This window comes from Microbacterium sp. FW305-3-2-15-F-LB2 (assembly GCF_058787255.1).
Window position 1 is genome coordinate 1,456,306 of sequence record NZ_JBYSZO010000001.1, and the last position, 113,213, is coordinate 1,569,518.

Sequence of the window (113,213 nt, forward strand, 5' to 3'; positions counted from 1 at the left end):
CCGGCGACGTGGGAGGTCGTCGTGGGCGACCTCGTCGAGAACCTCCCGGATGCCGTCGCCCCGGCATCCGTCGACCGCATCGTCCTCGACATGCTCGCACCCTGGGAGTGCATCGACGCCGCGGCGGACGCGCTCACTCCCGGCGGAGTCGTGCTCTGCTACGTCGCCACGGCGACGCAGCTGAGCCGGGTCGCGGAGTACATCCGCGCGACGGGGCTCTTCACCGACCCGGATGCCTCCGAGACGATGGTGCGCGGCTGGCACGTGGAGGGTCTGGCCGTGCGCCCTGATCACCGGATGGTGGCGCACACCGGGTTCCTGCTCACCGCACGCCGACTGGCGCCCGGAGCGGTGCCGCCCGAGGTCAAGCGCCGTGCGTCGAAGTCGAGCTACGGCGATGAGGACGTCGAGCTGTGGACCCCCGGTGCCGTCGGCGACCGTGAGATCACCGACAAGAATCTGCGCAAGCGCGTGCGAGAGGCGCAGAAGGCCGCCGACAGTGTGCGCCGACGCGACGGCGAGGCGGACACGGCGACGGAGGCATCCGACGCGAGCGCCTAAACTGATCCGGTGCGCAGACTCCCCGCCCTCGTCGCCGTGACCGCCCTGGCCGGAATCGGCCTCGTCGGATGCTCGGCATCCACCGGCGCCTCCGGCTCCGCTTGCGCGGCGCCCACCTTCGATCCCCGCGCGGCAGACGCCGTCACGGTCTCGGGAGAGGTCGGCACGCAGCCCGATGTCCAGGTGCGGTCGCCGTTCCTGCCCGAGTCCCGCTCGGTCGACACCGTGGTCAGCGGCGACGGTGAGCGCATCACGCAGCCCGATCAGCTCGTGCTGCTCGACCTGACCGTCTACAACGGCGTCACGGGTGAGCGCATCGTGGGATCGCGCTACGACGGCAACCTCACGAACGCGCAGCCGCTGTCGGGATGGGATCAGACCTTCCCCGACTTCTCGTCGGCCATGCTGTGCTCGACCGAGGGGTCGCGCCTCGTCGTGTCGATGCCGTACGACAGCGTGGGGGAGCAGGCCGCGCAAGGCCTCGGCATCCCGCAGGGGGGTTCCGCCGTCGTCGTGGCGGACGTCGAGCGCGTCTACCTGCCCGCCGCCGACGGGGCCGACCAGTTCACCGCCGGGTTCGGCCTCCCGACGGTCGTGCGCGCGCCCAGCGGTCAGCCCGGTGTCACCATCCCCGACGGCGACGCTCCGACCGCGGTCTCTGTCCAGACCCTGAAGAAGGGCGACGGCCCCGAGCTGACGGCGGACGCCACCGCGCGCGTGCACGTGCTCGGCGTCGCCTGGAACAATCGCGAGCAGTTCGCCTCCACGTGGGGGAAGGCGCCCATCGCCGCGGCCCCGTCCAAGATGCCCGCCGAGATCGCCTCCGCGCTCGAGGGGCAGACGGTCGGTTCACAGGTCCTCGTGGTCGTGCCCGCCGATCAGACCGCCGACGACCAGCAGGCGTTCCGCGCGCCCGCCGACACGGCGCTCGTCTACGTCTTCGACATCCTCGGCGTCGACGGCTGAGTCCAGCCCGCGCCTAGGATGGGCGGGTGTCCGCCACCTCGTCCCGACCCGCTCCCGAGGAGCGTCTGGTCAACCTCGTCGTCGCCCTCATGGCGACCGAGCAGGGCCTGACGAAGGACACCATCCTGTCGTCGGTGGCCGGGTATCGCGAGCAGTACGAAGCCGGGGCGTCGAAGGACGCGCTCGAGAAGATGTTCGAGCGCGACAAGGAGAATCTGCGCGGCCTCGGGGTTCCGATCGAGACGATCGGCGACCGCGCCGACCCCGACGATCTCCGCGAGGCGCGGTACCGCGTGCCCACCGCCGAGTACGTCCTGCCCGAAGACATCTCGTTCAGCCCGGCCGAGGTGGCCCTGCTCAACATCGCCGGGAGCGTGTGGGGCACCGAGTCGCTCTCCGCCGACGCGCGCAGCGGACTGCGCAAGATCAGGGCGCTCGGTATCGCCGTCGACGAGCCGATCATCGGGTACTCGCCGCGCATCCGAGCGCGGGACGCCGCTTTCCCGACGTTGCAACGCGCGATCGAGCAGTGCCGCGTCGTGACGTTCAGCTATCTGCGTCCCGGCGACCCGCGCGCTCGGGAACGTCGCATCCGCCCGCTCGCCCTGCTGGAGTACGAGGCGCGGTGGCACGTGTTCGGATTCGACGTGACGATGGATGCCGAGCGCACGTTCCTGCTCTCGCGCATCGTCGGTGACGTCACGGTCACGCGCGAGCGCTTCGACGAGGCGCTGCGCGCGGATGCGGGGGAGCGGGCCCTCGCGGGTCTCGAAGCCGTCGCCCGGCGCCAGCGAGCCCTTCTCGAGGTGCACCCCGGGACCGAGGCCGCGCTCCGTCTGTCGCGGCGGGCCGAGCCTGCACGTCAGGGCATCGTCGTGCCCTACGTCGATCTGCACGTGTTCGCGGACGAGCTCGCCTCGTATGGACCGGAGGTGCGCGTGGTCGCTCCCGACGACCTGCGCGATCAGGTCATCCGACGTCTGAAGGCGACCCTCGACCTGCACGGAGGTGCGGCATGAACGCGGACCGCGCTCTCCCCGCCCTCGACCGCGCTGCCCTCCTCCTCCAGCTCGTGCCGTACATCGTGGGCAAGGGAGAGGTGTCGATCGCGGAGGCCGCCGCCGACTTCGACGTCACGGCCGATCAGATGCGGGCCATGGTCGAGCGTCTCACCGTCATCGGCCTGCCCGGAGAGGGCGGGTACTGGCAGCTGCCGAACGAGCTCTTCGACATCGACTGGGATCTTCTCGACCGCGACGACATCATCTCCATCACGAACACCGTGGGGCTCGAACGCTCGCCGCGTCTCACCGCGCGCGAGGCCGCGGCCCTCCTCGCCGGGCTCCAGCTGACCCGGACGCTTCCCGGCGTCGGCGACAGCGCGCTCGTCTCGGGGCTCCTCGCCAAGCTCGCGGCCGGCGCATCGTCGGCGCCGCCGCCCGTGATCGTCGCCCCGGGGCCGGTCGACGGAGTCCGCGACGTCGTCGACCGGGCCCTGCGTCGCAACGTCGCCGTGTCGTTCACCTACCGCGCCCCTGGGGCCGCCCCCACCGTCCGGACGGTCGACCCGATCAAGGTGCACATCGCGGGCGGACAGTGGTACCTGCAGGGCTGGTGCCACACGCGCAAGGCCGTGCGCACCTTCCACCTCGAACGGGTGAGCGATGCCGAACTGACCGACATCGTCGCGGTCCACCGCGCCGACCCGGTCCCCGATCTGTTCGCCCCGGCCGCCGACGAGGTGGTTGCTCGCTTCCGCTTCCCCCGCGCGGTCGCGCCGCTCCTGTCCGACTACCTCGAGCGGGCGACGATCGATGGAGAGGGAGAGATCGCGGTCGCTTCGTTGCAGCTCGCGGACGAGCAGAGCCTCAAGCGCCTTGCCGCCCGCCGCGGCGGCGAAGTCGAACTCCTCGAGCCGTCGGGCGCGCGGCAGGCGGCGGCGGCGTGGGCCGCGGCGGGATTGGCTCAGTACGGATCAGTCTCGTCGCCCACCGGGTGAACATGGGACCTTCTCCCGCCGTTGCCAGGTCCACAGGGTTACACTGAAGGCCAGTCCGAACGAATCGAGGAGTACTCATGCTCGGCAATCTCAACGGGTGGCACCTGCTGATCCTGCTCGCCGTGATCCTTCTGCTGTTCGGTGCGACGAAGCTTCCCGCGCTGGCGAAGAGCGTGGGTCAGTCCGCCCGAGTCTTCCGCAGCGAGATGAAGGAAATGAAGCGCGACGACGAGGTCGCAGAAGGTCCGGCCAACGCCGCGCGTCCGACCGAGTCCGGCGCCGCCCCCTCTGTTGCGGCAGAGCCTCGCAAGCCCAGCGATACGACCGCGTAACACGTGGTGACGGCAGGACCGCCGCGGCTCGAGGTGCCCGAGGGGCCGCAGCGCGACAAGCGCATGTCCATCGGCGCGCACCTCGTCGAACTGCGCAAGCGCCTGATGATCGCGGCCGCCGCCCTGGTCGTCGGGATGATCGTGGCCTTCGTCATCACCGACCCGGTCATCGACTGGATCACGGGACCGATTCGCTACATCACCGAAAAACGCGGCGACGACTTCGCCGCTCTCAATTTCACCAACGTCACCTCTGCATTTGACCTCCGCATGCGGATCGCCTTCTCGATCGGCATCTTCGTGTCAGCCCCGATCTGGTTGTGGCAGATCTGGGCGTTCGTCATGCCGGGCCTGACGCGAAAAGAGATCCGGTACACGGTGGGCTTCATCGCCACTGCGGTGCCGCTGTTCTTCCTCGGGTGCTGGGTCGGGACGCTCGTCGTCCCGCACGTGATCGAGCTCATGTGGGGCTTCACGCCGGACGGGGCCGTCAACTTCTACAACGCGTCCGAGTATTACGACTTCGTCTTCAAGTTGATGATCGTCATCGGCGTCGCCTTCGTCCTGCCCGTGTTTCTCGTCGCGCTCAACGTCGCGGGGGTCATGTCGGGCAAAGCGATTCTGAAGGGGTGGCGCGTCGCGATCCTCGTCGCCTCCGTGTTCGCCGCGCTGGCCACTCCGGCCGCCGACGTCGTCAGCATGCTGATGTTGGCCGGCATCCTGATCGTTCTGTTCTTCGCCGCCGCCGGCGTATCCATGCTCTTCGATCGCCGCAAGGCCCGTCGCAATGCAACGGCGGGGCTGCCAGGATCGACTGCGTGAGTGGACTGAGCGCAGCCGACCGTTTCGCCCGGGCTTCGGCCCGCGCACAGCACCCGATCACCGCCGATTTCGCCGAGTCGCAGCGGTTCGACCTCGACCCGTTCCAGATCGCGGGATGCCAGGCCCTGGAGGACGGGCGGAGCGTGCTCGTCGCCGCACCCACGGGCGCAGGCAAGACGATCGTGGGGGAGTTCGCCATCCACCTGGCGATGCTCGAACCCGGAGACAAAGCCTTCTACACCACGCCGATCAAGGCGCTGTCGAACCAGAAGTTCCACGAGTTGCAAGAGGTCTACGGCGACGACGAGGTGGGTCTCCTCACCGGCGACACCAACATCAATGCCTCCGCGCGCATCGTCGTGATGACCACCGAAGTGCTGCGCAACATGCTGTACGCGGATTCTCCCGCCCTGCGCGGCCTGCGGTTCGTCGTGATGGACGAGGTGCACTATCTCGCCGACCGCTTCCGCGGGGCGGTGTGGGAGGAGGTCATCATCCACCTTCCGCGCTCCGTGCGGCTCGTCTCCCTCTCGGCGACGGTGTCGAACGCCGAGGAGTTCGGCGACTGGCTCGACACCGTGCGCGGCGACACCGAGGTGATCGTGTCCGAGACGCGCCCGGTGCCCCTCGAGCAGCACGTTCTCGTGCGCGGTGACCTGCTGCCGCTGTTCGACGATCGTGCCGGTGTCGCCACCGCGCAGGTGAATCAGGAGCTCCTGCGCATCCGCGGTGGTCACGCCTCGACGTTCGAGAGCAATCGCCGCGCGCAGGAGTACCGCTCCGGACGACACGCGGGCGGGAAGCGTCAGCCGCGCGGTGGCCAACGCCCCCTACGGGCCGCGCACGCGCCGAGGATCGAACGGATCGACCGGCCGCAGGTCGTGGACCTGCTACGACGCAACCACCTCCTCCCGGCGATCTTCTTCATCTTCAGTCGCGCCGGATGCGACGCTGCGGTGCAACAGCTTCGACGCGCGGACGTGCGCCTCACCTCTCCCGAAGAGCGCGGCGAGATCCGCCGGGTCGTCGACGAGCTGACCTTCACCCTCAAGGACGAGGACCTCGCGGTCCTGCATTACTGGGAGTGGCGGGAGAACCTCGAGCGCGGGATCGCCGCCCACCACGCCGGACTCCTCCCCGCGTTCAAAGAGGTCGTGGAAGAGCTCTTCCGCCGCAAGCTCGTGAAGGTCGTCTTCGCGACCGAGACGCTCGCCCTCGGCATCAACATGCCGGCTCGCACGGTCGTGCTCGAGAAGCTCGAGAAGTTCAACGGTGAGGCGCGCGTCGCGATCACGTCGGGCGAGTACACGCAGCTCACCGGTCGCGCCGGGCGCCGCGGGATCGACGTTGAGGGGCACGCCGTCGTCCAGTGGACCGAGGGGCTCGAACCGCAGTCCGTCGCGGCGCTCGCCTCCCGTCGTACGTATCCGCTGAACTCCAGCTTCCGGCCGACGTACAACATGGCCGTCAACCTCATCGACCGGTTCGGCCGGGCCCGGGCGCGAGAGATCCTCGAGTCCTCGTTCGCGCAGTTCCAGGCCGACCGCTCGGTCGTCGGTCTCGCGCGCCAGGTCAAAGAGGCAGAGGAGTCCCTCGCGGGGTACGAGAAGGCGATGACCTGCGACCGCGGCGACTTCCGCGAGTACTCCACGATCCGCCGTGAACTCTCCGATCTCGAGAAGATCAACCGCCGCGACGCGACCGCACCCCGGCGCCTCCGCGACGAGCGGCAACAGCAGATCCAGTCGCTGCGACGCCGCATGCAGCGGCATCCCTGCAACTCGTGCCCCGATCGTGAGGCGCACGCCCGCTGGGCCGAGCGGTACTGGAAGCTCAAACGCTCCACCGACAAGACGCGGCATCAGATCGATCAGCGCACCGGCACCGTGGCACGCGTGTTCGACCGCGTCGTCGACGTGCTCGCCGCGCTCGAGTACGTCGACATCGAGGACGACGGGACGACGACGCTGACCCCGGCCGGGCGAACGATGCGCCGCATCTACGGCGAGCGCGATCTCCTCGTGGCCGAGTCGCTCCGCCAGGGACTGTGGAACGCGCTCGACGCGCCCTCGCTCGCCGCCCTCGCGTGCTGCCTCGTGTACGAGCCGCGCCGAGACGAGGCGGGGCCGGGGGAGCGAGGACTGCCGCGAGGCCCCTTCCGTGCGGCCCTGGATGCCACGCAGACGCTCTGGCAAGAGCTCGACGACCTCGAACGCGACCACCGGTTGCCGGGCTCCGAGTCGCCCGCCTCCGGGCTCGCTCCGGCGATGCACGGGTGGGCGCGCGGGTTGCCCCTGGACAGTGTGCTGACCCTCGCCGACATGGCGGCGGGCGACTTCGTGCGCTGGGCGAAGCAGACCATCGACCTGCTCGACCAGATCTCGCTGGTGGCCGAGCCGAAGCTCGCGAAGACGGCGCGGACGGCGCTGGATTCGGTTCGTCGCGGCATCGTCGCCTACACCTCGGCATAGTCGGGATCGCCACAGCGCGGGCCGCATAGGCTGGACGGGTGCCTCTCGCCGATCCGCCGCGACCGATCGTCCGTCTGGCGTTCGCCGCTCCACTGTCGACGGTCGCGGGTCTGCTGCTCGTCACGGCCTACCCGGCGCCGGCGTTGTGGCCGATGGCGTTCCCGGCGGTCGTCATGGCGCTCCTCGCCCTCGCGGGTCGGCGGGTCTGGTCGGCGGCGCTCGTCGGATTCCTCTTCGGTGCGGCCTTCTTCTCCGTGAACCTGCTCTTCACCGCACGCTATCTGGGACCCATCCCCTGGATCGCGCTATCGGTGCTCGAGGCGCTCCTGACGGCCCTGTTCGCCGTTCCGATCGCTCTGGCGTACCGGTGGTTGCCCCGCATCGCCTCGGGCGCAATGGGGCGGCTGATGCTTCTTCCCGCGCTGGTGGCGGGTCTGTGGACGTTGCGGGAGCAGATCGTGGGCTCATGGCCCTACGGTGGCTTCCCCTGGGGGCGGATCGGCGTCTCGCAGGTCAACGGTCCCTTCGCCGAGGTGGCGTCGTGGGTCGGGATGTCGGGGCTGAGTTTCCTCGTCGTGCTCTTCTGCGCCATGGCGATCGAGTACGTGCGGCGGGCGCGACGGCGTCGACCGCTCGCCGCCGTCCCGGCGATCCTGGTGCTCCTGGCTCTCGTCGCACTGCCGCAGTTCCCCACCACGGACGCCGGCTCGATGCGTGTCGGCGCGGTCCAGGGGAACGGTCCGGCGGGCTACTTCGATCAGAGGTCGCGCAACGCGGTGTTGAACGCTCAGCTCGCGGCATCCGCCCCGCTCTTCGGGGAGAAGATGGACGTCCTCCTCTGGCCCGAGGGCGGGGTCGACTCCGACCCCACGCGCAACCAGGGAACGGCGGCCGTGCTCGATGAGCTCTCGCGTCGCGTGGACGCGCCGCTGCTCGTCTCAGCGGTGACGGAACGCGGGCCGAACCTGTACAACTCGGCGCTCGTGTGGACCGCGGACGGAGGGCCGTCGCAGATCTACGACAAGAGGCATCCCGTGCCCTTCGGCGAGTACGTGCCCGACCGGGCGTTCTGGGAGCCGTTCGCGCCCGACCTCATCGGGCTCATCGGCCGCGAGTACACCCCCGGGACGGCGAGCCCGGTGGTCGACCTCGACGGCGTGGTGGCGGGGCTGGCGATCTGCTTCGACGTGATCTACGACGACGTGGTGTGGGACGGCGCCGATCAGGGCGCGGAGGTCTACCTGTTCCAGACCAACAACGCCGACTTCCGCGGGACCGACGAGAACCTGCAGCAGCTGGCGTTCGCTCGCATGCGGGCGATCGAGACCGGAAGGTCGGTGGTGAACCTGTCGACCGTGGGTACCAGTCAGGTCATCGCACCGGACGGTGCGACCCTCGATCAGCTCCCGGTCGACGTCGCCGGCCACATGCTCACCGACGTGCCGTTGCGCACGGGTCTCACCCCGGCCGTCGTGATCGGACCCGCCCTGAAGATCGTGCTGGGGTGGGGCAGCCTGGCCGGTCTCGCGGCGGCTGGTGCGGTGCTCCTGTTCCGCGGGCGCACGAACAAGACGCCGGCTCCCGAAGGAACCGGCGTCTGAATCCGTGATCCGCGTCTAGGCGCTGATCTTCTGGTCCCCGCCGCGACGGGCGCGGAGGAACGCGAGGCGCTCCTCGAGGAGCTCCTCGAGCTCGGGGATGGTGCGACGCTCCAGGAGCATGTCCCAGTGCGTGCGCGGTGCCTTGTCGTCGCTGTGGTCGACGGTGGCGGTGCCCTCGCCGATACGGAGCAGCGCCTCAGCGCCGCAGGTGCGGCACTCCCATGCCGGCGGTACCTCGGCGTCGGCGGCGAAGGTCAGCACCGTCTCGCGTCCGCAGGTGTTGCAGACGTAGGTGTGCTGGGCCCGGTCGTGGAACACGACCCCGTCTTCGCTCTGAAGGCTCTGTGCGCCGAGTCGGATGCCTCGAAGACTGCGATCTGCCATTGTGTGGTCCTCTCGTCGGTCCCCATGTATAACGGCCGCACCTGTGCGCTTTATTCGAACGGAGCGCCTCGCGGCGAGATTCACAGACGATGCTCAGGCCACCGGCTGTTCAGCGTCCGTTCACGACGGCGAGAGCCGCATCGGCACGGTCGGTGACGAGACCGTCGACACCGAGATCGAGGAGGCGTTCCATGTCGGCCGGCTCGTTGACCGTCCACACGTGGACCTCGACGCCGGCGGCGTGGGCGGCTCGCACGAGGCGAGGGGTGAGCACGCGCACCGGGCCCTGGCGTTCCGGGATCTGCAGTGCATCGACGTCGGCGAGAAGACGGCGCGCGGTCCCGCGAAGGCCCACCGCGAGCGCGGCGACGAGACGCGCAACCGTCGAGGAACCGGGGGACGTGGCCGGGGGGAGGGCCGCACCCGCGGAACGAGCGGCCGCCAGTGTGACCCGGCGCCGATCATCCGAGAAGCTGGTGACGAGAACGCGCTCGGCATGCGGGGCCACGAGCCGTCCGACGGGCTCGGCCGCGGCCTCGGCCTTGACGTCGAGGTTGAACCGGACGTCGGGGAAGGCGCCGAGGGCCTGGGGCAGGGTGACGAGCCCGCCGCGGTCTGCCATGAGCTCCTCGAGCTCCGGAAGCCGCACGTCGGCGATCTTGCGGGGGTCGCCGGTCACCCGAGACAGGTCGTCGTCGTGGAAGAGGATGACGGCGCCGTCGGCGGTGAGGTGGCAGTCGGATTCGACGTAGTCGATCCCCGCGGCGTGGGCGGCGGCTACGGCGGCGAACGAGTTCTCGACGACGCCCTGGGCGGCATCCGCCGGGGTCACCAACCCGCGGTGAGCGAGCACGCGCGGGGGCTCGGGGGAGAGGTAGGGATGCCGGGTCATGAACCGGCGGGGGCGGCGTGGCCGCGCTCGTCGGCGGGCGCGGGGTCTCGGCCGTCGGATGACTCTGCCGTGCGAGCCCCGAACGCGCCGGAGATGCCCTTGAGGGCCTCGGTGAACTCGCTCGGGATGATCCACAGCTTGCTGGAGGCGCTGTCGCTGATCTTGGGCAGCATCTGCAGATACTGGTAGGCGAGCAGCTTGTCGTCGGGCCGGCCCTCGTGAATCGCCGCGAAGACCTGCTGGATGGCTCGGGACTCGCCCTCCGCCCGCAGGACGGCGGCCTGCTTGTCGCCCTCGGCCTGGAGGATGGAAGCCTGGCGGCGTCCCTCCGCCTCGAGGATCTGGGATTGCTTGGAGCCCTCGGCTGTCAGGATCGCGGCGCGTCGGTCGCGCTCCGCGCGCATCTGCTTTTCCATCGAGTCCTGGATCGAGACCGGCGGATCGATGGCCTTCAGCTCGACGCGCCCCACGCGGATGCCCCACTTGCCCGTCGCCTCGTCGAGCACGACGCGGAGCTGCCCGTTGATGTTGTCGCGACTGGTCAGCGCCTGCTCGAGGTTCAGACCGCCGACCACGTTGCGGAGCGTCGTCGTGGTGAGCTGCTCGACCGCACCGAGATAGTTGGCGATCTCGTACGTCGCGGCGCGGGCATCGGTGACCTGGAAGTACACGACCGTGTCGATCGAGACGACCAGGTTGTCCTCGGTGATGACCGGCTGGGGCGGGAACGACACCACCTGCTCGCGCATGTCGATGAGCGGTCGCACGCGATCGATGAACGGCACGACGATGTTGAGCCCCGGCAGAAGGGTCTTGTGGTACTTCCCGAGCCGCTCCACGACGCCGGCGCGGGCCTGCGGAATGATACGGATGGCACGGAAGATCGCGACGATCACGAAGATCGCGACGGCGACCGCCAGCACCCACCCGATGGTGAGGGGGATCAGATTCTCAGCGCTCATCGTGCGGCCTCCTGCTTTCGAGCGCGGACGACGGCGGTGGCGCCGTCGATGCGGGCGACCTCGACGCGCGTGCCGGGATCGAGACGGATGTCATCGCTGTCGGTGCGTGCCGTCCACACGTCCCCGTTGGAGAGTTTGACCTGGCCCGAGACTCGCGAGACGGTCGCGAGGACGAACCCGTCGAGGCCGAGCAACGCTTCGACGTTGGACGGACGGGCGTCCGCGCTCCGCTGCAGCCGTCGGAGCAGCCGTGGGCGCAGGAAAACCACCAACGCGATCGCGGCCACGGCCGCGACGATGACCTGCGCCCAGGGCGGTGCGCCGCCGAGATCGGTGACGAGGCCGACGATGCCGCCGATGGCCAGCATCAGGAATGTCAGCTCGACCGTGAGCATCTCGATGACGAGGAAGAGCAGGATCACCACGAGCCAGATGATCCACGCCCACGTGTCGATGGTGGAGAGAACGTCCATGTCGCACCTCCTTTTCCTGAACGTAGCACGCGGCTGACGGCGGAGGGCCGGATCTCCCGCGGTGCTCAGATCAGCCCGAACGCGGGCCGCGGCATCCCGGTCGGTAGGCTGGTGCATTGTCGTCCGCGCCGCCGTCGGTGGGCGGCACCCGATCTCGACTTGTCAGGAGTTCCCGTGTCCCAGACCCTCCCGTCCGGCTCTTTGAGCGGCAAGACCGCCCTCGTCACCGGCTCGTCGCGCGGCATCGGCGCCGACACGGTCCGCTACTTCGCCGAGGCCGGCGCGAACGTCGTGATCAACTTCCGCAACAAAGCGCCGCGGGCCGAGAAGCTCGCCGCGCAGCTGCGCGAGCTGGGCGTCGAGGCGCTGGTCGTGGGCGCCGACCTCACCGATCCGGCGTCGGTGCAGGCGATGTTCGACGAGGTGGAGCGGACGTTCGGTGGGCTCGACGTTCTCGTCCTCAACGCCTCGGGCGGCATGGAGTCGGGGATGGCCGAGGACTACGCGCTGAAGCTCAACCGCGATGCGCAGGTGAACGTCCTCGAGACCGCGTTGCCCCTGCTCCGCGAGGGCGCGCGGGTCGTGTTCGTCACGAGCCACCAGGCGCACTTCATCCGCACGACCCCGACGATGCCGGAGTACGAGCCCGTCGCTCTCTCCAAGCGCGCCGGTGAGGACGCCCTGCGCGAGCACATCCCTGCTCTGGAGGAGCGCGGTATCGGCTTCACGGTCGTCTCGGGCGACATGATCGAGGGCACGATCACGGCGACGCTGCTCGAACGTGCGAACCCGGGCGCGATCGCGGCCCGTCGCGAGGATGCCGGCAGGCTCTACAACGTCGCGGAGTTCGCGGCCGAGGTCGCCCGCGCAGCCCTCGACCCGGTGCCCACCGACAACACCCGCCTGGTCGGAGACACGGACTCCTTCGGCGACGAGTGAGCAAAGCTCTCGCCCTGTGAAGGGAGAGGGGCCCGGATGCCATGGCATCCGGGCCCCTTCTCCTTGTTCGGTGTCTCAGGCGGTCTTGCCGAACTGAATCGCGCGGACGATCTGGAACACACCGAGGACGAGGAGCGAGGCGCCGAGAAGGATGAACAGCGTGACCGCGCCGAGCAGCGGCGAGAACAGCAGGACGACGCCGGCGAGGATGCTGATGATCGCGAAGAAGATCGTCCAGCCGCGTCCCGAGCCGTGGCTCAACGTCGTGAGCGAGACCACGCCCTCGATGATCCACAGGATGCCGACGAGGGTGCCGACGAAGACGCCGAACCACGCAGTGGTGGCCGGGAGGTTCGCGAACGAGAAGATGCCCGCGAGGATGAACAGCACGCCGAGGACGATGTAGCCGATCCGCGCCCAGCCGGAGCGGAAGAAGATGCCGATGCCGATGTTCACCAGGCCGGCCACGATGACGTAGACGGCGATGATCCCCACGGCGACCTGGGCGGTGCGCCCGGGCCACAGGAGGATGAGCAGACCGACGATGAGCGAGACCGCACCGCTGACGGCCAGGGCCGTGCGCACGGCCCGCACGGCGGGCGTACTGGACGAAGTAGTGGTGGTCATGGCGAGCCTTTCCTGAGTGAACGCTGAACGCTTCGACCCTCACGATAGACCCTGCCGGAATCGGTGTGGGGGAGCGGCTTCACCCCAGTAACAGAGCGACTCCGAAGAGCACGGGAAGACACCCGATGGTCGAGATGAACACCACGTCGCGAGAGAGGATCTCGCCGACGCCGTAGCGCTGCGCGAAGTTGAAGACGTTCTGCGCCGTCGGCAGCGCGGCGAGCGTCACGACGATGAAGACCTGCTCGGCGGGCAGCGAGAAGGCGATCGCCACACCCCAGGCGATGGCCGGCATGACGACGAGCTTCAGCGCGGACGCGATGACGACATCGATGCGGCGTCCGGGCTCGGTGAGCACGCGCTGACCGTACAGGGACATGCCGTACGACATGAGCAGGATGGGAACGCACGCCGCGGCGAAGAACGCCAGGGGATCCATCACGATCGGCGGCAGATGGATGCCGAGCACGGCGACGAGCACGCCCAGCGCCGATCCGATGAGCATGGGGTTCTTGGCCGTCTGGGTGAGGATACGGCGGGGGGAGCGGGAGCCCGAGGTCGCGGCATCCAGGATCGCGAGCGCGATCGGCATGAGCACGAGGAGCTGGAAAAGGATCACGGGAGCCGAATACGCCGCGTCGCCCAGCATGTAGAGCGAGATCGGAATGCCGATGTTGTTGCTGTTCACCTGACCGGCCGACAGGGAGCCGATGACCGTCTCGGCGGTCGGGCGGCGCAGCAGGAACCGGGAGATCAGGGCGTAGCCGGCGAGGATGATGGCGGCCGTGATCATCGATACCGGCAGCAGCGCGGAGAACAACGTCTTCACATCCGCGCGGGCCAGGACGACGAACAGCAGGAACGGCGAAAGGACGAAGTACGTCAGGCGGCTCAGCACTGGCCGGGCATGCTCGCCGAGGAGATCGATGCGGGCGATGACGTATCCGACGATCACGGCCAGTCCGATGACGGCGAAGCCCGTTAGGATGCCGCTCACGCCGGTGCACCCGGCGGGCAGGCCCACGCGCCGCGCGGGCGACGTCGCGATTCCATCAATCCGAGCCTAGCCGTGCGACGCTGCGGTTCCGGGAGCGGAAGAGTCGTCATCCACCGAGGTGGTCGGCGGCACCTCGCAGCTGCTCGGCGAAAGCGACCGGATCGTTCTTTCCGAGACGAACCCTCTCGGGCAGGACCGAAGCGAGATGAACGAACTCGTAGAAGCGCAATCGCCGGGTGAGGGACCCGTCAGGATCGGCGAGTGCGCCGTAGCCGTCCGTCTCCCAGAACGACGTGCGCTCGTCCTGCTTCGCGAGGGCCATTCGGATGGTCCAGTCGTAGGCCGGATCGCCCCAAGAACTGCGGTCGAAGTCGAGCACCCCCGTGATGACCGGTCGCCCGCCCTGATCCTGCAGCAGGGTATTGACGATCCATAGATCACCCGACAGCAGGGATGGCGTCTCCACCGAGTCGAAGAGGCTCATGTGCTGAGCGAGCCACCGTTGAGCGTCACCGAGGGGCCGATTCGGGATGCGGGCACGATGGAGATCGACGGCGTACTCGTCCAGTTTGTGAGCCAGGTACTCGTGGAAGTGAGTGAACTTCTCGCCCACGTGGCTCCCGAAGAAGGTGCCCGAGATCGAGTGAATCCGGCGGGAGATGCGTCCCAGCTGTCGGTAGTACGCGCGCCAGGTCTCCCTGGGGAATCGCTTCAGTCCGTACGGACCCGCGGCGGACTCGCCTGAGGCTACTGACTGAAGCATCCAGTCCGCGTCGATGACGGTGTGGGTCCAATCGCACTCGATGATTTTCGGGACTAGTGGACCGAGTGCCGCGAACCATGGACCGGCAGCGTGTTCGTTGCGCATCAGCTGAGATTCGGAGGCGAACGGGACAGGCTCGGACGGAGCGATCCTGAGCACCAAGGATTCGCGGTTGGCGAACCGCAAGCGATAGACCCTGTTGAAGGACGAGAACCCCAATCGGTCAGCGCGCTCCAGCTCGGCCTCAGAGCCGAGCGCACGCCGGCAGATGCTGCTGACCTCGGTGAGTTCGGAGGAGGAGACGCGGGGAACCGGTGCGGTCACGAGTGTGTCCCTGGATCAGATGGTTCTCGCTTGGTGCGGTTTGCATCGTTCACAGCGGGAGGAGTCTTTCTACGTTCTAGACAAGATCGGGCTGGCTTTCCTCGCACGGATCGTACTCGTGACCGCGAAGACGTTCGCCCCCGACCACGCAGTGTCCCGCACGGGCGGCGTTCCTCGAGATGGGCCGCGGTACCGAACGACTGCATTGTCACCGGGTTGGCACCCCGTAAGGTATTGCGCCGATAATGCACATTATGTCAGTTTGAATGGGAGCACCCTCTCCCCGGATGGCCAGTGGTCAGACGTCGGCGGTCCGCAGGATGCGATCCACCAGGGCGGCGACGGCCTCCTCCGTGGAGACGCCGGTGTCGAGCGGGATCGTCAGGCGGTCGAGCATGAGGCCGTCGATCGCGTGATGCAGCAAGGCGATCTCGGTGCGTCCACCAGGCAGGCCCTGCGCGGCGTGGAACCTCACGTCCGCTTCGAACGCGCGCTGCCGCCACGCGCTCAGCGTCGCGGCTACCGTCGGTCGTCGAGTCGCTTCGAGCCGCAATTCGAACAGCGCGAGCGCTACGTGCGGGTCCCCCGTCAGTCGTCGCGCCACATCGCGCACGAACTCCTCCACGAGGCGTCGATCCCGTGGGCGCTCCGGCGAAGAATCGACGGCATCCGGGTCGGGCGTCAATCGCTCCTCGATGCGTTCCACGAGTGCGGCGATGAGATCGTCGCGGCCGGCGAAATAGTTCGACGTCGTACCCGTCGGCACGCCCGCCGCGACATCGACGGCTCGGTGCGTCAGGCCGCGCGCTCCGGCCTCGGCGAGCACTCGGATGCCGGTATCCATCAGCGAGTTCCGCCGGTCTGCATTGCGAGCCATGAGGAAATGATAGGGCAAACCACGACAGATGTTGTACTTTAATCACGACAGATGTCGTGAAAGAGGGAGATCATGCGCGAACTCGTGTACTACGTCGCCGCCAGCATCGACGGTTTCATCGCCGACGCCCGAGGGAGGTTCGACGCCTTCCTCGTCGAGGGGGACCACTCCTCCGTCCTGTTCGACGAATATGCGGATGCTCTCCCCGTCCACGCGCGCGATGCCCTCGGCATCCGTCGACCGCTCACGAAATTCGACACCGTCATCATGGGGTGGAACACCCTGCGACCGGCCCTGGATGCCGGCATCCCGAGTCCGTACCCGCATCTCCGGCAGATCGTCGCGAGCCGTCAGAATCGTTCGCACGACCCGCGGATCACCCTCACGAGCGATCCGGGCGGCGAGGTCGAGCGCCTCAAGCGCGAGCCGGGTCTCGACATCTGGCTGTGCGGCGGAGGAGAGCTCGCCGGGACGCTTCTCCCCCGGATCGACCGGCTCGTCATCAAGCGCAACCCGATCGTGGTCGGCGTCGGAATACCCCTCTTCTCCGGACGCGGCGACGGGATTCGTGCGTTCGAACGGGTGTCATTGCGACCGTTCGATTCGGGCGTGGTCGTCGAGGAATGGGTGGCCGCTGCGGCGCCCTGAAGTGCGCCGTGCGGAGACCGCGGGTCCGCGGATCACGTCAGGGACACGACGATCTTCCCGCTCCCGCTCTCGGCCAGGGCATGCGCCTCCTGGATGGAGGCGAGCGGCACGACGCGGTCGACGCGGGGAAGGTAAAGGCCCCGGCGGCCCAGGTCCGCGGCGTACTCGAGAAGTGCCGATTCGTTCGCCGCGTTCACGTGTCGAACGCCCAGGCGCGCCGCGCCCTGCGCGTCGACGACCGTGACCACGCGCGTCGTGTCGCCCACGATCTCGAGCAGATCGGCAAGCGACGGCGACGGCGCGGCATGGATCGCGGCGTCCACGCCTTGCGGTGCGAGGGCTCGCACACGGTCTGCCAGGCCGGGGCCGTATGGCGTCGGTTCCACTCCCGCCGCTGCCAACTGATCGTGCTTCGCCGGCCGTGCGGTGCCGACCACCCGCGCTCCCGCCGCGCGGGCGAACGCCGCCGCCGCGCTCCCGACCGCTCCCCCGGCGCCCTCCACGAGCAGCGTGCGTCCGTCGAGGTCGCCGAGCGCGAATACCGCACGCGCCGCCGTGGCCGACGCGAGACCCGCCGCCGCCGACTGCTCCACGGTCCAGTTCTCAGGGACGTCGCTCCATGCGGTCAGCACGGCGAACTCCGCGGTCGTGTCGCTCACGCCACCGAGGCCGAAGACGACGTCGCCGACGTTCGTTCCGGTGACGCCGGGCCCCACCTCGTCGACGACTCCGACGGCATCCCGGCCGGGAATCGCGGGGAGGGCCAGGGGCAATGCGGCCCGGAGGACACCGCCGCGCAGCAGGACGTCGATCGGGTTCACACTGGCGGCGAGGACTCGGATCCGCACCGCGCCGGGGCCGGCGTGCGGCTCGGCCGCGTCTTCGATGGAGAGCACCTCGGGGGTGCCGTATTCGTGGAAGCGTGCTGCGCGCATGAGGTCTCCGAGACGTCGCTGGGTGTCGAGGGGATCGGACCCCGTGGGTCCGCGTTCGAGGCCTACGCTATGACCTGACGTCAGCGTCAGGTTCAAATCGAAGGAGGACAGGGTGAAGATCGGTGAAGTCGCCGCGTCCGCCGGTGTCAGCGTCCGGGCGCTCCGCTACTACGAGGAACAGGGGCTCCTGCACTCCGAACGCACTCGCGGCGGGCAACGTGTTTATGAGGCCGGCGCCGTCGGCAGGGTGCGGTTGCTCCAGCAGCTCTATTCGGCGGGCCTGACGAGTTCGAAGATCACGGAGCTGCTGCCGTGCGTCGACGCGCCGTCCGAGCACACGACGGCGGCCTCCGTCGCCGTCATGCGCGAGGAGTATGCACGACTCTCCGCGCAGATCGACGAGCTCATCGCGGTCCGGGCCCAGCTCGGCCACATCCTCGAGGCGGCCAGTGCCTATCTCGACCAAGACAAGAGGTGACGGATGCCTCCCCCGCCGACGTGGGTGGGCTGCTCCTCGCGGCGAGAGGGCCGTGATCGATCGGACGCCTCCTCCCCCGTCACCGATACGCTGACGCGATGAGTTCCCCCCGACTCCCCCGCGACCGTCGCCGCACGACATCGATCGTGCTGTCGACCATTTCGCTGACAGCCCTGACATTCGTGCTGCTGTGGACCTTCGGTCTGAACGCGACGGTGTCGGGCGCGTCGAGCATGGCGGTCCTCCTGCCGATCGTGGTGTTCTGGTTCTCTTCGGTGATCTGGGGAATCACGGGCTTCATCGCGCTCGGACTCGGCGCGACGACGTCGCGCCCCGGACTCCCCTGCCTTTTGGCCGTCGGGGTGCTGCTCGAAATCGTCGTGGGACTCCTGTTGATCGCGCAGCTCTAGCGGATCCACTCCGACGTCACGCCGATGACCCGCGACCCGTCGAGGTCGCCGAGCGAGAGTCCGGCGAACCGGACGGCGGCCTCCGAAGTCTGCCACCGGAACTTCGGCGACTCGGTGGTGGCCGCCTCGATCACCGTTCTCGCGGCATCCTCCGCGGACTGCGCCTGAGCGAACGACGCGGTCGTGCGCTGGATGTAGGCGTCGAGCTGCGCCTGGTACGGGCCGCCCTCGTAGCGATCCACGGATGCCGTGAACGACGACGCGACCGCGGCCGGCTCTACGATCGCGACATCGATGCCGAAGGGCGCGACGACCGGCGCGAGCGACTGCATGAGCCCCTCGACAGCGAACTTCGCACCGCAGTAGGCGTCGGCGAACGGCTGCCCCACCGCTCCCCCGACGCTCGTGACGGTCACGATGCGACCGTGACCCCGCTCGCGCATCCCCGGCAACACCAGTCGTGTCAGCCGGGCGACGGAGAGGTAGTTCGTGTCCAGCTGCGCCTGGAGGTCGGCATCCGAGAGCTGTTCGAGGGTTCCAACGGCTCCGCGGCCGGCATTGTTGACCAGAACGTCGACGACGCCCAGGTCGGCGATGAGCGCCGCGGCGGCATCGGCGTCGGTGACGTCGAGCGCGCGGATGTCGAGGGTGACGCCCGCGGTGTCGGCTGCCTCGCGGAGCGCATCGGCGCGGGAGGTGTCGCGGACGGTCGCGACGACGGAGAGGCCGGCCCGCGCGAGGCCGATGGCCGTGTGCAGACCGATGCCGCTGGAGGTACCGGTGACGAGTGCGATGCGGGTCATGGCTCGACCCTAGACCCGGTCGCCGACACCGATCACGCGGTCGCGAGTTCTCCGATCAGCGCCTCGACCCGGCCCCGGATGTCGTCTCGGATCCGGCGGACCGCGTCGGCATCCTGTCCCGCCGGGTCGTCGAGCTGCCAGTCCTCGTACCGCTTGCCGGGGAAGATCGGGCACGCGTCGCCGCACCCCATCGTGATGACGACGTCGGACTCGCGGACGGCATCCACCGTGAGGATCTTCGGGGTGTTCCCCGCGATGTCGATGCCCTCCTCGGCCATGACGTCGATCGCGACGGGGTTGATCTGATCCTTGGGCTCGGAGCCGGCCGAAAGAACGTCGATGCGGTCGCCCGCGAGGTGCTGCAGGTAGCCTGCGGCCATCTGCGATCGACCGGCGTTGTGGACGCAGACGAACAGGACGGTGGGACGGGACATGGGATTCTCTCTCGGGGTCAGGCGGCGCGCACGTGCGGCAGCAGGGCGTCGATGCGGTGGGAGATCTCGTCGAAGGCGGCCTCGAACGCGTCGGGCGTGCCGACGCGGACGGGGTCGGGGATCGACCAGTGCAGATCGGTGGATGCCAGCGTCTCGCGCGCGCGATCACACACCGTGATGCGCAGGTCGTCGGGTCGTTCCACCTGATCCAGAGTCTTCGGAATGGCCCCGGACAGGTCGAGTCCGTGCACGGCGGCGACGGCGACCGCGCCCGCGGCGACGCCGTCGGCGGGCATGGTCCCGGCAGAGGCGGTCTCCATCGACGTGCGCGCTCGCCAGAGGTGCTCGGCGAGTTGCGAGCGGGCGGAGTTCGCGGTGCACACGAACACGACCCGCGGAGCGCGGAGGGCTGCGTCGCGCCCCTCCGCGGGCAGGGCGTCCGCGACGAGACGCACGTAGCTGCGGCGACCGTCGCCCTCCGACCGGCGGCGCTCGATCAGTCCCGCCGCATCGAGGGCTTTGAGGTGGTGTGCGAGGAGATTGGATGCCATCCCGAGCCGCTCCCCCAGCTCGTGCGGCGACAGGTCGCCGAGCGCGAGCAGGTCGACGACGCGCAGCCGTGCGGGTTCCGCCAGCGCGGCATGCCGCGCGGCGCGGAGTTCGAGAGGGGCGGAGGACATCGCCTCAATAGTGGTTGAGTTAGATGCGATTCGCAACTCCCGTAGTCCTGCGGTGTCGGACGTCACCGGTACCGTGCGGGGCATGACGCGCACGATCTTCCATACCGCCACGACCCTCGACGGATATCTCGCGACCACCGACGACACGCTCGACTGGCTCTTCGCCGTTCCCGGCAGCGACGAGGCGGAGGCGGCGTTCGGCGGTTTCCTCTCCGGGGTCGGCGCGCTCGTGATGGGTTCGGCGACATACGAATGGCTTCTCCGCCACGAGCGGCTCCTCGACGAGCCGGAGAAGTGGGCGGGGTTCTACGGCACGCGGCCGACCTTCGTCTTCTCATCGCGCTCACTGCCGCCCGTGCCGGGGGCCGACATCCGTCTGGTGTCCGGCGGTGTCCAGGCGCAGTGGGAGTCGATCCGGGATGCCGCTGCCGACGGCGACGTGTGGATCGTCGGCGGCGGCGACCTCGCCGGACAGTTCATCGACGCGGGGGTGCTCGACGAGATCCGTCTCTCCGTCGCGCCGGTGACCCTCGGCTCGGGGAAGCCGCTCCTCCCCCGGGTGCTCGGTGCCGACCGGCTGACGCTGGTGGACGCGAAGCGCGCGGGCCAGTTCGTAGAGCTCGTCTACGCGGTGGGCGGGACGTCCGAGGCCTGATCCCGTTCCGGCAGCGGAGTCAACGTCGTCCAGCCGCCTCCGAATTTCGCTGCGCGTCCGTCGCCCGACGAGGTCCCCGTCAGGCGTCGGCGCACCCACGGTGCGACGTGCTCGCGGTAGTACGCCGTGCCCTTCAGTCGCTGGATCTCGGGGATCTCCGGAAGGTGCCACCACTCGGCCGGCGCCGTAGCGCCCACCGATTCCAGCACGCGGGCGGCGACACGGTGATGACCGCGGGCGTTCATGTGCAGGCGATCGACGGACCAGAAGTCGCCACCGGCGAGCTCGCGGTCGAACCAGTTGTATGCCGTGATGACGTCGGGGCGGCTCCGCAGCCGCGCTTCGACCGCGTGCGACAGACGATCGCCCCGCGTCTGGACGACCCGGCCGAGCGGCAGCCCCGCGGACGGGTTCGCCCCGGACAGCACGATCAGCTGCACACCCTCCTCATCACATCGGCGCAGCACGTGATCGAAGACGTCGACGATCCGCTCGATGCCGGTGCGGGGTCGCAGCATGTCGTTGCCGCCGCCGTTGAACGAGAGGTGGGTCGGCTTGAGGGCCAGCGCCGGCTCCAGCTGCTCATCGACGATGGGCTGCACGAGCTTCCCGCGGATCGCGAGGTTCGCGTACTGGATCGGTTCGCCGATGGCATCCGCCCAGCCCTGCGCCGCGAGATCCGCCCAACCGCGGACGGTGCCGTCGGGCAGCTCGTCGCCGACGCCTTCGGTGAACGAGTCGCCGATGGCGACGAAGCGCACGGATGCCATCCGCTCAGCCTACGCGCGGGCGCCGGGGCCGAGGCGCGGCGCGGGGGCCCCAAACCGGGCAGCGGGCGCGCGCGCCCAACTCAGCCCTCGGCCAGCGCCCGGCCCCGCTCCTCGCGGAGGAACAGCGCGGCCACGACCGCGACGGCGAAGAACGCCGCGAACACCACGAACAGCAGCGGCGCACCGCCGAGACCCAGCAGCGGCGGAACGGTCAGCGGCGCGACGATGGAGGCGATGCGGCCCACGCCTGCGGCCCAGCCCGCGCCCGTTGCGCGCAACGGCGTCGGGTAGGTCTCGGGGGTGGCGGCGTACAGCGCGCCCCACGCGCCGAGGTTGAAGAACGACAGCGCCATCCCCGCGGCGATCACCGCGACCTCACCGGATGCCGTGCCGAACAACACCGCGGCCACCACCGACCCGGAGAGGAACGTCGCCAGCGTCGCCCGGCGCCCCCACGCCTCGATGAGCCACGCCGCGACGGCGTACCCGGGCAGCTGAGCGAGCGTGATGATGAGCGTGAAGCCGAAAGACCGCACCAGATCGTACCCCTGCGACACGAGGATCGTCGGGATCCAGATGAACGCCCCGTAGTACGAGAAGTTCACGCAGAACCACAGCACCCACAGCGCCGCGGTCCGGCCGCGGAGCGGTGCCGCCCACAGCGCGGATACCCGGGCGCGAGGCGCGGCATGCGTCGGGCCGGTCTCGGTCGGAGCGGGGGTGAACGACACTCGACCGGCAGCCGCCTCGAAGTCGCGTACGATCGCCGAAGCCTCGGCATCCCTCCCCCGGCTCGAGAGCCAGCGTGGCGACTCGGGCAGCCCCCAGCGCACGAGCAGCGCGTACGCGGCGGGGATCGCGCCGAGCGCGAACGCCCAGCGCCAGCCGTCGGCAGATGAGGGGACGACGAGGTAGCCGATCACGGCGGATGCCGTCCAGCCGATCGCCCAGAACGCCTCGAGGAAGACGATGACGCGGCCGCGCATCCGGGCCGGAGCGAACTCGCTCACGTAGGTCGACGCGACGGGCAGCTCCGCACCGAGGCCGAGCCCGACGATGAAACGGAGGATCAGGAGAGCCACGAGCCCGCCGACGAGCGCGCTCGCTCCCGTCGCCACGCCATAGACGAGGAGCGTGATCGCGAAGACGCGGCGCCGGCCGAACCGGTCGGCGAGCAGCCCGCCCAGGCTCGCGCCGATCGCCATCCCGGCAAAACCGGCCGACGCGATCCATGACGTCTCGGACGGCGCGAGCTGCCACTGCGCCGCGAGCGCGGCGATGATGAACGAGATGAGCCCGACGTCCATGGCATCCAGGGCCCAGCCGATCCCCGATCCGCCGAGCACCCGCGCGTGGCGGCGGGTGAACGGGAGAGCGTCGAGGCGTTCCGCGATGGCCGCGACGTCGGTCGAGGTGGTCACCGGATGCCGGCCGTCTCGGTCTCGGCGAGCATCTCGTGCACGAGCGGGAGGACGCGCGTGCCGTACAGCTCGATGCTCGACAGGAGCCGGTCGTGCGAGATCGATCCGCTGGCGAACTTCAGCTGGAAACGCGTGTTGCCCAGCGCCCGAACGGTCGCGGCGATCTTGCGGGCGACGGTCTCGGGCGAACCGATGTACATCGATCCCTCGGGGCCGACGTCGTGCTGGAACCGCAGGCGGTTGTACTCGGGCCACCCGCGCTCGCGGCCGATCGTGTTGTTGAGCTCGGCGACGCCCTCGTACGCCTCTTCCCACGCCTGCTGATCTGTAGCGGCGATGTGCCCGGGCGAGTGCACCGAGATCGGCATCTGCGGCTTGCCGAACTCTTCGAGCGACCGACGGTACAGGTCGGCGAAGGGACGGAATCGCGCGGACGAGCCACCGATGATCGCGAGGACGAGGCCGTAGCCGTACCGCGCAGCGCGAACCACCGACTCCGGCGATCCGCCGACGCCGACCCACGCCTTCAGCCCGTTCTCGGTCTTCGGGTACACGTCGGCGTCCTCGAGGGCGGCGCGCGTGCGTCCCGACCACGTCACCGGCTTCTCGTCGAGGAGCAGCGAGAACAGCTCGAGCTTCTCCTCGAAGAGCTGCTCGTAGTCGCGCAGGTCGTATCCGAACAGCGGGAACGACTCGATGAACGATCCGCGGCCGAGGATGACCTCGGCGCGGCCGTTCGACACGGCATCCAGGGTGGAGAAGCGCTCGAAGACCCGCACCGGGTCATCCGACGAGAGAACGGTGACCGCCGTGCCGAGATGAATGTTCTTCGTGCGGGCTGCGGCGGCGGCGAGGACGATCTCGGGGCTCGTGACCGCGAAGTCCTTGCGGTGGTGCTCCCCCACGCCGAAGAACGACAGCCCGACCTCGTCGGCGAGCACGGCCTGGTCGACGACGTTGCGGATCGTCTGGGCGTCGGACTGCAGGCTCCCGTCGGGTCCGCGGGAAATGTCTCCGAAGGTGTCGAGTCCGAGCTCGAGCGGGCGATCGTTCATGGCGTCTCCTTGCATTCGGATGAATGAACTTTATGCCCCCCGGCGGTATTCCCGAGAATCGGGGCGTCTCCTCGGGGAAACGCCCCGATCTCGATTCACGCGGATGCCAGAGCAGCCCGCAGTGTGTCGAGTCCGACGCCGCCGATTCCCAGCGCCTTCGTGTGGAACGCCTTCATCGAGAAGTCGGCGCCCTCTCTCTCGCGAGCCTCGTCGCGCACCTGCTCCCAGATGCGCTGGCCGACCTTGTACGACGGAGCCTGTCCCGGCCAACCGAGGTAGCGGTTGACCTCGAACCGGACGAACTCCTCGGGCATGTTGACGTTGCGCAGCATGAACGCGAGCGCGTAGTCGTGATCCCAGACGCCCTCGCCGTCCAGCCGTGGCTTGCCGAGGTGGACGCCGATGTCGAGCACGACGCGCGCTGCGCGCATGCGCTGCCCGTCGAGCATGCCGAGGCGATCGGCGGGGTCGTCGAGGTAGCCGAGCTGCTCCATGAGGCGTTCGGCGTACAGCGCCCAGCCCTCGGCGTGTCCGCTGGTTCCGGCAAGCAGACGCCGCCACGAGTTCAGCTGACCCCGGTTGTAGACGGCCTGAGCGATCTGGAGGTGGTGACCCGGAACGCCCTCGTGATAGACCGTGGTCAGCTCGCGCCACGTGTCGAAGCTGTCGACGCCCTCCGGCACCGACCACCACATGCGGCCCGGGCGCGAGAAGTCGTCAGTGGGACCGGTGTAGTAGATGCCGCCCTCCTTCGTGGGGGCGATCATGCACTCGAGGCGGCGGATCGGGTCGGCGATGTCGAAGTGGGTGCGCCCCAGCTCTTCCACCGCCTGGTCGCTCGTGCGCTGCATCCACTCCTGCAGGGCCGCGGTGCCGTGCAGCTTCCGCGACTCATCCTTCTCGAGGAACGCCACCGCCTCTTCGACGCTGGCGCCGGGGAGGATCTCGTTCGCGATCGACTCCTGCTCGGCCACCATGCGCGCGAGCTCTTCGACACCCCAGTCGTACGTCTCGTCGAGGTCGATGGTGGCGCCGAGGAACTGACGCGAGTGCAGGGCGTAGAGCTCGCGGCCCACGCCGTCGGTCTCGCCCGCGACGGGGGCCAGCTCGGACGAAAGGAAGGATGCCAGTGCGTCGTAGGCGACGCGCGCGGCACCGGCGTTCTGATCGAGGTCGCGCGCGAGCGACGCGGGCAACTGCCCCTCGTCGGGGCCCGCGTCCCCCACGAACTCGGCGAAGAAGCCGGTGTCGGCGGTGTAGCGCGCGATCTGGGTCGCGACCTCCGTCACCTGACGCCGTGCGGGGACCACACCCCGAGCGATGCCTTCGCGCAACGTCGCGATGTACCCGTCGATCGCCGCGGGCAGGGCCTTCAGACGCGTCGAGATCGTCGACCAGTCGTCGATCGTCGCGGTCGGCATGAGGTCGAACGCCTGCCGCAGGTCTTGAGCGGGCGAGGCGATCACGTTCACGTCGCGCAGGTGCGTGTTCGCGGCGTGGAGTTCGAGGTGCAGGTCGAGCTCGCGACCGAGGTCCATTCTCGTGACCTCGTCGATCGCGTCGACGGGAGTGGCGTTGTCGAGGGCTGCTTTGGTCGCCCGGGCTTGATCGGCGAGCTCGTTGGCGCCCTCCGGACTGTAGTCGCCGAAACGGTCGTTGTATTCCGTGCGTCCGATGTAGGTCGCGAGCGTCGGCACGCGCTCGGCCAGGGTGTCCACCCACGCGTCGGCGATCGTGTCGATCGCCGTGGGAGTGCGTTGTGCATCAGTCATAGGTCGAGCCTAGGCATGGGCCGGGGGCCTGACCACCCGGGGCGCCGACCGCCACCCCGAGGCCGGGGTCAGTGCCCGGCCTCGTCCCAGTCGCCGCCGCGACCGATCTGCACGTCGAGGGGCACGGAAAGGTCGGCGGCGTCGGCCATCCGGGCTCGGACGATGTTCTCCACCGCGTCCCACTCCCCCGGCGCGACTTCGACCACGAGTTCGTCGTGGATCTGCAGCAGCACACGCGAGCGCAGACCCGTGGATGCCAGTTCCTCGCGGATGCGGAACAGCGCGATCTTCATGATGTCGGCGGCGCTGCCCTGGATCGGGGCGTTGAGCGCGGCGCGTTCGGCGTTTTCGCGGAGCACACGGTTCATGCTCGTGAGGTCGGGGAACGGCCGCCGGCGCCCGAAGATCGTCTCGGTGTACCCGTCTTGCCGGGCCTGCTCGACCGATCCGCGCAGGTAGTCGCGCACGGCGCCGAACCGGGCGAAGTACTCCAGCATGAGCTGCTTGGCCTCGGACTGCTCGATCCGTAGCTGCTTCGACAGCCCGAACGCCGACAGCCCGTAGACGAGACCGTACGACATGGCCTTGACCTTGGTGCGCATGGCCGGCGTGACCTCCGACGGCTCGACCCCGAACACGCGGGAGCCGACGAATCGGTGCAGGTCTTCGCCGGAGTTGAACGCCTCGATGAGCCCGGGGTCACCGGAGAGGTGAGCCATGATGCGCATCTCGATCTGCGAGTAGTCGGCAGTCAGGAGCGTCTCGTATCCCTCGCCGACCTCGAACGCGGCGCGGATGCGACGGCTCTCCTCGGTGCGGATCGGGATGTTCTGCAGGTTCGGGTCGGTGCTCGAGAGGCGTCCGGTCTGGCTGCCGGTCTGCACGTATGTCGTGTGGACGCGGCCGTCGGGGCCGATCGCCGCGTCGAGGGCGTCGATGATCTGCTTGAGCTTGGTCGCTTCGCGGTGACGCAGCAGGAGGTCGAGGAAGGGGTGGTGCGCGTTCTCCTGCAGGTCGGCCAGCGCCGCGGCATCCGTGGTGTATCCGCTCTTGGTCTTGCGGGTCTTCGGCAGTTGCAGTTCGTCGAAGAGCACTTCCTGCAGCTGCTTCGGGGAGCCCAGGTTGACCTCGTGGCCGATCGAGGCATACGCCTGCTGCGCGAGCTCGTCGGCCCGTGCAGCCAACTCGCCGGAGAATCGCGCCAGCTTCTCATGCGAGACGGCGACACCGGCCAGCTCCATGTCGGCCAGGGCGCTGAGCGTGGGCAGTTCGATGGTGTCGAGCACCTCGGCCACGCGGCCCGGCAACTCCTCGCGCTGGGCATCCGACACCCGACGCACGTACCACGACAGCTGGCCGGGGGTGGCACCCTCGGTCTCGGGTACGAGCTGCGTCGGATCGGCCTCGGGAAGCTTCTCACCGAGGTAGCGGTCGACGAGGTCGGCCAGCGTCTTGTCGGGGAAACTCGGCCGCACGAGCCACCCCGCGAGGATCACGTCGTCGGCGATCCCTCCGACCTCGACGCCGTGGCGGGCGAGGGCCTTCAGCTGGGGCTTCGCGCCGGCGAAGGTCTTCGGGGCATCGGATGCCAGCCACCCGGCAAGAGCGTCGCGCACGGCGTCGGTCCAGTCGGCCTCGGCCGCGGAGTCCGCGGTTGCCAGGCCGATCCGCGATGGCGTTTGTCCGGCTAGATCCACCGTGACGCCGACGGTACCGGAGGCCGAGGTCGCCCAGGCGGCGATGCCCTCCGCGTCGAGAACGGCCGGAACCGGCGCGGTGGCCGTCGGCAGGGCCGGCTCGGCACCCGCGGCGGGATCGGCGCCGAACGCGTCGAAGACGCGCGGCAGGAGGGTTCGGAACTCGAGGCGGGCGAAGATGTCGCGCACGGCCTGGGTGTCGATGGGCTGCACGGCCAGATCGGCGGGCCCGAGGGGCAGTTCGACGTCGCGCAGCAGACGGTTCAACGCGCGGTTGCGCGTGACGTCGTCGAGGTGCTCGCGCAGGTTGTTGCCCGCGACGCCGGTCACCTTGTCGGCATTATCGAGCAGCGCCTCGAGCGAACCCCACTGCGTCAGCCACTTCACGGCGGTCTTCTCCCCCACCTTGGGCACGCCCGGGAGGTTGTCGCTCGTCTCGCCGACGAGTGCCGCGATCTCGGGGTACTGCGCGGGCGGCAGACCGTACTTCTCGATGACGGCTTCGGTGTCGTAGCGCTTGAGCTGCGACACGCCCTGCACGTTCGGGTACAGCAGCGTGATGTCGTCGTTGACCAGCTGGATCGTGTCGCGGTCACCCGAGCACACGAGCACGGAAAACCCCTCGGCGGAGGCCTCGGTCGCGAGGGTCGCCAGGATGTCGTCGGCCTCGACCTCTTCCTTCGTCAGCACGGGGACGTTGAGGGCGCGGAGGCAGTCCTGCAGGAGCGGGATCTGTCCCTTGAACTCGGCCGGGGACTCGCTGCGATTGGCCTTGTACTCGCTGTACTCCTTCGTACGGAAGGACTGCCTCGAGGTGTCGAAAGCGACCGCGAGATGCGTGGGTTTCTCGGCCTTCACCAGGTTGACGAACATCGACAGGAAGCCGTAGATGCCGTTCGTGTGCTGACCGTCCTTCGTGGAGAAGTTGTCGACGGGGAGGGCGTAGAACGCCCGGTAGGCCAGCGAGTGGCCGTCGACGACGAGGAGAGTAGGCTTTTCGGCATCCGTCACTCGTCCAGCGTAACGAGAACCACGGACACTCCCCCGGCCGCGGCCCTCGGAAGGCGACGATGACCTCGACGACACCCGACACCACGTCCGGACTCGACTGGGCGAAGCAGCGCGGCATGGGCGCCCTCGCCGAGAAGATGGGCATCGAGTGGGTCGAGTTCTCGATCGAGCGCTGCGTCGCGACGATGCCCGTGGAGGGCAACACTCAGCCCGTCGGTCTCCTCCACGGCGGCGCGTACGTCGTTCTCGGTGAGTCGCTCGGCTCGATGGCGGCCAACCTGCACGCCGGAGCCGGACGGCTCGCCGTGGGCATCGACATCAACGCCACCCACACCCGTTCCGCGACCTCGGGCGTCGTGACCGGCGTCTGCACGCCGATCCACCTCGGCCGCTCGCTCACCGTCCATGAAATCGCCGTCACCGACGAGCAGGGTCGCCGCTGTTCGACGATACGCATCACGAACATGATCAAGGACGCCCCGGCCTCCTGAGGCCGGAAACAGAAATGGATGCCACCGCGGTGGCATCCATTTCTCGTTGATCTGCGAGCGTCAGCCCTTCTTCGGGGCCAGCTGCTCGATGATGGCCTTCGCCACGTCCTGCATCGTGAGGCGGCGGTCCATGGACGCCTTCTGGATCCAGCGGAACGCCTCGGGCTCGGACAGGCCCATCTTCTCGTTCAGCAGGCCCTTTGCGCGGTCGACGAGCTTGCGCGTCTCGAAGCGCTCGACCATGTCGGCGACCTCGGCCTCGAGCGTGATGATCTGCTCGTACCGGGCCAGGGCGATCTCGATCGCCGGAAGCAGATCATTGGGCGTGAACGGCTTCACCACGTAGGCCAGTGCGCCGGCCTCGCTCGCGCGCTCCACGAGTTCTTTCTGGCTGAACGCCGTCAGCAACACCACCGGGGCGATGTGGTTCTTGCTCAGCTTCTCGGCCGCGCTGATGCCGTCGAGCTGCGGCATCTTCACATCCATGATCACCAGATCGGGGCGCAGCTCCGTGGCCAACTGGACGGCGGTCTCGCCGTCGCCGGCTTCGCCGACGACGTCGAAGCCGTTGTCGCGCAGGATTTCGACGATGTCGAGGCGGATGAGCGACTCGTCTTCCGCCACGACGACGCGACGGGGGGCGGTGGGCGCGCTCACCGGCGCGGCTTCGTGATCTGTCACGGTTCCATCCTATGGCTGAGTCTGCGAGGAGCACCGGTACGGCGACCTCGGAGTGCGGTGCTGTCCGGCACCGCGGGGGAAAAGGATATCGGGTCGACCCCGCGAAGGAGCCGACCCGTCATCGTGCCGGTGGTGGGATTCGAACCCACACGCCCTTTCGGACAGAGCATTTTGAGTGCCCCGCGTCTGCCATTCCGCCACACCGGCCGGTGTTTCGCTTCCCCAACCTACCTGGCGGGGAGGAGGCGACGCGCGCCGGCGGAACCGGCGCGCGTCGCCCGAGGGTCAGTTGTCCTTGTAGCCCGGAGCTGCGCCGTGCAGGGCGTCGCCCACGCGGTGCACGCGCAGGTCGTTCGTGGAACCGGCGATTCCGGGAGGGGAACCGGAGATCACGACGACCTTGTCGCCGACCTTCGCGAGGTCGTTCGACAGGAGGTGGTCGTCCACCTGGAGGAACATCTTGTCGGTGTGCGACACGTGCTCGACGAGCGTCGAGCGCACGCCCCACGTCAGCGCGAGACGGCGGCGGATGCCGGGCTCGGGCGTGAACGCGATCATCGGGATCGTGGAACGCAGGCGCGACATGCGGCGGGCCGAGTCACCGGACTCGGTGAACACGCACAGGTACTTGGCCTCGACGAAGTCGGCCACCTCGACGGCGGCGAGCGTGATCGCACCACCCTGGGTGCGCGGCTTGTTCGTCAGCGGAGCGATCCGCTCCAGGCCGTGCTCCTCGGTGGACTGCACGATACGGGCCATCGTCTCGACGACGACGACCGGGTACGCGCCGACGCTCGTCTCGCCCGAGAGCATCACGGCGTCGGCACCGTCGAGCACCGCGTTGGCGACGTCGCTGGTCTCGGCGCGCGTGGGCACGGGGTTCGTGATCATCGACTCGAGCATCTGGGTGGCCACGATGACGGGCTTCGCCATGCGGCGCGACAGCTCGACCGCGCGCTTCTGCACGATCGGCACAGCCTCGAGCGGGAGCTCCACACCCAGGTCGCCGCGGGCGACCATGATGCCGTCGAACGCGTCGATGATCTCTTCGAGGTTGTCGACCGCTTGCGGCTTCTCGATCTTGGCGATGACGGGGATGTAGCGTCCCTCTTCGCCCATGATCTCGTGCACGCGCTCGATGTCCGTGGCATCCCGGACGAACGACAGGGCGATGAGGTCGGCTCCCGCGCGCAGGCCCCAGCGCAGGTCGGCCTCGTCCTTCTCGCTCAGGGCGGGGACGTTCACGGCCACGCCGGGAAGGTTGATGCCCTTGTTGTTGGACACCGGTCCGCCGACGATGACCTTGGTGGTCACGACGGTGCCGTCGGTCTCGACGACCTCGACCCGGACCTTGCCGTCGTCGATGAGGAGGAAGTCGCCGGGACGAACGTCCTGCGGCAGCCCCTTGAAGGTGGTGCCGACGATCTCCTTCGTGCCGAGGATGTCTTCGATCGTGATCTTGAAGATGTCGCCGGGGGCGAGATCGTGGGGACCGTTCTCGAACTTGCCGAGGCGGATCTTGGGACCCTGCAGGTCGACGAGCGCGGCGACCGGGCGGCCCGCGTCTTCGGCCGCCTTGCGCACATTGGCGAAGTTGGCGTCGTGCACGGAATAGTCTCCGTGGCTCAGGTTCAGTCGGGCGACGTCCACCCCGGCGTCGATGATGGCGCGAACCATTTCATACGACGACGTGGCGGGGCCGAGGGTTGCGACGATCTTGGCGCGTCTCATCCGTTTTCAAGCTCCGTGAGGATATTCGGGAAGTGGCCGATCGGCCCTTGCCAGCTTAGGCGGGCAGGAGGCCGATGGCGACATCGGTCGGGCGCACGGGTGCGGGGAGCACCGTCTCGCCCATCAGGAACGTGTCGACCTCGGACGCCGCGGCACGACCCTCGGCGATGGCCCAGACGATCAGCGACTGGCCGCGACCGGCATCGCCCGCGACGAACACGCCGGGCGCGGTCGTGGCGTAGGTGGCGTCGCGCTCGACGTTCCCGCGAGAGGTGAACTGCGCGCCCAACTGCTGCTCGAGGTTCTCCCGCTCGGGACCGGTGAAGCCCATCGCGATGAGCACCAGGTCGGCGGGGATCTCGCGCTCGGTGCCGCTCTTGGGCACGCGGCGTCCGTCGACGTACTCGGTCTCGGCGACGCGCAGGGCGCGCACCTCGCCCGCGTCGTTGCCGAGGAACTCCACGGTCGAGGCGAGGAACGAGCGCTCCCCGCCCTCCTCGTGTGCGGAGGCCATTTCGAACAGGTTCGGCATCATGGGCCAGGGCTGGTCCATCGGACGCTCGGAGGGCGGCTGCTTGCCGATCGCCAGGTTGGTGACGCTCAGCGCACCCTGGCGGTGGGCGGTGCCGATGCAGTCCGCGCCGGTGTCGCCACCGCCGATGACGACGACGTGCTTGCCGTGCGCGGTGATCTGCTGGGGAACCTGGTCGCCCGCGACGACCTTGTTTCCCTCGACGAGGTACCCCATGGCGAAGTGCACGCCGTCGAGGTCGCGGCCGGGGATCGACAGGTCGCGCGGAACAGTGGAGCCCGTGGCCACCACGACGGCGTCGTAGCGGGCACGCAGGTCGCTCCACGAGATGTCGGTGCCGATCTCGACGCCCGCGCGGAAGCGGGTGCCCTCGGCCTGCATCTGACGCAGCCGCAGCTCGAGGTGGCGCTTCTCCATCTTGAAGTCCGGGATGCCGTACCGGAGGAGTCCGCCGATGCGGTCGTCACGCTCGTACACGGCCACCGTGTGTCCGGCGCGCGTGAGCTGCTGAGCGGCGGCGAGTCCGGCGGGACCGGAGCCGACGACCGCGACGGTCTTGCCGGTGAGGCGCTCCGGCGGCTCGGGCTCGACCCAGCCGTTGGAGAACGCCTCGTCGATGATCGAGACCTCGACCTGCTTGATGGTCACGGCCGGCTGGTTGATGCCGAGCACGCACGAGCTCTCGCAGGGCGCGGGGCACAGCCGACCCGTGAACTCCGGGAAGTTGTTCGTCGCGTGCAGGCGCTCGATCGCGGCACGGCCCTCGCCGCGCCACGTGAGGTCGTTCCACTCCGGGATGAGGTTGCCCAGCGGGCAGCCCTTGTGGCAGAACGGGATGCCGCAGTCCATGCAACGACCGGCCTGGCGGCGGATGACGGCCTGGTCACCCGGCTCGTACACCTCTTTCCAGTCCATGATCCGCACGGGAACGGGACGACGCGGCGGAAGCTCCCGCTGCGTGGTCTTGAGAAAGCCCTTCGGGTCAGCCACCCGTCACCTCCAGAATGCGCGTCCAGACGACCTCGCCGTCGGGGTCGAGCCCCTCGGCGACGGCCTCCTGGCGGGTCTGCATCACCGCGGCGTAGTCGCGCGGCAGCACCCGGACGAAGTTCTCCACCTCGGCCTCGAAGTCCGCGAGCAGACGACGGGCGAGCGTGGAATCGGTTTCCGCGACGTGCTTCTCGAGCAGGTCGCGCAGGATCTCGGCATCCCCCGATCCGAGGGGGCCGAGTTCGAGCTCACCGGATGCCACGGCCTCACGGTTCACCAGGTCGGTGTCGAGCTTGTACACGTAGGCCTGTCCGCCGGACATGCCGGCGCCGAGGTTGCGGCCGGTCGCGCCGAGGATGACGGCCAATCCGCCGGTCATGTACTCCAGCGCGTGATCGCCGACGCCCTCGACGACGGCAGTCGCGCCCGAGTTGCGGACGAGGAACCGCTCCCCCACGACGCCGTTCAGGAACATCTGCCCCTGCGTGGCGCCGTAGCCGATGACGTTTCCGGCGATGACGTTCTCGGAGGCCTCGAAAGACGAACCGCGGGGCGGGCGCACGACGATCTTGCCGCCCGACAGGCCCTTGCCGACGTAGTCGTTCGAGTCGCCCTCGAGGCGCAGCGTGATGCCGGAGGGCATGAACGCGCCGAAGGACTGCCCGGCCGATCCGGTGAGCCGCACGTCGATCGCGCCGTCGGGGAGACCGTGCTCGCCGTGCGCCTTGGTGACGTGGTGGCCGAGCATCGTCCCCACCGCGCGTGCGGTGTTGCGCACGGGCAGCTCGATCGTGATCTGACCGCCGTGGGCGACGACGTCCTGCGCGCGCTCGATGAGCTGCACGTCGAAGTGCTCGTCGAGCTCGTGGTTCTGATTGCGGCCGTGGCGACGCGGCTCGTCGTCGGCGAACCGCGGACCCTCGAGGATCGGGGCGAGGTTCAGACCCCGTGCCTTCCAGTGCTCCACGGCGCCGTTGACGTCGAGAAGCTCGGCGCGGCCGACGATCTCGTCGATCGAGCGGTAGCCGAGGGCGGCGAGATACTCGCGCACCTCCTGCGCGATGAACTCCATGAAGTTCACGACGTACTCGGCCTTGCCCGTGAAGCGCTGGCGGAGGACCGGGTTCTGCGTCGCGACGCCGACCGGACACGTGTCGAGGTGGCAGACACGCATCATGATGCAGCCCGAGACGACGAGCGGCGCCGTGGCGAATCCGAACTCCTCGGCACCCAGGAGCGCACCGATGATGACATCGCGCCCGGTCTTCATCTGACCGTCGACCTGCACCACGACGCGGTCGCGCATGCCGTTGAGCATGAGCGTCTGCTGCGTCTCGGCCAGGCCCAGCTCCCACGGCGTGCCCGCGTGCTTGAGAGAGTTCATCGGGCTCGCGCCCGTGCCGCCGTCCTGTCCGGAGACGAGGATGACGTCACTCAGGGCCTTCGCCACGCCCGCCGCGACCGCGCCGATGCCCGACTGGCTCACGAGCTTGGTGTGGATGCGAGCCGAGGGGTTGGCGCGCTTGAGGTCGAAGATGAGCTGCTTGAGGTCTTCGATCGAGTAGATGTCGTGGTGCGGCGGCGGAGAGATGAGTCCGACGCCCGCGGTCGCGTGGCGGGTGCGGGCGACCCACGGGTACACCTTCGTCGGCGGCAGCTGCCCGCCCTCGCCGGGCTTGGCGCCCTGGGCGAGCTTGATCTGGATGTCGTCGGCCTCGGTGAGGTAGAGGCTGGTCACACCGAATCGACCAGACGCCACCTGCTTGATCGCGCTGCGGCGCTCGGGGTCGAGCAGACGATCGACGTCTTCTCCGCCCTCGCCCGTGTTCGACTTGCCGCCGATGCGATTCATCGCGATCGCCAGCGTCTCGTGCGCCTCCTGGGAGATCGAGCCGTAGCTCATCGCCCCCGTCGAGAAGCGCTTCACGATCGCCGAGACCGGCTCGACCTCGTCGATCGGCACGGGCGGCCGCTGGCCGGTGCGCAGCGAGAACAGGCCGCGCAGCGTCTTCAGCTCGTGGGCCTGGTCGTCGATGAGCTTGGTGTACTCGCGGAAGATGTCGTACCGGCGCTCGCGCGTGGCGTGCTGCAGGCGGAACACCGTGTCGGGGTTGAACAGGTGCGGTGCGCCGTCGCGGCGCCACTGGTACTCGCCGCCGGTCCACAGGCGCTCGTGTGCGCGGGCAGCGGCATCCTCGGGGTAGGCGTACTCGTGACGCGCGGCGTTCTCGGCCGCGATCACGTCGAGTCCGACGCCGCCCAGCTTGCTCTCGGTACCGGTGAAGTACGCGTCGACGAACTCGCGCGAAAGGCCGACGGCCTCGAACACCTGCGCACCCGCGTACGACGACACGGTCGAGATGCCCATCTTCGACATGATCTTCAGCACGCCCTTGCCGAGCGCGTAGATCAGGTTCTTCACGGCCTTCTCGGGCGTGACACCGGTGATGAAACCGGCGCGGACGAGGTACTCCACCGTCTCCATGGCGAGGTACGGGTTGACCGCCGACGCGCCGTACCCGATGAGGGTCGCCACGTGGTGGACCTCCCGCACGTCGCCGGCCTCGACCACGAGCCCGACCTTCATACGGGTCTCGTTGCGGATGAGGTGGTGGTGCACGGCCGCGAGCATGAGCAGCGACGGGATCGGAGCCAGGTCCTTGTTCGAGTCGCGGTCGCTGAGCACGATGAACTCGGCGCCGTCCTCGATGGCGTGGTCGACCTCGGAGCACATCTGCGCGATGCGCTTCTGCATGCCCTTGTGGCCGGCCTCGACCCGGTAGAGGCCGCGGATCGTCACCGACGAGCGTCCCGGCAGGGCTGTGTCGATGTGCTGGATCTTCGCGAGCTCGTCGTTGTCGATCACCGGGAAGTCCAGCGTCACGGTACGCGTGTGCTCGGGACCCCAGTCGAGGAGGTTGCGCTCGGGACCGAGTCCCAGCGACAGCGATGTGACGACCTCTTCGCGGATCGAGTCCAGCGGCGGGTTCGTGACCTGGGCGAACTGCTGCGTGAAGTAGTCGAACAGCAGGCGCGGACGGTCGCTGAGCACGGCGACCGGTGCGTCGCTGCCCATGGCGCCGAGGGGCTCGGTGCCGTTCTGGCCCATCGGGGTCAGCAGGATCCGGACTTCCTCTTCGGTGTAGCCGAAAGTCCGCTGGCGGCGGGTGATCGACGCGATCGGGTGCACGATGTGCTCGCGCTCGGGGAGCTCGGACAGGCGCACGCGTCCGGCATCCAGCCACTTCTGCCACGGCTCGAGCGTCGCGAGCTGCTTCTTGATCTCCTCGTCCTCGACGATGCGACCCTCGGCCGTGTCGACGAGGAACATGCGACCCGGCTGGAGGCGCCCGCGCCGCTTGATGCGGTCGGGTGCGAAGTCCAGGACACCGGTCTCGGAACCGATGACGACGAGTCCGTCCGTGGTCTCGGTCCAGCGGCCGGGGCGCAGGCCGTTGCGGTCGAGCGTGGCGCCCACGAGCGTGCCGTCGGTGAAGATGAGGGCTGCCGGGCCGTCCCACGGCTCCATCTGCATCGAGTGGTAGTCGTAGAACGCGCGCAGGTCGGGGTCGATCGTGGCCTGCTTCTCGTAGGCCTCGGGCACCATCATCATGATCGCGTGCGGAAGGCTGCGACCGGTCAGCGTCAGCAGCTCCAGCACCTCGTCGAAGGATGCCGAGTCGCTCGCGCCCTCCGTGCAGATGGGCAGCAGCGGACGCACGTCGCCGATCAGCTCGGACTCGAGCTGCGACTGACGCGCGCGCATCCAGTTGCGGTTGCCCTTGACCGTGTTGATCTCGCCGTTGTGCGCGAGCATGCGCAGCGGCTGCGCGAGCGGCCACGACGGGAACGTGTTCGTCGAGTACCGCGAGTGCACGACCGCGAGCTCGGAGGCGAAGCGCTCGTCCTGCAGGTCGGGGTAGAAGGGCTCGAGCTGCAGCGTCGTGACCATGCCCTTGTAGCCGAGGGTCCGGCTGGACAGCGAGACGAAGTAAGCGTCGAGCTCGTGGCGGGCACGCTTTCGAAGCCGGTACACGCGGCGGTCGAGGGCGATGCCCGACAGTGCAGGCTGGTCGCCCCCCGCGGGGTGCGAGACGAACAGCTGCTCGAAGGCGGGGCGTGCTTCGAACGCGAGCTTGCCGAGGTTCTCGGGCTCGGTGGGCACCTCGCGCCAGCCGAGGACCGTGAGGTTCTCCGCCTGGGCGAGCTTCTCGATGCCCGCCTTCTGCGCCGCGCGCTCCTCGTGACCGACCGGCAGGAAGACGAGACCGGCGGCGTACTCCCCCACCGGCGGCAGGTCGAAGTCCACGACCGCGCGGAGGAAGGCGTCGGGCATCTGCGTCAGGATGCCCGCGCCGTCGCCGGTGCCGGCATCCGACCCGATGGCACCGCGGTGCTCGAGGTTGCGCAGAGCCGTCAGCGCCAGGTCGATGATGTCGTGTCCGGGCTCGCCGCGAAGCGTGGCGACCATGGCGAGACCACAGGCGTCCTTCTCGAACGCCGGGTCGTACATGCCCTGCCGGGCGGGAAAAGCGCCACCGACGGCGCCGGAACGGGAGCTCGAAGCCATACCAACCGTCCTCATGTTGATGCTGCGGATGGGACGACGTCGGCCCAGAAAGTTACTTCGTGGCGGGGCTGCTTGTGGCGCTGGTGCCGACGGTGTCGTTCGTCGCGGGCGGCTCGCTCACGTCGACGAAGTCAGTGGGGTCGGTCGAGTCTACAGCCCCGGAAGCCTTCGATTCGCGCCCCGGCTGGTACGGAGAGGGCTCGAGGCCGTGGTGGCGACGCGTCTGCACGATGAAGATCACGATGCCGAGCACGACACCGAAGATCGCAGCCCAGACGTTGGTGCGCAGGCCCAGGATGATGTCGCTGGGGTCGATCCGGATGGATTCCCAGACGATACGGCCCGCGCTGTACCAGACGAGGTACACGGCGAACTGCTTGCCCCACTGGAGGGCGAAGCGCTTGCCGACCCACAGGATCACCGCGGCGCCGAGAAGGTTCCAGATCACTTCGTAGAGGAAAGTCGGCTGGAAAAGAGTGCCGGCTGGCAGTCCGACGGGGATCGCGGAGTTGCCCGGAGCGATCTCCAGACCCCACGGGAGGTCGGTCGGCTGGCCGAACAGCTCCTGGTTGAACCAGTTGCCGAAGCGCCCCATCGCCTGCGCGATGATGAGGCCCGGGGCCAGCGCGTCGGCGAAGGTCCAGAAGCGGATGCCGGTCCACCTGCAGCCGAGGTACGCGCCGATGGCACCGCCGATCAGGGCGCCGTAGATCGCGATGCCGCCTTCCCAGATAGCCCAGACCGAGCCGGGCTGGAACGGGTTCCAGGGGTTGGACCCGGGGCCGAAATAGAAGCCCAGGTGGGTGACGACGTGATAGATCCGCGCGAAGACGATCGCGATGGGTACCGCCAGCAGGCAGATGTCGATGACGACCCACTTCTCGGCCCCGCGACGGGTCAGGCGCGCGTTCGTCAGGAACACGGCCACGATGATGCCCGCGACGATGCACAGGGCATAGAAGTGGATGCGCAGGGGTCCGAGATCGATGTACGAGATCGAGGGGCTCGGGATGCTGGCGAGCACGCCGGAGGCGGCGCTCGAGAGGGCGAACGTCATGCAGACGAGTCTAGGCGCGACGTGCGGTGCCCGCAGACAGCTCCTTCGCGAGGGAGCGGAGGGCGTCGACTCCGCCGTCGCGCAGCGCCTTCACGAGCGCCGTGCCGACGATCGCGCCGTCGGCGTACTCGATGACACCGGCGACCTGCTCGGCGTTGGAGATGCCGATGCCCACGCACGCATGCGCCGCGCCGTGGGAGCGGAGACGCTCCACGAGGCCGCGGGCCGCGGCATCCAGCTGTGCCCGCTCCCCCGTGATGCCCATCGTCGACACCGTGTAGACGAAGCCCGTCGATGCTCCGACGATCATCTCGAGACGCTCGTCGGTGGACGTGGGTGCGGCGAGGAAGACCCGGTCGAGGCCCGTGCGCTCGCTCACCGCGATCCACGCCGACGCGGCGTCGGGCGTGATGTCGGGCGTGATGAGACCCGCGCCGCCGGCGGCGATCAGGTCATCGGCGTAGCGGTCGACGCCGTACTGCTCGACGAGGTTCCAGTACGTCATCACGAGCACCGGGACGTCGGTGCGGGCCGTGACCTCGCGGATGATCGTGAACAGGTCGCGCATGCGGAATCCATTGGCCAACGCCGTCTGCGTGGCCTCCTGAATGACCAGGCCGTCCATCACGGGGTCGCTGTAGGGCGGACCCAGTTCGATGACGTCGACGCCCGATTCGGCGAGAGCGACCGCGGCCTCGATGCTCGTCACCACGTCGGGGAATCCCGCGGGGAGGTATCCGACCAGGGCACCGCGCCCGGCCGCGTGCGCAGCGTCGATCGCCGCCGAGACGCGCGAGGTCACAGCTCGACCCCCGCACCGCTCGCTGCGTCCTGGGCCGGTGTCACGTCGACGGGTGACCCGGAAGCGTCGGCGACCTTTTCGGCCGCGTGCGTCTGGGGCGAACCGCTCGGTGCGTCGGCGGCGTGCTCGGCGTCGTAGAGGTCGAAGTAGCGGGCGGCGGTGTCCATGTCCTTGTCACCGCGACCGGAGAGGTTCACCGCGATGATGGCATCCGGGCCCAGCTCCTTACCGATGCGGAGTGCACCGGCCAGGGCGTGGGCGGACTCGATCGCGGGGATGATCCCCTCGGTGCGCGACAGGAGACGCAGGGCCTGCATGGCCTCGTCGTCCGTCGCCGGGATGTACTGCGCGCGGCCGATGTCGGCGAGCCAGGCGTGCTCGGGACCGACGCCGGGGTAGTCGAGACCCGCCGAGATCGAGTGGGACTCGGTGGTCTGGCCGTCTTCGTCCTGCAGCACAAACGTTCGGGCGCCGTGCAGTACGCCGGGACGACCGCGCTCGATCGACGCCGCGTGCTTCGGGGTGTCGACGCCGTCGCCGGCTGCCTCGACGCCGTACAGGGCGACGCCCTCGTCGTCGAGGAACGCGTCGAACATGCCGATCGCGTTCGACCCGCCGCCGACGCACGCGAACACAGCGTCGGGCAGGCGTCCGAGGCGCTCGAGGAACTCGGCGCGCGTCTCTTCGCCGATGACCTTCTGGAAGTCGCGCACCATCGCCGGGAAGGGATGGGGGCCCGCGGCGGTGCCGAAGATGTAGTTCGTCGTCTCGACGGTGGAAACCCAGTCGCGGTACGCCTCGTTGATGGCATCCTTCAGGGTGCGCGAGCCGGTCGTGACCGGTACGACTTCGGCACCCAGGAGGCGCATGCGGGCGACGTTGAGGGCCTGGCGTTCGGTGTCGACCTCGCCCATGTAGACCACGCAGTCCAGGCCGAACAGCGCGGCGGCGGTCGCGGTGGCCACGCCATGTTGTCCGGCGCCGGTCTCGGCGATGACACGGGTCTTGCCGAGGCGCTTGGTGAGGAGCGCCTGACCGAGGACGTTGTTGATCTTGTGCGAGCCCGTGTGGTTGAGGTCTTCACGCTTGAGGAAGACGCGCGCGCCGCCCGCGTGCTCGGCGAAGCGCGGGACCTCGGTGAGCACGGACGGTCGGCCGGCGTAATCGTGCAGCAGCGCCGTCAGCTCGGTGAGGAACGCGGGGTCGGCCATCGCCGACTCCCACTCCGCGGTGAGCTCGTCGATCGCGGCGATGAGGGATTCGGGCATGTAACGTCCGCCGAAGTCGCCGAAGAACGGCCCCTTCTGGTCGCGCAGGCTCACGGTGGTCATGCAGTCTCCTGGAGGAATGCGCGGAGCGTCGCCACGGGGTCGCCGGTAACGAGTGCTTCGCCGACGAGGACGACGTCGGCGCCCGCCGCGCGATAGTGGGCGACGTCGGCGGGGGCGAGTACGGCGGATTCGGCGATCTTCACCGCGTCCGCGGGGAAGCGGTCGGCGAGCGAGCCGAACAGGTCGCGGTCGAGTTCGAAGGTGGAGAGGTTGCGCGCATTGACGCCGATGAGCTTCGCACCCAGGTCGGCGGCACGTTCGAGCTCCTCCTCCGAGTGCGTCTCGACGAGCGCTGCCATGCCCAGGTCGGTCGCGAGTCCGTAGAGCTCGGTCAGCGTCTTCTGGTCGAGCGCCGCCACGATCAGCAGCACCAGATCGGCGCCCGACGCTCGGGCCTCCAGCACCTGGTACGGCGTCGCGAGGAAGTCTTTGCGCAGAACCGGCACCGACACCGCGGCGCGGACCGCCTCGAGGTCGGCCAGGGTGCCCTTGAACTTACGGCCCTCGGTCAGCACCGAGATCGCGGAGGCGCCACCTTCTTCGTACAGCCGAGCCTGACGGGCGGGGTCGGGAATCGTCGCGAGGTCGCCGCGCGAGGGGCTCGCACGCTTGACCTCGGCGATGATCTTCACGCGTTCGGCGGGGGCGAGCATCGCGAGCGCGTCGCGCGCGGGCGTCTGCGCGAGAGCGTCGCGCTCCACCGTCGCGAGCGGACGCGCCTGTGCGCGCTGCTCGGCGTCTTCCACCGCTCCGGCCGTGAGATCGGCCAGCACGGTCAGTGCGCCTTCGACTGGTACTTGTCGCCAGTGGCGCCGTAACCGGCCTTCGACATGGCCCACCCGACGATCGCGCCCACGATGAGCAGACCGACCGAGGCCCACACGAGAACCGGGAGATCGAACCAGAAGAACAGCGTGCCCAGCGTGATGGCCACCAGCATGATGATCACGGCCGTCCAGGCAGCGGGCGAGTGTCCGTGGCCCGGGTCGCCGATGGGGTTGCTCATGGTTCTCCTTCGAGTCGCGCGCGGGCGCGGGGAACAGCGTCGATCGAGTCTATCGAAACGGACGGGTTCGGCCCGCGCCGTCGTCTCGACGTCGACCGAAGCCGCGGCTCAGGTGGTGGGGTCGGCGCCGCGGGAGAGGTCGTCCCACGAATCGATCGCGTCGTGCGGCCGGGAGGCGTCCGTCGACACGTCGCCGGTCGTCCGGTACTTGCGCCCCGCACTCCCCTGCCACCGTCGAGCCGTGACGAGAGTGAACACCGCCGCGGCGGCGAGGATCACCTCAGCCAGCAGCGTGATGGCGGGCCAGGGGGTCAGTGACATCGACGACACGAGGTCGGAGATGGCATCCACCCCCGAGATTCCGGTCGCGTCGCTGACCGTCGCCGCCGTCGCCGACACGGGGAGCGTGAAAAGCACCTGCGCCGTCGCGACGCCGACGACGCCCGCGATCGCGAGGGCGATCACGCCGAGCACGTACCGCAGGACGCGGCCGACGATCGACAGCGCAGCCCCGAGCGCGAGGGCGGCGAGGCTCAGCGGGGTGAGCACCGGCACAGCGTCCGAACCGGGAACCGCCAAGGTCTGCTGCGCTCCGTCGGCGAGGGTCACGTCGATCCACGTCTGGGTCGACGAGATGACGCCGAGGGCTCCGGCCAGGAGCATCCCGACGACGGCGAGAGAACGGGCTCGACGCATCAGGGCTGCCCGACGACGGGTTCGAGATCGGTGGAGTCGAAGCACGTGTGGTCGCCGGTGTGGCATGCGGCGCCCACCTGGTCGACCTCGATGAGGAGCGTGTCACCGTCGCAGTCGAGGCGCGCGCCCTTGACGATCTGGATGTGGCCCGACGTGTCGCCCTTGCGCCAGTACTCCTGGCGGGAGCGCGACCAGAAGGTCACGCGTCCGGTGGTGAGGGTGCGGCGCAGGGCCTCGGCATCCATCCACCCGACCATGAGCACTTCGCGGGAGTCGAACTGCTGGACCACCGCGGTCGCGAGTCCCTGGGCGTCGTACTTCACGCGTTCGAACGCTTCGACGTTCATCGGCGCACCTCGATTCCTTCGGCGGCCATCGCGTCTTTGACCTGGCCGACCGTGAGCTGGCCGGAGTGGAACACGGATGCCGCGAGCACCGCGTCGGCGCCCGCCTCGACGGCGGGGGCGAAGTGTTCGAGCGCACCGGCGCCGCCCGAGGCGATCACCGGAACCGCGGCGACCTGGCGCATGAGTCGGACGAGCTCGAGGTCGAAGCCCTGCTTCGTCCCGTCGGCGTCGATCGAGTTGACGAGCAGTTCGCCGGCTCCGCGCTCGACGGCCTCGCGGGCCCACTCGAGGGCGTCGAGCGTCGTCTCGGTGCGGCCGCCGTGGGTCGTCACGACGAAACCGGAGGGGGTGGATGCCGCGCGCTTGACGTCGAGCGAGAGCACGATCACCTGCGCGCCGAAGCGGTCGGCGATCTCGTCGATCACGCCCGGGCGCGCGATCGCGGCGGAGTTCACACCGATCTTGTCGGCCCCGACGGCGAGCAGGCGGGCGACGTCCTCGGCGGAGCGCACTCCCCCGCCCACCGTCAGCGGGATGAACACCTGCTCCGCGGTGCGGCGCACGACGTCGTACGTCGTGGCGCGCTCGTCGACGGTCGCGGTGACGTCGAGGAACGTGATCTCATCGGCGCCCTGGTCGAAGTAGAGCTTCGCGAGCTCGACGGGGTCGCCCATGTCGCGCAGGTCGAGGAAGTTCACGCCCTTGACGACGCGACCGGCGGCGACGTCGAGGCACGGGATGACGCGGCGGGCGAGCGTCATCAGAGCCTCGCGGCCAGGATCTCGGTCACCAGGATCGCCCGCGCGCCGATCGCGTACAGCTCGTCCATGACGCGGTTCACGTCGCGGCGGGGGCTCATCACACGCACGGCGACCCACTCCGGGTCGCGCAGCGGCGAGATCGTGGGTGATTCGAGGCCGGGCGCCACGGCGATCGCCTGCTCGACGAGCGCGGTGGGGAGGTCGTAGTCGATCAGCACGTACTTCCGCGCGGCGAGGACGCCGCGGAGGCGCCGCAGCAGCGTGTCGGTGCCCGCGACCTCGTTCGGACCGGCGATGAGGACGGCGTCGCTCTCGAGCAGCACGGGGCCGAAGATCTCGAGCCCCGCCTGCCGCAGCGTCGTCCCGGTCGAGACGACGTCCGCCACGGCATCCGCCACGCCCAGCTGCACCGCGGACTCGACCGCGCCGTCCAGCGGCACGATGTCGACGGCCACGCCGCGCTCGTCGAGAAACGCATCGACGAGACCCGGGTAGGCGGTCGCGACGCGCAGGCCCTGCAGGTCTTCGACGTCGGTGAAGCGGCCGGGACGACCCGCGAAGCGGAACGTCGACCCGGCGAAGCCGAGCGACTCGACCTCGCGGGCGCCGGGCATGCGGGCGTCCAGCAGCAGATCGCGGCCGGTGATGCCGACGTCGAGGGCGCCCGAGCCGACATAGGTCGCGATGTCACGCGGACGGAGGTAGAAGAACTCGACCTCGTTCACGGGGTCGACGGTGTACAGGTCTTTCGAGTCGCGACGTCCGGTGTACCCGGCCTCCGAGAGCATCTCGGCGGCGGTCTCGGCGAGCGACCCCTTGTTCGGCACGGCGATTCGCAGCATGACAGGGGCTTTCGTGTGAGGTGAAGGAAAAGGGCGCGGGCTCAGAGATGTCGATAGACGTCTTCGAGCGACAGGCCCTTCGCGAGCATGAGCGTCTGGAGGTGGTAGAGCAGCTGCGAGATCTCCTCCGCGGCGGCCTCGTCGGACTCGTACTCGGCGGCCATCCACACTTCGGCGGCTTCCTCGACGATCTTCTTGCCGATGGCGTGCACGCCGGCATCGAGCTGGGCCACCGTACCGGAGCCGGCGGGGCGCTCGACGGCCTTGGCACTGAGCTCGGCGAACAGGTCGTCGAAGGTCTTCACGCTTCCAGGGTATCGGCTCGGCGGGGGTGGGGCCGTCGCGGGAAGCGCAGCACCGTCGATAAACGGCATTTGTTGCGAGGAACGGCGCGACCCCGCGTGTCTCAGGAGGATCGGCGTTTATCGCGGGAGGAGGGAGGCTCAGTGGCTGTGGCGGGCGGCTGAGGTGCGGAGGGACTGGATCGCGCGGTCGGGGTCGTCGGCACCGAACACCGCGGAGCCGGCGACGAACGTGTCTGCCCCGGCCTCGGCGGCCTGGGCGATCGTGGACTCCCCGATACCGCCGTCGACCTGCAGCCAGACGCTCGACCCGCGACGGCGGGCCTCGTCGGCCAGGGTGCGGAGCTTCGGCATGGTCTCCGGCATGAACGACTGGCCACCGAAGCCGGGCTCCACCGTCATGACGAGGATCTGGTCGAACTCGTTGAGCACCTCGAACAGGTTCTCCACGGGCGTCGCCGGCTTCACGGCCACGCCGGCGCGCGCGCCGATCGAGCGGAGAGTGCGCGCGAGCGCGACGGGCGACGCCGCGGCCTCGAGGTGGAAGGTGACGGATGCCGCGCCCAGCTCCGCGTACTCCGGAGCCCAGCGGTCGGGGTCGTCGATCATCAGGTGCACGTCCAACGGCACGGGGCTCGTCTCCTGGATGCGGCCGACCATCTGCGGACCGAAAGTGAGGTTCGGCACGAAGTGGTTGTCCATCACGTCGACGTGCACGAAATCGGCCCCCGAGATGCGGGCGAGCTCCGCCTGCATGTTCACGAAGTCGGCGGCGAGGATGCTCGGATTGATGCGGGGCACGGCTCCATTATCGGCGCCGCACCCGTCGCCCCCTCGCGTGAGGGGTCAGAATCTGTCGCTTCGGGGCCGCTCAGGCGACAGAATGTGACCCCTCACGCGTCAGGTAACTCGACGCAGGAGGGCGATCGACATCGCGTCGGTGCCGTGGCGATGCGGCCAGAGCTGGGCGCGGAGGGAACCGTCGGCCTGCGGCGGCAAGTCGAAGTCGGAGCCGGCGATGTCGCGAACGACCGCTCGAGCGTCGACCTCTTCGACGGCGTCGCCGAACTCGCGGCGCACCTCGGCGAGCACCCCGGAGGTCTCGGCCAGGTGCGGCGAGCACGTCACGTACGCCAGCACACCACCGGGCTTCAGCGCCCCGAGCCCCGCGCGCACGAGCTCGAGCTGCAGCGCCGTCAGGTCGGGCACATCCGCAGGGGTCTTCCGCCACCGCGCCTCGGGGCGACGGCGCAGGGCCCCGATGCCCGTGCACGGCGCGTCGACGAGGATGCGGTCGTACTCCCCCGCCGCGCGGGCGGCGCGGTCACGCCCGTCCTCCTCGGTCACCTCGACGGCGAGCGGGACGGATGCCACGGCCCGGCGCACGAGCGCGGCACGATGCGGCGAGATCTCGTTGGCGTCGAGCTGAGCCCCGCCCGCGAGTGCTTCCGCCGCGAGCAACGCGGTCTTGCCGCCGGGACCCGCGCACAGGTCGAGCCACCGCTCCCCCGGTTCGACGGGTCGCACGCGACTGAGCGCGAGGGCGGCGAGCTGCGACCCCTCGTCTTGGACCCGGATGCGCCCTCCCGAGGCGCGGATGAGCGCTTCCGGATCTCCGCCCCGTGTCGTGAAGGCCGTGGGGGCGAAGCGGGCGGGGCGAGCGTCGTCGGGGATCTCCGCCAGTCCGGGGAGGGCGACCATCGCGACGCGCGGGGCGTCGTTGTCGGCGGTGAGGAGAGCGTCGAGCTCGTCACTGCGTCCCTCGGCCGCGAGGGCGCGGCGGAAGGCGCGGACGATCCACACGGGGTGCGCGCTCGTGAGGCCCAGACGCTCGTCGTCGCTGCGGGCCGTGGCCGTGATGCGCTCCATCCAGTGCCCGGGGGTCTCGCGCGACACGCGCCGAAGCACCGCGTTCGCGAACCCCGCCGCCCCGCGTCCGCCGCCGTGGCGGCGCGCGAGCTCGACGGACTCGTTCACCGCGGCGTGCGAGGCCACGCGCGTCGACAGGAGCTGGTGCACGCCGAGGCGGAGGGCGTCGAGCACCGGCGGATCGATACGATCCACCGTGCGATCGGCTGCGGCCGCGATGATCGCGTCGTACGTCCCGCGTCGCCGCAGCGTGCCGTACGTCAGTTCGGTCGCGAGACCGGCGTCCTTGGCATCCAGCTTCGCCCGCTCGATCGCATGCGGCAGCGCAAGGTTCGCGTAGGCCTCGTCGGTGGTCACCGCCCGCAGAACGTCATACGCGACCGCGCGGGCGCCCTGGACGCTCACGAGCCCAGCACCGGGTTCTCGCTCCGGAGGCCGCGGAACCAATCGCCCGCGGACATCGCCCCTTTGCCCGCGGGCTGCACGGTGTCGAGCCGCAGCGGGGAGGTCGCCGTGCCGACGAGAATGTCCTTGCCGGATGCCACGACCCGACCCGGCGGGATCGGATCCGCCGCGCTCGCCGCAACCCGCAGCACCTTCACCCGCGCGCCGTCCAGGGTCGTGTGGGCGCCGGGCTCGGGGGTGACCCCGGCGATCCGTGCGCGGAGGGTCTCGGCATCCTGCCGGAAGTCGAGGGCCCCGTCCTCGAGGGACAGCTTGGGCGCCAGGGTCGGTGCGCCGCTCTGCGGGACCGCGACCGCCGAGCCGTCGGCGATGCCGTCCACGACGCGAGCGAGGAGCGGCGCCCCCACCTCGGACAGGGCCTCGAGGAGATCGCCCGCGGTCGCGTTCCACGGCACCTCGTAGCGTTCCTCGGCGAAGACGTCGCCGGCATCCAGTTCGGCGACGAGCTGGAACACGCTCGCACCCGTCTCACGGTCACCGGCGATGAGGGCGCGCTGCACCGGAGCGGCTCCGCGCCAGCGCGGCAGGAGCGAGAAGTGCAGATTGATCCAGCCGTGTGCCGGGGCCGACAGCAGCGGCTCGCGGACGAGACCGCCGTACGCGACGATGACACCCAGATCCGGCTCGAGCGCGGTGATGCGGGCGGTGGCATCGGCATCCAGCCGGTCGGCCTTGATGACGGGCAACGCGAGCTCTTCGGCCGCCTGGGCCACGGGCGACGGCGTCAGCACGCGCTTACGGCCGAGTGGCGCGTCGGACCGCGTGACGACGGCGGCGATCTCGTGCGGACCGTCCGCCAGGGCACGGAGGGAGGGGACGGCGACGGCGGGGGTGCCGGCGAAGACGAGGCGCATGGTTCTCCTCACGCTTCGGATGCGGGTGGGTGGGACCGGGCGGCGGCGCTCAGAGGTCGGGCTCGGGAAGGTCGAGTCGCACTCTGAGTGTATTCCGGGGTCTCGGGCCCTTGTCCTTGGTCGACTTGCGGGCGCGGAGGGCATCGGCGATGACGCTCGCGCGAAGGGCGTCCGCGACGGCCCGCCCGTGGGCGTAGTCGAACCGCACGAGTGCGCGGGACGTGGCGGCGTCGGGGACCGTGGAGGTGTCGACGGGACCGAGGACGGCGAGCGCATCGAGGTCGGGAACGGCCTCGCGGAGTTCCGTCAGGAGGGTGTCGACGCTCCGGGCGTGTCCCTCGACGCTCGCGACGCGGACGGCCGGCGGCATCCGCAGCGGTGCGCGGTCGACCAACTCGGCGCGCGCGTACGCGGGCTGCGTCCACGTCGCGAGCGCTCGCGCCACCGGGCCCGCGACGCCCACGAGATGCACGGGAGCGCCGGGGGCCGCGAGGGCGGCGGCGTTCGACCACCAGCGCAGGCAGTGCTCGCCCACGCGCAGCGCCTCGTTCTGCAGCATGCGGTCGCCGTCCAGGAGGATCACCGCGCGATACCCGCCGCGCGCGAGAGGCTCGGCCCCGCGCGTCGCGATGACCAGGGCGGGAGTGGCATCCACTTCGGCGACCGGGTGCGCGCCGTCGGCGATGATCACGCGCGTGTTCGGGAAGGCGCGGCCCAGCTCATCGGCCGTCCGTTCGCTGCCCGAGGACGCCATGCGCAGCTTCACCGAACCGCAGTGCCCGCAGGTCCAGGCGTGGGCGCTGCGTCCGCACCACGCGCACACCGGAACGGCGCCCGGCCGCGCGGCGCGCAGGGGCCCCGCGCAGTGCGCGCACCGGGCCGGCCGGCGGCAGTCCGCACACACGAGCGACGGCGCATATCCGGGACGCGCGACCTGCACGAGAACGGGGCCGTGCGCCAACGCCTCGCGCGCCGCCGCGAACGCCGACGACGGCACGCGCGCGGTCCGCGACTCCCCCTCGCGCGTCGCGCTGAGCACGACGCGGGGACTCTGGCGCCGCGCCGGCGCCGACTCGCGGACGTAGCCCACCTCGACCAGACGCTGGACGTCGGTGGAGCGCGTGTGGCCCGCGAAGACGAGCGCCGAACCCTCCAGCTCCTGTCGCACCAGCGCCGCGTCGCGTGCGTGCACTCCTGGGGCCAGCGGCTCGGCGAGCAGCGAGTCACCGTCGTCCCACAGCGCCACGAGGCCCGTGTCGTGGGCGGGCGCGTACACCGCTGAACGTCGGCCCACGACGATCACCGGAACCGGGGCGAGCGTACGGAGGTACTGCCCGTAGCGGACCGGGCCGGACTGATCGGCGTCATCGCGCACGATCGCCTCAGGCGGTACCAGGTCGTCCAGCGCCGCCATGAGTTGCGCCTGGTCGCGGTAGTCGGGGACCACGAGCACGGCGCTCCTCCCCCGTGCGAGCGTGTGCGCCGCCGCGGCGGCGAGCAGATCCGCCCACGCCCCGCGGGGCAGATCGCCCGTGGGGTGCGGAGGCGCGTCGACGGCGAGGCGCTCGCCGCCGTCGATGGCGTCGATGAGGCCCACGTAGGGTGCGAGCAGCGTGTCGGCGCGCGCGAGCGCGTCGGCCGAGACCGAGGGTGTCTCGGGCGGAGGGGCGGCGAGCCAGGCCTTCTCGGCTCGCACCATGCGCTTGGGCACCGCGAGACGCAGCACGTCGCTCACCGACCCGGCGGCGCGGTCGGCGACCTTGCGCGCCAGCCGGTACAGGCGCTCAGGAAGGACAGGCATCGTCGACACGACGCTCTCCACCGACGACAACGGACGCTCGGTGCCGTCGTCGGCCACGACCTCGACGACGAAGGCATCCATCATCCGCCCCGCCGACCGCAGCGGGACCTTCACCCGCACGCCGGGTGCGACGTCCGCCACCAGCGGGTGCGGGACGGCGTAGTCGAACAGGCGGTCGAGCTGGGGAACCGGGGAGTCCAGCTGCACCCGAGCGACCCGGCGGGCGCTCACGCGCGCGCCCCCATGTCAGAGACCGGCGGCGGCGCGCAGCTCGTCGACGCGGTCGGTGCGCTCCCACGTGAAATCGGGCAGCTCGCGGCCGAAGTGCCCATACGCCGCCGTCTGCGCGTAGATCGGCCGGAGCAGGTCGAGCTGGTCGATGATCGCCTTGGGGCGGAGGTCGAACACCTCGCGGATGGCGGTGACGATCGTCTCGTCGGCCACGTGCGCGGTGCCGAACGACTCGACGTACAGGCCGACGGGGTTCGCCTTGCCGATGGCGTACGCCACCTGCACCTCGAGGCGGTCGGCGAGACCGGCTGCGACGGCGTTCTTCGCGACCCAACGCATCGCGTACGCGGCCGAGCGGTCGACCTTGGACGGGTCTTTGCCGCTGAAGGCTCCGCCGCCGTGACGCGAGGCGCCGCCGTACGTGTCGATGATGATCTTGCGGCCGGTCAGGCCCGCGTCGCCCTTGGGGCCGCCGATCACGAAGGGCCCGGCGGGGTTGATGTAGTACTGGACGTCGGGGAGTTCGAGTCCGGTGTCGCGGAGCACAGGGTCGATGACCTCCGCCTGCACGAGCGCGCGCAGCTCTTCCTGCGAGATGTCGGGGTGGTGCTGCGTCGACAGCACGACGGAGTCGACCGTCCGCGGCGTGTGACCGTCGTAGCCGAGGGTGACCTGCGTCTTGCCGTCGGGGCGGAGGAACGGCAGCGTGCCGTCTTTGCGGACGGATGTCAGTCGCTCGGCGATGCGGTGCGCCGTCCACGCCGCCATCGGCATGAGCTGCGGCGTCTCGTTCGTGGCGAAGCCGAACATGATGCCCTGGTCACCGGCACCCTGCAGGTCGCGCGGGTCGATCGAGCCGCGCTCGCGCTGCTCGAACGCCTTGTTGACGCCGGCGGCGATGTCGGACGACTGCGCGCCGATCGACACGCTCACGCCGCACGACTCGCCGTCGAAGCCGGTGTCGCTGGAGGTGTACCCGATCCGGTTGACGACATCGCGGACGATCGCCGGGATCTCGACGTAGGCACTCGTCGACACCTCACCCGCGACGTGCACGAGCCCCGTGGTCACGAGGGTCTCGACGGCGACGCGCCCCGTCGGATCCTCGCTGAGGATCGCATCCAGGATGCGGTCGGAGATCTGGTCGCAGATCTTGTCGGGGTGTCCTTCCGTGACGGACTCGGACGTGAACAGGCGCAGGTCGGTCAAGACGACTCCCGGTGGGTTTCGGGCTGGGGACGAGCACAAGTATGCCCCGGACGGCGGACAGCCGCCCGGGGCATCGTCACATCTGTGAACGGATCACTCGGCGGCGCGAAGGCGCAGCTTGTCCTCGTGGATCTCGTGCAGTGCGATGGTGAGCGGCTTGTCCTCGACGGTGGAGTCGACGAGCGGCCCCACGTTGTCGAAGAGGTTGCCCTCGTGCAGGTCGGAGTAGTAGTCGTTGATCTGGCGCGCGCGCTTGGACGCGTAGATCACGAGCTGGTACTTCGAGTCGACCTTGTCGAGCAGCGCGTCGATGGGCGGGTCGATGATGCCCTTGTCACGTCCGGCCATGGGGAACCTCCTGGTTCGGCGGGATGGGGTGGATGCGGCGCCCGTCGGCGCCGAAGCATCCTCGTATTCTATCCGACGCCGGGGCGTCGTGCGGCGAGGGCCACGACCTCGGCCGCGGCGCGCGAGACCTCGTCGTTGACGACCCGGTAGTCGAACTCGTTCTGGGCCGCCAGCTCGGTGCGCGCGGTGCGCAGGCGGCGGGCGCGTTCCTCGGCATCCTCGGTCCCGCGGCCGACCAAACGCTGGACGAGTTCGTCCCAGCTCGGCGGCAGAAGGAACACGAGCGTCGCCGACGGATCGGCCGCGCGCACCTGACGGGCACCCTGCAGATCGATCTCCAGCAGCGCGGTGCCGCCGTCGGCGAGGACGCGTTCGATCGGCTCGCGCGGCGTGCCGTAGCGGTGGGTGTTGTGCACCGTCGCCCACTCCAGCAGCTCCCCCTCGTCGACCAACCGGTCGAATTCGGCGTCGTCGACGAAGAAGTAGTGCTCGCCGTCGACCTCCCCCGGGCGCGGAGCGCGAGTGGTCGCCGAGACCGAGAGGTGGATCTCGGGGAAGTGCTCCTTGATGTACGCGGCGACCGTGCCCTTGCCGACGGCTGTCGGGCCGGCCAACACCACGAGGCGGCTGCGTCCCTCGCGCGGCCCGGGCTCCGGCCACCGTGCGTCGAGGTACGCGCGCAGGGCGTCGCGCTGCCGCGATCCGAGGCCCCCGAGGCGCTTCACCGGGGAGATGCCCAGCGAGACGAGAATGCGGTCGCGCTTGCTCTCCCCGATCGCGGGGATGGCGGTGAGGAACTCGGTCACGCGCATCGCCCCGGCCGCGGACAGGGGGTCGGCGAGGCCGCGACGGAGGAGTTCCTGCGGGGTGATGACGCGCGTGGAGACGTCGCGCTTGAGGGCGGCGCGCTCCCGGCGGGCGGCGACCGCCCGGCGGGAGGCTGCAGCCCGATCTACCTCGGGGGGACGGCGGGGATCAGTCATTGAGCGCCTCCCGGTACAGGTCGGCGCGTGCCGTGATCCGGTCGGCGAGCCGCGCCGGACCGACGGCCAGGACGCTGCGGCTCTCGTTGGCCACCACCGCCTTGGCGACGTAGCCGAACAGGCGGCCGAGGTCGGCGGGGTCGGCCCCCTGCGCCCCGAAGCCGGGAGCGAGGATCGGCATCCCGGCGAGCGTGATGTCACCGAGGCCGAACGCTGCGCGATCCACCGTCGCCCCGACGACGACGCCGATCGACCCGAGCGCCCCGGGAAGCCCGAGGTTCGCCTCGTTGACGTCGTGCGCCACGCGCGCGGCGACGTGCTCGTGGTCGCCGACGGCCAGAGCGTCGTCGACGATGGCACTCTGCACGGCGCGGGCTTCGGGGTTGCTCGTGGCGGCGAGGACGAACGCGCCCTTGCGCGCCCGCAGGGCGACCGCGAGCGTTTCGCGCAGCGAGTCCGCGCCGAGGTACGGCGTCAGGGTCACGGCATCCGCCTCCAGGGGTGAACCGGGCTCGAGCCAGGCCGAGGCGTAGCCCTCCATGGTGGTGCCGATGTCTCCCCGCTTGGCGTCGGCGATGACGAGGAGGCCCGCCGCGCGGGCGGCGGCCATGACGTCCTCGAGGGCGGCGAAGCCGCGGGAGCCGTAGCGCTCGTAGAACGCCACCTGCGGCTTGACGACGCCCACCCGGCCCGCGGCGGCCTCGACCACGCGCAGACCGAATTCGCGGGCGCCCTCGGGTGTGGCATCCAGCCCCCACGCCGACAGCAGGGCGGCGTGGGGGTCGATGCCGACGCAGAGCGCGCCGTGGGTCTCGAGGGCTGTCGCCAGCCGCTGACCGAACGTCTCGCTCACAGGCGGCCCGCGCGGTCGACCGCGTATTCCTGGAGGCTGCGGACGTCGAACCCGTTCTTCATCGCGCCGAGCGCGCTCACCGCCGCGCCGAGCACGGCCATCGTGGTGAACAGCGCCTTGTCGGCGGCGACGGCCGCGGCGCGGATCTCGTACCCGTCGGCCCGCGCCGTGCCCCCGCTCGGCGTGTTGACGATCATGTCGATCTCGCCGGCGTTGATGAGGTCGACCACGTTCCGCTGGCCGGAGCCCTGCGTCTCGGAGTACTTCTCGACGACCTGGACGCGGATGCCGTTGCGGGCGAGGATCTCGGCCGTGCCCTCGGTGGCCATGAGCTCGAAGCCGAGCTCCTGCAGCCGGTGGGCCGGCAGGATCACCGCGCGCTTGTCGGCGTCGGCGACCGAGATGAACACCGTGCCCGAGGTGGGCATGCCGCCGTACGCGGCCTCCTGCGACTTCGCGAACGCGGTCGGGAAGTCGCGGTCGATGCCCATGACCTCACCGGTCGAGCGCATCTCTGGACCGAGCACGGAGTCGACGGTGCGTCCGTCGGCTGTGCGGAACCGCTTGAACGGCAGCACGGCCTCCTTCACGGCCACGGGAGCATCCAGCGGCACGCGCGATCCGTCGCTCTCGGGCAGCAGACCCTCGGCGATGAGCTCGGCGACGGTGGAGCCGGCCATGATGCGGCTGGCGGCCTTCGCGAGCGGGATGCCGAGCGCCTTCGACACGAACGGCACGGTGCGGCTCGCGCGCGGGTTCGCCTCGATGACGTAGAGCACGCCGGCCGAGATCGCGAACTGCACGTTGAGCAGACCCCGGACGCCGACGCCCTTGGCGATCGCGAGGGTCGCCTCGCGGACCCGGTCGACCTCGGTGCGTCCGAGGCTCACGGGCGGCAGCGTGCACGACGAGTCGCCGGAGTGGATGCCGGCCTCCTCGAGGTGCTCCATGACGCCGCCGATGTACAGGTCGGTGCCGTCGTACAGCGCGTCGACGTCGAGCTCGATCGCGTCGTCGAGGAAGCGGTCGACCAGCAGCGGCAGCCCGGGGCCGATGATGGCCTGGTCGGCCACGCGCACGAAGTAGTCCCGCAGGGCTTCGGTGGAGTAGACGATCTCCATGCCCCGACCGCCGAGCACGAAGCTCGGGCGCACGAGGACCGGGTACCCGATCTCCTCGGCGACCGTCACGGCGCCCTCGACGTCGATCGCGGTGCCGCTGCGCGGCGCGACGAGACCGGCCTCGTCGAGCAGACGCGAGAACAGCTCGCGCTCCTCGGCGAGGTCGATGGCCTCGGGGCTCGTGCCGAGGATCGTGTAGCCGGCGGCTTCGATGCCCTTCGCGAGGCCCAAGGGCGTCTGGCCGCCGAGCTGGCAGACGACGCCGAGGATCGTGCCCGACCGGCTCTCGGCGTGGAGGACCTCGAGCACGTCTTCCAGGGTCAGCGGCTCGAAGTACAGCCGGTCGCTCGTGTCGTAGTCGGTCGACACGGTCTCGGGGTTGCAGTTGACCATGACGGTCTCGTAGCCGGCCTCCGACAGCGCGAACGAGGCGTGCACGCAGGAGTAGTCGAACTCGACGCCCTGACCGATGCGGTTCGGGCCCGAGCCGATGATGACGACCTTCGTGCGGTCGGACGGCGTGACCTCGGTCTCCCAGTCGTAGCTGGAGTAGTGGTACGGCGTGAGCGCCGGGAACTCCCCCGCGCACGTGTCCACGGTCTTGTACACCGGACGCACATCCAGGGCGTACCGGATGCCGCGCACCTCGGCCTCCTCGAGGCCCCGGATCTGCGCGATCTGGGCGTCGCTGAAGCCGTGCTCCTTGGCGAGGCGCAGGGTCTCGGCATCCAGCTCGCCGGCCTCGCGGATCATCTCGGCGACCTCGTTGATGAGGACGATCTGGTCGATGAACCACGGGTCGATGGCGGTGGCGTCGAAGGCCTGCTCGGGCGTGGCGCCGAAGCGCAGCGCCTGCTGCAGAACGACGATGCGTCCGTCGGTGGGGGTCTTCGAGATCTCGAGGAGCTCGTCGACCGACCGGGACTCCTCGCCCCAGTGGAAGCTCGACCCGCGCTTCTCGAGCGAGCGCAGCGCCTTCTGCAGGGCCGTGCTGTAGTTGCGGCCGATCGCCATGGCCTCGCCGACGGACTTCATGGTGGTCGTGAGCGTCGTGTCGGCGGCGGGGAACTTCTCGAAGTTGAAGCGGGGCACCTTCACCACGACGTAGTCGAGCGTCGGCTCGAAGCTCGCCGGAGTGACCTTGGTGATGTCGTTCGGGATCTCGTCGAGGCGGTAGCCGATCGCGAGCTTCGCGGCGATCTTAGCGATCGGGAAGCCCGTCGCCTTCGACGCCAGGGCCGACGAACGGGAGACGCGCGGGTTCATCTCGATGACGATGATGCGCCCGGACTTCGGGTCGACGGCGAACTGGATGTTGCAGCCACCGGTGTCGACGCCCACGGCGCGGATGATGTCGATGCCGATGTCGCGCAGCTTCTGGTACTCGCGGTCGGTGAGCGTCAGGGCCGGCGCGACCGTGATCGAGTCGCCGGTGTGCACGCCCACGGGATCGACGTTCTCGATCGAGCAGACGACGACCGTGTTGTCGGCCGTGTCGCGCATGAGCTCGAGCTCGTACTCCTTCCACCCGAGGATCGACTCCTCGAGCAGCACCTCGTGCGTGGGCGAGTCGTGCAGACCCGCCCCGCCGATGCGCCGCAGGTCGGCCTCGTCGTACGCGAAGCCGGAGCCGAGCCCGCCCATCGTGAAGGAGGGACGCACGACCAACGGGTAGCCGAGCTGCTCGGCACCGGCGAGGAGCTCCTCCATGGAGTGGCAGATGACGGATGCCGCGACGTCGGCGCCCGCCTCGATGACCAGCTCCTTGAAGATTTGGCGGTCCTCGCCCTTGTTGATCGCCTCGAAGTCGGCGCCGATGAGCTCGACGTCGTACTTCTCGAGGATGCCGCGCTTGTGCAGCTGGATCGCCGCGTTCAGAGCCGTCTGCCCACCGAGGGTGGGGAGGATGGCATCCGGCTTCTCCTTCGCGATGATCGTCTCGATCACCTCGGGGGTGATGGGCTCGATGTAGGTCGCGTCGGCGAAGTCGGGATCGGTCATGATCGTCGCCGGGTTGGAGTTGACCAGGATCACGCGCACGCCCTCTTCGCGCAGGACGCGGCAGGCCTGGGTTCCGGAGTAGTCGAACTCGCAGGCCTGACCGATGACGATCGGGCCGGAGCCGATGACGAGGACGGAGTGGATGTCGTCGCGCTTAGGCATTCTTCTTCGTCTCCTGGGTCGCGAGCACCATGTCGCGGAAGCGGTCGAACAGATAGTTGGCATCGTGCGGGCCGGCGGCGGCCTCGGGGTGGTACTGCACGCTGAATGCCGGGATGTCGAGGGCGCGCAGGCCCTCGACCACGTTGTCGTTGAGACCGATGTGGCTCACCTCGACCCGGCCGTAGCCGTGCGGGCTGTCGATGACGGCGTCCAGCGGCGCATCGACGGCGAAACCGTGGTTCTGCGACGTGATCTCGACGCGGCCCGTGGTCTTGTCGAGCACCGGCTGGTTGATCCCACGGTGACCGAACGGCAGCTTGTAGGTGCCGAAGCCGAGGGCACGGCCCAGCAGCTGGTTGCCGAAGCAGATGCCGAAGAACGGCAGCCCGTCGTCGAGCACCGCGCGGAGCAGCTCGACGTGCTGGTCGCTCGCGGCCGGGTCGCCCGGGCCGTTGGAGTAGAACGCCGCGACCGGCTCGATCGCGCGGATCTCCTCGATCGTCGCGGACTGCGGGAAGACGTGCACGTCGAACCCGCGGCCGGCGAGGTTGTCGATCGTGGACTGCTTGACACCGAGGTCGAGCACGGCGAGGTTGCCGATGCGCTCGGCCGTCGCACGGGTGACCTCGACCTCGGTGACCGACACCTCGGCCGACAGGTTGCGCCCGGCCATCCCGGGGGCGGCGAGGACGCGACGCAGCTGCTCGTCCTCGTCGAGGCTCACCGCGTCGCCCGAGAAGACGCCGCCGCGCATGCTGCCCGAGGAGCGGATGCGACGCGTGAGCGCGCGCGTGTCGATGCCGGAGATGCCGACGATCCCGTCCTCGACGAGGGCGTCATCGAGCGAGCGGTTGGCGCGCCAGTTCGAGACGACGCGCGAGGGGTCGCGCACCACGTATCCGGCGACCCAGATGCGACGGGACTCGGGGTCTTCGTCGTTGACACCGGTGTTGCCGATGTGCGGGGCGGTCTGCAGCACGATCTGGCCCGCGTACGAGGGGTCGGTGAGGGTCTCCTGGTACCCGGTCATGCCGGTGGCGAACACGACCTCGCCGAAGGTCTCGCCGCGCGCACCGTAGGCGCGGCCGGGGTAACGGGTGCCGTCTTCCAGCACCAGGACGGCGGGTTCGCGCGAGATGCGCGGAGGGGAGATCAGGGCGGTCATTCGTCGCTTCCTGTCGAGATGAGCGGACGGATGGCGTCGGCGAGGGATCGGGCCGAGGCATCCTGGGGTCGGAGGTAGGTGTCGACGACGGTGTCGTCGTCGATGCGCCAGCTGACGCGCGTCAAGCCGTCGCGCTCGACCACGCGGTCGATCGCGACCGTCGCCTGAGCCGCGTCGACGAGGCGGTCACGGGTGAGCGCGATGCGGGGCTGGCCCGGCAGGTCGAGGGCGATCCCGGCCGAAGTGACCGTGACGTCCACGCGGGAGCGGAACCCGAGGCCGCGGATCGCGAGGCGTTCGAGGGGTTCGCCGTGACGCGTGGTCGCGACGTACAGGCCCGTGAACACGCCCGTCTCCACGGCGCCGTCGGGGAGCTCTCCCACCGGGGCGGAGTAGCGCGCATCGCGCCGCGTTCGTCGGAGCCAGGCCACGGCCAGGACGACCAGCACCGCGACGGCGACACCGGCCATGACCAGCAGGGCGCCCTCGCGCGTCACGCGAGCACCCCCGGGGCGTCCAGCACGGCGCCGTCGACGACGGTGGGGATGCCGGCGTTCACGGTCCAGCGGACCTCTCCGGGCAGCTCGCGACCCAGGTACGGCGAGTTCTTGCTGCGACCGCGGAGGTCGTCGATGCCGAACGTTCGGGCCGGGCGCGGGTCGTACAGCGTGAAGCTCGCGGATCCGCCCGCGGCCACCGGCGTGCCGTGGCCGTCGAGACGACCGATGCGCGCCGGGGTACGGGACATCACACGGGCGACGTCGGTCCACTCCAGGAGCCCGGTCTCGACCATGGCCTGGTGGACGACGCGCAGCGCGCTCTCCAGGCCCACCATGCCGTTCGCGGCAGCGGCCCACTCGCACGACTTCGCCTCGGCGGGATGCGGGGCGTGGTCGGTGGCCACGATGTCGATCGTGCCGTCGGCGAGGCCCTCGCGCACGGCGAGGACGTCCTCTTCGCGACGCAGCGGCGGGTTGACCTTGAACCGCGCGTCGTAGTCGCGCACCAGCTCGTCGGTCAGCAGCAGGTGGTGCGGCGTCACCTCGGCGGTCACGTTCACGCCGCGCTTCTTTGCCCACCGGATGATGTCGACCGACCCGGCCGTGGACAGGTGGCACACGTGCAGACGCGAACCCACGTGCTCGGCGAGCAGCACGTCGCGCGCGATGATCGACTCCTCCGCGACGGCGGGCCACCCGGTGAGCCCCAGTTCCGCCGACACGGCGCCCTCGTTCATCTGCGCGCCCTCGGTGAGCCGTGGATCCTGCGCGTGCTGCGCGATCACGCCGTCGAACGCCTTCACGTACTCGAGCGCTCGCCGCATGATGAGCGGGTCGAAGACGCAGAAGCCGTCGTCGCTGAACACCCGCACGCGGGCGCGGGAGTCGGCCATGGCGCCGAGTTCGGCGAGACGCTCGCCCTTCTGCCCGACCGTGACCGCACCGATCGGCTGCACGTGCACGAAGCCCGCGGCCTCGCCGAGCGCGAGTTCCTGCTCGACGACGCCGGCGGTGTCGGCGACGGGCGAGGTGTTCGGCATGGCGAAGACGGTGGTGAAGCCACCCGCCGCCGCCGCGCGCGATCCCGTCTCCACCGTCTCGGACGCTTCGTAGCCGGGCTCGCGCAGGTGCACGTGCAGGTCGACGAGTCCGGGCAGGGCGATGAGCCCGTCGGCATCCACGACCGTGGCTCCGGCGTGCGAGAGCCCCGTACCGGTCTCGGCGATGACGCCGTCGCGCACGAGGAGGTCGGTGGCATCCCGTCCCTCGATCCGCGCGCCGCGCACCAGAAGGGTGTGGGAGGGGGCGTGGCTCATCGAAGGTCCTCTTTCTCGGAGTCGGTCCGCGCGCCCGCCAGCAGCAGGTACAGCACGGCCATGCGCACGGAGACGCCGTTCGCGACTTGCTCGAGAACCGTCGAGCGCGGCGAGTCGGCGGCTTCGGCGGAGATCTCCAGACCGCGATTCATCGGGCCGGGGTGTAGAACGATGCTACCGTCCGGCAGCGCGTCCAGGCGCCGCGCGTCGAGTCCGTACCGTCGGGAATACTCCCGTTCAGTCGGGAAATACGCGGCACTCATCCGCTCGAGCTGGATGCGAAGCATCATCAGGGCGTCGGGACCCTCCGCGATCGCGTGGTCGAGGTCGTAGTCGACCTCGACCGGCCATCCGCTCACGTCCTGCGGGACGAGCGTCGGCGGCGCGACGAGGGTGACGTGGGCGCCGAGGGTGTGCAGGAGCCACACGTTCGACCGGGCCACGCGGGAGTGCAGCACGTCACCGACGATCGTGACCCGGATGCCGTCGAGCCCGCGGCCGCGGCTGTCGTCGCCGAACAGGCGCTTGCGGATCGTGAACGCGTCGAGGAGCGCCTGCGTGGGGTGCTCGTGGGTGCCGTCACCGGCGTTGACGACCCCGGCGGTGATCCAACCGCTGGTGGCGAGGGTCCGCGGGGCGCCGGAGGCTCCGTGGCGGATGACGACGGCATCCGCCCCCATCGCCTGCAGGGTCTGGGCGGTGTCCTGCAGCGATTCGCCCTTGCTGACGCTCGAGCCCTTCGCCGAGAAGTTGATGACGTCCGCGCTCAGGCGCTTCGCGGCCGCCTCGAACGAGATGCGGGTGCGGGTGGAGTCCTCGAAGAAGAGGTTCACCACCGTCTTGCCGCGGAGCGTCGGGAGCTTCTTGACCTCGCGGCGCTGGGTGTCGGCCATGTCTTCGGCGACGTCGAGGATCTCGAGCGCCTTGGGGCGCGTGAGGTGCTGGGTGTCGAGGAGGTGCCTCATGACTCGATCGTCACCTCCTCGATGCCGTCGACCTCGGCAAGACGCACGTTCACGCGCTCGTCCCGGGCCGACGGGAGGTTCTTGCCCACGAAGTCGGGGCGGATGGGCAGCTCGCGGTGGCCGCGGTCGATGAGGGTCGCCAGCCGCACGGCGGCGGGGCGCCCGATGTCCTGCAGAGCATCGAGGGCGGCCCGGATGCTGCGGCCCGAGAACAGCACGTCGTCCACGAGCACGACGACCTTGCCGTCGATCCCGCCCGCGGGGATACGCGTCGCCTGCGGTGCCCGCGTGGGATTGCGGTGCAGATCGTCGCGGTACATCGTCACGTCGAGGGCGCCGACCGGCACGGCCGCTCCCCCGAACTCGCTGATCAGCGGGGCGATGCGATCGGCGAGGGTGACACCGCGCGTCGGGATCCCGAGGAGGACGAGTCCTTCCGGTCCTTTGTTGGACTCCAGGATCTCGTGGGAGATTCGCGTCAAAGCGCGGGCGATATCGGCATCGTGCATGACGGTGCGCGTACTCATCCGCTGCTCCCTTCTCCGCCTCACGGGACGGGGTTAAAGGTTGCTGTGGTTCCGGTTCGAGTGTAGCGGGTGTGGAGAACGGATGCCGGGTGCGCCGGGCTGTGCAGGAGGTGAGCCACCGCCTAGGGAGGAGATTCGGCGGGCGGAGGATGGAAGCCGCGGATGCGGTCCTCCCGCGACGAATTCTCCTCCGCTCGTGCGGTGATTCAGCCCGCGGCGATCTCGGCGGCCTTCTCCTTCGCCAGTCCCGACGGCGTCGAGCGGATCGGGTGACCGGTCGTCGTCAGGCAGCGGCCCGAGGCGAGGTCCCACTTCCAGTCGTGCAGCGAACACGTGAGGATGCCGTCCTCGATCTTGCCGGTCATGGTGAGGTCGGCGCGCAGATGCGGGCAGCGACGCTGCACGGTCCAGCCGTCGATCTCGGCATCCTCGGTCTGATCGGACTGCTCGGCATACCAGTTCTCGACGTACTCGATGCGGTCGCGCGACAGGCACTTGAGGAACGTCGTGAGGAACTCGTTGAACTTGCCCGAACGGCCCACCTCGAACTGCATGGACAGGAAGATCGAGTTCGACCAGTCGATCTCGTGGTCGCGGATGTTCGTCGAGACGAGGTCGGCGGGGATCGTGTACCAGTAGATGCACTCCTCGCCGGCGTACTCGCGGAGCTTCGCCTTCGGGAAGTCCACGACCATGTCGAGCTCGCCGATGCGGAACCGGACCATGCCACCGACGCCGTTGCGGATCGTGCGCGCGCGGCGCAGCAGCGGCTCCCACCACGCCTTCAGAGCCGCGAGCATCTCGTCCGGCGGGATGATCTCGGCCCGGGATGCCTCTTCCGCCTCGATCTCGGCCTGCCGGCTGTCGCGCTGCTCGGCGAGGTAGTCCCACTTGTCGCCGAAGATGCGGTCGATCTCGGCGTCGCTGTACAGCGTCTGGGTCACCGTCACGTCGGAACCCTGGACCTCGACTTCGGTGCCGGGGAGGAACAGGTAGCCCTTCTGGTCGGGCCGCTGCTCTTTCATGTAGGCGAGGAACTCGCGCTGGTCGGTGAAGATCGAGTCGTCGTCGAGACCCGTGCCGTTGTACCGGAACAGCGCTTCGCGCAGGAACATCGGCGGGCCCGCCATGGGGAAGACGTGCGCCGCGTCGACCTTCTCGATGTAGTGCATCGCCCGCTTGTTCTGCGCGTCGCGCTTGAGCTGGGCGAAGTGCTGCTTGGAGTCCTGGGGCAGGTCGTAGACCATGGGCCACCAGATCGCGCCGGAGACCTGGGTGAAGTAGGCGTCGGGCGTGCCGAACGACATCAGCTTCGCGAGGTCGAGGGGGTGCGAGTCGTTCTGGTTCAGGATGGATGCCGTGCCGTCATCGACCGACAGCGACGAGTCGCCGATGGGGCCGTCGGAGGGGGCGCGGAGCGGGGTGACCATGAGTTTCAGGTCGCCGAACTGGAGCGGGACACCCGCCTCGGTGCGGACGAGGTTGGTGTAGCCGAGGGCCAGGAGGTCGTTCTCGAGGTCGTCGGTCGGATACTCGGGCAGCAGGACCTTGATGTCTTTCGACACGTAGCGCTCGAGCATCGCCGGGTCGAAGTGGTCGCGGTGGCGGTGCGAGATGTAGAGGAAGTCGGCCTGGCCGAAGCGCTCCCAGTCGAGCGCGCGGTTGTCGGGGAACGGGAACCACGAGCCGAAGAAGCTCGGACCGATCACGGGGTCGCAGAGGATGCTGCCGCCCGCGGTCTCGATGAACATTCCCGCGTGGCCGAGGCCGGTGATCTTCATGTCGCTCCTGTCCGTGAGAACCCGTCGAGTCTACCCGCGGGCCGGTCGCGCGCTCGCCCGGGCCGCGCGCCGCGTCAACCGATCACCCAGCGAGGATTCCTCGGATGTCATCGGCATCCAGCGCGTTCGCGAACGCTTCGCCGTCGTCGAGCACCGCCCGCGAGAGGGCCGCCTTGCGCTGCTGGAGCTCGAGTACCTTCTCTTCCACGGTTCCCGCCGCGATGAGGCGATACACGAAGACGCTGTTGGTCTGTCCGATGCGGTGGGTGCGGTCGATCGCCTGCGTCTCGGCGGCGGGGTTCCACCACGGGTCGAGCAGGAAGACGTACTCGGCCTCCACGAGCGTCAGCCCGAAACCGCCCGCCTTGAGACTGATGAGGAACACCGGGGCGTCTCCCCCGCGGAATCCCTCCACGACCTCGCCGCGCCGGGTGGTCGACCCGTCGAGGTGGGCGTAGGCGAGGCCGGCGGCATCCAGGCGTTCCGCCGCCAGATCGAGGAACGACGTGAACTGGCTGAAGACGAGCGCGCGATGCCCCTCGGATGCCACCTCGACGAGACGCTCGAGCAGGACGTCGAGCTTCGCCGATCCGAGGGGCGCGTCGCGCTCGTCGAGGAGGCCCGGGGCGAGCGCGAGCATCCGCAGCAAGGTGATCGAGCGGAAGACGATGAAGCGCTGACGGTCGAGATCGTCGAGGAGCCCGAGTACTTTCTGACGCTCGCGCTGCAGCACGCGGTCGTACAGCTCGCGGTGCGCGGGCGCGAGCGGCACCGCGATCGTCTGCTCTTGCTTCGGCGGCAGGTCGGCGGCGACGACGTCCTTCGTGCGGCGCAGCAGGAAGGGACGGACGCGCGAGCGCAGGCGCGCCAGACTGCCGCGTCGGTGTTCGGCGGCCGCGGCGGCGGAGAGTTCGGTGGGGGCGTCGGAGGGGAGCTGCTCGATCGCGCGGACGTACTCCTCGCGGAAGCGTCGCGCCGAGGGATACAGGCCCGGGGCGGTCAGCGCCAGGAGCGCCCACAGATCGTCGAGTCCGTTCTCGATCGGCGTGCCGGTGACCGCGAACACCGAATCGGCCCGCAGCGCGGCCACGGCACGGTGGATGCGGGTCGCGGGGTTCTTCACGAACTGCGCCTCGTCGAGCACCACGCCTGCCCATTCGGGCACGGCGAACTCGGCGTCATCCGTCCGGACCACGCCGTACGGGGCGACGACGATGTCGGCTCCCCCGGCGAGCTGAGCGATCGTGCGCGTTCGACGCACGGCGGTGGCCTCGACGGTCACGACGCGCAACCCGGGCGCGAACCGCGCGGCCTCGGCGCTCCACGTCGGTAGCACGGACGTGGGCGCGATCACGAGCCACGGCCGACGTTCGCCCGCCGCCCGCGCGTGCGCGATGAGCGCGAGGATCTGCACCGTCTTGCCCAGGCCCATGTCGTCGGCCAGGATGCCGCCCAGCTTGTGCGCGTGCAGGAGCGCGAGCCACGACAGGCCGTCGCGCTGATACGGCCGCAGCTCCGCGAGGAACCCCGGCGGCGTGGCGACGGCGGGCACCTCGGAGACGTCGCGCAGCGCCCGCGCGAGGTCGCGCCACTCGACCGCGGCGGCGGATTCATCCGCGAGGTCCTCGAAGTCGCTCCACAATGCGAGGTGCCGTCGCGGGATGCGCGGGCCCGTCTCCCATTCGTCGAGTTCGGCTGCTTCTTCGAGCAGATCCCGGAGACGCTGCAGCGACGGATGGGCGAGCGAGAACCACGCCCCGTCCGAGAGCTTGATCCGTGTGCGCCCGCGCGAGAGCGCGGCGAAGAGCGTTCCGAACGGGATCGTGCGCCCGTCGATGACCACCACGATGCCGAGGTCGAACCAGTCGCGGTCGGGAGACGGCACGGCGGTGATCGTCAGCGACGGATCTCCGCGCAGCTCGCGGAACCCCGGGACGGTTCCGCGCGTGACCACCCGCACGTCGGCGAGGAGGTCGAGGGCGGGCAGCAGCCGCGTCGCGAAGACCGCCGCGTCGGCGTCGCGGAGCATCGCCCGTGCCCGCAGGGGCAGGTCGACCCGCTCGGTCCAGGTCGCCTCGACCCGGCCCGCGATCTCGGTCTCGGCGTGGGCGTCGCGCTCGCCGTCCGCGGCAGTGCCGTAGGCGGCGCGGATGCCGCCCGGGTAGACCCAGTCCAGCGCGTACTCGACGGCCTCCTCGTCGAGGTACGACGCGGTCACCTCGAGAACGGGCAGCGGAGGCGGCGGAGCGGGGACACCCGGGGCGACGGCAAGCGGCACTCGACGCGCGAGCCTCGGGTACGTGTCGGCGAGGAACTCCCCCGCGTCCTCCGGCGGTACGATGACCGGCCCGTCGGTCAGCAGCGACGGCAGGGGCGACGGCAGGGCGACAGGGGCGAGGACGAGCGGCACCGGATCGCGGTCGATCTCGAACGTGAACACCCCCGCCGTTCCGAGGGGCCGCACGGAACCGGCATCCATCGCCTGACCCTCGATCGCGATCGCGGCCGCGAGGCGGAGCGCGCCGCCGTCGCCGGGCTCGACGGACACGCGCGCGGTCGCCTCCTCCGCGAGCCGGACGCTCTGCTGCGGATGCATCGACACGAGAGGGATGCCGAGGTCCCTCGCCGCGCGAAGGTGCGGCCACAGCAGCGGCGAGGTGATCGCGTCCAGGCCGACGGTGTCGCTGGCCGCGACGAACGGACCCGTCGTGCGCATCGCCTGTGCGAGGGCGTGGAGTTCGGCGAACCACCCGACGTGGGCGGGATCGAAGCGGCCGGTGGATCGACGGACCGTGTCCCACGTGGCATCCGCCCGGATCCACGTCTCGCGCGCGCCGCGCACGAGCGGTCGCGCGACGAGCTGCAGGTCTTCCTGCCGCCGCGCGAGCATGCGGGGCGTGACCGGATCGATCGACCGTGCCTCCCACCGCGCCGGGTCGTATGCCTCGCGCTGGCGCAGCTCGACGCCCAGGGCGAGAGGCTCGAAGCCGGGACGCTCGGCGTCGGGCAGGAGGCCGCGCCAGTCGCTCATGCCGCGATCCTGCCGCGAAGGTCCGACATCGCCGGGCTTCCGCCCCGATCCGGTGTCGGGGTCACGAGGAGGTGTGAGCCTCGATAAACGCGGTCCGTGACGAGAAACGGGCTGCCCTCGCGTTTCTCGTCACGGACCGCGTTTATCGGCGGACGAGGAGGTCGCGACGCCCGCCGGTTGCCCGTGCGCGTCGGCACACGCCACCACGCGACCCGCGAGGAACGCGAGCCGCGTCGGAACACGTCGGCGGAACTCAGGACGAGCGGGCGATCCGGGCGAGGACGCCGTGCACGAACGAGCCGGAGTCGTCGGTCGAAAACTCCTTCGCGAGCTCGACCGCTTCGTCGATCGCGACCGCGGTCGGCACCTCGTCGTTGTACAGGATCTCCCACGTCCCGATCCGCAGGAGGGCACGGTCGACGGCGGGCATGCGCTGGAGCGACCAGTCCTTCGCGAACGTCGTGATCTGCTCGTCGATCACGTCGCGGTTGTCGATGACGCCGTCCACGATGTCGCGGGCGTAGAGCCACGACGCCTGACGATCGGGCTCGGACGCTGCACGCTTGGCCTCGACGGCCAGCATGACGGGGAGTTCCTCACCGCGAACGTCGGCCTGGAAGAGGATGTCGAGGGCGCGCTTGCGCGCCTTGGTACGGGCGCTCAAGGTCAGCTGATGCGGCCGAGGTACTCGCCGGTGCGAGTGTCGACCTTGATCTTGGTGCCGGTCTCGAGGAACAGCGGGACCTGCATCTCGTAGCCGGTCTCGACGGTGGCGGGCTTGGTGCCGGCCGACGAGCGGTCGCCCTGCAGGCCGGGCTCGGTGTAGGTGACCTCGAGCACGACGGACGAGGGAAGCTCGATGTAGAGCGGGTTGCCGTTGTTCAGCGCGATCTGCACCTGCTGGTTCTCGAGCAGGAAGTTCGCGGCGTCACCGACCGTCGCGGCGCCTACGGTGATCTGGTCGTAGTCGGCCACGTCCATGAAGACGAAGCCTTCGCCGTCGTTGTAGAGGTAGGTGAAGTCGCGGCGATCGACGTTCTCGATGTCGATCTTGGCGCCGGCGTTGAACGTCTTGTCGACGACCTTGCCCGACATGACGTTCTTCATCTTCGTGCGGACGAACGCGCCGCCCTTGCCGGGCTTGACGTGCTGGAACTCCACGATGCTCCAGAGCTGACCGTCGATGTTCAGGACGACGCCGTTCTTGATGTCTGCGGTGGATGCCATGAGCTTCGATGTTCCGTTTCGTGAGTCGGTGGGGCGTCGCGTCGGCGCTCGCCCAGCGATCCAGTCTACGCGATGGGTCGCTCAGCCGTCGGCGCGGCCGCTGATGACGTCGACGAGCAGGTCGACGGCGCGCGCATACCCGGGAACGCCCTCCCCGATGACGTGGACCACCGCGACCTCCTCGATGTAGGAGAAGTGCCGGAAGCTCTCGCGCTCCTTGATGTTGGAGATGTGCACCTCGGCGACGGGAAGCGCCACGGATGCCAGAGCGTCACGGAGCGCGACGGACGTGTGCGTGAGCCCCCCGGCGTTGATCACGATGCCGGCGCAGTCGAGGCGGGCGGCGTGGATGGCGTCGAGGAGCACACCCTCGTGATTGCTCTGGATCGCGCGGAGCTCGAGCCCGTGGCGACCGGCGGCTTCGGCCGTGACGCGCTCGACGTCGGCGAGGGTGTCGCGTCCGTAGATCTCGGGCTGGCGCGTCCCGAGCAGGTTGAGGTTCGGACCGTTGACGAGGAGGAGGCGGCGCGGCGTGCTCACCCCAGGCACGCTATCAGCGCCCCCGCTGCGCGGTCAGTCGCACCGGCGCCGTGCCGGCCGCGAAGCCGCTGTACCCGCCGATGCGCTCGACGAACTCGAGGAACACCTCGCCGATGGTCCGTGTGTAGAAGTGCAGGTACTCGCCCTCGGCATCCCGGTCGTAGGCGAGGTGCAGGTCGCGCAGCTCCTCGACGAAACCGTCCGGCAGGTCGAAGCGGGCGGCGATGTCGTCGTAGTAGTTCGCCGGCATGGTCAGGGCACGGAACCCGCGAGCGCGAGACGCGCGAGCGAGTGCGCGCACGTCGGTGCAGCGGAACGCGGCGTGCTGCGGCAGAACGGATCCTTTCTCGCTCCCCCGCTCCGTGAGGATCGGCGGCGCCACGTTCAGCGGGATGCGGATCGCTCCGTTGGGGGCGGTGAGCACGCGGCTCTCGACCAGCCCTTGGGGTCCTGGAACGTCGGTACGGCTGTCGAGGGTCAGGGCGAACCCGGCGGTGTAGAACAGGGTCGACTCCTCCACCACCTGCCACGGCTGAGTCAGGCTGATGTGGTCGACACCGAGGATCGGGCTCTCGCGCGGCGGTTCGCCGTGCTCGAACTCGCTCACCCACGCGGGGTCGCCCTCATCGGCCGCCTGCGCCCAGTAGACCTCGGTGCCGTCGGGCGCCACCGCGCCGTCGAGCCGTTCTTCCCTGGCGTAGGTGCGCCGGTACGCCCGCGGCACCCGCAGGTCGTGCATGCGCAGGTCGACCGCCTCGGCGTCGTCGACCTCGAAACCGATCGCGGCGAGTTGCGGCACGCGGCCGCGGGCGTGCTGCTCGTTGAGGATGACTCGGGCCTCCCCCGCGGTCCAGAGCGTGACGGGCTTCGTGCGGTGGCGACCGCGCGGGGTGAAGCCGAGCTGAGCGAGCAGCTCCTCCACGTCGGACGTGTCCTCGGCGAGGATCTCGACGAAGTCGACCTCGGACGGCGCCGCCGAATCGGGCAGCATCTCGATGTCGGGGCGCTCGGCGACGGCATCCGGGGCGATCCGGGCGACCGCGTCCTCGAGCCACCGGAGGGACCGCCGCGCGTGCAGAGCCGTGCGTCGGGGGTCGGTCTGCCGGAACGTGTCGTTGAAGACCTCCAGCGACCACGGGCCCGTGTATCCCGCCGCCACCACGCGAGCGGTGAAGTCGGCGAGGTCGAAGCCTCCCTCGCCGGGGAAGAGCCGGTGGTGGCGGCTCCACGACAGCACGTCCAGGGTCAGCAGCGGCGCGTCGGCGAGCTGCACGAAGAAGATCCGGTCACCGGGGATGTCCGCGATGCCTGCGGGGTCGTGGCCCCGCGAGAGCATGTGGAACGAGTCGAGACAGATCCCCACGGCGGGGTGGTCGGCCTTCTCGACGATGCGCCACGCGCGACGGTAGTCGTCGACGAAGCGGCCCCACGCGAGCGCCTCGAAGGCGATCCGGATGCCATATCGCTCGGCGAGGTCGCCGAGGCGCCGGAGCTGGCCGGCCGAGACGTCGTCGTCGTCGATCGTCGCCGACGCGACGTTGCTGCAGCACAGCACGAGATCCATGCCCAGGCGGCGCATGAGGCGGAACTTCGCCTCGGCTCGTCGGAGCACGCCGCTGAACGTCTCCTCGTCGACGCCCTCGACGTCGCGCAGGGGCTGGTACAGGTCGAGGCTCAGCCCGAGACGCGCGGCCAGGGCGGCGATCTCCTCGGGGCTCTCGGGAGCCGCCAGGAGGTCGGGCTCGAAGATCTCCACGCCGTCGAAACCGGCGTCGGCGCAGGCGTGCAGCTTGTCGACGAGAGTCCCGCTGACGCACACGGTCGCGATCGAGGTCTTCATGGGCGCCGAATGTACCATCCGGTACATAGCCCGTCCACTAGTCTGGGCCGATGCCCGAGGTCCGCCGAGACGCCGAGCGCACCCGCGCCGAGCTCCTCGCCGTCGCCACCGAGGTCTTCGCCGAAGACGGCTACTCCGGCGCCCGTGTCGACGAGATCGCGGCCCGCACGCGCACGACGAAGCGCATGATCTACTACTACTTCGGCGGCAAAGAAGGCCTGTACCGGGCGGTCCTCGAAGAGGCGTACCGCGGCATCCGTGAGGCCGAACGCGGCATCGACGTCGACCACTCCGACCCCGTCCAAGCTGTGCGCGCGCTCGCCGAGGTCACGTTCGATCACCACGTGCAGCACGACGCGTTCATCCGGCTCGTCGCGATCGAGAACATCCACCGCGGCGAGTTCATCCGTCAGATCGACGGTCTGCGCGAGGCGTCGAAGCCCGCGCAGGACGTTCTGGACGAGATCCTCCAGCGCGGTCGCGCCGCCGGACTCTTCCGCGAGGACGTCGAAGCGATCGACGTGCACCTGGTCATCAGCGCCTACTGCGTCTTCCAGGTCGCCAACCGCTACACGTTCGGCCACCTCTTCGACGTGGATCTCGCGGAGCCCGCTCGTCGTGCCCACCTGCGGACGGTCATCGGCGACGTCGTCGTCGGGTGGCTCACCGCCCCCGCGGCCTGACGCGCGTCGACGCGCGTTGTTGACACGCGTCGCTCGTCGTGCTTTTCTGTGAACGTACCGGTTAGTACATAACGCGAGAGCGTCGCCGACCGGGATCCGGAGACGAAGGAGTACCGTGATCGACTCGCACCCCTACCTCGTAGGCCTCATCGGCGCGGGGGTCCTGCCCTCGCTCACCCCGCCGATGCACATGGCCGAGGCGCGGGCGCTCGGTCTGACCTACGTCTACCGGCCGATCGACCTCCCCACCCTCGGCATCGAGCCCGAGCGCATCGGCGACGTCCTCGCGTGGGCCGAACGCCTCGGCTACGACGCCGTCAACGTCACGCACCCGTGCAAGCAGAGCGTCCTGGCCCATCTCGATCGGATCGACCCCGTAGCCGCAGCGCTCGGCGCCGTGAACACGGTGCTGTTCACGCCCGCCGGACGCATCGGCTACAACACCGACACGACCGGCTTCGCCGCGGCATTCGGCGAGGGGCTTCCGGATGCCGCCACCGACCGCGTCGTCCAGCTCGGCGCAGGCGGGGCCGGGTCGGCCGTCGCCGACGCGCTGCTGCGTTCGGGCACGGCGCACCTCACCGTGGTCGACCTCGACACGCAGCGCGCGGGGGCACTCGCCGACGACCTGGCGGCGCGGCATCCGGCCGCCGTCGTCGCAGCCGCCGCCCCCGCCGATCTCGCCGCGGTCCTCGCCGGAGCCGACGGACTCGTGCACTGCACACCGATCGGCATGGCGGAGCACCCCGGACTCCCCCTGGATGCCGACCTGCTGCGACCCGACCTCTGGGTCGCCGACATCGTCTACCGGCCGCTCGACACCGAGCTGCTGATCGCGGCGCGCGAACGTGGCTGCCGCACCCTGAGCGGCGGACGCATGGCGGTCCACCAGGCCGTCGACGCCTTCGCCCTCATCACCGGGACGCGACCCAACCCCGACCGCATGACCGCGCACTTCCTCGACCTCGTCGCCGCCGGCGACGTCCTCGCCCGCTAAGGAGCACACGTCCATGACCACCACCGCAACGACGCGGAAGACTCCCGTGAAGGCCGCCGCCGCGAGCTTCATGGGCAGCGCCGTGGAGTACTACGACTTCTTCCTGTTCGGCTCGGCGGCCGCGCTGATCTTCCCGACGGTGTTCTTCCCGTCGGGTGATCAGGCGGCGCTGGTGATGTCGTTCGCGACCTTCGGGTTCGCATACGTCGCGCGCCCCGTCGGCGCTGTCATCCTGGGTCACTTCGGCGACCGCATCGGCCGTCAGAAGGTGCTGATGTTCACGCTCCTGTTGATGGGCCTGTCGACGTTCATCATCGGATGCCTCCCCGGCTTCGCGCAGATCGGGTGGTTTGCTCCGGCCCTGCTCGTGGTCTGCCGCCTGATGCAGGGCCTCTCCGCGGCCGGCGAGCAGGCGGGCGCGTCCTCGCTCACTCTCGAGCACGCGCCCGAGAATCGCCGCTCGTTCTTCACGTCCTGGACCCTGACGGGAACGCAGGGTGGGCAGATCCTCGCGGCGCTCGTCTTCATCCCCGTCGTCGCCCTCCCCGACGACATCAAATTCAGCTGGGGCTGGCGCGTGCCGTTCTGGCTGAGCGCGGTCGTGGTCATCGTGGCGTTCTTCATCCGACGGAGCCTGCACGAGACCCCCGAGTTCGAAGAGGCCAAGGCGACCGGACAGATCGCCCGGATGCCTCTCGTCCCGCTGCTGCGCGACCACTGGCGCGACGTGCTGCGCGTGATCTGCTGCGCGTTCATCGCCGCCGTCTCGACCGTGTTCGGCACCCTCGCGATCGCATACGGCAAGGAGCAGGGGCTCGACGCGAGCGTGACCCTGTGGCTCGTGGTGGTGGCCAACATCGTTGCCCTCGGCACGCAGCCCCTGTTCGGTCAGCTCGCCGATCGGATCGGCCGCAAGCCCGTGTTCGTCTACGGGGCGCTGTCGTCGGCGGTCTTCATGCCCTTCTACATCCTGTCGATGGGCGCCGGGAACACCCTCGTCACGTTCGCCCTCGCGATCCTCACGTTCTCGTTCGGGTACGCCGCGGCCAACGCGGTCTGGCCCTCGTTCTACGGCGAGATGTTCTCGACGCGGGTCCGCTTCTCGGGCATGGCGATCGGCACGCAGCTCGGCTTCCTCATGGCCGGCTTCGCACCCAGCATCGTCGCGGCCCTCGGTGGGAGCGGCGAGAACGGCTGGATCGTGATCAGCGTGTTCACCGCGGTCATCGCGATCATCGCCGCGCTCAGCGCCCTCACCGCCCGCGAGACGAAGAACGTTCCCACGGCGCGTCTCGGCCTGGTGGCCGAGGAGCGCGTCCCCGCGAACGTCTGACCCCGGAACGTCGACGGCCCCGTCTCCCGAGGGAGGCGGGGCCGTTCGCGTGAGCGGAGACTACGCGCCGACCTCCTGGTACGCCGCGAACAGCAGCGACTCGTCGGGGGCCTGCAGCACCGTTGGACGCGCCAGATCGTCGAGCACGATGAAGCGCAGCATGCTGCCGCGGCTCTTCTTGTCGCGCTGCATCGTGGCCTTCAGCGTCTGCCAGGCGCCGGCGCGATAGGTCGTGGGCAGGCCCAGCGACTCGAGCACGTCGCGGTGGCGCTGGGCGACGTCGTCGGACAGGCGCCCGGCCAGGCGCGAGAGCTCCGCGGCGAACACCATGCCGACCGAGATCGCGGCGCCGTGGCGCCACCGGTACCGCTCGGCGTGCTCGATCGCGTGGCCGAGCGTGTGACCGTAGTTCAGCACCTCGCGCAGGCCCGCCTCGCGCAGGTCTTCGCCGACGACGCGCGCCTTCATGTCGATCGCGAGCTCGATGCACCGGCGGAACGCGTCGCCGCGGGGGTCGACGATGTTCTCGGGGTCGGCCTCGATGAGATCCAGGATCTCGGGATGCCAGATGAATCCCGCCTTGACCACTTCGGCGAAACCGGCCGTCGCTTCGTTCTTCGACAGGGTGTCGAGCAGATCGAGGTCGCAGACCACCGCGACCGGCGGCCAGAACGCGCCCACCAGGTTTTTGCCCTCGGCGGTGTTGATGCCGGTCTTGCCGCCGACGGCGGCGTCCACCATGCCCAGCACCGTCGTCGGCACCTGCACGAGCGCGACGCCGCGGAGCCACGTCGCGGCGACGAACCCCGCGAGGTCGGTGACGGCTCCCCCGCCGAAGCCGATGACGGCATCCGTGCGGGTGAAGTCGGCCTGGCCCATGACCTGCCAGCAGAACGCCGCCACCTCGACGCGCTTGCCCGCTTCGGCATCCGGGATCTCGGCGAGCAGTACCTGCCGGTCGCCGACGAGCTGCGCGCGCAGAGCCTCGGCCTGCGCCGCCAGGGTCGGCGGGTGCACGATGAGCACCTTCTGCGCGTTCGCGGGCAGTCTCTCGCCCAGGGTCGCGAGCAGGCCTCGCCCGATCGTGATGTCGTAGCCGGGGTCGCCGGCGACGGAGACGGTGGTGGTGTCGGTCATGGGGTCTCCTGGGCCGGGACGCGTCGCGCCCAGGCCACGATGTCGTCGACCACGCCGGCGAGAGGGCCCGACGACGTGTCGAAGGCGATATCGGCGGCCGCTTCGTAGATCGGTCGCCGTTCTTCGTAGATGCGGAGCCAGCGCTCCGCCGGGTCTTCGCCGCCCAGGAGCGGCCGCTCATCGCCGTGGATCCGGGATGCCACGACGTGCGGCGCCACGGTCAACAACACGACGCGATGATGGGTCAGGCGCTCGCGCGTCACGGGGTCGAGTACGGCTCCCCCGCCGAGCGCGACGACACCGCCACGATCGAGCGCCTCGGCGACGGCGTCACGCTCGACCGCGCGGAAGTGCGCCTCGCCGTGCGCGAGGAACAGATCGCGGATGGGTCCGTGATCGCGCACGACGATCTTGTCCGTGTCGCTGAACGTCTCGCCGAGGGCGCGCGCGACGCGCCGGCCGACGCTGGTCTTGCCCGCGCCCATCGGTCCGATGAGCACGAGTGCGCCGGTGCCGGCCTCAGCCGAGGTCATGCGCGAGCAACGCCGCGTCGGAGGCGTCGGTGGTGCGCAGCGTCTCGGGCAGGTGCGCGAGGTACGACTCGAGGTTGCGGCGCGTCTCGGCGACGTTGTCGCCGCCGAACTTGTCGAGGACGGCGTCGGCGAGGGTGATCGCGACCATCGCCTCGGCGACGACACCGGCCGCGGGCACGGCGCAGACGTCGGAGCGCTGGTGGTGCGCGGCGGCCGTGTCGCCCGTCGCGACGTCGACTGTGCGCAACGCGTGCGGGATCGTCGCGATGGGTTTCATGCCCGCCCGCACCCGCAGCACGGTGCCCGTCGACATCCCGCCCTCGGTGCCTCCGGCGCGGTCGGAGGAGCGGGTGATGCCGTCCTCGGTGGCGAACAGCTCGTCGTGGGCCTGCGACCCTCGGCGCGTCGTGGTGAGGAAGCCGTCGCCGACCTCCACGCCCTTGATCGCCTGGATGCTCATGAGGGCCTGGGCGAGCTTGGCATCCAGTCGACGGTCCCACTGGACGTGCGACCCCAGCCCCGGGGGCAGGCCGTAGGCGAGCACCTCGACGATGCCGCCGAGGGTGTCTCCGGCCTTCTTCGCGTCGTCGACCTCGGCGACCATCGCGGCGGAGGTCTCGGGGTCGAAGCAGCGCAGCGGATCGGCGTCGAGGAGGTCGACGTCGTCGGGCGTCGGCAGCGCGGCGTCCTCGGGTACACGCACCGGACCGATCGACAGCGTGTGGCTGACGAGCCGGATGCCCAGCTCGGCGAGGAACGCGCGCGCGACGGCGCCGAGGGCGACGCGTGCGGCGGTCTCACGTGCGGACGCGCGCTCGAGAATCGGCCGTGCCTCGTCGAAGCCGTACTTCTGCATGCCGACGAGGTCGGCGTGGCCCGGGCGCGGGCGCGTGAGCGCGGCGCCGCGACCGCGCGAGCGGTCGGAGAGTTCGACCGGCTCGGGGCTCATGACCTCGACCCACTTCGGCCATTCGGTGTTGCCGATGCGCAGCGCGATGGGGCTGCCGATCGTGAAACCGTGCACGATGCCGGTGGAGAGCGTCAGCTCGTCTTCCTCGAACTTCATCCGTGAGCCGCGGCCGTAGCCGAGCTTGCGACGAGCCAGATCCGCGCGGATCTGCGCGGGAGAGATCGGGACACCGGCCGGCATCCCCTCCATGAGGGCGACCAGTTCGGGGCCGTGGGATTCCCCGGCCGTGAGCACGCGAAGCATGCCCCTATCCTCCCACGATCGCGGCGCGCATCGAGGCGAGCACGGCGTCCTCGTGCTCGAGCGGGAGAGCGGCGTCGCCACCGACGAACACGCGCACCTGAAGAAGGGCCTGATGCAGCAGCATCGGGAGGCCGTTGATCGCCGCGTTCCCCGCGTCGTGCCACGCGCGGGCGAGGCTGGTCGGCCAGCCCCCGTAGACGACGTCGAGGAGCAGTCCACCCCGTTCGGCATAGGGACGGATGCCGTCGCCCACATCGACGTTCCCGGGCAGGGCTCCGACGGTCACCGCGACCTCCGCGGGATCGGCGGGGGCGGCGAACGGCGCTCCGACGACATCCACGCCGATGCTCGCTCCCAGATCGCGCAGCACGAGCACGGGGGCGGGTCGCCGCGCGACGACCTCGACGCGCTCCACGCCGAGCTCCGCCAGCGACAGCAGCGCCGACGTGGCGGTGGCGCCGGCGCCGAGGATGCGCGCGCGCTCGGCCCGTTCGATGCCCGCCTCACGCAGCGCGCGCGCCAGGCCTCCGACGTCGGTGTTGAACCCGCGCGGGCCGTCGTCCGTCAGCAGGAGCGTGTTGACCGCGCCGGTGAGCCGTGCCGCGTCGTCGAGGGAGACCGCGGCACGTGCGGCGACCTTCTTCAGCGGCATCGTGAGCGAGAGGCCGCGCCACGTGGCATCCAGCTCGTCCAGCGCCCCGACGAATTCGGCCTCGGCGACCTGGCGTCGCCCGTACTCCCACGGCAGACCCAGCTCGCGGTACGCCGCCGCGTGCAGCGCCGGTGACCGCGAGTGGTCGATCGGGTCCCCCCAGACGGCGAGCCGGGCCGGAGTCAGCATCCGCCGTCGGGGTTGTCGCGGCACCACTGCTGGAACTGGTCGACCGCCTTGAGCTGGTCGGCGTAGGTGGTCGAGAACACGGTCTCGCCCGTGGCCAGGTTCACTGTCGTGAAGTAGTACCACGTGCCGTCGACGGGGTGCATGGCCGCGTCGATGGCGAGGTCGCCGGGATTGGAGATCGGCCCGATCGGCAGTCCCGGGTGGATGTAGGTGTTCCAGGGGTTGTCGCTGGTGAGGGCGTTCTCCGATGACGACGAACTTCCGGCACCGATCTCCCCCACGCCGTACTGAGCCGTCGAGTCCATCTGCAACAGGCCGTGAGTTTCGTCGTTGTCGGGCTGCAGGCGGTTCTCGATCACGCGCGAGACCTTGTAGAAGTCGTCGGAGTTGCGCGCCTCGCGTTCGATGATCGACGCGATGATGAGGATCCGCTCCCGATCGGCTTCGGGCACACCCGCCTGGTCGAGGGACTGCACCGTGCGCTGCACCATGCGCTGGATGACATCGGTCGCGGTGACACCGTCGTCGAAGTCGTACGTCGCCGGGAAGATCCAGCCCTCGAGCGTGGATGCCGGCACGCCGTACTGCGACGGATCGGCGGTGGCCGCATCGAAGTCGGCGCGCGGAATGCTCAGCTGCTCCGACATGGCATCGAGCGACTGGGTGAGCGTCAGCCCCTCCCGGAGCTGCACCGTGTGGTTCAGGCGGTTCGCGGGGTCGCGGAGAGCCGCGATCACCGCGGCGGAGGACATCTGCTGCTGCAGCTTGTAGACGCCGGGTTGGAAGGTGAAGGCCACGGAGTTCTTGACCATGTAGGAGTAGAGCGAGTCCGACTGCTTCGTCACGCCGGCCTCGAACAGCTTCGGCGAGACGGACTCGCCGGTGTCGCCGGACACGATCGTCACGCGGGCTTCGCCCGTGGCCATTCCCTCGGCGTAGTCCGTGGGCTCCCCGGTGCCGAAGAACGCCTGGACGCGCTCCCCGTAGGCGTTCCACAGGGCGAAGCCACCGCCCACCAGACCGCCGATGAGGATGAGCACGATAGCGAGCGCGATCCAGGCGCCCGTCCGACGGCGGCGTCGTGGCGGGCGGGTGGCGCCGCGCACCGCATCGGTGGTGGCGTGTCCGGTGAAGAGGTCTTCCAGAGAGCCGGATGCCGGTGCGCGACCGTCTCCGGATCGTCCGGCGGCGTGGGCGCCCGCGCCGACGAGCACGGGCGCTTCCTCGCGCGGAGACTCGACTCGGGCGGCGGGACGGGGCTCGGACACCCGCGCGGCCGGTTCAGACGGGGCGGCGGCCCGCGGAGCGGATGCGGGCTGTGGGTCCGGCGCGGACGTCGGCGTCTGCGCGGACTCGGGCCGGGCGGCGGGAGCGCGGCGGTGGCCGCGGGCGACTCGGCGGCGGTGCCGTTCGCGGATTCGGGCGTGCCGGCGGCGGTCGGGCCGGTTTGTGTGCGTCGGGCCTCACGAGCGGCACGGCGCGAGGGAGGTGCGGGCGCGTCGGGAGACGGGGCCGCGGCCCGGTCGTCGCCGCGGGACGCGGCATCCGACGTCCCCGTACGCGGGTCGGGCAGACGGCGGTAGAGGTCGGCGAAGGGGTCGGTGGGGTCGTTCTCGGGCATGTCAGGCGGGCTCCTGTCCCGGTGCTACAGCGGGTCCGGCCGGGTCGCCGGACCGTCGCTCGACGTCGAGCGCCTGCTGCAGCAGCACCACAGCGGCGACTTGGTCCACAATGCTACGAGAATCCCGCTGGGAGCGGCCTGCCTGCCGGAGGACGTCGTGCGCCGAGACGGTGCTGAGTCTCTCGTCGACGAGGCGGACCGGTACGGTCAACGCCGCGGCCAGCTCGGCGGCGAAGCCGCGCGCATCGGTGGTGGAGGGCGTGTCCTCGCCGCGGAGATTCAGCGGAAGACCGACGAGGACCTCGAACGCGTCGTATTCGGCCGCGAGGGCGACGATTCGGCGTACGGGCTCGCCCTTGCGCGGGACGGTCTCGACGGGCACCGCGAGAAGACCGTCGGGATCCGACCGGGCGACGCCGACGCGCGCGCGTCCCACGTCGATGCCCAGCCGGATGCCTCGGCGGAACTCCGTCACGCCGTGGTCGCCCGGACGTCCGCGACGATGCCCTCGAGCGCCTGCGGAAGGGCCGCGGCATCCGTTCCGCCGCCCTGCGCGACGTCGGGACGACCGCCGCCCCCACCGCCGAGAACGCCCGCAGCGGCCTTGGCCAGGGCTCCGGCGGCGAGACCGCGTTCGCGGGCGGCGTCGTTCGTGACGACGACGACCGTCGCCCGGCCTCCGGCGACACTCCCGAGGGCGACGACGGCGGGGTCGGAACCGAGTCGGTCGCGGACCTGCAGCGCGAGGGAGCGCACGTCGTCGGACGACGCGCCCTCACCGAGGGACTGCGCGACGACGCGGACGGTGCCCACGGCGACCGCGGACTCCGCGAGCTGCGGCAGACGGTCGGAGAGCGCCCGCGCCTCGAACGCGGCGATCTTCTTCTCGGCGGCCTTCAGGCTCGCGGCGAGCTCGGCGATCCGGGTCGTGAGCTGCTCGCGCGGGGTCTTCAGCGACGTCGTCAGCTGCGACACGATTGCGCGTTCGGCGGCCAGGTCGCGGAAGGCGTCCAGGCCCACGAGCGCCTCGACCCGGCGGTTGGACGCACCGACCGACGATTCGCCGACGAGATTGACCAGACCGATCTCCGCGCTGCGGGCGACGTGCGTGCCACCGCAGAGCTCTCGCGACCACGGGCCGCCGATGTCGACCATCCGCACGGTGTCGCCGTACTTCTCGCCGAACAGCGCCATGGCGCCCGCGGCCTTCGCCTCGTCCAGCGACAGGACGCGCGTGGTGACCTCGAGGTTGTCGCGCACCGCGTTGTTGGCGATGTCCTCGATCTCGGTGCGGGTCTCGGGCGACAGCGCCGCGCCCCAGCTGAAGTCGAAGCGCATGTAGCCCGCGCGATTGAGTGAACCGGTCTGCGTCGCGGACTTGCCGAGGGTGTCGCGGATCGCCGCGTGCACGAGGTGCGTTGCCGAGTGCGCCTGCTGCGCCGAATGGCGGTTCAGAGCGTCGACGACGGTCGTCGCGGGGGCGTCGATCGAAACCTCGCCGCTCGTGACCTCGACGGTGTGGCTGATCAGGCCCGGGACGGGACGCTGCACGTCGAGCACCTCGAGCTCGTAGCCCGGGCCGACGATGACACCCTTGTCGGCGACCTGGCCGCCGGACTCGGCGTAGAGCGCCGTCTCGGCGAGCACGACCTCGGCGATCTGTCCCTGCGACGCACGGTCGGTGCTGCGACCGTCGATCAGGATGCCGAGCACCTTCGACTCGGTCTCCAGGTCGGTGTAGCCGGTGAACACCGTCTCACCGAGCGCGCGGAACTCGCGGTACACGCTCTGATCGGCGATCGCGCCCTTGCGGGAGCGGGCGTCGGCCTTCGCCCGCGCGCGCTGCTCCTGCATGAGGGTGTCGAACGCGCCGCGGTCCACGGTGAGGCCCGCTTCCTCGGCGATCTCGAGCGTGAGGTCGATCGGGAAGCCGTACGTGTCGTGCAGCAGGAAGGCCTCGGAGCCGGACAGCGTCGTGGCCCCGCCGTGCTTGGCATCCGCCACGGACTGGTCGAGGATCGCCGACCCCGCGGCGAGCGTGCGGAGGAAGGTCTGCTCCTCGGCGATCGCGTACGCGGACAGACGCGCGTAGTCGGACGCGACCTCGGGGTACGACTCCTTCATCGCGTCGCGCGACGCGGCGAACAGCTCGGGGAAGGTCGGGCCCTCGACGCCGAGAAGGCGCATCGAACGGATGGCGCGTCGCATGATGCGGCGCAGGATGTAGCCGCGACCCTCGTTCGACGGCGTGACGCCGTCGGCGAGCAGCATGAGCGAGGAACGCACGTGGTCGGCGACGATGCGCAGCCGCACGTCGTCCTCGTGCGATTCGGCGCCGTACGCCTTGCCCGCGAGCTTTGCCGCCAGGTCGAGGACAGGACGCACCTGGTCGGTCTCGTACATGTTGTCGACGCCCTGCTTGATGAACGCGATGCGCTCCAGGCCCATGCCGGTGTCGATGTTCTTCGCCGGCAGCTCGCCGACGATGTCGAAGTCGTACTTCGATCGCACGTTCGTGATCTCGTACTGCATGAACACGAGATTCCAGATCTCCACGTAGCGGTCGTCGTCGGTGGCCGGTCCCCCGTCGATGCCGTACGCCGGGCCACGGTCGAAGAAGATCTCGGAGCATGGGCCGGCGGGCCCCGGAAGCCCCGTCGACCAGTAGTTCGTGTCCTTGCCGAGGCGCTGGATGCGCTCCTCGGGCAGATCGGTGAGGCTACGCCAGAGGTCGTGGGCCTCGTCGTCCTCTTCGTAGACCGTGACCCACAGGTCCTTCGGGTCGAAGCCCAGGCCGCCCTCGGCATCCGGGGTGGTCAGCAACTCCCACGCGTAGCGGATCGCGTCTTCCTTGAAGTAGTCGCCGAACGACCAGTTCCCCAGCATCTGGAAGAAGGTGCCGTGGCGCGGGGTCTTCCCGACCTCCTCGATGTCGTTCGTGCGGATGCACTTCTGGACATCGGCCGCGCGGGGGTAGGGAGGAGGAACGACACCGCTGAGGTACGGGATGAACGGAACCATGCCGGCCACGGTGAACAGCAGGGCCGGGTCGTCGGTGACGAGCGAGGCCGACGGCACGATGGTGTGGTTCTTCTTCTCGAAGTAGTCGAGGAAGCGCTGAGCGATCTCGGCGGTTTTCATGTCGGGTCTTTCCGTGGGCGTGCGGATCCGCCCCGGTGAAGGGGGCGGGATGCCGGGAGGTCAGTCGGTGGGGGCGGCGTTCTTGGCGGCCGCGGCGACGGTCGCGGCGGCGTCGGCCGCCGTGTCGGCGGCGCTGGCCGCCACGGTCTTGGCGTCGTCGAGGACGTCGGACAGGCGCGTCTCCTGCTCGTGGTAGGCCTCGCTCATGCGGTCGGCGAACTCGCCGATCCGGGCGTCGACCTGGGCCAGCAGCTCCTGACCGCGGGGGTCCTTGTTGACCAGGTGCGCGGCCACGAAGCCTCCGGCGATGCCCAATACGAACCAGACGAGGCTTCTCACGTTCACCACTTCTTCCTCGAGCGAGCGCCGCGGGCGCGGCATCCCTTCATCGTAGGCGACAGGGTCGCGCGAGCGCGCGTCCGGACGATGGATGCCATCCGCCCCGGGACCGCGACCGGGAACGACGAAGGGCGCCGGGAGAACCCGACGCCCTTCGGCTCGTGAGTGCGGGACTCAGCGAGCGGCGTAGTACTCGACGACGAGCTGCACGTCACACGTGACGGGCACCTCGGCACGCTTCGGGCGACGCACGAGACGTGCCTGCAGCGTCGAGAGGTCGACCTCGAGGTAGCCCGGAACGGGGGGCAGGACCTCGGCGTGTCCGCCGGCGGCCGCGACCTGGAAGGGCTCGAGGCCCTCGCTCTTGGGCTTGACGTGCACGAGCTGACCCGGCTTCACGCGGAAGGACGGGCGGTCCACGAGCTGGCCGTCGACCAGGATGTGGCGGTGCACGACGAGCTGGCGTGCCTGAGCCGTGGTGCGGGCGAAGCCCGAACGAACGACCAGGGCGTCCAGACGCATCTCGAGGAGCTCGACCAGGTTCTCACCGGTCAGGCCGTCGGTGCGGCGGGCCTCGTTGAACGCGATGCGCAGCTGCTTCTCGCGGATGCCGTACTGCTCGCGCAGACGCTGCTTCTCGCGAAGACGGACGGCGTAGTCGCTGTCAGCCTTGCGCTTGGTGCGGCCGTGCTCGCCGGGAGCGTAGGGACGCTTCTCGAGGTAGCGGGCGGCCTTGGGGGTGAGCGCGACGCCGAGGGCGCGCGACAGACGGACCTTGCGGCGGTCCTGAGACTTCGTTGCCACGAAGTACTCCTTCCGATGACGTGGCCGCGCCTTTCGCGGCTCACGGACGTATCGCCCCCTTCCGCCCGATCCGGAACGCACGCCGGGGCGCACCGGAAGGTGATCACAGGAAGGAGGGGATGCCCGAAAACCCTGTTTCGAGCCAATTCATGCTATCAGAGGCGCCTGCGCGGCCGTTTCAGCCGCCGTCGAGGATGCGGCGGATCTTCTCCAGCCGCGCGGAGACGTCTCGTTCCGCGCCGTGGGAGGTGGGCTGGTAGTACTGCTTCCCCCGCAGCTCGTCGGGCAGATACTGCTGCGCGACGATGCCGATCTCGCTGTCGTGGGCGTACTTGTACCCCTTGCCGTGCCCGAGCCGCTTCGCGCCGGGATAGTGCGCATCGCGGAGGTGCAGCGGGACGCGCCCGAACCCGCCCGCGCGGACGTCGGCGATCGCGGCGTTGATCGCGTTGTACGCCGCGTTCGACTTCGCCGTCGTCGCGAGGTACACCGTGGCCTCGGCCAGGGGTATGCGTCCCTCGGGCATACCGATGAAGGCCACGGCGTCGGCGGCCGCGACCGCGATCTGCAGTGCCTGCGGGTCGGCGAGCCCGATGTCTTCCGCGGCCGAGATCACGAGGCGCCGCGCGATGAAGCGGGGGTCCTCCCCCGCTTCGATCATGCGCGCGAGGTAGTGGATGGCGGCGTCGACGTCGGATCCGCGCACCGACTTGATGAACGCGCTGATGACGTCGTAGTGCTCGTCGCCCTGACGGTCGTAGCGCAGCAACGCACGGTCGACGGCTTGGGCGATGTGGTCGCCGGTGATCACCGGGCGCGGGTCGGCGGCATCCGAGGGGTCGCGGTCGTCGTCTTCCTCGTCGCCGGGTGCCTCGCGGCTGGCGTCGTCGGCCGCGACGGAGGCCGCGGCCTCGAGCGCGGTCAGCGCGCGCCGGGCGTCACCGGAGGCGAGGCGCACGAGCGCGGATCGTGCGTCGTCGCTGAGGACGACGGCGTCGGCGAGGCCGCGCGGGTCGGTGACAGCGCGATCGACGAGGGCGCCGAGGTCGTCGTCTCCGAGAGGGCGGAGGGTGAGGAGCAGCGACCTCGACAGCAGGGGCGAGATGACCGAGAACGACGGGTTCTCAGTGGTGGCCGCGATGAGCACCACCCAGCCGTTCTCGACCCCGGGAAGCAACGCGTCCTGCTGGGCCTTCGTGAAGCGGTGGATCTCGTCGAGGAACAGGATCGTCGACTGCCCGTATAGGTCGCGCTGGGTGAGTGCCTCCTGCATGACCTCGCGGACGTCCTTCACCCCCGCGGTGATCGCGGAGAGCTCCACGAACCGTCGCCCCGAGGAACGCGCGATGGCCTGCGCGAGCGTGGTCTTGCCCGTGCCCGGCGGTCCCCACAGGATGACCGACACCGCCGACCCGGATGCCGAGGAGTCGGCGCCCGCGAGCGTCACGAGGGGTGAGCCGGGGCGCAGCAGATGACCCTGGCCGGCGACCTCGTCGAGACTCGTCGGGCGCATGCGCACCGCGAGCGGGGTCTGGCCCTGGAAGAGGGCGGAAGCAGAGGTCACCGACCCAGGCTAATCGCGACCGCCGACACGGGATCGGGCTTCTTTGTGGGCTCATCGTGACGATGCGTAGGATCGGGGCGGTCCGCAGGCGGTGAAGAGAGGTCGATGTGGCAACGGGTGGCAAGGATCGGCAGAGCCGCGAACAGCGCGAGCGCGCCCGGGCGTATCAGGCCCGCCAGGAACTGCATCGTCGGCAGACGAAGCGTCGGACGCGCGACAACGTCCTCGCGCTGATCGTCGGGCTCGTGGTGATCGCCGGCGCCGTCGGCCTGCAGACGGTGTACTTCGTCAGCGGGCCCGGCGCGCCGACGCCGGAGCCCACGGTCGCCGACACTCCCAGTCCGCAGCCCAGCGCCCCTCTGCTCGACCCCACGGTGGCGCCGACCCCCTGATCCTGTGGCGACGGCATCCGTCGTACTAGGCTCGGAGGGTCCTTCTCCCCCAGGCGGCCCTGCCGCGATGAGGTGCTTCCCGTGACTTCCGTTCCCTCCTCCGACCCCACCGACACCACTCCCGCCGTCGCCGACGACGCCGAGACGTCCGACCAGACCATCGAATCCCCCACCGATGAGACGGTGACCGAGACCGTGTCGGATGACGCGATCCCTGCGACAGACGAGCCCGAGACGGAGGCAGCCGCCGCCGACGAGGTCGCGGCGACCGAGGATGCTCCCGTGACCGAGGACGCTCTCGCGACCGAGGATGCCGAGGGCGAGTCCCCGGTCGCCGACGAGGCGCCGAACCAGGTGGCTCCGAAGGCGACGCCCGCTCCGGGCCCTCGCCCCGGACCGCGACCGGGCGCGCGCGTTACCGCACCGGTCGCACCGTGGGGTCGCGTGGACGAGGACGGGACGGTATCCGTCCGCGAGGGTGAGGAGTGGCGCGTCGTCGGGCAGTACCCCGACGGCACGCCCGACGAGGCTCTCGCGTACTACACCCGCAAGTTCGCCGATCTCGCGGGTGAGGTGACCCTCCTCGAGGTGCGTCATCGTCGGGGCGGCGCCTCCGCCTCCGACCTGCGCTCCACCGCCGCGACCGTTCGCGCCAAGGTCGACGGCGCCGCCGCGGTCGGCGACCTCGCGGCTCTGCTCGCGCGCCTCGATGCGCTGACCGCCGAACTCGCCGAGGCCAGTGAGACCGAGGCCGCCGCGGCCAAGGAGGCCGTCGAGGACGCGGTACGCGAGCGCACCGAGATCGTGGAGCAGGCCGAGGCTCTCGCCGCGCGTGACCCGCAGTCCGTTCAGTGGAAGCAGATGACGGCCGACATGACGGCCCTCTTCGACCGCTGGCAGGCCCACCAGCAGAACGGTCCGCGTCTGCCGAAGTCGACCGCTCAGCAGTTGTGGCGCCGCTTCCGCGACGCGCGCGCGACCGTCGACCGGCACCGCCGAGAGTTCTTCTCGGCCCTCGACGAGACGCACAAGTCGGCGCGCGACGTCAAGACGCGGCTGGTCGAGCGAGCCGAGGCGCTCGCTCCGCGCGGCGAGGACGGCATCCCCGCGTACCGCGACCTGCTCGACGAGTGGAAGGCGTCGGGACGAGCCGGCCGCAAGGTCGACGACGCGCTCTGGGCTCGATTCAAGGCCGCGGGCGACGCGCTCTACAGCGCGCGGATCGAGCGCGAGACGGCGGACGCCGAGGCATCGAAGGCGAAGATCGAGCAGAAGCGTGCCCTCCTCGAAGAGGCGGCGCCGATCGTCGACGAGAAGAACCTGGCGACCGCTCGTCAGAAGCTGACCGCGATCCAGCGGCAGTGGGACGAGATCGGACGCATCTTCCCGCGTGACAAGGAGCGCGTGCTCGACGACGAGCTCCGCAAGATCGAGCAGAGCGTCCGCGCCCGTGAGGACGCCGACTGGAAGCGCAACGATCCCGAGCAGAAGGCGCGTGCGAACGACATGACGCGTCAGCTCACCGATGCGATCGAGAAGCTCGAGGCCGAGCTGGCCGCGGCCGAGGCCAAGGGTGACAAGCGCGCCGCTGCCCAGGCGTCGGAGGCTCTCGAGGCTCGGCGCACGTGGCTGCGCGCTCTGGGCGGCTGAACGTTCTCCACAGTCCGGCGTCCGTAGACGCCGAGCGAGAGACCATCCCGGCACACTGTCGGGATGGTCTCTCCCTTTCTGTACTTCCCCGGAGAACGACTCTCCCTGACCGAGCTGACCGCTGCGTGCCTCGACGGGCTCCTCACACCGATCGGTGAGGGCTTCATGCCGGCGGATGCGGTCGAGACGACGTGGATGCGTGCGCGGAGCCTGGCCCCTCTCCTCGGCGATCGTTGGGCAGCCGTTCGAGCAAGCGCCGCGTGGGTTCACGGGGGCATCGTTCTCGAGCCGACGCGCCACCACGTCCAGCGGGCGTCCGCCGAGAGGACACGGCCGGTCCGGTGGGCGGGCGTGATCTCGCACGATGTGCGCGTACCGCCGGGCGACGTCGTCACGATCGCCGGAGTGCAGGTCACGAGTCCCGGTCGGACGCTCGTCGACCTTGCCCGATCAGCGGATGCCGACGACATCGCCGCCGCGTCCTCCTGGGGTGTCGCGAGCCCCGAGCTCGTCGCCGACGCACGGGCCTGGATCGCCCGGCATCCCCGATTCCCCTACGGTCGGCGCGCCGACGAGGTTCTCGCCTCCGTCGGCAGCCCGTGAGCGCAGCTGCTCAGGAGGAGGTGACGCGGTACACGTCGTAGACGGCGTCGATGCGCCGCACGGCGTTGAGGACGCGGTCGAGGTGGACGGTGTCGCCCATCTCGAACACGAACTTGCTGAGCGCCAGGCGGTCGTTCGTCGTGGACACCGTGGCCGACAGGATGTTGACGTGGTGCTCGCTCAGGACGCGCGTCACGTCGCTCAGCAGCCCCGACCTGTCGAGCGCCTCGACCTGGATCTGGACGAGGAAGACGCTCTTCGTGGTCGGTGCCCACTCGACGTCGATGAGCCGCTCGGGATCTTCGCGGAGCGACTTGACGTTCGTGCAGTCGGAGCGATGCACGGACACGCCGCTGCCGCGGGTGACGAAGCCGACGATCTCGTCGCCCGGCACGGGCGTGCAGCACTTCGCGAGCTTTACCAGGATGTCGGGGGCGCCCCGCACCAGCACGCCCGAGTCGCCGCCGCGCGGTGCGCGACTGCGCCCGACCTGCGGCAGGTCGATCGGGCCGGTCGAGGTGTCGTCGGCGCTGACGAGGGCCGTGACCTTCTCGATGACCGACTGCGTCGAAACGTGGCCCTCGCCTACGGCTGCGTACAGCGCGGACACGTCCTCGTAGTGGAACCCGCGCGCGACCTCGGTGAACGAGTCCTGGTTCATGAGGCGCTGCAGGGGAAGATTCTGGCGGCGCATCGCGCGCGCGATGGAGTCCTTGCCCTGCTCGATCGCCTCTTCGCGGCGTTCCTTCGTGAACCAGCCGCGGATCTTGTTGCGTGCGCGCGTGCTCTTGACGAACCCGAGCCAGTCCTGACTCGGCCCGGCGTCGGGGTTCTTGGAGGTGAAGACCTCGACGACGTCGCCCGACTGCAACTCGGTCTCCAGCGGCACGAGCCGGCCGTTGACCTTCGCGCCCATCGTGCGGTGGCCGATCTCGGTGTGGACGGCGTACGCGAAGTCGACCGGCGTGGCGCCCTTCGGCAGACCGATGACGCGCCCCTTCGGCGTGAAGACGTAGACCTCTTTCGCGCCGATCTCGAAGCGCAGAGAATCGAGGAACTCGCCCGGGTCGGCGGTCTCCGCCTGCCAGTCGGAGATGCGGGCGATCCACGCCATGTCGGTGTCGGAGGCCTTGGCATCCGTCTTACCGCCGGCCATCCGCTCTTTGTACTTCCAGTGCGCCGCGACACCGAACTCGGCCTGCTGGTGCATCTCGTGCGTGCGGATCTGGATCTCGACCGTCCGCCCGCTCGGACCGATCACGGTCGTGTGCAGCGACTGGTAGAGGTTGAACTTCGGCGTGGCGATGTAGTCCTTGAACCGGCCGGGCAGCGGCGTCCATCGGGCGTGGATCGCGCCGAGCACCGCGTAGCAGTCGCGCACCGTGCCGACGAGAATGCGGATGCCGATGAGGTCGTAGATGTCGTCGAACTCGCGGCCCCGCACGACCATCTTCTGGTACACCGAGTACAGTTGCTTCGGACGGCCCATGACCCGGCCGCGCACCCGCAGTTCGCGCAGGTCTGCGTCGATCGCGTCGATCACCGTCTGCACGTACTGCTCGCGCTGCGGCGTGCGCTGGCGCACCAGGCTCTCGATCTCGGCGTAGAGCTTGGGGTGCAGCACCGCGAAGGAGAGGTCTTCGAGCTCGCTCTTGATCGCTTGGATACCGAGACGGTGGGCCAGCGGCGCGTAGATCTCGAGCGTCTCGGTCGCCTTCTTGGCGGCCTTGTGCGGCGGGACGAATCCCCACGTGCGCGCGTTGTGCAGCCGGTCGGCGAGCTTAATGAGGAGCACACGGATGTCGCGCGACATCGCCACGATCATCTTGCGGACGGTCTCGGCCTGGGCGCTCTCGCCGTACTTGACCTTGTCGAGCTTCGTGACGCCGTCGACGAGCATCGCGACCTCGTCGCCGAAATCGGCGGCGAGCTGGTCGAGCGGGTAGTCGGTGTCTTCGACGGTGTCGTGCAGCAGCGCCGCGGCGATGGCCTTGGGGCCGAGGCCGAGCTCGGCGAGGATCTGGGCGACCGCGAGCGGATGCGTGATGTAGGGCTCGCCGCTCTGACGCTTCTGACCCTCGTGGGCCTTGTCGGCCACGGCGTACGCGCGCTCGATGATGCCGAGGTCGCCCTTGGGGTGGTGCGTGCGCACCGTCCGCAACAGCTTGTCGACGTCGTCACGCCGGGCCGCGCGCGAGAAGATGCGCGGAACCAGTCGCCGAAGGGATGACGGCGGCGGCGCGGGGGACGTGGTCTCGGTCATCGATCCCCTCCCCCGGGTGCTGCGGTCAGTCTTCCCATCCTACGCCGCGTGAGGCCGGTGCCCGCCCGTCAGGCGGGGACACCGGCCTTCTCGCGGGCGGAGCGCACGCGGGTGTCACGCGCCGCGATGGCGGGCTCGCGCTCGCGCAGCAGTGCGTACAGCGGGACCGCGACGAACAGCGTCGAGTAGGCCGCGACGATCGTGCCGACGAAGATCGACAGCGAGATGTCGCTGAGGGTGCGAGCGCCCAGCGGAACACCGATGAACAGGATCGCGCCGACCGGCAGGATCGCGACCACGGTGGTGTTGATCGAGCGGATGAGCGTCTGGTTCGCCGCCAGGTTGACCGACTCGGCGAACGTCCGGCCCGACAGCTCGCCGTCTTGGCGGGTGTTCTCGCGCACCTTGTCGAACACGACGGTCGTGTCGTACAGCGCGTACGACAGGATCGTGAGGAAGCCGATGACGGCCGCGGGCGAGATCTCGAAACCGAAGATGGCGTAGACGCCGATCGTGATCACGAGGACGTCGACGAGACCGATGATCGCGGCCACCGACATCTTCCACGTGCGGAAGTACAGGGCCAGGATGACGAACGTCAGCGCGAGGAAGATCGACAGGCCCCACAGGGACTGACGAGTGACATCCGCACCCCACGTGGGTCCGATGAACGAGTTCGTGATCTCGCTCGACGGCACTCCGTACCCTTCGGCGAGGGCGTTGGACACGGCCTGCGTCTGCTGATCGTCGAGCTGATCGGTCTGCACGCGCACGGCCTGATCGCTGATCGTGGAGACGCGAGTCGTGGTCCCCGGGACGACCGAGGTGACGGCATCCGTCGCGATGGCCTGGTCGAAGGAGGTGGGATTCGAGACCGTGAACTGCGATCCGCCGGTGAACTCGATCGAGAACTGGACGGGGCGGAAGAGCGGCACGAGCGCCGCACCGATGACGAGGACGGCGGCGATGATGAACCACAGGCGCCGACGCTGGACGAACGGGAACGAGGTCTTCCCCGAGTACAGATCGTTGCCGAGCTGCGACATGGAGCGCATCAGTCGTCTCCCTCCTTCGTGGGGCGCGTATTGCTCTGTGCGGCGGCGAGCTCGGCGCGCTTGCGCTCGGCGATCGTCTGGCGCCGCTGCGCCTCTCCGCGGGAACGGTTGGCGCGGCCCGAGACGGCGGTCGCCGCCGGGGCGCGGAACTGCGCGCGGCCGCGGTAGACGGCACCGAGCGCCTCGGGATCCATGCCCGAGAGCGGGTGGCCCGAACCGAAGAAGCGCGTGCGCGCCAACAGTTGCATGACCGGGTGCGTGAACAGGATGAAGATCAGGATGTCGATCGCGGTCGTCAGGCCGAGCGTGAACGCGAAGCCCTTCACCGTGGCATCCGCCAGGATGTACAGCACGATGGCGGCGAGGATGTTGATCGACTTCGAGATGTAGATCGTGCGCTTCGCTCGCGACCAGCCGTCCTCGACGGCCGCGGTGATCGACTTCCCGTCGCGCAGCTCGTCACGGATGCGTTCGAAGTAGACGATGAACGAGTCCGCGGTGAAGCCGATGGTGACGATGAGGCCCGCGACACCGGCGAGGGACAGGCGGAAGCCCATGCGCCAGGCCAGGATGCACAGGGTCACGTACGTGAGCACCGCCATGACGCCCAGCGACGCGATGATCACGGTTCCCAGCGCGCGGTACACGATGAGCGAGTAGATCGCGACGAGGCCGAGGCCGATGAGACCGGCGATGAAGCCGACCTGCAGCTGCTGCGAACCGAGGGTCGCCGACACCGTGTCGGAGCTGACGACCGTGAAGCTCAGCGGCAGGGCGCCGTACTTGAGCTGGTCGGCGAGGGCCTTCGACGTCTCCTGCGTGAAGCTGCCCGTGATGCTGGGGCGGCCGTCGACGATGATGCCGTTCATCGAGGGAGCCGACAGCACCGAGCCGTCGAGGACGAAGGCGAACTGGTTGAGCGGCGCCTGAGCACCGTACAGCCGCTGGCTGATCTCGGAGAACTTCTGCGTGCCCTGGTCGTTGAAGACGAGGTTGACCGCCCACTGGCCGGTGTTCTGTTCCTGACCGTTCGTGGCGTTGCTGATGTCGGTGCCGTCGAGCTCGACGGGGCCGAGGATGTACTTGACCGATCCGTCGTCGCTGCACGTGATCAGCGGCTGGTCGGCGGGCGCCTGCGCGGGGTTGTTCGTGGGGTTGGCGCAGTCGTACGAGAGGAACTGCGCCTGGAGGGCCGGAGTCACCCAGGACAGGTCGCTGCCGTTGGTCGGGGAGGCGGTGGGCGTCGACGGCAGCGACGGGTCGGGCGTCGGGTACGGCGTGTTCTGCCCGTCCTGACCGACGAACGACGTCGCCGGCGATCCCGTGTACAGCACCGCGCGCAACTGCAGCTGAGCGGAACTCTGAATGCGCTCACGCGTGGCCTCGTCGGCCTGCCCGGGGATCTGCACGACGATGTTGCGGCCGCCCTCGGTGGCCACGTCGGCTTCGCCCACGCCCGAGGCGTCGACGCGCTGCCGGATGATCGACACCGCCTGCTGCAGCTGGTCGGCGTCAGGGTTCGCGCCGTCCGTGGTCTGGGCGGCCAGGATGATCTGCGTCCCGCCCTGCAGGTCGAGGGCGAGGTCGGGGGTCCAGGAGCTGGCCTGGAAGGCGTACACGCCCAGCGCGTTGATGCCGAACAGCACGCCGGTGATGGCGAGCAGTCCGGTCAGCACGCGCCAGGCGTGGCGGACGGGAGTCGAGGGCGCCACGGAGTCGGCTTTCTGTGCGGCGGTGAACGGAAGGGGCGGAGGGTCAGACCTGCGGACGGTCCTTGTCGTCGCGCTCGGTCTCGGCCTGGCGGGCCGCGCGGTGGTCGTCGCTGATCGAGCTGATGTCGCCGTCGGCGACGCCCGCGACGTACTCGGCCTCGGACTCCTCGGCCTCGATGAAGTCGTCTTCGGTCACGAAGCCCTGAGCCGGGTTCACGATGCGCAGCACGGCCTGGCTGTGGACCTTGATGACCACGCCCGGTGCGATCTCCACCTGAGCGGGCTTGTCGAGGTCTTCACCGTCGTACTCGACGATCGTTCCGTACAATCCACCCTGCAGCAGCACCTCGGAGCCCGGAACGGTCTGACGGGCCTTCTCCTCCTGCTCGAGCTTCTGCTTCTGCATGCGGCGACGCGAGCTCCAGAACATGAAGACCAGCAGGCCGATCAGCAGGATGATCAGGCCGTAGTTGGCGAAGAAGTTCGCGAAATCCATGGAGGCGGTGCACCTTTCGATTCAGGCGAGCCGTGCGGCACTGCCTAAGGGGGTCGGGGAATCCCTCGCCGAGTATAGGTCATCCCCCTTGACTGAACCGGAGCAGTCCGTCGGGGTGCGGAGCGCCGAGGTGGTCGTACGCCTCGGGGGTGGCGACCCGTCCGCGGGGGGTGCGTCCCATGAAGCCGATGCGAACGAGATAGGGCTCGACGACCGACTCGATCGTCTCGGGCTCTTCGCCGACGGCGACCGCGAGGGTGCTGAGCCCGACCGGGCCGCCTCGGAAGCGTCGCACGAGCGCGTCGAGCACGGCCCGGTCGAGGCGGTCGAGGCCGATGGCATCCACGTCGTAGAGGTCGAGCGCCGCGTCGACGGTGCGAACGTCGGCGTCGCCGGCATCCGTCCCCGTCGACGGGCCGTACACGACGAGGTAGTCGCGGACGCGTCGGAGCAGCCGGTTGGCGATGCGCGGGGTGCCGCGGGAGCGACGCGCGATCTCGGAGCGGGCGGTACCCGGTAGTCCGACGTCGAGCATGGATGCCGAGCGCGAGACGACGCGTTCGAGCTCTTCCGGCTCGTAGTACTCCAGGTGGGCGGTGAATCCGAACCGGTCGCGGAGAGGGTTGGGGAGGAGCCCCGCACGGGTGGTCGCGCCGACGAGCGTGAACGGGGCGAGATCGAGCGGGATGCTGGTCGCCCCGGCGCCCTTGCCGACCATGATGTCGATGCGGAAGTCTTCCATCGCGAGGTACAGCATCTCTTCGGCCGAGCGCGCCATGCGGTGGATCTCGTCGATGAAGAGCACCTCGCCGGGCGTGAGCGATGACAGCAGGGCCGCGAGGTCTCCGGCGTGCTGGATGGCCGGACCGCTGGACAGTCGCAGCGGGCGGCCGCTCTCGTGCGCGACGATCATCGCGAGCGTCGTCTTGCCGAGACCGGGTGGACCCGAAAGCAGGATGTGGTCAGGCGAGCGCTGCTGGATGCGCGCCGCATCGAGCAGAAGCTGCAGCTGGCCGCGCACCTTCTGCTGCCCGACGAACTCGCTCAGCGAGGTCGGGCGCAGCGCACCCTCGATCGCGAGCTCGGTCTCGTCGTCGGGCGAACCGGCGTCGCGCACGACGTCAGCCACCGACGGGTTCCTTGCGCGCGGGCCCCAGCATCGCGAGCGTGAGACGCAGCAGCGCCTGCACCGACGCGCGGTCGGCCTCGGCGGCATCCTCGGCGACGGATGCCACGGCCTCGGCGGCGACGCGCTCGCTCCACCCGAGCCCGATGAGGGCTTGCGTGACCTGCAGCGGCACCTGCCCGTGCGCGGCCACCGCGGCGGGTGCCTGAGCCGTGGGCACGGCGAGCTTGCCGGCGAGCTGCACGACGATGAGTTTCGCCGTCTTCGGGCCGATCCCGGACACGCGCTTGAAGGGGGCGTCGTCGTCATCGGTGACGGCCTGCGCGATCTGCGGCACCGTCAGATACGACAGCACCCCCAGCGCGGACTTCGGGCCGACGCCCGTGACGCCGATCAGCTGCGTGAACACGGTCAGTTCTTCGCGCGTCTCGAAACCGAAGAGCGACAGGGCGTCTTCGCGCACGACCAGGTGCGTGTGCAGGTGCACCTGATCGCCGACGTGGGTCGCGCGAGTGACCTGCGGCGTGACGGCCACGGAGAGCCCCACTCCCCCGACGACCACGACGAGCGCGTCGTCGCCGACGTGCGCGGCGACACCCTGCAGCGAAGAGATCATGCGACGAGCCTACGCGCCGGTTCGGACCTTTGTTCGAGCGACACGCGTCGCTGTGGACGGCTGACGCTTCTCGGCATCCCGCCACGCCTTCTGTGCCGGCGTCAGGGCGCCGCCGGTCGGGGCCGTCGCCGCTCCGCCGCGCCAGGCGTGGCACAGGGCCAGCGCGAGGGCGTCGGCCGCATCGGCCGGTTGCGGCAGCGCGTCGAGCCGGAGCACGCGCGCCACCATCGTCTGCACCTGGAGCTTGTCTGCCGAGCCGTAGCCGGTGATCGCCGCCTTGACCTCGCTCGGCGTGTGGGTGGCCGCCGGGATGCCGTGCTCCGCTGCGAGGAGCAACGCGATGCCGCTCGCTTGCGCGGTGCCCATCACCGAGTGTCGGTTGTTCTGCGCGAACACGCGCTCGACGGCCACGACGTGCGGATCGTGAGCGGTGAGGACGGAGCGGATCCCGGCCGCGATCGTCGCGAGGCGCTTCTCGATCGGATCCGTGACCGCCGAGCGGACCACCCCGACATGGACGAGGGATGCCGTGCGGTCCGGCGACACGTCGACCACGCCGATGCCGCAGCGCGTCAGACCCGGGTCGATGCCGAGGACACGCAGAGAACGGGACACGACCCCCACGCTAGGCGCAGGGGTCGTGGAGTGGGGCAGGGCGCGCCCTTACTCGTCGTTCTCGAGCTCAGCCTGCACCTCGGGGCTCATGTCGAAGTTGGTGTAGACGTTCTGCACGTCGTCGCTGTCTTCGAGCGCGTCGATGAGGCGGAACACCTTGCGGGCGGTGTCGGCGTCGACCTCGACCTTGAGCGAGGGGACGAACTCGACGTCGGCCGAGTCGTACTCGATGCCGGCCTCTTGCAGCGCGGAGCGGACCGTGACCAGGTCGCTCGCCTCGGTGATGATGCCGAAGCCGTCGCCGTGGGGCTCGACCTCTTCGGCACCGGCCTCGAGGACCGCGAGCATGACGTCGTCCTCGGTCGTGCCTTCGGACGGAACGACGATGACGCCCTTGCGGCTGAAGTTGTAGGCCACGCTGCCGGGGTCGGCGAGCGTGCCGCCGTTACGGCTGAGCGCGGTGCGCACCTCGGCCGCGGCGCGGTTCTTGTTGTCGGTCAGACACTCGATGAGGAACGCTACGCCGTTCGGGCCGTACCCCTCGTACATGATCGAGGCGTACTCGACGGCCTCGCCGCCGATGCCCGCGCCGCGCTTGATGGCGCGATCGATGTTGTCTTTGGGGACCGACGTCTTCTTGGCCTTGAGCACCGCGTCGAAGAGCGTCGGGTTGCCCTGGAGGTCCGCCCCACCGAGCTTGGCGGCGACCTCGATGTTCTTGATGAGCTTGGCCCACGACTTGGCGCGGCGGGCATCGACGACCGCCTTCTTGTGCTTGGTCGTGGCCCATTTGGAGTGTCCGGACATGGGTTCCAGTCTAGAGCGCGGTCGCGGAAACCCCGGCGCGGCTGCGGACCAGGTCGAGGAACCGCGCGTGGAACCGCGTCTCGCCCGTGGATTCGGGGTGGAACGCGAGCCCGAGGAGGTGGTCCTGCTCCACCGCGACCACCCGCCCGTCGGGCAGAGTCGCCAGCGGGGTGGCATCCGGGCCCGTCTCGGTGACCACGGGCGCGCGGATGAACACGGCGTGGACCGGCGGGTCCCCCAGGACGGGCACGTCGAGGTCGGTCTCGAACGACTGCGTCTGTGAGCCGAAGGCGTTGCGCTGCACGCGGACGTCGAGTCCGCCGAAGGTCCGCTGCCCGGCGATCGCGCCGTCGATTCGGTCGGCGAGCAGGATCAGCCCGGCGCACGTGCCGAGCACGGGAAGGCCGTCGGCGATGGCCGCGCGGATCGGATCGAAGAGGTCGAACGCGCGCGCGAGCTTGTCGATGACGCTCGACTCGCCGCCGGGCAGCACGAGTCCATCGACCGCCGCGAGCTCGGACGCGCGCCGGACGGGCCGGGCGTCGGCGCCCAGATCCGCGAGCACGCGCAGGTGCTCACGGACGTCGCCCTGCAGGGCGAGGACGCCGACGCGGGGGCTGTTACCAGCCACGCTCGGCCAGGCGATGCGGGGCGGGGAGGTCGGCGACGTTGATGCCGACCATGGCCTCGCCGAGACCGCGCGAGGCCTCGGCCACGATCTTGGGGTCGTCGTGGAATGTGGTCGCCTTGACGATCGCGGCGGCGCGCTGCGCGGGGTTGCCCGACTTGAAGATTCCCGAGCCGACGAAGACGCCGTCGGCGCCGAGCTGCATCATCATCGCCGCGTCGGCCGGGGTGGCCACCCCGCCCGCAGTGAAGAGGACGACGGGGAGCGTGCCGGTCTCGGCGATCTCGGCGACGAGCTCGTAGGGCGCCTGGAGTTCCTTGGCGGCGACGTACAGCTCGTCCCTGGTCTTGGCGCGCAGCGCGTTGATCTCGCCCGTGATCGTGCGGATGTGCTTCGTCGCCTCGGAGACGTCGCCGGTGCCGGCCTCGCCCTTGGAGCGGATCATCGCCGCCCCCTCGGTGATGCGGCGGAGCGCCTCGCCGAGATTGGTGGCACCGCACACGAACGGAACGGTGAAGTTCCACTTGTCGATGTGGTTCACGTAGTCGGCGGGTGAGAGCACCTCGGACTCGTCGATGTAGTCGACCCCGAGCTCCTGCAGGATCTGCGCCTCGACGAAGTGACCGATACGCGCCTTGGCCATCACGGGGATCGAGACCGACGCGATGATGTCGTCGATGAGGTCGGGGTCGCTCATGCGCGCGACGCCGCCCTGGGCGCGGATGTCGGCAGGGACGCGCTCGAGTGCCATGACGGCGACGGCGCCGGCATCCTCGGCGATGCGAGCCTGCTCCGCGGTGACGACGTCCATGATCACGCCGCCCTTGAGCATTTCGGCGAGTCCGCGCTTGACGCGGGAGGTTCCGGTGTCGGTCATTGTCGATATCCCTTCGCGCTTCGGGGCGCTTGATTTGGCTTAGGCCAAACCGTAGCACGGCGCAGGCCATAGGCTGAGAGCAAGGAGAGGGGGCGTATGGCCGTCGAAATCACCGGACGCTCGGCATCCGAGATCTCCGCCGATCTGCGCGAACGCATTGAGCGCGGTCAGCTGCAGCCCGGGGACGCGCTCCCGCCAGTCCGGTCGCTGGCCGCCGACCTCGGCGTCAACCGCAACACCGTCGTCGCCGCGTACCGACTGCTCGCCCAGGCCGGACTCGTGGTCGCGCGAGGGCGCGGCGGCACCCGTGTCGCCGGCCACGCGCCCGTGGCGCAGGAAGGCTACGCGGCCGGAACCGTGCTGCGCGATGTCGGCACGGGCAACCCCGACCCGGCGCTCATCCCCGATCCTGCCGCCGCCCTCGCCCGCTCGGGCCGCCCGGTGCTGTACGGCGAGCCCGTGGTCGACCCGGGACTCGAGACCTGGGCACGGGAGTGGATGGCCGAGGGGCTCCCGGACGCGGCCCCCCGCATCACGGTGACCAGTGGGGCGAGCGACGCGATCGAGCGGCTTCTCGCCCAGGCTCTGCAGCGCGACGACGCCGTCGCCCTCGAGGACCCCTGCTTCCTCTCCGCCCTGCACACCGTTCGCCAGGGCGGCTACCGGGCGGTGCCGGTGGCGGTGGATGCCGAGGGCATGACGGTCGAAGGACTGCGGGCCGCTCTCGCCGACGGTGTGCGTGCGGTGATCTGCACCCCCCGGGCGCACAACCCCACCGGTGCGAGCCTCACGCGGGAGCGCGCCGCGCAGCTGCGCGCGGTGCTCGCGGACCATCCTTACGTCCTGGTGATCGAGGACGACCACTTCTCCCTGCTGTCCCGCGCGCCGCTGCACTCGATCATCGGTGAGACTCAGCAGCGGTGGGCGCGCATCCGGTCGGTGTCGAAGTTCCTCGGACCCGACATGTGCCTCGCGGTCGTGGCATCCGATGACGAAACCGCCGAGAGACTCGCGCTCCGGCTCACCCCGGGAACGACCTGGGTCAGCCACATCCTGCAGCGGCTCACGCTCGCGCTCGTGACCGACCCGGAGGTGCGGACAGGGATCGATCGAGCCGCCGAGCACTACGCCCGACGCAACGACGCATTCGCGGCGGCTCTCGCAGCGCGCGGCCTGCCGCTCACCGTGGGCGATGGGCTCAACCTATGGGTTCCGCTCCCCGTCTCCGGCGCGCGCGTCCGCGAAGACCTCATGCGGCGGGGATGGCTCGTGCGCGACGGCGATCACTTCTTCCTCTCCCCCGACAACGCCGGCGACTACCTCCGGCTGACGGTGCACCAGCTCGACGACTCTGAAGCCGAAGCTCTCGCCGACGATCTCGCGAGCGCGGTGGCCGCGCTCCGGCCCTCCGTCCGGGGTGGGAGGATCGAAGCATGAAGGTCCTCTCGATCCAGTCCGCCGTCGCGTACGGTCACGTCGGAAACTCCGCCGCCGTTTTCCCGTTGCAGCGCATCGGTGTCGAAGTGCTGCCGGTGTACACCGTGAACTTCTCGAACCACACCGGTTACGGTGCGTGGCGCGGACCGCTCATCTCCCCCGCGGACGTGGCCGACGTCATCACCGGCATCGAGGAGCGCGGGGTGCTCGGCCAGATCGACGTGGTCCTGTCCGGATACCAGGGCGGCGAGGGCATCGCCGACGTGATCATCGACGCCGTCGCGCGGGTCAAGAGGGCGAATCCGGATGCCATCTACGCCTGCGATCCCGTCATGGGCAATGCCAAATCCGGGTGCTTCGTCGCGCCGGCGATCCCCGACCTGCTGCGTGAGCGCGTGATCCCGGTCGCCGACATCATCACGCCGAACCAGTTCGAGCTGGGGTTCCTCACCGGGACCGACCCGGGCAGCATCGAGTCGACGCTCGAATCCGCGGATCTCGCTCGCGCGCGAGGACCCCGGACGGTGCTCGTGACGAGTGTCGAGCGGCCGGACCGGGAGCCCGACACGATCGAGATGCTGGTCGTGGATGACTCGGGCGCGTGGATCGTGCAGACGCCGCTGATCCCGATGAAGGCCAACGGTTCCGGAGACGTCACCGCGGCGCTCTTCACGGCGCACTACCGTCGCACCGGCGACCCCGCCGACGCGCTCGCTCGCACGGCATCCAGCGTCTTCGACCTGCTCTCGAACACGTTCGAGGCCGGTTCCCGTGAGCTGTTGCTCGTCGAGGCGCAGGAGGCGTACGCGCACCCCCGCCTGCAGTTCTCGGTGCGCCAGGTGCGCTGACCCCGCCCGGCGCTCCGTTCCCCGCGTCAGTCGCCAGAACTCGTCGCCTCCGGCGGCGCTGAGGCGACGAATCCTGGCGACTCACGCGCTGCGTCTCAGCCGCCGTACACGTCGGTGTAGGCGCTGATCCAGGCGTCGCCGTCGTCGGGGCACAGGAACGTCGCCCCGAACACCATGACGCTCGCGATCGGTGCTTCGGCGTAGGTGCGGTCGTCGCCCTGCACATCCGCGGGCACGAGCTGGGCGAACAGGGGCGACGTGGCCACGTGGGTGCGGAGAAGGTCGGCGTCGATCTCGTGGTTGTTCAGGATCGCGGTCTCGCACGCGTCGGCGGCCAGGGCGAGCGAAAGACTCTCGTCCTGAGCGGTCCAGGCGACGCCCTGCTCCTCGACGTAGGCCTTCTGCTGCGCGATGAATTCCTGCTGCGCGGGGGTGACGGCCGTGAGCGGCGTGCCGTCCAGGGGCAGCTGCTGCTCTTCGAAGAACTTCTCCCGCTCGGCGAACGCGTCACCGAGGTCGTCGCCGGCGTCGGGCGTCGCAGAGTCATCGGGCAACGGCGCTGGGGCGGAGGAATCGTCGGGCGCCGTCAGCGGCGCCTCCATCCCGTCCGGTCCGAGGGGGCTCGGCAGTCGGATGCACCCGGTCGTCGTGCTCAGGGCTGTGGCGACGAGAAGAGTCAGGACGAGGGGACGGAGGCGAGCCTTCATGACCCCACCGTAGCGTCGCAGCCGCGTGTCACTTCGGGCTTGCGTCGGCGGGGTCAGGCGTTCCAGGCTTCCGCCACCGTCCGCCGGACATCGCCCAGCAGCTGCGGCAGCGCCTTCGTCTTGGCGATGATCGGGAAGAAGTTGGCGTCCGACGCCCAGCGGGGAACGATGTGCTGGTGCAGGTGCCCGTCGACGCCGGCTCCCGCGATTGCGCCCTGATTCATGCCGATGTTGAAGCCGTCGCAGCGCGAGACGGCTCGTAGCACGCGCATCCCGCGCTGCGTCAGCGCGCCGATCTCGGCGACCTCTTCGTCGGTCGCCTGGTCGTAGGTCGCGATGTGGCGGTACGGGCACACGAGCAGGTGGCCCGAGTTGTACGGGAACAGGTTGAGGAGCACGTAGGCGCTCGTGCCGCGCGCGACGATCAGGCCATCCTCGTCGGACTTTCCCGGGGCCGCGCAGAACGGGCAGTTCTGCTCCATCGGCTCGCGTCCGGCCTGGATGTAGGCCATACGGTGCGGGGTCCACAGGCGCTGGAACTCGTCCGGCACCCCCGGCAGGTCCGCGGCCGAGACGATCTCGACGTCGTCGGCCGCGGAGGCATCCGGGCCGGTCGTCACGCGAGGTCCTCGGCGGTGTCGACGAGGGTCTTCGCCGCGATCGCGCCAGTGATGCGCGCGATGGCTTCGTCCACCGGGATGCCGTTCAGCTGCGTGCCGTCGCGGAAGCGGAACGACACGGTGCCTCCCGCCCGGTCGGCTTCGCCCGCGATGAGCTGCAGCGGAACCTTCTGCGTGGTGTGGGTGCGGATCTTCTTCTGCATGCGGTCGTCGCTGTGGTCGACCTCGGCGCGCACGCCCTTCGTGCGGAGCTCCGCGACGATGCCGTCGAGGTACTCGCCGTACTCCGCCGCGACCGGTACGGCTACGACCTGCACGGGCGAGAGCCACACGGGGAACGCGCCCGCATAGTGCTCGAGCAGGATCGCGAAGAAACGCTCGACCGAGCCGAACAGCGCGCGGTGGATCATCACCGGGCGGTGCTTCTCGCCGTCGGGTCCGGTGTACTCGAGCTCGAAGCGTTCGGGCTGGTTGAAGTCGAGCTGGATCGTCGACATCTGCCAGGTCCGGCCGATCGCGTCGCGCGCCTGCACCGAGATTTTCGGCCCGTAGAAGGCCGCCCCGCCCGGGTCGGGTACGAGCTCGAGACCGGATGCCTCGGCGACCTCGCGAAGGGTCTCCGTCGCCTCGGTCCACAGGGTGTCGTCGCCGATGAACTTGGGGTTGCCCGCCTCCTTCGTCGACAGCTCGAGGTAGAAATCGTGCAGACCGTAGTCGCGCAGGGTCTGGAGGACGAAGTCGAGGCTGTGGGTCAGCTCGTCCTTGACTTGGTCGGCCGTGACGTAGATGTGCGTGTCATCCTGGGTCAAGCCGCGCACGCGGGTCAGGCCCGAGAGCGTGCCGCTCTTCTCGTAGCGGTAGACCGAGCCGAACTCGCTCAGCCGCAGCGGCAGCTCGCGGTAGCTGCGACCGCGCGAGCGGAAGATCAGGTTGTGGAACGGGCAGTTCATGGGCTTCAGGTAGTACTCCTGGCCCTCGCGTGACACATGCCCGTCGGCGTCCACCACCTCGTCGAGCACCATCGGGGGGTACATGCCGTCGGCGTACCACTGCAGGTGACCGCTCGTGATGAACAGGTCGCCCTTGGTGATGTGCGGCGTGTTGACCACCTGGTATCCGCTGGCGAGCAGCCGCTCGCGCATGTATCGCTCGATCTCGTACCGGATGATTCCGCCCTTGGGGTGGAACACACTGAGTCCGGGGCCGATCTCGTCGGGGAACGAGAAGAGGTCGAGCTCTTTACCGAGCTTGCGGTGGTCGCGCTTCGCCGCCTCCTCGAGGCGGTGCTGATAGGCGCGCAGATCGTCCTTGGTCGCCCACGCGGTGCCGTAGATGCGCTGGAGCTGCGGGTTCTTCTCGCTGCCGCGCCAGTACGCGCCGGCGATGCGAGTGAGGTCCCAGCCGTTGCCGATCAGGCGGGTGCCCGGGACGTGCGGTCCGCGGCAGAGGTCTTTCCAGACCGTCTCGCCGTCGCGATTGACGTTGTCGTAGATCGTCAGCTCGCCGGCGCCGACCTCGACGTTCGCGCCCTCGGCGGCCTCCGCGGAGCCGCCCTTGAGGCCGATGAGCTCGAGCTTGAACGGCTCGTCGGCGAGCTCGGCGCGGGCCTCGTCGTCGGTGACGACGCGGCGAACGAACCGCTGGTTCTCGCGGACGATGCGCTCCATCTCTTTCTTGATGACCTTGAGGTCTTCGGGAGTGAAGGGCTCGTCGACCTGGAAGTCGTAGTAGAAGCCATCGGTGACGGGCGGGCCGATGCCGAGGTTCGCCTGCGGCTTGACGCGCTGCACGGCCTGCGCGAGCACGTGCGCCGTCGAGTGCCGCAGGATCGACAGTCCCTCGGGGCTGTCGATCGTGACCGGCTCGATCTGGTCGTGCACGTGCACGGTCGTCGCGAGGTCTTTCAGCTCACCGTTCACGCGCAGGGCGACGACCGAACGGTCGGGGAAGAGGGCGAAGCCGTCGGCGGGGTAGGTCTGCTCCGACGGCAGGGCGGCATCAGTCAAGGCGGTCTCCTGGATGGGTCGATTCCAGGCTACCCGCCGGGCGTGGCCTCGACGGCACGCGGGGTGCCGCATAGTGGAGCGGTGACTCTGGCCATCATCGGCGGCGTGCTGTGGATTCTCGGCATCATCGCCCTCCTCGTCGGCATCTTCCCCGCTGATGAGGCTCTCGCCGTCGCCGACCGCGTCTGGCCCATCCTGCTGTTCGTCGTCGCGGTCACGATCGTGGCGGAGCTGGCATCCAAGGCGGGGTTGTTCGACGTCGTGGCCGCCCGCCTCGCGCGGATCGCTCGCGGGCGCACGGTGTGGCTGTGGGTGCTCGTCGTCGCGTTGGCGACCGTGGCCACGGCGTTCCTGTCGCTGGACACCACCGCGGTCCTGCTGACTCCCGTCGTGGTGGCGATGGCGGTGGCCCGCAAACTCGACCCCCTCCCCTTCGCGTTCGTCACCGTCGTGCTCGCCAACACCGCGTCGCTCGTGCTGCCGGTGTCGAACCTGACGAACCTGCTCGCGTCCGATGCTCTCGGCGGCCACGACCCCGTGGCCTTCCTCTCGCTGCTCGGGCCGTCGGCGCTCATCGCCATCGCGGTCTCGGTCGTGGTGCTCACGGCCGTGTTCCTGCGGAGGCTCCCGAAGAGGTACGCGGATGCCACGCCCCCGGCCGTCGCCGACCGAGTGCTGCTGAGGGTGTCCGCCGTGGTCACCGTGGCCCTGCTGCCGCTCCTGGTCATCGGACTCGACCCGTGGATGCCGGCCCTCGCCGCCGCGGTCGTCCTGGTGGGGGTTTTCGCGTGGCGTGCTCCTCGGGCTCTCGGCATCCGCCTCGTTCCGTGGTCGCTGCTGGTGTTCGCCGGCGGGCTGTTCCTCGCCGTCGGTGCGTTGGAAGCCCTCGGGATCGGGCGCATCACGTCGGTGCTCGCCGGTTCGGGCGACGACCTCGTTTCGCTGTGGCAGCTCGCGGGCGTCGGCGCACTCGCGGCCAACGGGATCAACAACCTTCCGGCCTACCTCGCGATGGAGTCGGTGGCGGGGTCTCCCGTGCGCCTGGCGGCTCTCCTCATCGGCGTGAACGCCGGGCCCATCGTGACGCCGTGGGCGTCGCTCGCGACGCTGCTGTGGCACGACCGGCTCGTCGCGGCCGGGGTCGAGGTGCGCTGGAGTCGGTTCGTCGTTCTCGGTGCGGTGATCGCTCCGGTGATCCTGGTGCTGGCCGTTCTGCCGCTCGCGCTGTGACTCAGCTTTCGTACGCGCGAGCCCACGACTTCCGCGGGTCGATGAGCCAGACCGCGAGGCCCTCGCGGAGCTCGTACGGTTCGCCCGTGTAGAGCGTCGCGATGCGGTCGACGTAGGGAAGGGCGCGGTCGCCCGCGATCCGCTCGACGGCTTCGCCGCGCACGAACGCCATGGCGTACGGGTCGTCGGCGCCGGTCACCGAGATCGCGACGCGCGGATCACGGGAGATGTTGCGGTCTTTGAGAGTGCCGGCCTCCATGAAGATCGCGAGGCGTTCGCCCTCCACACCGACCCAGACGGGAACCGTGTGCGGGGAGCCGTCGCGCATCAACGTCGCGAGATGTGCCACCGCCCGGGTCTCGAAGTACGGCTTTGCGGTCGTCCAGTCGCTCATTCTGTGGCGAACCGTTCGATCACTTTCGTCATTCCCGGATTACGAGCGGATCGCCACGGGCGCCTGATCGTTCGGGACTTCGCTGAACACCATTTCTGCGCGCTGCTGCGGCTCGCGCGGCGTCGATTCGTCAGGCTCAGGAATCACGTAGAGTCCGCGACCGGAGTTCGCGTTGTAGGTCAGGGCGTGCAACCACGAACTCGAGAGCTGCGGGTTTCGGCTGCCGTGATATTTGAAGACCAATGACACATTCGGGTGCACGTACACCGTGGTGCGGCCGCCGCCGATGCTGATGTCGTCCTTCCACGTGAAGGGGAAGCTCTCTCCACGCCGCACCTTCGCCATGATCACCGCCTGCAGGTGTGCAAGGAGGCGGTCCTCGAACTCGACCTTGATGTCACCGTCGTAGATGAATTTGCCCACGCGAACCTCCGGAATGGCACTCCGATGACCGCGCATTTCTGGCAAGAAATGTGGGACGCGGCCGAAGGGGGATGCCACCGCTCTTTGCTGAAACATCTCGTGGTTCGCCGCAAAACGCAAGCCCACTTGTGCCGGTACCGGATCGGGTCTAGCGCCTCACTCGGCGCGCGAGATGCGGAGGATGACGCGCTCTCCCGCGCGGCGCTGGACGCGACGCACGAGCGCCTCGAATCCGATGATGGCGCGGAACTGCCACCCGTATTTGCGCCGCAACGCGGAGTTGGCGCGGTCGTCTTCGGTGCTCGGGCCGGCGATCCGCGCCCTGCCCTGGACGGTGATGGCATCCGGGGCGACTGTCCCCACCCGGGAACACGGCCGGAGGGTGACGCGGTCGTCGTTGCGCAGGCGCTTGACCTTGCCGGTCTTGCGTTCGGTGGTGACGATCAACTCGTCACCGTCGCGCGCGATCCAGACGGGTGTCGCCACCGCGGTGCCGTCGCGGCGGTACGTGCTGAGAGAAACGAACGGTGACGAGGCGATCTCACGCCACAGCGTGTCGGGAACGGGCATGGCGTGACCGTACCGCGGGTACGGCAACGGACCGCGGGGCTTGCGTCTTCGTATTCAGAGGATCGATCTGCGTTCATACGAAACGTTGAGCATTGTTCACACGACTGGAACACATCGTGCATCGAGGCTCTCGGTCACGCGTGCGACTCTGCCAAGAGAGGAGGTTCGCATGTCTCGCCACCACATCGCGACCCACGCCTACGACTTCCGCACGGGCTGGGTGCGCATCCCCCCGACCACGATGACTCCCGACCAGGCGGAAGCGCTGCGTGACCGAGGATTCACCATCGTGCGCTCCCGACGGGGGTGGTTCGGTATGCGCGAACTCCCGTTGACCTGGTACATCCCCCGATCCGACACCGCCGGCGGCTCGCGTATCCCGATCGCGCCGGCCGACGAGCAGTCCGCGAAATTGCGGCAGCGTCTCAGTGCGTCGACGGATGCCGAGGCGGACGTGGACTCGGCCGGCTCGCAGCCGCCCGCGACGCGTCGGGCGCGTCAGCGCGCGGGCGAGGACGACAGGTAGTCCCGCATCGGCGCCGCTGCCGATACGCGGCGTGAAAAGCGAAAACCCCCGGCGAGCCGGGGGTTTCAGGTGGTGCGCGATACTGGGATCGAACCAGTGACCTCTTCCGTGTCAGGGAAGCGCGCTACCGCTGCGCCAATCGCGCCTATGAAGGCTGTTCAGTTGTAAGCGAGGTGGCGACGGGATTCGAACCCGTGTAAACGGCTTTGCAGGCCGGTGCCTAGCCGCTCGGCCACGCCACCGTGTGTGGTTCGACCCACGTGTCGTGATCCCCCGTCGGAAAACCTGACGGCGATCTTCACACTCGAGCGGATGACGAGACTCGAACTCGCGACCCCAACCTTGGCAAGGTTGTGCGCTACCAACTGCGCTACATCCGCATTTCGTTCCCGGGGCTTGCCCCGAGCACTCGTAAGACATTACCCGATTCCCGCGCCCTCGCAAAACCAGACGCGACCCGCGCGTGTCCATCCCGGCGGTCGGAACGGCGCCCGCGCATCGGGTAAGGTAGTGAAGTCCCGTTCGGGACGAGGGGCGATTGGCGCAGTTGGTAGCGCGCTTCCTTCACACGGAAGAGGTCGTCGGTTCGAGTCCGGCATCGCCCACCACCACAGCCCCCGGTTCACCGGGGGTTTTCTCGTTTCCGCGGTCTATCCCTCGGTCGACGTGAGCCCGTCGCGCTGGCACGCCTCACCCTGCGCGAGACTTCATCGCGCCGACATCGATGCGGCGCGCCGCCGGCGAGTTGTCGGCGAGATGCAGTCTCGCGGATCTCGACCACCTCTCACACCGCAAGACGACCCGCGCGACACCGGCGACGCCGACGGCTGGGTCAGCCCTGCACCCAGCCGTACCGGGCGTGGAGCGCGGATGCCACGGCGTCGAAGCGGCGGCGGTCCAGGGCCGCGGCCTCGCGACGCATGCCGGCGTCGTGCACGAGGTAGACCTGCTCGATGTCGACCCACGACGGGCGGTTCTGGGGATCCCACTCCCCCGCACCGAGCGCGAGGTAGTCGCGATCGCCGGCGTGCGGCTTGCTGGTGAGGCGCACGGCGTAGGAGCGGGTGGCATCCGCTCGGCCGATGATGAGCACCGGGCGGTCCTTGCCGCGCCCGTCGCGCTCCTCGTAGGGCACCCACGTCCAGACGATCTCGCCGCCGTCCGGTGCGCTGTCGCGCTCGGGTGCGTAGGTGAGGGTGAGCCGTCGCGGCGGGTCGACTTCCAGCGTCGCCGTCTCTCCCACGCCTGCGCCGGGCGTCAGCGGCGCGGAAGCGGCCTCACGCCGTTGTGGCGCCGACGAGGGCCGAAAGGCGCGCAGGAGGGCGGAGACGAGGCGCGAGGCGGTTCCCATACCCACACCCTAGACACCGCTCGACCGACTCCCGCGCACGAAGAACGGGGCGCCACGGACGAATCCGTGACGCCCCGTCAGAGGGAGCGAGTGTCAGCGCGCGTCGCTGAGGACGTAGCCCTCTTCGCCGTGCACGACGGTGTCGATACCGGCGATCTCGTCCTCGTTCTTGACGCGGAAGCCCATGGTCTTCTCGATCGCGAAGCCGATGACGTAGGCCAGCACGAACGAGTAGATCAGAACTGCGAAGGCCGCGATGGCCTGGACGAGCAGCTGCGTGAACTCACCGCTGTAGATGAGGCCCGTGCCGTTGGCGAAGAAGCCGAGGTACAGGGTTCCGAGCAGACCACCGACGAGGTGGATGCCGACCACGTCGAGCGAGTCGTCGAAACCGAGCTTGAACTTCAGCTCGATCGCCAGGGCGCAGACCGCACCGGCGAGCAGGCCGAGCACGATGGCCCAGAAGGGCGTCAGCGAGCCGCAGGCGGGGGTGATCGCGACGAGACCCGCGACGGCACCGGAGGCGGCACCGACCGACGTGGGCTTGCCGTCCTTGATCTTCTCGACGATCAGCCAGCTCAGGAGCGCAGCGGCCGGAGCAGCGATCGTGTTGACGAAGGCGAGGGAGGCCGTGTTGTCCGCGGCGAGCTCGGAGCCCGCGTTGAAGCCGAACCACCCGAACCACAGCAGACCGGCACCGAGGAGCACGAACGGCGGGTTGTGGGGGACGTGCGCGCCCTTCTGGAAGCCGACGCGCTTGCCGAGGACGAGCGCGAGGGCGAGGGCAGCGGCACCGGCGTTGATGTGGACCGCGGTACCACCGGCGAAGTCGATCGCCCCGACACCGAACACGTCTTGCAGCCCGTGCGTGATCCACCCGCCGTATGCGAAGGATCCGTCGTCGGCCAGGCCGAAGTTGAAGACCCAGCTGGCGACCGGGAAGTAGACGATCGTCGCCCAGACGAAGGCGAAGACCATCCACGAGCCGAACTTGGCGCGGTCGGCGATCGCGCCCGAGACCAGGGCGACCGTGATGATGGCGAACGTGGCCTGGAAGGCGACGAAGGCCAACGGCGGGTAAGCGGCGCCTTCAGGCGTCTCGAGGATGCCGGACAGGCCGACCTCGGTGAAGTCGATGGTCCACGGAACCTGGGTGGTGCCCGCTTCCGTGGTGGGGAAAGCGATCGCGTAGCCGTACAGCACCCACAGGACTCCGATGAGTCCGAGGGCGCCGAAGCTCATCATCATCATGCTGATGACGCTCTTGGCCTTGACGAGTCCGCCGTAGAAGAACGCCAGTCCTGGCGTCATGAGCAGCACGAGTGCCGCTGCTAGCAGGATGAATGCGGTGTTGCCTTGATCCATCTCGGAGGGAACCTCTCTGCAGGGACGCAGGTGTAGCGTCGGGTCCCCTCAGTGTTCCCAGCCCCGGTTCCATCGCGGTTCGACTCGTGTTTCACGCACGTTACAGCCGTGGGGGTCATGTAAACATTGCGTTTCGCGCGGCCGCGAAGCCGGTGAAGAACTCCTCAGGAGTGCGTCAGCGCCACCAGGCGCGACACGGCGCGGAGGTACTTCTTCCGATACCCGCCCGCGAGCATTTCGTCGGAGAAGACGGCGTTCAGCGGCACCCCTGTGGCGCGGATCGGGATCTGCGCGTCGTAGGCGCGGTCGACGAACGCCACGAGGCGCAGCGCCGCCGACTGGTCGTGCAGAACCTGCACGTCGCGCAGCCCGATGGTGTCGATGCCGTCGATGAGGCGGATGAACCGGGACGGGTGCACGCGGGCGAGGTGCGCCACGAGGTCGGTGAACGCGTCGTCGGTCGCGACGCCGTGTGCGGCGGCATCCTGGATGGCATCCGCGTAGTCGGCGTCCGAGAGCACGCGTGCCTCGCCGTCGATCGCACGCTGGCGGAAGTCGGTGCCGTCGATGCGGATGGTTCGGAAGCTGTCGGCCATCGACTGGATCTCGCGCAGGAAGTCCTGCGCCGCGAAGCGCCCTTCGCCAAGCGCGTTCGGCGGGGTGTTTGAGGTCGCCGCGAGCCGGGTTCCGGATGCCACGAGCTCGCCGAGCAACCGGGTCATCACCATCGTGTCGCCCGGGTCGTCGAGTTCGAACTCGTCGATGCACAGGAGGTCGGAGCCGCGGAAGAGTTCGACGGCCTTGGCGTAACCGAGGACTCCCACGAGCGCCGTGTACTCGATGAACGAGCCGAAGTACTTCCGACGGGCGGGCATGGCGTGGTAGATCGAGGCCAGGAGGTGCGTCTTGCCGACGCCGAATCCGCCGTCCAGGTACACGCCCGGCTTCACCGGGGGCGTCTTCTCGGCGCGGCGGAAGAACCCGCCCTTCTTCGTCGGCGTGCTCGTGCGTCCGGCGAACGCTTCGAGCAGCTCTTTCGCCTCCTGCTGCGACGGGTACGCGGCATCCGCCCGGTAGGACTCGAACGTCGCGCCGTCGAACTGCGGCGGCGGGACGAGCGCACTCACCATCTCGGCGCCGGAGATGGCCGGCTCGCGGCCGATGAGGTGCACGACGCCGGTCGTCGCGGGCGTTGAGGTCATGGCCGTCCTGTGTCGCAGTCTTACGGAGAGGTGCCTGCTTCGACGCGGCGGTCCTAGGGTCGAAGGTGCGGTGTCCACCCTACGCCGCCCGCTTCCCCACCCCGACCGAGGAGACATCGTGACCGTCGAGTTCGACACCACCTCCCCCAAGTTCGCCGCGTATGCCGAACCCGGCCGTCTCGTGACCGGCGACTGGCTGCAGGAACGCCTCGGCCAGCCGGGTCTGGTCGTTGTGGAATCCGACGAGGACGTGCTCCTCTACGAAACGGGGCACATCCCCGGCGCGGTCAAGGTCGACTGGCACACCGAGCTCAATGACCCGGTCGTGCGTGACTACGTCGACGGCGAGGGATTCGCGAAGCTCCTGAGCCGGAAGGGCATCGCGCGCGACGACACCGTCGTCATCTACGGCGACAAGAACAACTGGTGGGCCGCGTACGCCCTGTGGGTCTTCTCGCTGTTCGGACACGAGGACGTGCGTCTGCTCGACGGCGGTCGTGACAAGTGGATCGCCGAGGGGCGTCCGATCACCACCGAGCCGACCACTCGCGAGCCGGTCGAGTACCCGATCGTCGAGCGAGACGACGCTCTCATCCGCGCCTACAAGGACGATGTCCTCGCGCACCTCGGCAATCCGCTGATCGACGTCCGCTCCCCCGAGGAGTACTCGGGCGAGCGCACGTCCGCCCCCGCCTACCCGGAAGAGGGCGCGCTGCGCGCCGGCCACATCCCCAGCGCGCAGAGCGTTCCGTGGGCCAAGGCCGTCGCCGACGACGGTGGCTTTAAGTCGCGCGAAGAACTGGATGCCATCTACCGAGTCGGCGCGGGGCTGAAGGACGGCGACAAGATCGTCGCGTACTGCCGCATCGGTGAGCGTTCCAGTCACACGTGGTTCGTGCTCAAGCACCTCCTCGGGTTCGAGGACGTGCGCAACTACGACGGCTCCTGGACCGAGTGGGGCAGCGCGGTGCGCGTGCCGATCGTGTCGGGCGCCGAACCGGGCGAGGTTCCCGGGCGCTGAGCCGACGCGGTGCGGGCGTGGGAAACTAGCGGTGATGTCCGAAAACACCCTCCCCGCCCGTCTCGCCGAGATCCGTGACGAGTTCCTCGAGCTCGACGAGCCCGACCGCCTGCAGCTCCTGCTGGAGTTCTCGCAGGAGCTCCCCGATGTTCCGGAGCGATATGCGGATCACCCGGAGATGTGCGAGCGCGTCGCCGAGTGCCAGTCGCCGGTGTACATCGTGGTCGACGTGGACGACGCGGGACGAGTGGCCATGCACGCGACAGCGCCGGCCGAGGCGCCCACGACCCGCGGGTTCGCGAGCATCCTCGCGCAGGGGCTGACCGGACTCACCGCCGAGGAGGTGCTCGCGGTACCGGACGACTACCCCCAGAGCATCGGGCTGACGCGCGCGGTGAGCCCGCTGCGCATCGCCGGCATGACCGGAATGCTCATGCGCGCGAAGCGTCAGGTGCGCGCGAAGAGCGGCGCCTGACGCACGGCATCCGTTCTACTCCGCCACCGCGAATCCGTGCGACCGGACCCAGTCCTTGATGGTGCGCGTCCACCGCGTCTCGTCGTAGTTCCAGAGCTTGGTGTGGCGCGCGACGGCGAACGTCTCCATCGTGACGAGGTCCGGGCGGGCCGCGGCTAGACGCTATGAGTGGTTGAGCCTGGGGCCTCCACTCGCGTAGACCGTGGGTTGCGGGCCGGTGTTCCGGCTTGCCGAGCCACATACGTGAGGGAGGCCCCAGTTGATATCTGAGCGTACGAGTGTCGGGCTGGATGTGCACGCGCGAAGCGTGGTCGCAGCCGCGATCGATGAGCGAACCGGGGAGCTCGTGCAGCGACGCATGGGTTCCGACATCGAGGAGATCGTCGCCTGGGTGACGGGTCTTCCGGGGCCGGTCGCTGCGACCTACGAGGCGGGGCCGACCGGATTCGGGTTGGCGCGCGCTCTCACGGCTGCCGGAGCGCGGTGCGTGGTCGCGGCTCCGTCGAAGCTGCAGCGCCCGGTGGGCGACCGGGTGAAGACCGACGCGCGGGATGCGGTGCATCTGGCTCGGCTGCTGCGGTTGGGCGAGGTCGTCGAGGTGGTGGTCCCGAGCATCGAGGCGGAGTCGGCCCGGGATCTGGTGCGGGCTCGGGAGGATGCCCGCGGGGATCTGATGTCCGCCCGTCACCGGGTCAGCAAGCTGCTGCTGCGGCAGGGAATCCAGTACTCGGGCGGGAAGGCATGGACCGTCGCGCACGACGGGTGGCTGCGATCCCAGCGGTTTGAGCTGGTCGGGTTGCAGGCCGCGTTCGACGCTGCCTACGAGGCGATGATCCAGGCCGTCGACCGCCGTGACCGACTCGACGCGGCGATCGCACGCATGGCCGCGGACAGCGAGTTCACCGACGTCGTGAACAGGCTCTGCTGCCTGCGCGGAGTGTCCACGCTGACCGGCTTCGCTCTCGCGGTCGAGATCGGCGACTGGACCCGGCTGGACGGGCACCGCATCGGCGCCTATGTCGGGCTGACCCCGTCAGAGTCCTCCTCCGGCGCGTCTCGCGCACTGGGCGGGATCACCAAGACCGGCAACAGCCACGCCCGTCGCCTGCTGATCGAAGCGGCCTGGCATCACCGCCCCGTCTACCGTCCCACCTCACCGGTCATGCGCGCCCGCTGGGACCGGGCCAGCGCCCAGGCGAGAGCCCGCGGGCATGCCGGCAACCAGCGTCTGCACGACCGGTGGGTCAGGTTCCAGGCGCGCAGGAAGCGCAGCGTCGTCGCCAACGCCGCGATCGCCCGCGAGCTGGCCGGCTGGTGCTGGTCCCTGGCCGTCATGACCTGACCCCGGCCCTGAGCTTCCGGCCGCCGACGGTGGTGACGGCAGCGTCCGGGCGACTCGCGACACGCCCTATGAGCAACCCGCCCAGCAGGCCACGCTCGATCTCTAGACTCGCGTGAACGCCCCGCCGAACAAGCCGTCATGCGGTAACCAACCCGCGCATATCAGAGTGACAACGCGTCGAACACGACACGCGCGTCACCACCCGACACGACCGGAACGAGCGGACGCCGCAGCCGACGGGCACGGCGTCCGCTCACCCCTGCCCCTTGACAAACCCCACTCCCATATCAGGGCGTGTGAGGCATCGCTCGGGACGAATCCGTCGTCGTCGCTGTGGAGGACGAGCACGGGATGCCGGAGCTCAGAGGCCCGCGCGACGGCGTCGAGTCGGTCGAGGGGGATGGCCGACCCGGCGCCGGTGAGGACGGCGCCCCAGTCGGAGCCCAGGATGCGCTGAGCGAAAGCCAGCACGGGGGTCGGGAGGCGCAGGAGTCGCCCCTGGTAACGCAGGACGGTTCGCCAGTCGGCGACGGGCGACTCCAGGATCAGGCCGGCGATGACATCGCGATGGGGCGAGGAGAACTCGGTCTGCAGGCAGATCGCGCCTCCCATCGACCACCCCATCAAGAGGATGCGGCGCGCACCCTGGCGCCGTGCGTATCCGATCGCGGCATCCACGTCCCGCCATTCGGTCGCGCCCAGTGCATACGTGCCCGTGCGGCTCCGCGGCGCGTCGCCGTCGTTGCGGTACGACACGACGAGGCTGGTGATGCCGAGGTCATGGAACACGGGGACGGCGCGGAGCGTCTCCGCCCGGGTGGTACCACGGCCGTGCACCTGGATGACCCACACGTCGGTGTCGACGGCGGAGGGGAACTCCCACGCCGGGCACGGACCGACCGGCGTTCCGATCAGCGCATGGCGGTACGGGATCTGCAGATCGTCGGGCTTGTCGTAGTACCA

At 69.7% G+C, this 113,213-nt stretch carries 108 protein-coding genes and 5 tRNA genes (2 of these 113 only partly in view); 28 read left to right on the forward strand and 85 right to left on the reverse strand.

The genetic code is table 11. The annotated features are described in order from the left end of the window. The 8 genes from AC3WLZ_RS07080 to lnt all read left to right on the forward strand — a co-directional run. A protein-coding gene (locus AC3WLZ_RS07080) for a tRNA (adenine-N1)-methyltransferase (protein ID WP_492469573.1) crosses the window boundary here: on the forward strand, window positions 1-561 show its 3' portion. The gene continues 465 nt to the left of window position 1, outside the view; 561 of the gene's 1,026 nt are visible here — the last part of the coding sequence; the start codon falls outside the window, past its left edge; its stop codon occupies window positions 559-561. A gap of 9 nt (window positions 562-570) precedes the next feature. After that, window positions 571-1,527: an FKBP-type peptidyl-prolyl cis-trans isomerase gene (locus AC3WLZ_RS07085; RefSeq protein ID WP_492469574.1), complete on the forward strand. Its 957-nt coding sequence runs from the start codon at window positions 571-573 to the stop codon at window positions 1,525-1,527. A 26-nt stretch (window positions 1,528-1,553) separates the two neighbouring features. Then, complete coding sequence (locus AC3WLZ_RS07090) at window positions 1,554-2,546, forward strand: helix-turn-helix transcriptional regulator (protein WP_412924387.1); 993 nt, start codon at window positions 1,554-1,556, stop codon at window positions 2,544-2,546. Next, window positions 2,543-3,526 (forward strand): helix-turn-helix transcriptional regulator, encoded by a 984-nt coding sequence (locus AC3WLZ_RS07095; protein ID WP_412924388.1) that lies wholly within the window; start codon window positions 2,543-2,545, stop codon window positions 3,524-3,526. The genes AC3WLZ_RS07090 and AC3WLZ_RS07095 overlap by 4 nt, the downstream gene beginning before the upstream one ends. 77 nt (window positions 3,527-3,603) lie before the next feature. Next, a complete protein-coding gene (gene tatA / locus AC3WLZ_RS07100) occupies window positions 3,604-3,858 on the forward strand; it encodes a Sec-independent protein translocase subunit TatA (protein WP_412924389.1) in 255 nt (84 codons plus the stop codon). A gap of 63 nt (window positions 3,859-3,921) precedes the next feature. Further along, on the forward strand, window positions 3,922-4,680 hold the full coding sequence (gene tatC / locus AC3WLZ_RS07105; protein ID WP_492470953.1) for a twin-arginine translocase subunit TatC: 759 nt from the start codon (window positions 3,922-3,924) through the stop codon (window positions 4,678-4,680). Further along, entirely contained in the window at window positions 4,677-7,151 is a 2,475-nt protein-coding gene (locus AC3WLZ_RS07110) for a DEAD/DEAH box helicase (RefSeq protein ID WP_412924390.1), read from the forward strand. The genes tatC and AC3WLZ_RS07110 overlap by 4 nt, the downstream gene beginning before the upstream one ends. Window positions 7,152-7,189: 38 nt before the next feature. After that, window positions 7,190-8,752 (forward strand): apolipoprotein N-acyltransferase, encoded by a 1,563-nt coding sequence (gene lnt / locus AC3WLZ_RS07115; RefSeq protein ID WP_492469575.1) that lies wholly within the window; start codon window positions 7,190-7,192, stop codon window positions 8,750-8,752. A gap of 15 nt (window positions 8,753-8,767) precedes the next feature. Here the strand turns inward: lnt and AC3WLZ_RS07120 are convergent, their stop codons facing one another. From AC3WLZ_RS07120 to AC3WLZ_RS07135, 4 genes are all read right to left on the reverse strand, one after another. Continuing rightward, entirely contained in the window at window positions 8,768-9,136 is a 369-nt protein-coding gene (locus tag AC3WLZ_RS07120) for an RNA polymerase-binding protein RbpA (RefSeq protein WP_412924392.1), read from the reverse strand. A gap of 109 nt (window positions 9,137-9,245) precedes the next feature. Further along, window positions 9,246-10,028 carry a glycerophosphodiester phosphodiesterase family protein gene (locus AC3WLZ_RS07125; protein ID WP_492469576.1) on the reverse strand — a complete coding sequence of 261 codons (783 nt, stop codon included), beginning with the start codon at window positions 10,026-10,028 and terminating at the stop codon, window positions 9,246-9,248. Next, window positions 10,025-10,990 (reverse strand): SPFH domain-containing protein, encoded by a 966-nt coding sequence (locus AC3WLZ_RS07130; RefSeq protein ID WP_492469577.1) that lies wholly within the window; start codon window positions 10,988-10,990, stop codon window positions 10,025-10,027. The genes AC3WLZ_RS07125 and AC3WLZ_RS07130 overlap by 4 nt, the downstream gene beginning before the upstream one ends. Beyond that, entirely contained in the window at window positions 10,987-11,463 is a 477-nt protein-coding gene (locus tag AC3WLZ_RS07135; protein ID WP_492469578.1) for an NfeD family protein, read from the reverse strand. The genes AC3WLZ_RS07130 and AC3WLZ_RS07135 overlap by 4 nt, the downstream gene beginning before the upstream one ends. Before the next feature lie 174 nt (window positions 11,464-11,637). Between AC3WLZ_RS07135 and AC3WLZ_RS07140 the strand changes: the two genes are divergently transcribed. Then, a complete protein-coding gene (locus tag AC3WLZ_RS07140) occupies window positions 11,638-12,402 on the forward strand; it encodes an SDR family oxidoreductase (protein WP_492469579.1) in 765 nt (254 codons plus the stop codon). 75 nt (window positions 12,403-12,477) lie between these two features. Here the strand turns inward: AC3WLZ_RS07140 and AC3WLZ_RS07145 are convergent, their stop codons facing one another. From AC3WLZ_RS07145 to AC3WLZ_RS07160, 4 genes are all read right to left on the reverse strand, one after another. After that, window positions 12,478-13,029, reverse strand: coding sequence for an HdeD family acid-resistance protein (locus tag AC3WLZ_RS07145; protein ID WP_412924397.1), 552 nt, complete (start codon window positions 13,027-13,029; stop codon window positions 12,478-12,480). A 79-nt stretch (window positions 13,030-13,108) separates the two neighbouring features. Continuing rightward, window positions 13,109-14,026, reverse strand: a complete 918-nt coding sequence (locus tag AC3WLZ_RS07150; RefSeq protein WP_492469580.1) for an AEC family transporter — start codon at window positions 14,024-14,026, stop codon at window positions 13,109-13,111. 106 nt (window positions 14,027-14,132) lie between these two features. After that, window positions 14,133-15,113, reverse strand: a complete 981-nt coding sequence (locus AC3WLZ_RS07155; protein ID WP_492469581.1) for a phosphotransferase family protein — start codon at window positions 15,111-15,113, stop codon at window positions 14,133-14,135. Between the two features lie 298 nt (window positions 15,114-15,411). Continuing rightward, window positions 15,412-15,990, reverse strand: a complete 579-nt coding sequence (locus tag AC3WLZ_RS07160) for a TetR/AcrR family transcriptional regulator (RefSeq protein WP_492469582.1) — start codon at window positions 15,988-15,990, stop codon at window positions 15,412-15,414. A 72-nt stretch (window positions 15,991-16,062) separates the two neighbouring features. On the opposite strand from AC3WLZ_RS07160, the gene AC3WLZ_RS07165 reads away from it, so the two are divergent. Continuing rightward, complete coding sequence (locus AC3WLZ_RS07165) at window positions 16,063-16,638, forward strand: dihydrofolate reductase family protein (protein WP_412924400.1); 576 nt, start codon at window positions 16,063-16,065, stop codon at window positions 16,636-16,638. Window positions 16,639-16,670: 32 nt separating this feature from the next. Here the strand turns inward: AC3WLZ_RS07165 and AC3WLZ_RS07170 are convergent, their stop codons facing one another. Beyond that, window positions 16,671-17,573, reverse strand: coding sequence for an NADP-dependent oxidoreductase (locus AC3WLZ_RS07170; protein ID WP_492469583.1), 903 nt, complete (start codon window positions 17,571-17,573; stop codon window positions 16,671-16,673). Between the two features lie 112 nt (window positions 17,574-17,685). Here AC3WLZ_RS07170 and AC3WLZ_RS07175 point away from each other — a divergent pair, with 112 nt between their 5' ends. Both AC3WLZ_RS07175 and AC3WLZ_RS07180 read left to right on the forward strand, forming a co-directional pair. Then, complete coding sequence (locus AC3WLZ_RS07175; protein WP_412924402.1) at window positions 17,686-18,051, forward strand: MerR family transcriptional regulator; 366 nt, start codon at window positions 17,686-17,688, stop codon at window positions 18,049-18,051. A 98-nt stretch (window positions 18,052-18,149) separates the two neighbouring features. Next, window positions 18,150-18,461 carry a hypothetical protein gene (locus AC3WLZ_RS07180; protein ID WP_492469584.1) on the forward strand — a complete coding sequence of 104 codons (312 nt, stop codon included), beginning with the start codon at window positions 18,150-18,152 and terminating at the stop codon, window positions 18,459-18,461. On the opposite strand, the gene AC3WLZ_RS07185 is transcribed toward AC3WLZ_RS07180, so the two are convergent. The 3 genes from AC3WLZ_RS07185 to AC3WLZ_RS07195 are packed head-to-tail and all read right to left on the reverse strand — an operon-like array spanning window position 18,458 to window position 20,378. Beyond that, the gene (locus AC3WLZ_RS07185) at window positions 18,458-19,264 is read right to left on the reverse strand and encodes an SDR family NAD(P)-dependent oxidoreductase (protein ID WP_492469585.1); all 807 of its coding nucleotides are present in this window, start codon (window positions 19,262-19,264) and stop codon (window positions 18,458-18,460) included. The two genes, AC3WLZ_RS07180 and AC3WLZ_RS07185, sit on opposite strands and share 4 nt — an antisense overlap. A 32-nt stretch (window positions 19,265-19,296) precedes the next feature. Beyond that, window positions 19,297-19,698 carry an arsenate reductase ArsC gene (locus AC3WLZ_RS07190; RefSeq protein ID WP_412924406.1) on the reverse strand — a complete coding sequence of 134 codons (402 nt, stop codon included), beginning with the start codon at window positions 19,696-19,698 and terminating at the stop codon, window positions 19,297-19,299. Window positions 19,699-19,715: 17 nt separating this feature from the next. Further along, the gene (locus tag AC3WLZ_RS07195; protein WP_492469586.1) at window positions 19,716-20,378 is read right to left on the reverse strand and encodes an arsenate reductase/protein-tyrosine-phosphatase family protein; all 663 of its coding nucleotides are present in this window, start codon (window positions 20,376-20,378) and stop codon (window positions 19,716-19,718) included. Between the two features lie 82 nt (window positions 20,379-20,460). Here AC3WLZ_RS07195 and AC3WLZ_RS07200 point away from each other — a divergent pair, with 82 nt between their 5' ends. Then, a complete protein-coding gene (locus AC3WLZ_RS07200; RefSeq protein ID WP_492469587.1) occupies window positions 20,461-21,033 on the forward strand; it encodes a dihydrofolate reductase family protein in 573 nt (190 codons plus the stop codon). Here the strand turns inward: AC3WLZ_RS07200 and AC3WLZ_RS07205 are convergent. The 5 genes from AC3WLZ_RS07205 to polA form a co-directional block, all read right to left on the reverse strand. Further along, on the reverse strand, window positions 21,003-21,803 hold the full coding sequence (locus tag AC3WLZ_RS07205) for an SGNH/GDSL hydrolase family protein (RefSeq protein ID WP_492469588.1): 801 nt from the start codon (window positions 21,801-21,803) through the stop codon (window positions 21,003-21,005). The two genes, AC3WLZ_RS07200 and AC3WLZ_RS07205, sit on opposite strands and share 31 nt — an antisense overlap. An 80-nt stretch (window positions 21,804-21,883) precedes the next feature. Continuing rightward, window positions 21,884-23,224, reverse strand: coding sequence for an MFS transporter (locus AC3WLZ_RS07210; RefSeq protein WP_492469589.1), 1,341 nt, complete (start codon window positions 23,222-23,224; stop codon window positions 21,884-21,886). Further along, window positions 23,221-24,279 (reverse strand): LLM class flavin-dependent oxidoreductase, encoded by a 1,059-nt coding sequence (locus AC3WLZ_RS07215; RefSeq protein WP_492469590.1) that lies wholly within the window; start codon window positions 24,277-24,279, stop codon window positions 23,221-23,223. The genes AC3WLZ_RS07210 and AC3WLZ_RS07215 overlap by 4 nt, the downstream gene beginning before the upstream one ends. Window positions 24,280-24,374: 95 nt before the next feature. After that, window positions 24,375-26,051: a DUF885 domain-containing protein gene (locus AC3WLZ_RS07220; RefSeq protein ID WP_412924412.1), complete on the reverse strand. Its 1,677-nt coding sequence runs from the start codon at window positions 26,049-26,051 to the stop codon at window positions 24,375-24,377. A 68-nt stretch (window positions 26,052-26,119) separates the two neighbouring features. Continuing rightward, window positions 26,120-28,759, reverse strand: a complete 2,640-nt coding sequence (gene polA / locus AC3WLZ_RS07225) for a DNA polymerase I (protein ID WP_492469591.1) — start codon at window positions 28,757-28,759, stop codon at window positions 26,120-26,122. A gap of 59 nt (window positions 28,760-28,818) precedes the next feature. Here polA and AC3WLZ_RS07230 point away from each other — a divergent pair, with 59 nt between their 5' ends. Beyond that, entirely contained in the window at window positions 28,819-29,250 is a 432-nt protein-coding gene (locus AC3WLZ_RS07230; protein WP_412924414.1) for a hotdog fold thioesterase, read from the forward strand. Window positions 29,251-29,310: 60 nt separating this feature from the next. Here the strand turns inward: AC3WLZ_RS07230 and AC3WLZ_RS07235 are convergent, their stop codons facing one another. The 35 genes from AC3WLZ_RS07235 to AC3WLZ_RS07405 form a co-directional block, all read right to left on the reverse strand. Next, entirely contained in the window at window positions 29,311-29,931 is a 621-nt protein-coding gene (locus tag AC3WLZ_RS07235; protein ID WP_022877510.1) for an ANTAR domain-containing response regulator, read from the reverse strand. Window positions 29,932-30,055: 124 nt separating this feature from the next. Then, a tRNA-Leu gene (locus AC3WLZ_RS07240) sits at window positions 30,056-30,138 on the reverse strand. 78 nt (window positions 30,139-30,216) lie between these two features. Continuing rightward, window positions 30,217-31,662, reverse strand: coding sequence for a pyruvate kinase (gene pyk, locus AC3WLZ_RS07245; RefSeq protein WP_412924415.1), 1,446 nt, complete (start codon window positions 31,660-31,662; stop codon window positions 30,217-30,219). Window positions 31,663-31,717: 55 nt separating this feature from the next. Further along, window positions 31,718-33,184 carry a glutamate synthase subunit beta gene (locus tag AC3WLZ_RS07250; RefSeq protein WP_492469592.1) on the reverse strand — a complete coding sequence of 489 codons (1,467 nt, stop codon included), beginning with the start codon at window positions 33,182-33,184 and terminating at the stop codon, window positions 31,718-31,720. Then, on the reverse strand, window positions 33,177-37,754 hold the full coding sequence (gene gltB / locus AC3WLZ_RS07255) for a glutamate synthase large subunit (RefSeq protein WP_492469593.1): 4,578 nt from the start codon (window positions 37,752-37,754) through the stop codon (window positions 33,177-33,179). The genes AC3WLZ_RS07250 and gltB overlap by 8 nt, the downstream gene beginning before the upstream one ends. Window positions 37,755-37,806: 52 nt before the next feature. Then, on the reverse strand, window positions 37,807-38,811 hold the full coding sequence (gene lgt, locus AC3WLZ_RS07260) for a prolipoprotein diacylglyceryl transferase (RefSeq protein ID WP_492469594.1): 1,005 nt from the start codon (window positions 38,809-38,811) through the stop codon (window positions 37,807-37,809). 10 nt (window positions 38,812-38,821) lie between these two features. Then, the gene (gene trpA / locus AC3WLZ_RS07265; protein ID WP_492469595.1) at window positions 38,822-39,613 is read right to left on the reverse strand and encodes a tryptophan synthase subunit alpha; all 792 of its coding nucleotides are present in this window, start codon (window positions 39,611-39,613) and stop codon (window positions 38,822-38,824) included. Beyond that, window positions 39,610-40,935, reverse strand: coding sequence for a tryptophan synthase subunit beta (gene trpB / locus AC3WLZ_RS07270; RefSeq protein ID WP_412926122.1), 1,326 nt, complete (start codon window positions 40,933-40,935; stop codon window positions 39,610-39,612). Before trpB ends, trpA begins: the two co-directional genes overlap by 4 nt. Before the next feature lie 5 nt (window positions 40,936-40,940). Next, entirely contained in the window at window positions 40,941-41,717 is a 777-nt protein-coding gene (trpC, locus tag AC3WLZ_RS07275; protein ID WP_412924420.1) for an indole-3-glycerol phosphate synthase TrpC, read from the reverse strand. Window positions 41,718-41,719: 2 nt separating this feature from the next. Continuing rightward, the gene (locus AC3WLZ_RS07280; RefSeq protein ID WP_412924421.1) at window positions 41,720-41,950 is read right to left on the reverse strand and encodes a DUF6704 family protein; all 231 of its coding nucleotides are present in this window, start codon (window positions 41,948-41,950) and stop codon (window positions 41,720-41,722) included. A 108-nt stretch (window positions 41,951-42,058) separates the two neighbouring features. Beyond that, window positions 42,059-42,646 (reverse strand): Trp biosynthesis-associated membrane protein, encoded by a 588-nt coding sequence (locus AC3WLZ_RS07285; protein WP_492469596.1) that lies wholly within the window; start codon window positions 42,644-42,646, stop codon window positions 42,059-42,061. Then, window positions 42,646-42,993, reverse strand: coding sequence for a phosphoribosyl-AMP cyclohydrolase (hisI, locus tag AC3WLZ_RS07290; protein ID WP_412924423.1), 348 nt, complete (start codon window positions 42,991-42,993; stop codon window positions 42,646-42,648). Before hisI ends, AC3WLZ_RS07285 begins: the two co-directional genes overlap by 1 nt. Beyond that, window positions 42,990-43,754: an imidazole glycerol phosphate synthase subunit HisF gene (gene hisF / locus AC3WLZ_RS07295; protein WP_492469597.1), complete on the reverse strand. Its 765-nt coding sequence runs from the start codon at window positions 43,752-43,754 to the stop codon at window positions 42,990-42,992. The genes hisI and hisF overlap by 4 nt, the downstream gene beginning before the upstream one ends. Then, window positions 43,754-44,596, reverse strand: a complete 843-nt coding sequence (gene hisG, locus AC3WLZ_RS07300; RefSeq protein WP_492469598.1) for an ATP phosphoribosyltransferase — start codon at window positions 44,594-44,596, stop codon at window positions 43,754-43,756. Before hisG ends, hisF begins: the two co-directional genes overlap by 1 nt. A gap of 41 nt (window positions 44,597-44,637) precedes the next feature. Further along, window positions 44,638-44,901 (reverse strand): phosphoribosyl-ATP diphosphatase, encoded by a 264-nt coding sequence (locus tag AC3WLZ_RS07305; RefSeq protein WP_150956431.1) that lies wholly within the window; start codon window positions 44,899-44,901, stop codon window positions 44,638-44,640. A gap of 138 nt (window positions 44,902-45,039) precedes the next feature. Then, a complete protein-coding gene (gene rpe, locus AC3WLZ_RS07310) occupies window positions 45,040-45,699 on the reverse strand; it encodes a ribulose-phosphate 3-epimerase (protein WP_492469599.1) in 660 nt (219 codons plus the stop codon). A gap of 99 nt (window positions 45,700-45,798) precedes the next feature. Next, a complete protein-coding gene (locus AC3WLZ_RS07315; protein WP_492469600.1) occupies window positions 45,799-47,172 on the reverse strand; it encodes an RsmB/NOP family class I SAM-dependent RNA methyltransferase in 1,374 nt (457 codons plus the stop codon). Further along, a complete protein-coding gene (fmt, locus tag AC3WLZ_RS07320; protein WP_412924428.1) occupies window positions 47,169-48,086 on the reverse strand; it encodes a methionyl-tRNA formyltransferase in 918 nt (305 codons plus the stop codon). The genes AC3WLZ_RS07315 and fmt overlap by 4 nt, the downstream gene beginning before the upstream one ends. Window positions 48,087-48,135: 49 nt before the next feature. Beyond that, window positions 48,136-50,118: a primosomal protein N' family DNA-binding protein gene (locus AC3WLZ_RS07325; protein ID WP_492469601.1), complete on the reverse strand. Its 1,983-nt coding sequence runs from the start codon at window positions 50,116-50,118 to the stop codon at window positions 48,136-48,138. A 15-nt stretch (window positions 50,119-50,133) separates the two neighbouring features. Then, the gene (metK, locus tag AC3WLZ_RS07330) at window positions 50,134-51,327 is read right to left on the reverse strand and encodes a methionine adenosyltransferase (RefSeq protein WP_492469602.1); all 1,194 of its coding nucleotides are present in this window, start codon (window positions 51,325-51,327) and stop codon (window positions 50,134-50,136) included. A gap of 93 nt (window positions 51,328-51,420) precedes the next feature. Continuing rightward, entirely contained in the window at window positions 51,421-51,675 is a 255-nt protein-coding gene (gene rpoZ / locus AC3WLZ_RS07335) for a DNA-directed RNA polymerase subunit omega (RefSeq protein WP_055837405.1), read from the reverse strand. Between the two features lie 68 nt (window positions 51,676-51,743). Beyond that, entirely contained in the window at window positions 51,744-52,658 is a 915-nt protein-coding gene (gene gmk, locus AC3WLZ_RS07340) for a guanylate kinase (protein ID WP_412924431.1), read from the reverse strand. Further along, entirely contained in the window at window positions 52,651-53,511 is an 861-nt protein-coding gene (gene pyrF / locus AC3WLZ_RS07345) for an orotidine-5'-phosphate decarboxylase (RefSeq protein ID WP_492469603.1), read from the reverse strand. Before pyrF ends, gmk begins: the two co-directional genes overlap by 8 nt. Next, entirely contained in the window at window positions 53,508-56,795 is a 3,288-nt protein-coding gene (gene carB / locus AC3WLZ_RS07350; RefSeq protein WP_492469604.1) for a carbamoyl-phosphate synthase large subunit, read from the reverse strand. The genes pyrF and carB overlap by 4 nt, the downstream gene beginning before the upstream one ends. Next, window positions 56,788-57,960, reverse strand: a complete 1,173-nt coding sequence (carA, locus tag AC3WLZ_RS07355; protein WP_492469605.1) for a glutamine-hydrolyzing carbamoyl-phosphate synthase small subunit — start codon at window positions 57,958-57,960, stop codon at window positions 56,788-56,790. The genes carB and carA overlap by 8 nt, the downstream gene beginning before the upstream one ends. Further along, window positions 57,957-58,457 (reverse strand): PH-like domain-containing protein, encoded by a 501-nt coding sequence (locus AC3WLZ_RS07360; RefSeq protein ID WP_492469606.1) that lies wholly within the window; start codon window positions 58,455-58,457, stop codon window positions 57,957-57,959. Before AC3WLZ_RS07360 ends, carA begins: the two co-directional genes overlap by 4 nt. After that, entirely contained in the window at window positions 58,454-59,776 is a 1,323-nt protein-coding gene (locus AC3WLZ_RS07365) for a dihydroorotase (RefSeq protein ID WP_492469607.1), read from the reverse strand. Before AC3WLZ_RS07365 ends, AC3WLZ_RS07360 begins: the two co-directional genes overlap by 4 nt. Continuing rightward, a complete protein-coding gene (locus AC3WLZ_RS07370) occupies window positions 59,773-60,741 on the reverse strand; it encodes an aspartate carbamoyltransferase catalytic subunit (protein ID WP_412924437.1) in 969 nt (322 codons plus the stop codon). The genes AC3WLZ_RS07365 and AC3WLZ_RS07370 overlap by 4 nt, the downstream gene beginning before the upstream one ends. Next, a complete protein-coding gene (gene pyrR, locus AC3WLZ_RS07375) occupies window positions 60,738-61,268 on the reverse strand; it encodes a bifunctional pyr operon transcriptional regulator/uracil phosphoribosyltransferase PyrR (protein ID WP_412924438.1) in 531 nt (176 codons plus the stop codon). The genes AC3WLZ_RS07370 and pyrR overlap by 4 nt, the downstream gene beginning before the upstream one ends. A gap of 206 nt (window positions 61,269-61,474) precedes the next feature. Next, complete coding sequence (locus AC3WLZ_RS07380) at window positions 61,475-63,049, reverse strand: Rieske 2Fe-2S domain-containing protein (RefSeq protein WP_492469608.1); 1,575 nt, start codon at window positions 63,047-63,049, stop codon at window positions 61,475-61,477. Window positions 63,050-63,131: 82 nt separating this feature from the next. Further along, entirely contained in the window at window positions 63,132-66,080 is a 2,949-nt protein-coding gene (locus AC3WLZ_RS07385) for a DEAD/DEAH box helicase (RefSeq protein WP_492469609.1), read from the reverse strand. Between the two features lie 253 nt (window positions 66,081-66,333). Beyond that, window positions 66,334-66,744 (reverse strand): transcription antitermination factor NusB, encoded by a 411-nt coding sequence (gene nusB / locus AC3WLZ_RS07390; RefSeq protein WP_412924441.1) that lies wholly within the window; start codon window positions 66,742-66,744, stop codon window positions 66,334-66,336. Between the two features lie 2 nt (window positions 66,745-66,746). Beyond that, window positions 66,747-67,307 (reverse strand): elongation factor P, encoded by a 561-nt coding sequence (gene efp / locus AC3WLZ_RS07395; RefSeq protein ID WP_412924442.1) that lies wholly within the window; start codon window positions 67,305-67,307, stop codon window positions 66,747-66,749. 81 nt (window positions 67,308-67,388) lie between these two features. Beyond that, a complete protein-coding gene (locus AC3WLZ_RS07400) occupies window positions 67,389-67,847 on the reverse strand; it encodes a type II 3-dehydroquinate dehydratase (protein WP_412924443.1) in 459 nt (152 codons plus the stop codon). 13 nt (window positions 67,848-67,860) lie between these two features. Then, entirely contained in the window at window positions 67,861-69,687 is a 1,827-nt protein-coding gene (locus AC3WLZ_RS07405; protein WP_492469610.1) for a sugar phosphate isomerase/epimerase and 4-hydroxyphenylpyruvate domain-containing protein, read from the reverse strand. A gap of 50 nt (window positions 69,688-69,737) precedes the next feature. Here AC3WLZ_RS07405 and AC3WLZ_RS07410 point away from each other — a divergent pair, with 50 nt between their 5' ends. The 3 genes from AC3WLZ_RS07410 to AC3WLZ_RS07420 all read left to right on the forward strand — a co-directional run bounded on the left by AC3WLZ_RS07410 (window position 69,738) and on the right by AC3WLZ_RS07420 (window position 72,700). After that, window positions 69,738-70,370 (forward strand): TetR/AcrR family transcriptional regulator, encoded by a 633-nt coding sequence (locus AC3WLZ_RS07410; RefSeq protein ID WP_412924445.1) that lies wholly within the window; start codon window positions 69,738-69,740, stop codon window positions 70,368-70,370. 115 nt (window positions 70,371-70,485) lie between these two features. After that, window positions 70,486-71,367, forward strand: a complete 882-nt coding sequence (locus tag AC3WLZ_RS07415; protein WP_492469611.1) for a shikimate dehydrogenase — start codon at window positions 70,486-70,488, stop codon at window positions 71,365-71,367. Between the two features lie 13 nt (window positions 71,368-71,380). After that, complete coding sequence (locus AC3WLZ_RS07420; protein WP_412924447.1) at window positions 71,381-72,700, forward strand: MFS transporter; 1,320 nt, start codon at window positions 71,381-71,383, stop codon at window positions 72,698-72,700. Between the two features lie 60 nt (window positions 72,701-72,760). Here the strand turns inward: AC3WLZ_RS07420 and aroB are convergent, their stop codons facing one another. From aroB to AC3WLZ_RS07470, 10 genes are all read right to left on the reverse strand, one after another. Beyond that, on the reverse strand, window positions 72,761-73,837 hold the full coding sequence (aroB, locus tag AC3WLZ_RS07425) for a 3-dehydroquinate synthase (protein ID WP_492469612.1): 1,077 nt from the start codon (window positions 73,835-73,837) through the stop codon (window positions 72,761-72,763). Continuing rightward, window positions 73,834-74,370, reverse strand: coding sequence for a shikimate kinase (locus AC3WLZ_RS07430; protein WP_492469613.1), 537 nt, complete (start codon window positions 74,368-74,370; stop codon window positions 73,834-73,836). Before AC3WLZ_RS07430 ends, aroB begins: the two co-directional genes overlap by 4 nt. Continuing rightward, window positions 74,357-75,583 carry a chorismate synthase gene (gene aroC, locus AC3WLZ_RS07435; protein ID WP_412924450.1) on the reverse strand — a complete coding sequence of 409 codons (1,227 nt, stop codon included), beginning with the start codon at window positions 75,581-75,583 and terminating at the stop codon, window positions 74,357-74,359. Before aroC ends, AC3WLZ_RS07430 begins: the two co-directional genes overlap by 14 nt. 4 nt (window positions 75,584-75,587) lie before the next feature. Further along, on the reverse strand, window positions 75,588-76,424 hold the full coding sequence (locus tag AC3WLZ_RS07440; RefSeq protein WP_492469614.1) for a shikimate dehydrogenase family protein: 837 nt from the start codon (window positions 76,422-76,424) through the stop codon (window positions 75,588-75,590). Continuing rightward, a complete protein-coding gene (mltG, locus tag AC3WLZ_RS07445; RefSeq protein ID WP_492469615.1) occupies window positions 76,418-77,638 on the reverse strand; it encodes an endolytic transglycosylase MltG in 1,221 nt (406 codons plus the stop codon). The genes AC3WLZ_RS07440 and mltG overlap by 7 nt, the downstream gene beginning before the upstream one ends. A gap of 408 nt (window positions 77,639-78,046) precedes the next feature. Further along, entirely contained in the window at window positions 78,047-78,520 is a 474-nt protein-coding gene (ruvX, locus tag AC3WLZ_RS07450; protein WP_492469616.1) for a Holliday junction resolvase RuvX, read from the reverse strand. After that, on the reverse strand, window positions 78,517-81,186 hold the full coding sequence (alaS, locus tag AC3WLZ_RS07455; RefSeq protein WP_492469617.1) for an alanine--tRNA ligase: 2,670 nt from the start codon (window positions 81,184-81,186) through the stop codon (window positions 78,517-78,519). Before alaS ends, ruvX begins: the two co-directional genes overlap by 4 nt. 60 nt (window positions 81,187-81,246) lie before the next feature. Then, complete coding sequence (locus AC3WLZ_RS07460) at window positions 81,247-81,567, reverse strand: ATPase (RefSeq protein WP_412924455.1); 321 nt, start codon at window positions 81,565-81,567, stop codon at window positions 81,247-81,249. 132 nt (window positions 81,568-81,699) lie between these two features. Beyond that, complete coding sequence (rpsD, locus tag AC3WLZ_RS07465; protein ID WP_412924456.1) at window positions 81,700-82,329, reverse strand: 30S ribosomal protein S4; 630 nt, start codon at window positions 82,327-82,329, stop codon at window positions 81,700-81,702. A gap of 178 nt (window positions 82,330-82,507) precedes the next feature. After that, entirely contained in the window at window positions 82,508-83,893 is a 1,386-nt protein-coding gene (locus AC3WLZ_RS07470; protein ID WP_492469618.1) for a replication-associated recombination protein A, read from the reverse strand. A 107-nt stretch (window positions 83,894-84,000) separates the two neighbouring features. On the opposite strand from AC3WLZ_RS07470, the gene AC3WLZ_RS07475 reads away from it, so the two are divergent. From AC3WLZ_RS07475 to AC3WLZ_RS07485, 3 genes are all read left to right on the forward strand, one after another. Further along, window positions 84,001-84,285 (forward strand): dioxygenase, encoded by a 285-nt coding sequence (locus tag AC3WLZ_RS07475; RefSeq protein ID WP_492469619.1) that lies wholly within the window; start codon window positions 84,001-84,003, stop codon window positions 84,283-84,285. Window positions 84,286-84,366: 81 nt separating this feature from the next. Beyond that, window positions 84,367-85,935, forward strand: a complete 1,569-nt coding sequence (locus tag AC3WLZ_RS07480; RefSeq protein WP_492469620.1) for a DUF349 domain-containing protein — start codon at window positions 84,367-84,369, stop codon at window positions 85,933-85,935. A 63-nt stretch (window positions 85,936-85,998) separates the two neighbouring features. Further along, window positions 85,999-86,538 carry a type IV toxin-antitoxin system AbiEi family antitoxin gene (locus AC3WLZ_RS07485; RefSeq protein ID WP_412924459.1) on the forward strand — a complete coding sequence of 180 codons (540 nt, stop codon included), beginning with the start codon at window positions 85,999-86,001 and terminating at the stop codon, window positions 86,536-86,538. Window positions 86,539-86,548: 10 nt separating this feature from the next. Here AC3WLZ_RS07485 and AC3WLZ_RS07490 read toward each other — a convergent pair whose 3' ends face one another. From AC3WLZ_RS07490 to pdxS, 10 genes are all read right to left on the reverse strand, one after another. Then, window positions 86,549-88,801: a RelA/SpoT family protein gene (locus tag AC3WLZ_RS07490; protein ID WP_412924460.1), complete on the reverse strand. Its 2,253-nt coding sequence runs from the start codon at window positions 88,799-88,801 to the stop codon at window positions 86,549-86,551. 68 nt (window positions 88,802-88,869) lie between these two features. Next, window positions 88,870-89,856, reverse strand: a complete 987-nt coding sequence (secF, locus tag AC3WLZ_RS07495) for a protein translocase subunit SecF (RefSeq protein WP_412924461.1) — start codon at window positions 89,854-89,856, stop codon at window positions 88,870-88,872. Then, window positions 89,856-91,568, reverse strand: coding sequence for a protein translocase subunit SecD (gene secD, locus AC3WLZ_RS07500; RefSeq protein WP_412924462.1), 1,713 nt, complete (start codon window positions 91,566-91,568; stop codon window positions 89,856-89,858). The genes secF and secD overlap by 1 nt, the downstream gene beginning before the upstream one ends. A 43-nt stretch (window positions 91,569-91,611) precedes the next feature. After that, the gene (locus AC3WLZ_RS07505; protein WP_412924463.1) at window positions 91,612-92,064 is read right to left on the reverse strand and encodes a preprotein translocase subunit YajC; all 453 of its coding nucleotides are present in this window, start codon (window positions 92,062-92,064) and stop codon (window positions 91,612-91,614) included. Between the two features lie 79 nt (window positions 92,065-92,143). Beyond that, entirely contained in the window at window positions 92,144-93,193 is a 1,050-nt protein-coding gene (ruvB, locus tag AC3WLZ_RS07510; RefSeq protein WP_412924464.1) for a Holliday junction branch migration DNA helicase RuvB, read from the reverse strand. Further along, complete coding sequence (ruvA, locus tag AC3WLZ_RS07515; protein WP_492469621.1) at window positions 93,186-93,806, reverse strand: Holliday junction branch migration protein RuvA; 621 nt, start codon at window positions 93,804-93,806, stop codon at window positions 93,186-93,188. The genes ruvB and ruvA overlap by 8 nt, the downstream gene beginning before the upstream one ends. 9 nt (window positions 93,807-93,815) lie before the next feature. Next, window positions 93,816-94,421 (reverse strand): crossover junction endodeoxyribonuclease RuvC, encoded by a 606-nt coding sequence (gene ruvC / locus AC3WLZ_RS07520; RefSeq protein ID WP_492469622.1) that lies wholly within the window; start codon window positions 94,419-94,421, stop codon window positions 93,816-93,818. A gap of 48 nt (window positions 94,422-94,469) precedes the next feature. After that, window positions 94,470-95,228, reverse strand: coding sequence for a YebC/PmpR family DNA-binding transcriptional regulator (locus AC3WLZ_RS07525; RefSeq protein ID WP_492469623.1), 759 nt, complete (start codon window positions 95,226-95,228; stop codon window positions 94,470-94,472). A 10-nt stretch (window positions 95,229-95,238) separates the two neighbouring features. Further along, on the reverse strand, window positions 95,239-95,859 hold the full coding sequence (gene pdxT, locus AC3WLZ_RS07530) for a pyridoxal 5'-phosphate synthase glutaminase subunit PdxT (protein WP_492469624.1): 621 nt from the start codon (window positions 95,857-95,859) through the stop codon (window positions 95,239-95,241). Next, a complete protein-coding gene (gene pdxS / locus AC3WLZ_RS07535; RefSeq protein ID WP_492469625.1) occupies window positions 95,849-96,733 on the reverse strand; it encodes a pyridoxal 5'-phosphate synthase lyase subunit PdxS in 885 nt (294 codons plus the stop codon). The genes pdxT and pdxS overlap by 11 nt, the downstream gene beginning before the upstream one ends. 96 nt (window positions 96,734-96,829) lie before the next feature. On the opposite strand from pdxS, the gene AC3WLZ_RS07540 reads away from it, so the two are divergent. Together AC3WLZ_RS07540 and pdxY are read left to right on the forward strand one after the other, a co-directional pair. After that, window positions 96,830-98,170, forward strand: a complete 1,341-nt coding sequence (locus AC3WLZ_RS07540; RefSeq protein WP_492469626.1) for an aminotransferase class I/II-fold pyridoxal phosphate-dependent enzyme — start codon at window positions 96,830-96,832, stop codon at window positions 98,168-98,170. Continuing rightward, the gene (gene pdxY / locus AC3WLZ_RS07545) at window positions 98,167-99,018 is read left to right on the forward strand and encodes a pyridoxal kinase PdxY (RefSeq protein WP_492469627.1); all 852 of its coding nucleotides are present in this window, start codon (window positions 98,167-98,169) and stop codon (window positions 99,016-99,018) included. Before AC3WLZ_RS07540 ends, pdxY begins: the two co-directional genes overlap by 4 nt. 95 nt (window positions 99,019-99,113) lie before the next feature. Here pdxY and AC3WLZ_RS07550 read toward each other — a convergent pair whose 3' ends face one another. Genes AC3WLZ_RS07550 through thrS form a run of 3 tightly spaced genes read right to left on the reverse strand, consistent with a single transcriptional unit; the run spans window position 99,114 to window position 102,351 of the window. After that, window positions 99,114-99,725 (reverse strand): hypothetical protein, encoded by a 612-nt coding sequence (locus AC3WLZ_RS07550; protein ID WP_492469628.1) that lies wholly within the window; start codon window positions 99,723-99,725, stop codon window positions 99,114-99,116. A 53-nt stretch (window positions 99,726-99,778) separates the two neighbouring features. Next, complete coding sequence (locus AC3WLZ_RS07555) at window positions 99,779-100,345, reverse strand: HIT family protein (RefSeq protein WP_492469629.1); 567 nt, start codon at window positions 100,343-100,345, stop codon at window positions 99,779-99,781. Continuing rightward, window positions 100,342-102,351, reverse strand: coding sequence for a threonine--tRNA ligase (gene thrS, locus AC3WLZ_RS07560; protein WP_492469630.1), 2,010 nt, complete (start codon window positions 102,349-102,351; stop codon window positions 100,342-100,344). The genes AC3WLZ_RS07555 and thrS overlap by 4 nt, the downstream gene beginning before the upstream one ends. Window positions 102,352-102,432: 81 nt before the next feature. On the opposite strand from thrS, the gene AC3WLZ_RS07565 reads away from it, so the two are divergent. Beyond that, on the forward strand, window positions 102,433-103,581 hold the full coding sequence (locus AC3WLZ_RS07565) for an SLC13 family permease (protein ID WP_492469631.1): 1,149 nt from the start codon (window positions 102,433-102,435) through the stop codon (window positions 103,579-103,581). A 1-nt stretch (window position 103,582) separates the two neighbouring features. Here AC3WLZ_RS07565 and AC3WLZ_RS07570 read toward each other — a convergent pair whose 3' ends face one another. From AC3WLZ_RS07570 to AC3WLZ_RS07580, 3 genes are all read right to left on the reverse strand, one after another. Then, on the reverse strand, window positions 103,583-103,975 hold the full coding sequence (locus AC3WLZ_RS07570) for a TIGR03618 family F420-dependent PPOX class oxidoreductase (protein WP_492469632.1): 393 nt from the start codon (window positions 103,973-103,975) through the stop codon (window positions 103,583-103,585). A 39-nt stretch (window positions 103,976-104,014) separates the two neighbouring features. Continuing rightward, window positions 104,015-104,476: a DUF7882 family protein gene (locus AC3WLZ_RS07575; RefSeq protein ID WP_492469633.1), complete on the reverse strand. Its 462-nt coding sequence runs from the start codon at window positions 104,474-104,476 to the stop codon at window positions 104,015-104,017. A 78-nt stretch (window positions 104,477-104,554) separates the two neighbouring features. Beyond that, on the reverse strand, window positions 104,555-104,968 hold the full coding sequence (locus AC3WLZ_RS07580) for a PPOX class F420-dependent oxidoreductase (protein ID WP_492469634.1): 414 nt from the start codon (window positions 104,966-104,968) through the stop codon (window positions 104,555-104,557). A gap of 169 nt (window positions 104,969-105,137) precedes the next feature. Between AC3WLZ_RS07580 and AC3WLZ_RS07585 the strand changes: the two genes are divergently transcribed. Then, window positions 105,138-105,494: a hypothetical protein gene (locus AC3WLZ_RS07585; protein WP_492469635.1), complete on the forward strand. Its 357-nt coding sequence runs from the start codon at window positions 105,138-105,140 to the stop codon at window positions 105,492-105,494. Window positions 105,495-105,564: 70 nt separating this feature from the next. Here the strand turns inward: AC3WLZ_RS07585 and AC3WLZ_RS07590 are convergent. From AC3WLZ_RS07590 to AC3WLZ_RS07600, 3 genes are all read right to left on the reverse strand, one after another. After that, a tRNA-Val gene (locus tag AC3WLZ_RS07590) sits at window positions 105,565-105,639 on the reverse strand. Window positions 105,640-105,665: 26 nt separating this feature from the next. Next, window positions 105,666-105,736, reverse strand: a tRNA-Cys gene (locus AC3WLZ_RS07595). Between the two features lie 65 nt (window positions 105,737-105,801). Continuing rightward, a tRNA-Gly gene (locus tag AC3WLZ_RS07600) sits at window positions 105,802-105,874 on the reverse strand. 152 nt (window positions 105,875-106,026) lie between these two features. On the opposite strand from AC3WLZ_RS07600, the gene AC3WLZ_RS07605 reads away from it, so the two are divergent. Then, window positions 106,027-106,102, forward strand: a tRNA-Val gene (locus tag AC3WLZ_RS07605). A gap of 224 nt (window positions 106,103-106,326) precedes the next feature. Here AC3WLZ_RS07605 and AC3WLZ_RS07610 read toward each other — a convergent pair. The 3 genes from AC3WLZ_RS07610 to zapE form a co-directional block, all read right to left on the reverse strand. Further along, complete coding sequence (locus AC3WLZ_RS07610) at window positions 106,327-106,845, reverse strand: type II toxin-antitoxin system PemK/MazF family toxin (protein ID WP_492469636.1); 519 nt, start codon at window positions 106,843-106,845, stop codon at window positions 106,327-106,329. A 93-nt stretch (window positions 106,846-106,938) separates the two neighbouring features. Further along, window positions 106,939-108,210, reverse strand: a complete 1,272-nt coding sequence (locus tag AC3WLZ_RS07615) for an ammonium transporter (RefSeq protein WP_412924481.1) — start codon at window positions 108,208-108,210, stop codon at window positions 106,939-106,941. Between the two features lie 164 nt (window positions 108,211-108,374). Further along, complete coding sequence (gene zapE / locus AC3WLZ_RS07620; RefSeq protein ID WP_412924482.1) at window positions 108,375-109,412, reverse strand: cell division protein ZapE; 1,038 nt, start codon at window positions 109,410-109,412, stop codon at window positions 108,375-108,377. Between the two features lie 118 nt (window positions 109,413-109,530). Here zapE and AC3WLZ_RS07625 point away from each other — a divergent pair, with 118 nt between their 5' ends. The 3 genes from AC3WLZ_RS07625 (at window position 109,531) to AC3WLZ_RS07635 (ending at window position 112,250) form a co-directional block, all read left to right on the forward strand. Further along, a complete protein-coding gene (locus AC3WLZ_RS07625; protein WP_492469637.1) occupies window positions 109,531-110,433 on the forward strand; it encodes a sulfurtransferase in 903 nt (300 codons plus the stop codon). Window positions 110,434-110,467: 34 nt separating this feature from the next. Next, window positions 110,468-110,908: a SufE family protein gene (locus AC3WLZ_RS07630; protein ID WP_412924484.1), complete on the forward strand. Its 441-nt coding sequence runs from the start codon at window positions 110,468-110,470 to the stop codon at window positions 110,906-110,908. 259 nt (window positions 110,909-111,167) lie between these two features. Beyond that, entirely contained in the window at window positions 111,168-112,250 is a 1,083-nt protein-coding gene (locus AC3WLZ_RS07635) for an IS110 family RNA-guided transposase (protein ID WP_492469184.1), read from the forward strand. 195 nt (window positions 112,251-112,445) lie between these two features. Here AC3WLZ_RS07635 and AC3WLZ_RS07640 read toward each other — a convergent pair whose 3' ends face one another. Next, a protein-coding gene (locus tag AC3WLZ_RS07640; protein ID WP_492469638.1) for an alpha/beta hydrolase family protein crosses the window boundary here: on the reverse strand, window positions 112,446-113,213 show its 3' portion. The gene runs 393 nt beyond the window's last position; 768 of the gene's 1,161 nt are visible here — the last part of the coding sequence; the start codon falls outside the window, past its right edge — the gene reads right to left on this strand; the stop codon is at window positions 112,446-112,448.

Coding starts and splice junctions, on each gene's coding strand:
- AC3WLZ_RS07095 (WP_412924388.1), top strand. CDS start 2,543: ATGAACGCGGACCGCGCTCTCCCCGCCCTCGACCGCGCTGCCCTCCTC.
- tatA (WP_412924389.1), top strand. CDS start 3,604: ATGCTCGGCAATCTCAACGGGTGGCACCTGCTGATCCTGCTCGCCGTG.
- tatC (WP_492470953.1), top strand. CDS start 3,922: ATGTCCATCGGCGCGCACCTCGTCGAACTGCGCAAGCGCCTGATGATC.
- AC3WLZ_RS07120 (WP_412924392.1), bottom strand. CDS start 9,136: ATGGCAGATCGCAGTCTTCGAGGCATCCGACTCGGCGCACAGAGCCTT.
- AC3WLZ_RS07125 (WP_492469576.1), bottom strand. CDS start 10,028: ATGACCCGGCATCCCTACCTCTCCCCCGAGCCCCCGCGCGTGCTCGCT.
- AC3WLZ_RS07130 (WP_492469577.1), bottom strand. CDS start 10,990: ATGAGCGCTGAGAATCTGATCCCCCTCACCATCGGGTGGGTGCTGGCG.
- AC3WLZ_RS07135 (WP_492469578.1), bottom strand. CDS start 11,463: ATGGACGTTCTCTCCACCATCGACACGTGGGCGTGGATCATCTGGCTC.
- AC3WLZ_RS07145 (WP_412924397.1), bottom strand. CDS start 13,029: ATGACCACCACTACTTCGTCCAGTACGCCCGCCGTGCGGGCCGTGCGC.
- AC3WLZ_RS07160 (WP_492469582.1), bottom strand. CDS start 15,990: ATGGCTCGCAATGCAGACCGGCGGAACTCGCTGATGGATACCGGCATC.
- AC3WLZ_RS07165 (WP_412924400.1), top strand. CDS start 16,063: ATGCGCGAACTCGTGTACTACGTCGCCGCCAGCATCGACGGTTTCATC.
- AC3WLZ_RS07170 (WP_492469583.1), bottom strand. CDS start 17,573: ATGCGCGCAGCACGCTTCCACGAATACGGCACCCCCGAGGTGCTCTCC.
- AC3WLZ_RS07180 (WP_492469584.1), top strand. CDS start 18,150: ATGAGTTCCCCCCGACTCCCCCGCGACCGTCGCCGCACGACATCGATC.
- AC3WLZ_RS07185 (WP_492469585.1), bottom strand. CDS start 19,264: ATGACCCGCATCGCACTCGTCACCGGTACCTCCAGCGGCATCGGTCTG.
- AC3WLZ_RS07190 (WP_412924406.1), bottom strand. CDS start 19,698: ATGTCCCGTCCCACCGTCCTGTTCGTCTGCGTCCACAACGCCGGTCGA.
- AC3WLZ_RS07195 (WP_492469586.1), bottom strand. CDS start 20,378: ATGTCCTCCGCCCCTCTCGAACTCCGCGCCGCGCGGCATGCCGCGCTG.
- AC3WLZ_RS07200 (WP_492469587.1), top strand. CDS start 20,461: ATGACGCGCACGATCTTCCATACCGCCACGACCCTCGACGGATATCTC.
- AC3WLZ_RS07205 (WP_492469588.1), bottom strand. CDS start 21,803: ATGGCATCCGTGCGCTTCGTCGCCATCGGCGACTCGTTCACCGAAGGC.
- AC3WLZ_RS07215 (WP_492469590.1), bottom strand. CDS start 24,279: ATGAACGATCGCCCGCTCGAGCTCGGACTCGACACCTTCGGAGACATT.
- AC3WLZ_RS07220 (WP_412924412.1), bottom strand. CDS start 26,051: ATGACTGATGCACAACGCACTCCCACGGCGATCGACACGATCGCCGAC.
- AC3WLZ_RS07230 (WP_412924414.1), top strand. CDS start 28,819: ATGACCTCGACGACACCCGACACCACGTCCGGACTCGACTGGGCGAAG.
- pyk (WP_412924415.1), bottom strand. CDS start 31,662: ATGAGACGCGCCAAGATCGTCGCAACCCTCGGCCCCGCCACGTCGTCG.
- gltB (WP_492469593.1), bottom strand. CDS start 37,754: ATGGCTTCGAGCTCCCGTTCCGGCGCCGTCGGTGGCGCTTTTCCCGCC.
- lgt (WP_492469594.1), bottom strand. CDS start 38,811: ATGACGTTCGCCCTCTCGAGCGCCGCCTCCGGCGTGCTCGCCAGCATC.
- AC3WLZ_RS07280 (WP_412924421.1), bottom strand. CDS start 41,950: ATGAGCAACCCCATCGGCGACCCGGGCCACGGACACTCGCCCGCTGCC.
- AC3WLZ_RS07285 (WP_492469596.1), bottom strand. CDS start 42,646: ATGCGTCGAGCCCGTTCTCTCGCCGTCGTCGGGATGCTCCTGGCCGGA.
- hisI (WP_412924423.1), bottom strand. CDS start 42,993: ATGAACGTCGAAGCGTTCGAACGCGTGAAGTACGACGCCCAGGGACTC.
- hisF (WP_492469597.1), bottom strand. CDS start 43,754: ATGACGCTCGCCCGCCGCGTCATCCCGTGCCTCGACGTCGCCGCCGGT.
- hisG (WP_492469598.1), bottom strand. CDS start 44,596: ATGCTGCGAATCGCCGTGCCGAACAAGGGGTCGCTCGCCGAGACCGCC.
- fmt (WP_412924428.1), bottom strand. CDS start 48,086: ATGCGCCTCGTCTTCGCCGGCACCCCCGCCGTCGCCGTCCCCTCCCTC.
- rpoZ (WP_055837405.1), bottom strand. CDS start 51,675: ATGGCCGGACGTGACAAGGGCATCATCGACCCGCCCATCGACGCGCTG.
- gmk (WP_412924431.1), bottom strand. CDS start 52,658: ATGACTGATCCCCGCCGTCCCCCCGAGGTAGATCGGGCTGCAGCCTCC.
- carB (WP_492469604.1), bottom strand. CDS start 56,795: ATGCCTAAGCGCGACGACATCCACTCCGTCCTCGTCATCGGCTCCGGC.
- carA (WP_492469605.1), bottom strand. CDS start 57,960: ATGACCGCCCTGATCTCCCCTCCGCGCATCTCGCGCGAACCCGCCGTC.
- AC3WLZ_RS07365 (WP_492469607.1), bottom strand. CDS start 59,776: ATGAGCCACGCCCCCTCCCACACCCTTCTGGTGCGCGGCGCGCGGATC.
- AC3WLZ_RS07370 (WP_412924437.1), bottom strand. CDS start 60,741: ATGAGGCACCTCCTCGACACCCAGCACCTCACGCGCCCCAAGGCGCTC.
- pyrR (WP_412924438.1), bottom strand. CDS start 61,268: ATGAGTACGCGCACCGTCATGCACGATGCCGATATCGCCCGCGCTTTG.
- AC3WLZ_RS07380 (WP_492469608.1), bottom strand. CDS start 63,049: ATGAAGATCACCGGCCTCGGCCACGCGGGAATGTTCATCGAGACCGCG.
- AC3WLZ_RS07385 (WP_492469609.1), bottom strand. CDS start 66,080: ATGAGCGACTGGCGCGGCCTCCTGCCCGACGCCGAGCGTCCCGGCTTC.
- efp (WP_412924442.1), bottom strand. CDS start 67,307: ATGGCATCCACCGCAGACATCAAGAACGGCGTCGTCCTGAACATCGAC.
- AC3WLZ_RS07405 (WP_492469610.1), bottom strand. CDS start 69,687: ATGAAGACCTCGATCGCGACCGTGTGCGTCAGCGGGACTCTCGTCGAC.
- AC3WLZ_RS07410 (WP_412924445.1), top strand. CDS start 69,738: ATGCCCGAGGTCCGCCGAGACGCCGAGCGCACCCGCGCCGAGCTCCTC.
- AC3WLZ_RS07420 (WP_412924447.1), top strand. CDS start 71,381: ATGACCACCACCGCAACGACGCGGAAGACTCCCGTGAAGGCCGCCGCC.
- aroB (WP_492469612.1), bottom strand. CDS start 73,837: ATGACCGACACCACCACCGTCTCCGTCGCCGGCGACCCCGGCTACGAC.
- AC3WLZ_RS07430 (WP_492469613.1), bottom strand. CDS start 74,370: ATGACCTCGGCTGAGGCCGGCACCGGCGCACTCGTGCTCATCGGACCG.
- aroC (WP_412924450.1), bottom strand. CDS start 75,583: ATGCTTCGCGTGCTCACGGCCGGGGAATCCCACGGCCCCGAACTGGTC.
- AC3WLZ_RS07440 (WP_492469614.1), bottom strand. CDS start 76,424: ATGCTGACTCCGGCCCGGCTCGCCGTCTGGGGGGACCCGATCGACCAC.
- alaS (WP_492469617.1), bottom strand. CDS start 81,186: ATGAAAACCGCCGAGATCGCTCAGCGCTTCCTCGACTACTTCGAGAAG.
- AC3WLZ_RS07460 (WP_412924455.1), bottom strand. CDS start 81,567: ATGCCGCGCCCGCGGCGCTCGCTCGAGGAAGAAGTGGTGAACGTGAGA.
- AC3WLZ_RS07485 (WP_412924459.1), top strand. CDS start 85,999: ATGGTCTCTCCCTTTCTGTACTTCCCCGGAGAACGACTCTCCCTGACC.
- AC3WLZ_RS07490 (WP_412924460.1), bottom strand. CDS start 88,801: ATGACCGAGACCACGTCCCCCGCGCCGCCGCCGTCATCCCTTCGGCGA.
- secF (WP_412924461.1), bottom strand. CDS start 89,856: ATGCGCTCCATGTCGCAGCTCGGCAACGATCTGTACTCGGGGAAGACC.
- AC3WLZ_RS07505 (WP_412924463.1), bottom strand. CDS start 92,064: ATGGATTTCGCGAACTTCTTCGCCAACTACGGCCTGATCATCCTGCTG.
- ruvA (WP_492469621.1), bottom strand. CDS start 93,806: ATGATCTCTTCGCTGCAGGGTGTCGCCGCGCACGTCGGCGACGACGCG.
- AC3WLZ_RS07525 (WP_492469623.1), bottom strand. CDS start 95,228: ATGTCCGGACACTCCAAATGGGCCACGACCAAGCACAAGAAGGCGGTC.
- pdxS (WP_492469625.1), bottom strand. CDS start 96,733: ATGACCGACACCGGAACCTCCCGCGTCAAGCGCGGACTCGCCGAAATG.
- AC3WLZ_RS07540 (WP_492469626.1), top strand. CDS start 96,830: ATGGCCGTCGAAATCACCGGACGCTCGGCATCCGAGATCTCCGCCGAT.
- pdxY (WP_492469627.1), top strand. CDS start 98,167: ATGAAGGTCCTCTCGATCCAGTCCGCCGTCGCGTACGGTCACGTCGGA.
- AC3WLZ_RS07550 (WP_492469628.1), bottom strand. CDS start 99,725: ATGAAGGCTCGCCTCCGTCCCCTCGTCCTGACTCTTCTCGTCGCCACA.
- AC3WLZ_RS07570 (WP_492469632.1), bottom strand. CDS start 103,975: ATGAGCGACTGGACGACCGCAAAGCCGTACTTCGAGACCCGGGCGGTG.
- AC3WLZ_RS07580 (WP_492469634.1), bottom strand. CDS start 104,968: ATGCCCGTTCCCGACACGCTGTGGCGTGAGATCGCCTCGTCACCGTTC.
- AC3WLZ_RS07585 (WP_492469635.1), top strand. CDS start 105,138: ATGTCTCGCCACCACATCGCGACCCACGCCTACGACTTCCGCACGGGC.
- AC3WLZ_RS07610 (WP_492469636.1), bottom strand. CDS start 106,845: ATGGGAACCGCCTCGCGCCTCGTCTCCGCCCTCCTGCGCGCCTTTCGG.
- AC3WLZ_RS07615 (WP_412924481.1), bottom strand. CDS start 108,210: ATGGATCAAGGCAACACCGCATTCATCCTGCTAGCAGCGGCACTCGTG.
- zapE (WP_412924482.1), bottom strand. CDS start 109,412: ATGACCTCAACGCCCGCGACGACCGGCGTCGTGCACCTCATCGGCCGC.
- AC3WLZ_RS07630 (WP_412924484.1), top strand. CDS start 110,468: ATGTCCGAAAACACCCTCCCCGCCCGTCTCGCCGAGATCCGTGACGAG.